Source organism: Bradyrhizobium sp. USDA 3262, from assembly GCF_054060035.1.
This window is the reverse complement of record NZ_JBSSCT010000001.1, coordinates 573020-687198: the sequence shown is the minus strand read 5'-3', so window position 1 is coordinate 687198 and position 114179 is coordinate 573020. Positions and strand designations below refer to the sequence as shown.

Genomic DNA, 114179 nt, shown 5'->3' with positions numbered 1-114179 from the left:
GCGGTGATCTTCATGCTGTTGGCGGCTTCCTGCGCCTTGGTGCCGTCGCGCCACAGGATCGAGGATGCCGCCTCGGGCGAGATCACGCTGTAGATCGCGTGCTCCATCATCAGGACGCGGTTCGCCGTGGTGATGGCGATGGCGCCGCCCGACATGCCTTCGCCGGTGACGATCGCGACATTGGGCACGCCGAGCGACAGGCAGGCATCGGTCGAGCGGGCGATCGCCTCGGCCTGGCCACGCTCCTCGGCGCCGATGCCGGGATAAGCACCGGCGGAATCGACGATCGACAGCACCGGGATGCCGAACCGGTCGGCCATTTCCATCAGGCGCACCGCCTTGCGGTAGCCTTCGGGGCGCGCCATGCCGAAATTGTGCTTGATGCGGCTCTCGGTGGTGGCGCCCTTTTCCTGGCCGACCACGCAGATGCTCTCGCCGCGGAAGCGGCCGAAGCCGCCGACCAGGGCCTCGTCGTCGGCGAATTTGCGGTCGCCCGCCATCGGCGTGAATTCGGTGATCAGGCCGCCGATGAAATCGGTGAAGTGCGGTCGCTGCGGATGCCGCGCCACCAGCGTCTTCTGCCACGGCGTCAGATTGGAATAGAGCTCGGTGAGCGCCTGCGCCGCCTTGTCCTCGATCCGCGCGACCTCGTCGCCGATGTCGCTGCCGCTCGCGGCAAGCGCACGCAACTCGTCGATCTTGGATTCAAGCTCGGCGACGGGTTTTTCGAAGTCGAGATAGCTGCGCATCGGGTCGGGCATCAACTCAATATAGGGAAGATCGGTGCGAGGGGCGAAGCGGTTTCGGCGTCGGAAAGAGAAGCTTTGTAACTTCAAACGGTTAACGCGCATCCGGGTGGAATGCGCGCTTCGGGATCGCAAGCAGGTGACGCTCTTTCTGCGGAGACGAAGCGGAAGTCAAGGCGGATTGCTCGTAGCCCGGATGGAGCGAAGCGCAATCCGGGGAGCTTTATCGGCGGAAATACCATTCCCGGATTTCGCTGCGCTTCATCCGGGCTACGGATCCTAGGACTTCTCCGCCAACGGATGCAGGTCGCGGACCAGGCTCTTCAGCCGCTCTTCGACCACATGGGTGTAGATCTGGGTGGTCGAGATGTCGGTGTGGCCGAGCAGGGTCTGCACGATGCGCAGGTCCGCGCCATTGTGCAGCAGATGGCTGGCGAACGCATGACGCAGCACGTGCGGGGACACCAGCCGCGGCGCAAGGCCGGAGGCGCCAGCAAGGTCCTTCAGGTCGCGGGCGAAATGCTGCCGGGTCAGATGGCCGCTCTCGCCGGAGGATGGAAACAGCCATTTCGACGGCGCGGCCTTCTTCGCCTTCGGCTGCATCACCTCCAGCGCGGCGAGATAGTCCGCCATCGCCTGGCGCGAGGCGTCGTTCAGCGGCACCAGCCGTTCCTTGTTGCCCTTGCCGCGCACCACGATCATCCGCGCATCGCGCCGCGCCGCCGAGACCGGCAGCGACACCAGTTCGGAGACGCGCAGGCCGGTGGCGTAGAGCACCTCGAGCAGGCAGTAGAGGCGCAGCGCGCGCAGCCGCTGCGCCGGCGAGACGTCGGTCTGCGTCAGCTCCTTGGCGCGGGTCAGCATGCGGTCGACGTCGGCGATCGACAGCACCTTGGGCAGGCCGCGGCCGCGCTTGGGGCCGGACAGGATCGCGGCCGGATCGTCGCCGCGGACCCGCTCGTTGAGCAGGAAGCGGTAGAGATGCCGCATCGCCGACAGCCGCCGCGCCACGCTGGTCGACTTGAAGCCTCTGATATCGAGGTCGGCGAGGTAGCCGCGCAGAGTCTCGGTGTCGGCGTTGGTGAAATCGGCGCCGGCATGGGCGAGGTAATCGGAGAAATCGGTGAGGTCGCGCCGGTAGGCGTCGAGCGTGTTGGCGCCGGCGCCCTGTTCCGCGGCGAGCATGTCGAGGAACAACGCGGTCAGTTTGGCGTCGGAGGACTTGGCGAGGGTCTTGGCGGGATGTTTGGCAGCAGCGGGCATGCCGGAATCATAGCGCCTATTTCTTGAGGAACTTATCCGGTGGGATGGTCACCGTCATTTCCCGCGGTTTCGGGTGCACGAAATTCGCCAGCGCGAAGACGATGCCGTAGCCGATCCCGAAAATCACGGCGACGACCGTCAGGAAGCGGAACAGGCTGGGCATGGAGGCGACTCGGGCGGCGAATTAACCAATGAAATCATCCAACATGTTCCCCGCGCGGTTGCAAGAGTCGCTGGTAAGGGTGTCGCCGGGGGTAGTATAGGTGGCTCGAATTCCGAACAATTCGTCCCAATATCCGAGCTTTTTGATGTCCGACGCAGCCGTACCGGCGCCCACCCACCCGACCCTGGAGGCCGACATCGCGGCCGTGCTGGGGACGCGGTCGATCGTGCTGGTCGGCATGATGGGGGCCGGCAAGTCGACCATCGGCCGCCGGGTGGCGGCGCGACTCAAGCTGCCGTTCGCCGATGCCGACACCGAGATCGAGGCGGCGGCGCGGATGACGATCCCGGAGATCTTCGAGACCCACGGCGAGCCCTATTTCCGCGACGGCGAGGCGCGGGTGATCGCCCGCATCCTCGATAACGGCCCGATCGTGCTGGCGACCGGCGGCGGCGCCTTCATGCGCGAGGAGACCCGCAACCGGATCCGCGACCGCGCGATCTCGATCTGGCTCAAGGCCGACAGTGATATCATCATGCGCCGGGTGCGCCGCCGCGCCGATCGTCCGCTGTTGCACACCCCCGACCCCGAGGCGACCGTCAACCGATTGCTCAGCGAGCGCGAGCCGGTCTACCGGAATGCCGATCTGACGATTGCCTCGCGCGACGTGCCGCACGACCGCATCGTCGACGAATGCCTCGAGGCCCTGCATGCGCATCTGTGCGGTGCGCGTCCGGCCGACGAGCCACCACCTGACGGATTGAACGCGACCCCATGACTGCGCCCTTGAAACATTCTGCCTCCGTTACCGTCGACGTCGCGCTCGGTGACCGCGCCTATGACATCGTCATCGGCCGCGACGTGCTGCAGTCGCTCGGCGAGCGTGTCGCGGCGCTGCGGCCCGGCGTGCGTACCGCCATCGTCACTGACCGCACCGTTGCCAAGCACTGGCTGGAGCCGACCGAGGCGTCCCTCGCCGCCGCCGGCGTGCCGACGTCGCGGATCGTCGTCGAGGAGGGCGAAGGCTCGAAGAGCTATGCGACGCTGACCGAGGTCAGCGAAGCGCTGATCGCGGCGAAGATCGAGCGCAATGACCTCGTCATCGCGCTCGGTGGCGGCGTGGTCGGCGATCTCGCCGGCTTCGCGGCCGCGATCCTGCGCCGCGGCGTCGATTTCGTGCAGGTGCCGACCTCGCTGCTGGCGCAGGTCGATTCTTCCGTCGGCGGCAAGACCGGCATCAACTCGCCGCAGGGCAAGAACCTGATCGGGGCATTCCACCAGCCGGTGCTGGTCATCGCCGACACCTCGGTGCTCGACACGCTGTCGCCGCGCCAGTTCCGCGCCGGCTACGCCGAGGTCGCGAAATACGGCATCCTCGGCGACGAGGCCTTCTTCGCCTGGCTCGAGAAGAACCACACCGACATCTTCGCTGGCGGCGCCGGGCGCGAGCACGCGATCGCGACCTCCTGCCGCGCCAAGGCGGGCGTTGTTTCCCGTGACGAGCGCGAGACCGGCGAGCGGGCGCTGCTCAATCTCGGCCACACCTTCGGCCATGCGCTGGAGGCCGCGACCGGCTTTTCAGATCGCCTGTTCCACGGCGAGGGCGTCGCGGTCGGCATGGTGCTCGCCGCGGAGTTCTCGGCGCAGCTCGGCATGATTTCGTCCGACGATGCGGGGCGCATCGCGCATCATCTGTCCGCGGTCGGATTGCCGACGCGCCTGCAGGATATCGCAGGCTTCGCGCAGGAAGGTCTTGCCGACGCCGACGCGCTCCTGGCGCTGATGGCGCAGGACAAGAAGGTCAAGCGCGGCAAGCTCACCTTCATCCTGCTGGAGGCCGTCGGCCGCGCCGTGATCGCCAACAATGTCGAGCCGCAGCCGGTGCGCGACTTCCTGCAAGCCAAGCTGAAGGCCTAGAGCGGGATGACTCTTCCTCGGATCGTCATCCCACTCTATCTCTTTGATTTGAGCATGATCTTTTCGGAAAACCGCTACACACTTTTCCGGATCATGCTCTAGCCACGGATCAGTTCAGTGGGATGGTTCACCTTCTCGATCGTGCTGCTCTGTCTGTTCATCTCGGCGTTCTTCGCGGCGAGTGAGACGGCGCTGACCGGCGCCTCGCGCGCCAGCATGCTGCGACTGTCGAAGCAGGGCAACACCGATGCCGGCGTGGTCTCCAAGCTGGTCAACATGCGCGAGCGTATGATCGGCGCGCTGCTGCTCGGCAACAACATCGCCAATATCGGCGCCTCGGCGCTGGCGACCGGCGTGTTCACCGCCTGGTTCGGCGACGTCGGTGTGCTCTATGCCACCGCGGTCATGACCGTGATGGTGGTGGTGTTCGCCGAGGTGCTGCCCAAGACCATCGCGATCAACGCGCCCGATCGCATCTCGCTTTTGGTCGCGCGGCCGATGCGGCTGACGATCTTCGTGCTGGGGCCGCTGCTCACCATCATCGAGACCATCGTGCTGGCCCTGATGAAGCTGCTCGGCATCAAGGTCGGGGCGCATCAGGCGGTGCTGTCGCCGACCGAACGTCTGCGCGGTGCGGTCGATCTGTTGCATCACGAGGGCAAGGTCGAGAAGCAGGACCGCGACATGCTCGGCGGGTTGCTCGATCTCAGCGAGCTGCAGGTCTCCGACGTCATGGTCCATCGTACCGAGATGACCATGGTCAACGCCGACCTGCCGCCCGAGGAGCTGGTGCGCGAGGTGCTGGCGAGCGAATACACCCGCATTCCGCTGTGGCGCGAGAAGCCGGAGAACATCGTCGGCGTGCTCCACGCCAAGGACCTGCTGCGCGCGATGCGCGCCAACGACGGCGACATGTCCGCGATCGATGCCACCGCGATCGCGCTGCCGCCCTGGTTCGTGCCGGAGATGCGTCCGGTCTCCGAACAGCTGAAGGCGTTCCGCCGCCGCAAGACCCACTTCGCCCTCGTGGTCGACGAGTATGGCGAGGTCGAAGGCATGGTGACGCTGGAGGACATCCTGGAGGAGATCGTCGGCGACATCTCCGACGAGCATGACGTCGTCGTCGCCGGCGTGCGTGCGCAGCCGGACGGCTCGGTCGTGGTCGACGGCTCGGTGCCGATCCGCGATCTCAACCGTGCGATGGACTGGCGCCTGCCGGACGAGGAGGCGACCACGGTCGCCGGGCTCGTGATCCACGAGGCGCGCTCGATCCCGGAGCGCGGCCAGAGCTTCACCTTCCACGGCTTCCGCTTCCGCGTGCTCCGCCGCGAGCGCAACCGCATCACCGCGCTGCGCATCGTCGCCGTCCCGCGCGAGACCGAGCTGGAGGAGAAGAAGCCGAAGCGGGCGGGGACGGCGTTCTAGTTCGAGCTGGCTAGTCTCCTAGCACCGTCACCCTGAGGAGCGCATAGCGCGTCTCGAAGGGTCGACGGCCCGGCTGGTGGCCGTGCATCCTTCGAGACGCGCTGCGCGCTCCTCCAGCGACAAAGGCGCAGCCTTTGCGCGGGGATGACGGGTCTGATGGATGTGCCTCGCTACTCGATATCGATCGAGATACCCGACAGCTTCCACGCGCCGTCGGAGGGGATGAAGCCGAGCTGATACTTCACCTGCTTGGGCGTGGTGTCGAAATGCCCCTTCAGCCGCAGCACGCCCTTGTCGTCGATCTTGGCGTCCTCATCGAGCACGATCGGCTTGGCCACCACGGCGTCGAACACCGCGTGCTTGTCGACCAGATCCTTGAAGATGGTCTTGAGCTTGTCGGGCGGAAACTGGTCGCGGAACGGCTTTGAGATCTTGGCGTGGAACACGGTGAAATTGTTGGCGGCCACCGCATCGTTGAGCGACACCAGGATGCTCTTGACCAGCACCTCCTGGACGAACGGGCTCGGCATGTCCAGCGCCGAGGCCGGGCGCATCGCGCAGATCAGGAGCAGGCCGGCGGCGGTGACGATCGACCGGAAACGTGGCCAGCAAGGGATCATCAATGGCCCCATATCATGCGTGGCGGTGCAATCCGTAGTTTCACCTGCTCACCTATGGAGCAGGTCCATCCTGTTCTCATAAAGGAAAACCACTGCTTCGTCTTGAGGCAAGCGCGCACTAGCGCGGCTTTTCCCCGGGGCCGTGGGCGTGGATCGCCAGCGCGTGCACCGAGCCGGCGAGTTCCTGCGCCAGCGTCGCATTTATCATGCGATGGCGTTCGATCCGGCTCTTCCCTTCGAAGGCCGGAGACACAATATATACCCGAAAGTGCGTCTCCCCGCCTGGCCTGTGGCCGGCGTGGCCCTCATGCAGATGTGACTCGTCGACGACGTCGAGGCTTTCCGGCAAGAAAGCTTCACGCAACTTGTTTATGATAGCGTCTTTGGTGCTCATGGCGGCGGAGTTAGGTTCGCGACAGCTTTTCGTCAATGGTGCAAGCGGGAAACGAGGTCTGCGCAATGTCAAGACTTGAAGATTTGTGCATTGCGTAGTCAAAGAGAACATGCCGATCGATTCATCAAAATTCTTCGACTCCATTCGCATCAAGCCGACCAAGGTGAGTGCGAAGCGCCAGGCGCAGGCCGGCGAGCAGGCTGTGACCTGCGAGTGGGCGGGTTGCCAGAACAAGGGCGCGCATCGCGCACCGAAGGGCCGCGAGAATTCGCGCGAGTATTGGCACTTCTGTCTCGATCACGTCCGCGAATACAACCAGTCCTACAATTTCTTCCAGGGCATGAATCCTGACGACGTCGCGCGCTACCAGAAGGACGCGCTGACCGGCCACCGTCCGACCTGGAAGATGGGCGCCAACAACGGCAAGAAGGGCGACAGCGGTCTCGATGCCGCCGCCGATCCGTTCCACGTGTTCTCCGAGCTCAACGGCCGCGGCCGCTGGCGCCCCGGACCGGGCGGCGCGGAGCCCAAGCCCGAGACCCGCAAAATCATGAACGCCGAGCGCAAGGCGCTGCAGGTGATGGGGTTAGGGGCCGAGGCGACGCTCGAAGACGTCAAGTCGAAGTACAAGGCGCTGGTCAAGCAGCACCATCCCGACGCCAATGGCGGCGACCGCTCGACCGAGGATCGCCTGATCGAGATCATCAAGGCGTACAATTATCTGAAGACCGTGGTGCGCGAGGCCTGAGCTCTCTCGTCCTCGTCGCCCCTGCCTAGTGCGCAGTTGCGCACGGGAGCAGGGGCCCATAACCACCGGCCGTTCTCGTTTGCACAAGATGTCTGCCTGATTGCCCCATTGCTGGGCCGCGGCGTATGGGTCCCTGCTCCCGTGCGCAATTGCGCACTAGGCAGGGACGACAGCGGAGAGCGTGGCTCCGCCGTCGTCCAACGGTGCAGTTTTGTAGCCCGGATGAAGCGCAGCGCAGTCCGGGGCACATCTATCCGCGGTAGGACCGCTCCCGGATTTCGCTGCGCTTCATCCGGGCTACGGTTTCGCGGTCAACTCTCAGCCCTTCGGCATCGCCCCGACATAGGACGAGCTCGGCCGGATCAGCCTTCCGGTGCGCCGCTGCTCCAGGGCGTGCGCGGTCCAGCCGGCGGCGCGGGCCACCGCGAAGATCGGCGTGAACGCCTGCCGCGGGATTTCCAGCCCATCGAGCAGGATCGCGGTGAAGAACTCGACATTGGTCTCGATCGGCCGCTCCGGATTCTTCTTCCGCAGCGCCTCGCGGATATAGGCCTCGACCTCGGCGGCAAATGGCAGGTCGGCACCACTGGCCTCGAGGCGCTCGATCGCGATCTTCAGCACATCGGCGCGCGGGTCGCGCACGCGATAGACGCGGTGACCAAACCCCATCAGCCGTTCGCCGTGCGCCAGCGCGCCGTCAACCCAGGGCTTGATGCGCTCGCGCGTCCCGATCGCGTCCAGCATCTCCAGCACCGGCTCCGGCGCGCCGCCATGCAGCGGGCCGGTCAGCGCGCAATAGCCGCCAGTGATCGCCGCGAACAGATCGGCCTGGGTGGACGCGATCACCCGCGTGGTGAAGGTCGACGCATTCATGCCGTGGTCGCAGACCGTGACGAGATAGGCGTCGAGTGCGGCGACCTCGCGCGGTTCGGTCTTGCGGTTCAGCAGCATCCGCAGCGTGTCGGCGGCGTGGCCGGCGTTGGGGTCCGGCGCGATCGGGTCATGTCCCCTGGCGCGCTGGACCAGGGCGCCCGCGATCACCGGGAAGGCGCCGACGATGGTCGCCTCGTGCTCCAGTCCGTTCTCGCCGCGGAGGCCGGCGATCGCGGCCCGGAAGCCGTCGACGATCGACATGCCGTGCGTCGCCGGCAGTAGGTCCGGCAGCCGGGCGAAGGCGCGTTCGCGGGCGGCGCCGAGGCTGGCGCGCACATTGGCTTCGCTCAGCGCCTTGCCGGTGGCGCCGTTCCACAGCCGCGCCGTGACGCCCTCGAAGCTCGACTTGCCCGCGAGGTCGGCGACGTGCTCGCCGGCGATGATCAACTCGCCGCGCTCGCCGTCGACATGGCTCAACACGGTCTCGGCGGCAGGAACGCCGTCCAGACCGATCTGGCTCTTGGTGAGATGCATATTCATGGCCTGATCTCCTTGCTTCACCCCTTCAAGGTCAGGCCTCTCGACGAGTTGATCAATCTTGATTATATAAATCAATATGAAAAAATCCGCCGAGCTTTACCTCTCCGCCCGGGAGGCCGCGGCCGAGCTCGCGATCTCGCCGGCGACCCTCTACGCCTATGTCAGCCGCGGGCTGATCCGCTCCGAGCCGTCGCCGGATTCGCGCAGCCACCGCTACCGCGCCGAGGACATCAGGGGGTTGAAGGAGCGCCGCGTGCCGTCGCCGGAGCCGCGCGGCTTCCGTAATTTCGACGCCGACCTGCCGGTGATGGATTCGGCGATCGCGACCATTACCGAGCAGGGCCCGATCTATCGCGGCGTCAACTGCGTCGAGCTTGCCGAGCGCGACACCCTGGAGCACACCGCGACGCTGCTGTGGGACGTCACCGGCGTCGATCCGTTCGCGCCGGACAATTGTCCGCAGATCTCGGACGAAATGCGCGCCATCGCTGAAGCCGCGCGCCGCGCCCAGCCGATCGACCGGACGGTGGCCGTGCTGGCGCTGGCGGCAAGTGCCGATCCCGGCGCCTTCACGCGCGCGCCGGACGGCCGCGCGATGGTCGGCGGCCGCATCTTGCGGCTGCTGGTCGCGACCATGCTGAACGCTGCGCCATCGAACGAGCCGCTGCACGAGCAGGTGGCTCGGGTCTGGACGCCCGACAACAAGCACGCGCCCGACCTGATCCGCCGCGCGCTGGTGCTGCTCGCCGATCATGAATTGAACGCCTCGACCTTCACCGCGCGCTGCGCCGCATCGACCGGGCTCAATCTGTACGACGCCGTGATCGCGGGTCTCGTCGCGTTGAAGGGACCGATGCATGGCGGTGCCGGCGTGCTCGCCTCGCGTCTCGTCAAGACGATGCTCGACAACGACGTTGCGCCGGTGGTTCGCGAGCGCGTCGCGCTTGGCGAGCGTTTCGCCGGCTTCGGGCACGGCGTCTACAAGAAGGGCGATCCGCGCGCGATCTCGTTGCTTGAGGCGCTGACGCGGGCCGGCGCGCCGCGCAAATTCACCAGGGAAGTCCCGGAGCGGATCGCAGAGGCGACCGGCGAATTCGTCAACATCGATTACGCGCTGGCGGTGCTGGTGCATGCGCTGCGGATGCCGGCGGGCAGCGAGCTGGCGCTGTTTGCGATGGCCCGCAGCGTCGGCTGGATCGCACATGCCAGCGAGCAGCTTCAGCTCGGCAAGTTGATCAGGCCGCGTGCCCGCTATGTCGGCCCGGCACCCGGGCGTGGCGGGACCACCAACAGCATCTAGCTATTTCGCCGGCTTGGCCGGTTCGATCAGGCTGCCGCCATGGCGGCGGCGGATGGTCCAGACGGCCAGCGCCAGGATCACGGCGCCGCCCGCGACCGCAAACATCCAGAGATGCTTGCCGACATGGCCATGGTGTGGCAGGCCGGCATAGTCGTGCAGCGCAGTGACGGCGAGCACGCCAGGCAGCACATGCGCCGGCGCCCAGAGCAGGATCGCGGGAATGTTGATCGCGTAGAAGCGCGCCGGCGGCATGTCGAGCGCGCCGGCGGTGATCGGCACGAAGGCGCGGATCGGCGGCACGAAGCGGGCGAAGAACACCGCGAGCACGCCCCAGCGATTGAAGAACGCCTCGCTCTGCGCAACCACGCGCGGGTAGTTGGAGAGCGGCCAGGCCGACAGGATCTCGCGCTGGCTGCGGTGGCCGATCAGATAGGCGGTGCCGTCGCCGAGCATCGCGCCGGCGGCCGCCGCGGCGAGCACCGGGAGCAGCTTCAGTTCCCCGCCCGGCACCAGCGCGCTCAACGCCAGGATGATGGTTGAACCCGGCACCAGGGAGCCGATCACCGGAACCGCTTCCAGCAGGGCGGCCAGAAACAGTGTCAGATAGGCAAGCCAGGCATGGGCCGAAACGAACGCGATGAACGGGTCAAGGAATGAAGTCACAAAATTCCCATGCAGCGGTGATATAGGCTTGAGAGCTAACAACTCCCTGCCGGGGTGAAAAGTGCCTCGGAAAGCCAGGGCGCCCACGCGCTGCGGCAAAAGTACGGCGTGATTCGCAGGGCAGCCTTTCAAAAACCGGCGTCCGGACCTATCTTCATGATAGGACAACGGAACTTTGATTGGCCCGCGGGCTTCTGCCGGCCGTTGCTCTCTGCTAGGCTTGTGCCTAGCACCCCATCCGCAGCCAAACGATTAATCTGGTTTCGGGAATGCCCGTGACCTCGGAGGATGAATGACGACCGCCGTCCAGACCAAAACACAAGAACCCGTCGTCGGCTTGCCCGACATGAAGGTGTCGGTCCGGCAGGTCTTCGGGATCGATAGCGATCTGGAAGTTCCCGCTTATTCGGAAGTCGATCCGCATGTGCCGGAAACCGATCCGGACTATCGCTTCGATCGCGCGACCACGCTCGCGATCCTCGCCGGCTTTGCCAAGAATCGCCGCGTGATGGTCACCGGCTATCACGGCACCGGCAAGTCGACCCACATCGAGCAGGTTGCGGCCCGCCTCAACTGGCCCTGCGTGCGCGTCAACCTCGACAGCCATATCAGCCGTATCGATCTCGTCGGCAAGGACGCCATCGTGGTCAAGGACGGCAAGCAGGTCACCGAATTCCGCGACGGCATCCTGCCCTGGGCGCTGCAGCACAATATCGCGCTGGTGTTCGACGAATACGACGCCGGCCGCCCGGACGTGATGTTCGTGATTCAGCGCGTGCTGGAAGTCTCCGGTCGCCTGACGCTGCTCGACCAGAACAAGGTGATCAAGCCGCATCCGGCGTTCCGCCTGTTCTCGACCGCCAACACGGTCGGCCTCGGCGACACCTCGGGCCTCTATCACGGCACCCAGCAGATCAACCAGGGCCAGATGGACCGCTGGTCGATCGTCACCACGCTGAACTACCTCGCCCATGACGAGGAAGTGGAAATCGTGCTGGCCAAGGCGCGCCACTACCGCACGCAGGAGGGCCGCGACATCGTCAACAAGATGGTGCGGCTGGCGGACCTCACCCGCAACGCCTTCGCCAACGGCGACCTGTCGACGGTGATGAGCCCGCGTACGGTGATCACCTGGGCCGAGAACTCGGACATCTTCAACGACATCGGCTTCGCGTTCCGCGTCACCTTCCTCAACAAGTGTGACGAATTGGAGCGGCCGCTGGTCGCCGAGTTCTACCAGCGCTGCTTCAACGTCGAGCTGCCGGAATCCTCGGTCAACGTGGCGCTCAGCTAGTCCATGCCGAAAATCTCCGTCGAGCGCACAGTCACCCAGACGAAGAAGGCGGTGCTCGGCGGATTGCTCCACTACAACAACGAGAAGATGGGGAAGCAGAAGTACAAGCGCTTCGCCATCTCGCTGCGGCAAGGCGACAAGATTGTCGGCGGCATCGTCGGCGAGGTCTGGACCGCGGTGTTGTTCATCCAGTTGTTCTGGATGGAGCAGAAGTTTCGCAACAAGGGCTTTGGCGCGAAGCTGATCAAGGCGATCGAGGACGAGGCGCGGCGCTTCGGAGCGACGCGATCTTATCTGGATACGATGAGCTTCCAGGCGCCGGGCTTCTACCGCGCCAACGGATATAAAGAGTTCGGTTCGATTGAGGGGTATCCCGGCGGCGTAACGCGCCATTGGTTTACGAAATCGCTATGACAACCTCCAACATCAAATTCCGTCCCGGATCCAAGGAAGCGCCGACCGAGCCGTTCAAGCGCTCGGTGTCGGCGTGCCTGAAGGCGATCGCCAAGAAGCCGGAGCTCGAGGTCTCCTTCGCCGCTGAGCGCCCCGGGCTCGCGCCCGGCAAGGCGCGGCTGCCGGAGCCGGCGCGCAAGATGACCAAGCGCGATGCGGCGATCGTGCGCGGCCACGCCGATTCGATCGCGCTCAAGATCGCCTGTCACGACCCCAAGGTGCATCGCAAGCTGATGCCGGGCAACCCGCAGGCGCGCGGCGTGTTCGAGGCGGTCGAGCAGGCGCGCGTCGAGGCGATCGGCTCGCGGCGAATGGCGGGCGTTGCGAAGAACCTCACCGCGATGCTCGACGATCATTTCCACCGCGGCAAGTACGACGAGATCACCGACCGCGCCGACGCGCCGCTGTCGGATGCGCTGGCGATGCTGGTGCGCGAACGCCTCACCGGCATGGCGCCGCCCGCCGCCGCCAAGAAGATGGTCGATCTCTGGCGTCCGACCCTGGAGGACAAGATCGGCTCGCGGCTCGACAAGCTCAGCCGTTTCACCGAGGACCAGGCGAGGTTCGGCGACCTCGTCCATGATCTGCTGTCGGCGCTCGATCTCGGCGACGACCGCAACATGGATTCCGACGATGACGACGATCAGGACGAGAACCAGGACGGCGAGAGCGATCAGTCCGGCGCCGAGGGCTCGCCCGACTCCGATGCCGCGCAGGAAATGAGCGCCGACCAGGCGCAGACGTCCGCGGAAGAGATGAGCGAAAGCGCGATGGAGAGCGCACAGGCCTCCACGTCGGATACGTTCGACGATGGCGAGCTCGGCGACGACGAGACGCCGGGCGAGGCGACGCGGCCGAATGCGCGCGGTCAGAACGAGCCGCGCGGTCCGGAATATCACGCCTTCGCGCCGAAGTTCGATGAGGTGATCGCCGCCGAGGATCTCTGCGATCATGACGAGCTCGAGCGGCTGCGCTCCTATCTCGACAAGCAGCTCGCGCATCTGCAGGGCATCGTGGCGCGGCTCGCCAACCGCCTGCAGCGCCGCCTGATGGCACAGCAGAATCGCGCCTGGGATTTCGATCTCGAGGAGGGCATCCTCGATCCGGCGCGGCTGTCGCGCGTCGTTACCGACCCCTATCACCCGCTGTCCTTCATGCATGAGAAGGAGGCGACCTTCCGCGACACCGTGGTGACGCTGCTGCTGGATAACTCCGGCTCGATGCGCGGCCGTCCGATCACGGTCGCCGCCACCTGCGCCGACATCCTGGCCCGCACGCTGGAGCGTTGCGGCGTCAAGGTCGAGATCCTGGGCTTCACCACCCGCGCCTGGAAGGGCGGACAGTCGCGCGAGGCGTGGCTTGCCGCCGGCAAGCCGGCCAATCCGGGCCGCCTCAACGATCTCAGGCACATCATCTACAAGTCGGCGGACGCGCCGTGGCGTCGCGCGCGAAAAAATCTCGGCCTGATGATGCGCGAAGGCCTGCTCAAGGAGAACATCGACGGCGAGGCACTGGACTGGGCGCACAAGCGCCTGCTGGCTCGTCCCGAGCAGCGCCGCATCCTGATGATGATCTCCGACGGCGCGCCGGTCGACGACTCCACGCTGTCGGTCAATCCCGGCAACTATCTCGAGCGGCATCTGCGTCACATCATCGACGAGATCGAAACCCGCTCCCCGGTCGAGCTGATCGCGATCGGCATCGGTCACGACGTGACGCGCTACTATCGCCGCGCCGTGACCATCGTGGACGCCGAAGAGCTCGGCGGCGCCATCACCGAAAAGCTCGCCGAGCTGTTCAGCGAGACTCACGGCTCGGCGCCAGCGCCGGGCATCCGGCGCCGCCTCCACTCGTGAGACATGCGCTCACCCCCTAGCCGCCGCCGTTTCCTCCAGGGTATGGCGGCGGGGCTGTCGGCCGCCGCATTGCCGCGTCTTGCGCAGGCGCAGAGCGCGACCCAGCCGCCGGCAACGCCGAGGCCGGCTGCGAGGCCGAGCCCCTACCGGGTCAACGAACCGGTTTCGATCGACGTCAACGCGCGGCCGCTGCCGTCGTTCGACACCCGCGATCGCGCGCGCACGCGGTTCGGCGCGCTGGAGTATCGCAGCGGGCTGATCCTGACCTCGTCGTTCTCCGGCTTCGGCGGCCTCTCCGCGCTACGGCTCGATCCCAAGGGCGAACGCTTCATCGCGGTCAGCGACCAGGGCAGCTGGTTCACCGGCCGCATCGTCTATCGTGGCCGGGAGATGGTCGGACTCGGCGATGTCGAGGCGGCGCCGCTGCTCGGTGCCGACGGCAGGCCGATCACCGTGACCCGCGGCTGGTATGATTCGGAATCGCTCGCGCTCGACGGCTCGTTCGCCTATGTCGGGCTTGAGCGGGTCAACCAGGTGCTGCGCTTCGATTTCGCCAAGGGCTTTACCCGCTCGCGCGGCGAGGTGGTGCCGCTGCCGGCGGCGGCCCGCAAACTTCCGAACAACAAGGGGCTGGAGGGTCTCGTCTTCGTGCCCAAGGCCACGGGCCAGCCGCTCGCCGGCACGCTGATCGCGTTCTCGGAACGCGGGCTCGATGCGAATGGCAATCTGGTCGCCTTCCTGGTCGGCGGCAAGACGCCGGGCCAGTTCAGCGTCCGCCGCACCGAGAATTTCGACATCAGCGACGCGGTCCTGCTGCCGTCGGGCGGTCTGTTGATCCTGGAGCGGAAATTCTCCTGGTTCGGCGGCGTCGGCATCCGCATCCGCCGTCTCGCGCTGTCCGAGATCGCGCCCGGCGCCCTAATCGATGGCCCCGCGATCTTCAATGCCGATCTCGGCAACGAGATCGACAATATGGAAGGCATCGATGCCCATGTCACGGAGGAGGGCGAGACCGTGCTGACCATGGTCTCCGACGACAATTTCTCCCTGATCCAGCGCAATCTGCTGCTGCAGTTCACGCTGGTGGACTGAGGCGCCGGCCCGGAGTGACGCGGTCAGGACATTGCTGATCTGCGCCCCGGCCTGCGCGGCCTTCCGGACGGTTGGTGATCGGCCGTGGTGCCTCTATCTTAACCGGGCCCTCTCCCCGATCCCGGATATCCGCCGCATGAGCACCCTGTTTTCCCCGATCGAACTGCGCGACCTGAAACTCTCCAATCGCATCATGGTCTCGCCGATGTGCCAGTATTCGGCCATCGACGGCTCCGCCAACGACTGGCACTTCACCCACATCAACATGCTGGCGCTGTCGGGCGCGGCGATGTTCTGCATCGAAGCCACCCATGTCGAGGATATCGGGCGGATCACGCCGGGTTGCCTCGGCCTTTACAACGATGCCAACGAGGCAGCGCTGAAGCCGATCCTGGCCTCGGTGCGCAAGCATTCGAAAGCGGCGGTCGCCATGCAACTCGCCCATGCCGGCCGCAAGGCGTCGAGCCAGCGCCCCTGGGAGGGCGGGCAGTTGATCCCGATTGCCGAAGGCGGTTGGCAGACGGTCGGACCATCCGACGTCCCGCACAAGGAAGGCGAGGCCGCGCCGATGGCGCTCGACGACGCCGGCCTGAAGCGCATCCGCGAGGCCTTTGTCGCGTCGGCAAGGCGCGCCGACCGGCTCGGCATCGATGCGCTCGAGCTGCACGGCGCGCACGGCTATCTGCTGCACCAGTTCCTGTCGCCGATCGCCAACAAGCGGACCGACCGCTATGGCGGCTCGCTCGAAAACCGCATGCGCTTCCCGCTGGAAGTGTTCGACGCCGTGCGCGCCGTATTCCCGGATCACAAGCCGATCGGCATGCGGGTGTCGGCGACCGACTGGGTCGAGGGCGCCTGGGACCTTGCGCAGACCATCGAGTTTGCCAGGGAGCTGAAGAAGCGCGGTGTCGACTGGATGGATGTCTCGTCCGGCGGCGTCTCACCGTTGCAGAAGATCCCGCTCGGGCCGGGTTACCAGGTGCCGGCGGCGCTGGCGGTCAAGGAGGCGACCGGCGTCACCACGATGGCGGTCGGCCTGATCACGGGAGCGAAGCAGGCGGAGGAGATCGTCTCGTCCGGCAAGGCCGACATGGTCGCGCTCGCCCGCGGCATGCTCTACGACCCGCGCTGGGGCTGGCACGCTGCCGCCGAGCTCGGCGGCGAGGTGAGCGCACCGCCGCAATATTGGCGCTCGCAGCCCTCGACGCAGAAGGCGCTGTTCGGCAAGACCACGTTCGGGACGCGCTAAGTTCACCCACTGTCATTCCGGGGCGGTCCGTAGGACCGAACCCGGAATCTCGAGATTCTCGGTGCGCAATTGCGCACCTGAGGGTTCGATGCTGCGCATCGCCCCGGAATGACGATGCAATTCATCCTGTTTGGGCACCGAACCAGCGCGTCAGCGCGGCGTCGAGGCCCGCCAAGTCTGCGCCGTCCGCCGCCCATGCAATGCAGGCATCCGGACGGATCAGCAGCGACGGGCCGGCGTGTCCTGATAGATAACGCCTTGGCACGCATCGCACGAAGATGTCCCAGCGCGCCGCGATCGCTGACGCAGCTCCATCAGTCGCATCGACCAGCACGGCCCTGCCGTCCTCCATCTGATCGAACAGGGTTGTCTCCGCGCCGCCGTCGCCGAGAGCAAAATTGCCGGAGAGCCGGCCGACCGATGGATGGTCGCTGCCGAGATCGTAACGGATCCTGATGCCGCTGATCATTTCGCCGAAGTAGCGGGTGCCCTCGTCGAGGCTCATCAGGTCCGCGACGATCTCGCGCAAGGCGTCCGTCATGACATCAGGCCGCATCAAGGCGACCTGGGCGCGGGTGTTGGCGAGCACTTTTGCCGCGATCGGATGCCGCTCTTCCGTGTAGCTGTCGAGCAGGCTTTCAGGCATGCGATCGCAGACAACAGCCGCAAGCTTCCAGCCGAGATTGACCGCATCGAGCAGGCCGAGATTGAGGCCTTGTCCGCCGAACGGCGAGTGCACATGCGCCGCATCGCCCGCCAGGAGGACGCGGCCCCTGCGGTAGCTGTCCGCCTGCCGCGCATTGTCGGTGAAGCGCGTCGCGGTCTTGACGGCGGTGACGCGAACGTCGGCCCCGCTGATCCGGCGCAGGGTGGTCTCGATCTCCTCGCGCGTGACCGGCGCACTGCGATCGGCCGGCGGACCATCGAACTCGGCCAGGAACACCCGGCCGGGAATTGGTCCATACGCCATCATGCCGATCGGCGTTCGCCGCCAGCCGACCGGCAGCAGGCGATCCGGATGATCGAGGTCGACGATGGCCTGGTGTCCCGTGAGGGTCGGTTCGGTGCCGGGGAATGCGAAGCCCGCGCGCTTGCGCACGGCGCTGCGTCCGCCGTCGCAGCCGACCAGATAGGCAGCCTGCAGCTCGACATCGCCGGACGCGTCCCTGGTCCGCGCCAAGATGCTATCGCCATGATCCTCGAAATTGATCAGTTCGCAGCCGCGCCTGATCTCGATACCGAGCGCGTGGGCGCGCTCGCCGAGCATGGTTTCCAGGGCTTGCTGGTTCACCCCGCGCAACCGCCGGTCCGGCTCGCGCTGACGCGTCTGGTCGATCAGGAAAATGCCCGAGAAATGACCGCCGAATTTCTTGAACGGCAGGTCGCTCGCATCGCCCGCGCCCTTCATGAGCCTGGACATGCTGTCCGCCATGCTGCGTTCGACCGCATTCATCGCGTCGCCGAGGCCGCGGCGCTCCAGTGCCTCGCCGGCCAGCGCGCCGATCGCGCCGGCCTTGATGGTCTGGTCGGGCTCGGTCAGCCGCTCGATCACGATCACGTCGGCGCCGCCCAGGGTCAGTTCGATCGCCAGCAGCAGTCCGGTCGGCCCGGCACCGACCACAACCACGTCGGTTCGTTCACGCGTCACGCCGTCACCATAAAATTATACTCAGTATAATATTTAGTATGGTACAAATTCCCGCATGTCAAATCAGGGCGGATTGCGGGAGCGGAAAAAGGAGGCGACGCGCCAGGCGATCTCGGATGTCGCAACCGGGCTGTTCCTGGAACGCGGCTTCGACAATGTTTCGGTGGCCGAAGTCGCCGAAGCCGCCGAGGTCTCCCGGATGACGGTGTTCAATTATTTTCCACGCAAGGAAGACCTGTTCTTCGACCGTGAAGAGGAAAGCCGGCAGATGCTGCGGACCGCCTTTGCCGAGCGTCCGGCCGGCGAGGCGCCGATCGCGACCCTCCGCAAGCTGGTGCACAGCCTGGCGGATCGCGTGCATCCGTTCGCGAAATTCACCGACGCGACGGCGAAATTCTGGCGCACCGTCGCCGAGAGCCCGGCGCTCTCGGCGCGGGCGCGCGAGATGCGTGACGAGTTGATCGATGATCTCGCGAGCGTGCTGGCGGCAGCCGTCAAGCGCCCGTTCGCCGATGCCGATGCCCGGCTCGCCGCGTCGATGGTGGTCACGGCGCTGACCGTCGCCTATGCGGAAGGGCTTCGCGAGCACAAGGCCCGCAGGTCGGCTGCATCGTCACGCGAGACCTTCCTGCGGATCATGGAGCGAAGCTTTTCCGGTATCGCGATCATGCTGAAGGATACGCCCTACGCATGAATTCCGGCCGAGCTGGATGCGACAAGGCCATTGTTCTGCCGCGGCCGGGGCAGGTACTCTCGAAGCGCGTGCGGAAGACACGCATCGAACAAAGAGAGGAAACCCATGGAACTCGGATACTTCGCGATGCCGTCGCATCCGCCGGAGTGCGGATTGAAGGAGGGCCACGACTGGGACCTGCAGACGCTGCGCTGGCTCGACGAGCTCGGCTATCAGGAAGCCTGGATCGGCGAGCACCACACCGCGCCTTGGGAGCCGCATCCGTCGCCCGATCTCCTGATCGCGCAGGCGTTGCTGCAGACCAGGAACATCCGTATCGGGCCCGGCGGCTTCCTGCTGCCGTATCATCACCCGGCAGAGCTCGCCAACCGCGTCGCGATGCTCGATCACCTCTCGAACGGGCGGCTCAACTTCGGCGTCGCGGCATCCGGCCTGCCGAGCGACTGGGCGATGTTCAATGTCGACGGCATGTCGGGACAGAACCGCGACATGACCCGCGAGGCGATCGAGATCATCCTGAAGATGTGGACCGAGCCGGCTCCCTGGACCCACAAGGGCAAGTTCTGGACCGTGACCAAGCCGGACACGATGTTCGATTTCCTCAAACCGCACATCAAGCCGCAGCAGGCGCCGCATCCGCCGATCGGCGTCGCGGGGCTCTCCAAGAATTCGGACACGCTGAAGCTCGCCGGCGAGCGCGGCTTCATCCCGATGAGCCTCAACCTCAACCCCGCCTATGTCGGCAGCCACTGGGATTCGGTCGAGGCCGGCGCGGCCAAGACCGGCCGCAAGCCGAGCCGCAAGGACTGGCGGCTGGTGCGCGAGGTTTTCGTTGCTGATACCGACGAGGAGGCATGGAAGCTGTCGACCGGCGACATGATGGGCCGGATGATGGGCGAGTATTTCCTGCCGCTGCTCGGCCACTTTGGTTTCAAGGATTACCTGAAGGCCTCGCCCGACGTGCCCGACAGCGACGTCACGGTCGAATATTGCGCGCGCAACAACTGGATCGTCGGCTCGCCCGCGACCGTCACCGAGAAGATCGAGAAGATCTACCAGGAGGTCGGCGGCTTCGGCGTGCTCCTGGTGTTCGGCTTCGACTACAAGCACAAGCCGGAAGCCTGGCACAATTCGCTGCGGCTCCTGAAGCAGGAGGTGCTGCCACGGCTGAAGCATCTCGACGCCTCGGTCGGCCGCGCGGCGTAGGACCTGGGACGATGAGGAGCACGGGGCAGTGGTAACGCTGCCCCGTAGTCATGACGGATCGCCGGCGTCAGGTGGTGCCGAGCCAGAACCGCGTTTCGATCTCCGCCCAGCCCTTGCCGATGCGGTTGCTCAGCCAGGCGTCGCTGCGCTTCAGACCCTTGTCCTTCTGGCCCTCCGGCGTGTTGCGCCAGGCCTGCCAGCGATACTGGCCGTAGATGCTGACGATGCGCGCGGCATAGGTCAGCGCCAGCTGCGAATCGCCCCTGATGATGACGAGGTTGTCGTCGTTCTTGGTGCTGGCGCGGTCGGAGAAATTGTGCGAGCCGGTCATGACCACCGGGTTCTTGCCGGCCGGATCCAGCACGATCACCTTGCTGTGCACGGCGATCATGAATTTGCCGGTGTTCTTGATCTCGTGCTCCCACCAGTCCGCGGTCTTGTCGATGCCGGCCGGCCGGATCACGTCGGCGATCTGCTTGCCCTTGAAGACCTGCTGCTGTCCGTCACCGGCCAAGAGCTGCAGCTGATCCTTCGGACTGTCCTTGCCCTGCGCCGGGAAATTGTTGAGCACCCCGCGCACATAGAGCTTCTTGTCCTGCGCCTTCTCCAGAATCGGGCCGAGCAAGCCTTTGTTGCCGGGATTGAGCATCAGGCACACCGCGCCATGCTCGGTGTCCTCGATCATCTTGGTGGCTTCCTTGAGGTCGCCGCTCTTGGTGGTGGGCGTGAACCAGACGCTGACCTTCGACTCGCCGATGGTGAAAGGCCATTCGTGATCGCCGGCCACGGCCAGCGCCTTCGGCGACTTGCTGCCGTCGGCGTAGATCGCCGTCCAATGGTCGTGATAGGCCGCGGCGACCTTGTCGTCAGTGATCTCGAGCCCGTTGTTGTTCTGGGTGCACAGCCCGGTCCGGGTCCAGTTGGTGCTGCCCGTCCAGACCACCTTCGGCTTCTGCGCGCCGTCGCAGAACACCGCGAACTTGTTGTGGGCGTAGCGGCTCGGCGCAATCTTGCGGCGGACGATGTCGACGCCGGCCTTCTTCAGCACGCCGGCGTTCTTCTCGGTGTCCTTGGCGGTAGCGTCGGACTTGCCGGTGCTGTTCCCAAGCACGACGTGCGCCTTGCCCTTCATCGCGGTCAGCGCGGCGATCAGCTCAGGGTCGTTGAGCTCGTAGAGCGCGAGATAGACGTCGCGCTTGCTCTTTTTGGCATCGGCCAACAGCGCCAGCAGGCGGGCGCCGAGCTGGCCCTTGAGGAAGTCGCGGATCTTGTTGCCCTTGGTCGAGATCGCCTTCTCCAGGGTTTGCGCCGGCTTCTTGTCCTTGCCGATCGCGCGCGACAGCCATTGCGCCGAGATCGTGCCGCGGTTGAACCAGGGCTTCAGCGGGCCCGAGGGCATTGCGGAGACGTATTCGGTCCATTGCGCCGGCGCGCTGTAGGCGGGCTTCACCTTGGTGGCGCCGTCCTTGAGAACCGGAACGACGCCATAGCGGACCGGCGCGTCGATTGGCGCCAGGAAATCGGTCCAGTTCGTCTTCTGCACCGGCCATTCGGTGCTCGGCCGATGTTCGCCCGGCTTGTGGCCTTGCGCCTGGTCCTCGAACCCGACCCAGGTGTCGACCACGGTTGCACTTTTGCCCTGCTGCTGACGATACAGCGCAAAGCCGAGACAGTCCGGGATCATTGCCGCGACCTCCCAGACCACGAAGATGCCGTCGGTGGTCGGGAACGCCTGAATGGTGGAAATCATGGTGATGCCTCCAAATCCCTGATGAGAAATATCCGGTCGATATGAACCTGGCGCGTCAACGTCGCCCGGCGATCCCTGGAGTCGCGTCGGATCGTTCCGGGCGTCGGGGCAGCTGATCTAGCAAGGAGAGTATGCCAGACAATATACAACCGGATCTGTCGGCAGGATCACAGATCGATTACGCCGTGCGCACCCGTTGGGCCGCGATGCTGTGGGCCCGATCGCGGCTCACTACAGCAACCGCACCGTGACCTTCGCCTTGCCCTTATGGTCGCCGTAGAACCATCCGCAGACCCAGGGGAGGCCGATGACGGCCTGGTTGACATAGAGGAAGATCTCGCCGCTGCGATCGGCGGTGAACCTCGCTCTGTAGACCTGCGGGTCGGTGTTCGACACCGGCAGGGGGTCGAGGAAATACTCGTCGACGCCGGTCTCGCCGACCCGCGCGATCAGCCTGAACCATGGCCGGAACAGGATCCGCCGCAGGAAGATCGCGAAATAGCCGCGCAACTGCTTTGTGCCTTCGATGGTCGAGGTCCGGTACCCGATCGGCGTCACCGCGCGGCCGGCGTCCTCCCATGGCTCCGACATCGTGATCGCGATCTCGTACTTGAACCCCGTGCGCACCTTGAGGCCGGTCGGCGCGCAGATCGCGCTGGTGTCGAAGTCGGCCGCATCCTGCGGGATGCCCTTGTCGACAGCGACCAGCTTGTCGGCGGCGGTCCCCGTGCAGAAGGCGCCCATGGAATCGAAGGCATTGAACAGGAAATGGCTGAGCAGCGTTGCGCCGAACCAGACCAGCAAGGCTGTCAGTGCAAACGGAACGACATGTCGCTTTCCGACATTGAGGACCCACTGATAGATCACACTGGTGCGGAATCGATAGATCGCATTGTGCATGAACCCGGAGAGCGGCGCCGGGCTCGCGCGGTTGCGCCAGATGATCCGCATCCGGTCGCTGATGGTTGCGCTGAGCGAACTGCCCACCGCCATCAGCGCGAAAACAGCGATGATGCCGCCGGCGAACCATTCCGGATTGCCGGCGTACCAATCGGTCCACCAATGAAAGGAATCGGGCAGGAACGATTGAACGAAGCGCACCAGCTCCGAAATCATCCTGACAGGTGAGCTGAACTCGTGCTCCTTGTGCTGGTTGTGGAACAGCCAGAACGCCGCCAGATGAAGCGACGCCGCCAGCGTGGCGAAGTAGGCGATCCGGCGCATCCAGACGTAATTCCACAGCTTCTCCTGCGCGGCATAACGCGCCGGCGCGCCGGCGGGCGTCTCGAATGTTGTTGCGCCCAGCGGGGTGACCTGGCCGCTGCGCGAGACGACCACGTAGTTCGGCGGAAGTCCGATCGGGGCGTAGGCATTGGCGCCGCTGTCGATCCGCTCGAACACGCTCTCGTGGATTTTCGGCATCGGCACGCTGACGCCGGCATAGGGATCGTTGCAGAGGTCGGCGACCTTGCGCGGACCGTATCGGTAATACGCGCCGAGGCCCGCCCGCGAATCGTAGAGGCGGCCATCCTTGTCTTCGGAGGACTTGATTGATTTGATCGCATCGGGGTCGGCGGCCGGTGCGCTCTTGAATGCGAGGCCGCGCTTGACGGCTTCGTCGACCAGCCAGGCCAGCGGCACGAAGGCGACGGCGTCGTCCGGATAGCCGCCGCCGACATTGGCATGCATTCCGACGAACCAGACCTGGACGAGGCGCTCGCCATCGATGCTGGCCGGCACCGCCGGTGCGGGCTGTCCCGGCTCCTGCTCGGTCCAGAGCACCGGATGAAAGGTCGTGCGCTCGTCGTCGAGTGCAAGCGCGTGCCGCGCGCACTTGACCTTTGGGCTGAGAATCCGGTTCGGCAATTCAAGCGGCCACACCCAGTTCGAGATGCCGCGCGTCATCTCGTCGATCGGCAGGCCATAGGCCGCGACGGTATCCCAGATGCCGATGAATTCGATCGCAGGGACCGGTTTGCGGGCGATCTCCGCATAGGGTTTGTTGCCTTGCAGGCGGTCCAGCACCGGCACGAGGACATAGTCGCGCAATGCGCGGAACAGCACCTCGATGCGCCAGATCGAGTGGTAGCCCTCGGCCCGGTATGCGCGATAGGCCTTCACCGCGCCGTCGTGCAGTTCGGATTCGGTGTCCGCGACGATCAGGCCCTGATCGAGGATGAGTGCCGCGAGCGTGCGCACGGTGAATGCGCCGCGGCTGAATCCGAACAGGTAGATCTTCGAATCGTTCTCGTGGTCGTAGTTCCGGCAGATGAACTTGTAGGCGTCGAGGATATTGCGCTTGAGACCGTAACCGAAGGCGCCGCCGAGCAGAGCAAGCGGAATGAATTTCGACGTGCCGACGCCGTCGTCATACTTGGCGGCCTGCGTATTGCCCTGCAAATCGAGCGACTGGAATATCCGCCAGACATTGGTGCGCCAGACGCTGGAAGCGGCGTTGCCGGTGCCATCGGACAGAATAATGATCTTCGGACTCGGCATTGAAAGACGCTCGCTGAAACGAATGAAGCGGATGACGCAGCGTAGCAGGGACCGGATCGATTGCTACCTTTGATCGCTCTTTAATCATTCCATGCCGCGATAGGTGTGAACTGGCGCACAAAGCGTCACGTGGTCGCGGCCATGTGAGAGGTGACGGCTTTCGCGTTGCTGCGAAAAGGCCTAGCCTAATCGCGGCGCAATTCATTGATGAGGCATAGCGATGCGCAGCCACGTCAGAAAATTTGCCCATGTCCTTGAGCGCTTCGGTCTTGCTTTGGCGGGAGCTGCAAGCGGTCTGTTTGTCGCCATCCATGTCGGCTCGAGCGTCTCGGCGCTGACCTCGCAGGCGTTCCTGCTCATCATGATGCTGGGCGGCGCGATCGGCTTCTATCTCGGCATCGATACGCCGCCCAAGCTGTTCCATCCGAAAGATACGGCGTCGATGCGCAAAATCGACGCGGCGGAGCTGCTCGGCGCGATCGGGACCTTCCTCGCGACGATGGTCGCCTTCTTCTCGGTTGGCGTCGTCGTGCTGCGCAGCGAGCCGGACATCGGCTGGACCGCGGCTATCATGGCGGGCTGGGTGCTCGGCGTTGCGATGCAGATCGTCGGCGGTACGATCGCGCGGGCGCGCGCGTGAGGCATCGAACTGGTGCTGGACGAGGCTGGTTTCCTGGCTCGAAATCGGTCGTGTGGGAGGGGGAACGGTCTGGACGCAAGTCGGGTGTCGGCCGTCACCCGCTATGCCGGGACACCGCAAAGGCTACGCCGCGCCGGATCAGCTGCTACTCCGCCTCCCTTATCTGTTCGCGACCTTGGTGGGATCCTTGACCGCCTTGAACGTCTCCTGCTCGACGCTGTAGAGCTCGCCGCCGACCTTCTCGACCTTGCGAATGTAGATGTCGTGGACGACCTCGCGCGTCTTCGGGTCGATCGACATCGGGCCGCGCGGGCTTTCCCAGGCCATGCCCTTCATGGCGTCGACCAACGCATCGCCATTGGTCTTGCCGCCGGTCACCTTCAGCGCCTCGTAAATCAGATGCATGCCGTCATAGGCGCTGACGCTGATGAAGTTCGGTCGAACATTCGCGTTGGCCTTGCGGAAGGCGGCGACATAGTCGCGGTTCAGGTCCGATGGATGCGCGGCGGAGTAGAACCCCGCCGTGATCATGCCGATCATCGCATCGCTCATACCCGGCAGGTCCTCGTCGTCGGCGATGTCGCCGGGGCCGATCAGCTTGATCCCGCTCTTGTCGAGCCCGCGCTCGACAAACTGCTTGGCCAGGATACCGGCCTGGCTTGTCGGGACAAAAATGAACAGGGTGTCGGGATTGCCATCCCGCGCGCGCTGCAGGAACGGCGCGAAATCGGGGTTGGCCAGCGGCACTTTCAGCGCTTCGACGATCGTTCCGCCGGCCACGGTGAAGCTCGCCGAAAATACGCCGGCGGCTTCGCGCCCGGGTGCCCAGTCGGACGCGATGATGGTGACCCGTTTCGATCCGTTCCGCGCCGCCCAATCCGCCAGCACGCTGGCCTGCTGCGCGTGCGTCCAGCTGGTGCGCACGAAGTAAGGCGACCGTTCGGTCACGATCGAGGTGCCCGATACCATGACGACGGTTGCCGTCTTGCTCTCATTGGCTAGCGGCGCGAGTGCCAGCACGCTCGGCGTCAGCCCGCCGCCGAGGATCGCGACCTCGTCGTTGACGATCAGCTCCTGCGCGATGCGCTTGGCGTTGTCGGGCACGCTGGCATCGTCCCGGACGATCAATTCGATCTTGCGGCCGGCGACCATGTCGCCGTGTTGCGCCATGTAGAGCCGCGCCCCGGCAACCGCCTGTTTGCCGACCGGCCCCAGAACGCCGGTCAATGGCATCACCAGCCCGACCCTTACGACGTCCTGCGTCTGGGTGTGTCCCGGTCGCACCGCCGCAAGCGCCAGAACAGCCCCGACCAATACGGCAAACCGGGTGCTCGACATGGCCAACCTCCCGTGAGCCCGGAAATGATGCCGGGCTATCCGCGACTATCGGCTTCGCGGCACGGAAGTCCTGATGAAGAAGTGACAGAACGGCGAATTTCCTGCTAAATTTTCCCGATTGGTGCCGTCTGTGGGCATGGAGTGACCTCTATGGACCCGGCGACTGATTCCGTTTTGATATTTGATTCCTTTGAGCTTGATCTCGCCCGCGGCGTAGCCCGCGTGGATGGCGTCGATCTCGATCTCAGGCCGAAATCATTCGCGGTGCTCGGCTATCTCGCCGGCAATGCCGGGCGGCTGGCATCCAAGCAGGATCTGCACGAGGCGGTCTGGGGTAACGTCGCGGTTTCGGACGACTCGCTCGTCCAATGTATCCGCGAGCTGCGCCTGAAGCTGCGCGATGATGACCACCGCATCATCAAGACGGTGTCTCGCCGCGGCTATCGCCTCGACGCCAGGCCGCTGACGCCGCCGCACGATCATGGATCGCAGAACGTCTCGCGCCGGACGTCCGCTCCCCGCGGCATTGCAGCGCGCTTGGCCGCGCTTCCCCGATGGTTGCTGATCGCCGGCCTGTCGGTGATCGCCTTCGCATCACTCGCATCCGCGCCGCCGATCGCCAACGGGATGTGGCATCCCCTGGCGGAATTGGCGCACTGGCTTGTGCCGCAGGATCACGGCATCGTGCCGGATCAGGATGTCGAGCGGATCACCGCGCTGGCCGCCGAGAAGCAACTGCCGCTTCCCGCCTATCGCGTTCGCGCGCCGACAAGCGATGTGCCGGACAATGTCCGTCGCTTTCTCGGCGTGTGGGTGAGCGATGAGGGATGGATCAATTCGCACCGCCAATTCATGATGATCGTCACCAATGTCGATCGGGACGGTGTCGCGACCGGCTATCTCGTGAACGGGCCGGCGATGCCGCACAGCCGTGTACCCGGACCCGGCTTTTCCGGCGGCTTCACCGGATATGTCCTCGACGACGTCTTGCGCTATGACGGCAATACGGGACTGCATTCTGCCTCGATCACCGCGGATGGACGGATCGAGTTCAAGCTCGTCTTCCGCGAGGGAGGTACCAGTATCGTGTTCCTCGAACCGCTCTGGACCCTTGCCCACCCAGGGCACGTCGCCCGCAATCAAACCTGATCGCATCGTTCGTGATGACGGCATGTCGCCGTGCGGATCGTCGGCCGCGATCGCGTCTGCGCGCGCAGCTACGCGTCGCGCGTGACGCCCAATCCGGCCAGATGCGTGTCGACGAACTGCGCGAGCCGCTCGCGCAGCATTTCCGGCGGCACCGCGACCATGCGCTCCTCGAGGCCGAGCGAGATGATGCCGTGGACCGCGGAGAACATCATCCGCGACAGCAGCGCGATGTCGCCGGGATCGCGATCGGGCAGCAGCCGCACCAGCGGCGGATGCATCAGCGCGAACGCGTCCATCACCATCGTGAGAATGTCTTCCGGAAACGGCCGGTCGTCCTCCATCCGGTGCTCGAACAGCGAGCGCAGCAGATTGGCGTGTTCGGTGGCGAAGCCGAGATAGGCGTCGGCAAGCCCGTGCAGCTGGCGCAGGGGATCGTCGGACGGGACCGCCTTGAGCTGCATGGTCAGGGCGTGAACGGTCTCCCGGTTCACAGTCAGGATCAACCCGTCGAAGTCGCCGAACTCATTATAGACACTCCCGATGGAGCAGCCGGCGGCCTCGGCGACATCGCGAACCTTGAGTGATCTCAATCCTTTAGTGGCGATTGACCGGCGCGCAATCTCGATCAGCAGGGCCCGCCGCTGAAGTCTTTTTCGATCTCGTCGCGATTCTTCTTGAACAATGTTCATTTTCATACTACTAATTTGAGCGTTGCTCAAGTTGGCGTAGGAGGCCACTCAGATGCAGACCCTAGCACTTCAATTGACCACCACCCTTGTCGATGACGCGATCGAGCTCGTGAAGGGCTTCGGCCGCGCCGTCCTCAATCTGGCGACCGCGCCGATCGAGCGGATCGCCCGTGCCTGCGACGTCGCAGGCGTCCTGGAGCAGCGGCGCGCGGATCGGCGCGCGCCGCGCCCGGCGGCTGCGAGCGGTGGCCGCTGCAAGTCGCGCAGCTGCCGATGGTCGCCGTTCCGCGGCTTGAGTGAACTGACCTGAAGCGGGCCCCCGGCAATTGTCGGCGAAACCTCAACAAAGCGCTCACCATGTCCTCTGCGAGCCCGTCCGGCGTCGATCAACCCCAGGTCCGGATAAGGTCTCGTACATCTCTGGCGGGCAATGTCGCGACGTCCCGGTGCGACCGATTTTGCGCCGGTTCGAACCGATACGTTGCGGAAAAGACTAAAGGCTGCGGCATCTCCGTCATTTTCTCCACGCTCACCATTCTCGGCCACCCGAATTCGCAGACCTGCCAGCGCCGTGCGCGCTAACCCAAGGAACCGGTCATGATCAAGGAATTGATGACGTCCCGCCGCTTCGCGCCGCTGTTCTGGTCGCAGTTCTGCTCGGCGTTGAACGACAACGTGCTGAAGAACGCGCTCGTCATCATGCTGCTGTATGGCGTCGCCAACGAGCAGGGGCCGGCGCTGGTCCAGCTCGCGGGGGCGGTGTTCATCGCTCCGTTCTTCGTGCTGTCGGCGCTCGGCGGCGAGCTCGCCGACCGCTACATCAAGTCCGTCGTCGCCCGCCGGCTGAAGTTCTTCGAGATCTTCGCCGCGGCCTTTGCCGCCGCCGGCTTCTTCACCCATTCGATCCCGCTGCTGTTCATCGCGCTGGCGCTGTTCGGCATCGTCGCCGCGCTGTTCGGCCCGGTGAAATATGCCGTTCTGCCCGACCAGCTGTCGGTGTCCGAACTCGCGACCGGCAACGCGCTGGTCGAGGGCGCAACCTTCATGGCGATCCTGATCGGCACCATCGCGGGTGGCATGTTCGTCGCCGGCGCTAGCCACATGGGCTGGATCTGTGCCGCCGTGGTCGGCCTGTCGGTGCTGTCCTGGGCGTTTGCATCGCGCATCCCGGTGACGCAGCCGTCCGCGCCCGATCTGCCGATCACCAAAAATCCCTGGACCTCGACCGTGCGCCTGTTGAAGTCGCTCTATGCCGAGCCGCGGCTGTGGGACGGCATGGTGATCGTGTCCTGGTTCTGGATGGTCGGTGCGATCGTGCTGTCGCTGCTGCCCGCGCTGATCAAGGAGGGCGTCGGCGGCACCGAGGGCGTGGTCACGCTGTGCCTCGCCGTGTTCGCGATCGGCATCGCCGCCGGCTCGCTGTTCGCCGCGCAGCTGAGCCATGTCCGCCCGAATCTCGCGCTGGTGCCGATCGGCGCCATCGTGATGGGCGTGATCGGCCTCGATCTCGCCTGGGCGATCGCCACCACCTCACTCGGCAAAGATGTCACCGCGGCTGCGTTCGCGACCTCGTTCGGCGGCTTCCGCATGCTAGCCGACTTCTTCCTGTTCGCCTTCGGCGGCGGCCTGTTCGTGGTGCCGTCATTTGCCGCCGTGCAGGCCTGGACCGCACCGTCAGAGCGTGCCCGCATCATCGCCGCCGGCAACATCCTGCAGGCCGGCTTCATGGTCGCCGGCGCGGTGTTCGTCGGCGCCCTGCAATATATCGGCCTGCCGATCGCCTGGATCTTCTTCGGCCTGGCGATCGCGAGCTTCGGCACCGTCTGGTTCGTGCTGAGCAAGTGGGGCAAGGAAGGCGTGCGCGACTTCGGCGCGCTGCTGTTCCGGGCGCTGTTCCGCGTCGAGGTGCGTGGCATGGAGAACCTGCCGCCATCGGGCACGCGGATGCTGATCGCGCCCAACCATGTCAGCCTGGTCGACGGCCCGCTGCTGCACGCCACCTTGCCGATCGATGCGAGCTTCGCGGTCGACACCGGCATCTCCAAGGCGTGGTGGGCCAAGCCGTTCCTGAAGATGATCAAGCATTACACGATGGACCCGTCGAAGCCGCTGGCCGCGCGCGACCTGATCAAGCTGGTCGCCGCCGGCGAGCCGGTGGTGATCTTCCCGGAAGGGCGCATCACGGTCTCCGGTTCGTTGATGAAGGTCTATGACGGCACCGCGATGATCGCCGACAAGGCCGATGCGGTCGTCGTCCCGGTCCGCATCGAGGGCGCGCAGCGTTCGCATCTCAGCTATCTCAAGAATGGCGAGATCAAGCGCTCCTGGTTCCCCAAGGTGACGATCTCGATCCTGCCGCCGGTGAAGCTGCCGGTCGACCAGTCGCTGAGGGGCAAGGCGCGCCGCAATGCCGCCGGCGCCGCGCTGCAGGACGTGATGATCAACGCCATGGTCCAGAACGCGATGCTCGACCATACGCTGTTCGAGGGTCTCGGCCACGCCTATCGCGACCGCGACACCGGCAAGCCGATCATCGAGGATGCGCTCGGCACCAAGCTGACCTATCGCAAGCTGATCCTCGGCGCCCAGGTGCTGAGCCGCAAGCTCGAGCAGGGCACCGCGGTCGGCGAGAATGTCGGCGTGCTGCTGCCGAACTCGGCCGGCGTCGCCGTCGTGTTCATGGCGCTGCAGACCATCGGCCGCGTCCCGGCGATGCTGAACTTCTCGGCCGGTCCGGTCAACGTGCTGGCGGCGATGAAGGCGGCGCAGGTCAGGACCGTGCTGACCTCGCAGGCCTTCATCGAGAAGGGCAAGCTCGACAAGCTGATCGCGGCGCTCGCCGGCCAGGCGCGCGTCGTCTATCTCGAGGACGTCAGGGCCGGCATCGGCCTCGCCGACAAGGTCGCGGGCTTCCGCGCCGGCATCGCGCCGCGCGTCGCCCGCAAGGCCAACGATCCCGCGGTCATCCTGTTCACCTCGGGGTCGGAAGGCACGCCGAAGGGCGTCGTGCTGTCCCATCGCAACATCCTCGCCAACGCGGCACAGGCGCTGGCGCGGGTCGATGCCAATGCCAACGACAAGGTGTTCAACGTGCTGCCGGTGTTCCACTCGTTCGGTTTGACCGGCGGCATGATGATGCCGATCCTCGGCGGCATCCCGATCTTCATGTATCCGTCGCCGCTGCATTACCGGATCGTGCCCGAGCTGATCTACCAGACCGGCGCGACGATCCTGTTCGGCACCGACACCTTCCTCACCGGCTACGCCCGTTCGGCGCATGCCTATGACTTCCGCACGCTGCGGCTCGTCATCGCCGGTGCGGAGGCGGTGAAGGAGCGCACGCGGCAGATCTACATGGAGCGCTACGGCATCCGCATCCTCGAGGGCTACGGCGTCACCGAGACCGCGCCGGTGCTGGCGATGAACACGCCGATGGCCAACCGCCAGGGCACCGTCGGCCGCATCTCGCCGCTGATGCAGTATCGCCTCGATCCGGTCCCCGGCATCGAGGAAGGCGGCCGGCTGTCGGTGAAGGGCCCGAACGTGATGCTCGGCTATCTCCGTGCCGAGAATCCCGGCGTGCTGGAGCCGCTGCCTGAAGGTTGGCACGACACCGGCGACATCGTCACGGTCGACGCGCAGGGCTTCATCGCCATCAAGGGCCGTGCCAAGCGCTTCGCCAAGATCGCCGGCGAGATGGTTTCGCTGTCGGCGGTGGAGGCGATCGCGGCTGCGATCTGGCCGCAGGCAATGTCGGTTGCGGTCACGCTGCCCGATCAGCGCAAGGGCGAACGCATCGTGCTGCTCACCACGCAGAAGGACGCCGACCGCGCCGCGATGCAGCGCCAGGCCAAGAGCGTCGGTGCCTCCGAGCTCGCGGTGCCGGCCGATATCCGCGTCGTCGACAAGGTGCCGCTGCTCGGCACCGGCAAGACCGACTATGTCGGCGCCACCGCATTAGCCAAGGAAATAGCAGCGGAACTCGCCGCGGCACCTGCGCCGCAGGCCGAGCCCGCCAGTGAAGAGCCTGAGGCCGAGCCGGAATCGCTGCAGCAACACGTTGCATGAGTCTTGGCATGATGGTTGTGCTTTTCGGGAGCATGTTGTCAGATAGACGGCAACTGCTCCCGAGAAAGCACGATCATGCTGGACAGACTGAACCCGGCTACCGAGGACACGCCTGAACTTGCCGCCGAGCGATGGATCGGCGCGCTGGATGCGGCGTTCGCGAGCCGCTCCGCCGAGGCTCTCGCCGCGCTGTTTGCGCCCGAGAGCCACTGGCGCAATATCTTCGGCATCTCCTGGCAGTTTGCGACCTTCAGCGGACGGCAGCGCGTCGTGGCCGAGCTGCTTGCACGCGCAGACGCGGTCGGCGCGAGCGGATTTCGTCTCGATGACCGTGCCTTGATACCGCGGCGGACCGTGGTGGCCGGGCGCGAGGTGATCGAGGCCGTCTTCACCTTCGAGACGTCGAATGGCGCCGGCACCGGCGCGGTCCGCCTGCTGCCTGAGAGGGGCGAAAATTCCGCGGCGTGGACGTTCTCCACGATGCTCGACTTCAACCGCATCTGCGAGGCGCGCACCGATCGCGCTGCCGAGCTATCCCACGCGCGCGATTTCGCCGCACCCGACTGGCTGGAGCAGCGGCAGGCCTCGCGCGCCTATGCCGACCGCGAGCCTGACGTGCTGATCGTCGGCGGCGGCCATGCCGGCATCGCGGCCGCGGTCGAGTGCAAGCGGATCGGGCTCGATGCCCTGATCGTCGATCGCGAGCGGCGCATCGGCGACAATTGGCGGCTGCGCTATCGCGGCCTCAAGCTGCACAACAAGACGCCGGTCAATCTGTTTCGCTATCTGCCGTTTCCGCCGAGCTTTCCGGACTACATCCCGAAGGACAAGATCGCGAACTGGCTGGAGAGCTATGTCGACATCATGGAGCTCGACTTCTGGACCGAGACCTCGTTCGAAGGCGCGCGCTATGACGACACGGCGCAACGCTGGACGGTGACGCTGCAAGGGACCAGCGGCCCGCGTACGCTGCATCCGAAGCACATCGTACTCGCGACCAGCGTCTGCGGCACGCCGAACGTCCCCAGGATCGACGGCATCGAGAATTTCGAAGGGAAGGTGCTGCACTCCAGCGCGTTCGCGGCCGGGCGCGAATGGGCAAGGCGCTCGGTCGTCGTGTTCGGCACCGGCACCAGCGCACATGACATCTGCCAGGAGCTGCACGCCGCCGGCGCCGACGTCACCATGGTGCAGCGCAGCCCGACCATGGTGGTCAATGTCGAGCCGGCGCAGCTCTACGACAAGACCTATCTCGGCGACGGCCCGCCGATCGAGGTGCGCGACATCCTCAATTCCGGCGTGCCGCTGCCGGTGATGAAGATCGCGCACCGGATCATCACCGACGAGGTGAAGCGGCTCGATGCGCCGCTGCTGTCGCGGCTGGAGCGCGCCGGCTTCCGGCTCGAATTCGGCGAGGACGGCACCGGCTGGCCGCTGAAATTCCGCTCCCGCGGCGGCGGCTACTACTTCAATGTCGGCTGCTCCGAATTGATCGCCGACGGCAAGATCCGCCTGATCCAGGCCGCCGACATCGCTGACATCACCGCCACCGGCCTTGCGCTGAAGGACGGCACCTCGCTCGCCGCCGAGCTGTTCGTGCTCGCCACCGGCTACAAGGGCCCGGACCATCTGGTCGGCAGATTGTTCGGCGAGGACGTCGCCGCGCGCGTCGGCCGGGTCTGGGGCTTCGACGAGGCGACGCAAGAGCTGCGCAACATGTGGACGCGCACGCCGCAGCCCGGCCTCTGGTTCGCCGGCGGCGCGTTCTCGCAGGCCCGCATCTACAGCCGCTTCATCGCGCTGCAGATCGCAGCGATCGAGGCCGGCGCGCTCTCGAAGCAGGTAGAGTTTTGACGAAGTCATCTCACCCGCTGTTTTCTTCTCCCTCTCCCCGCTCTTGCGGGGAGAGGGTTGGGGTGAGGCGCTCGGTCCGCGCATTCGACTCGTGGAGATTCCCCCTCACCCGGCGCTGCGCGCCGACCTCTCCCCGCAAGCGGGGCGAGGTGAAGCAAGTTGCCCCATCGTTGCTCACTTGAACTAAAGGACTCCCATGCCGCTTCCGCTCGACCCCGTCATTGAGAAGATCATCCCGCTGCTGCCGCTGCGCGATCCCGAAACCATGACGCCGCAGAGCTGTCGCGATTCGCTCCGCGCGCTGGCCGAGGCGCGCAAGGCGGTGCCGCCGCCGCCGGTCGACGTGGCGCGCGATATCGCGGTCGCGGGCGCCGCCGGCAAGCTCGGCGCGCGGCTCTATCGCAACGGCCGCGGCACGGCGCCGACCGTGATTTTCTTCCATGGCGGCGGCTGGGTCGCCGGCGATCTCGAGACCCATGATCGCCAGGCCCGCAACCTCGTGATCGACACCGGCGCTGTGGTGATCTCGGTCGATTACCGCCGGCCGCCGGAGACGCGCTTTCCCGGCGCGTTCGAGGATGCGTTCGCCGCGATCCGCGACGTGGTCGCGCGGATCGACGAGTTCGGCGGCGATCTCGCCCGCGTCGGCGTTGCCGGCGATTCCGCAGGCGGCAATCTCGCCGCCACGTCAGCGCTCGCCTGCCGCGACGCCGGCATCAGGCTCGCCGGGCAATTGCTGGTCTATCCCGTCACCGATGTGGTCGGCAATTTCGCCGATGCGGGCGAGAACGCCAGGTTTCCGTCACGCGCCGAGAATGCGGACGGCTACTTCCTGACGCGCGCGACGATGCAGTGGTTCTGCGGGCACTATCTCGCCGACAAGGCTGAGGGCGCCGACTGGCGCGTCTCGCCGCTGCGCGCGAAGAGCCTTGCCGGTGTCGCGCCGGCCGTCGTCACCACAGCCTGGTTCGACCGGCTGCGCGACGAGGGGCACGCTTACGCCGAGGCGTTGCAGGCGGCCGGCGTGCCGGTGACCTATCATGCCGGCGAGGGCCTGATTCACGGCTACTTTGGTCTTGGCGATGCCTCGGACGCCGCACGCGCCGAGGCGCAGCGCGCGCGGGCGGATTTCAAGGTGTTGTTGGAGCGGAGAGTCTAAGCTCCCGTCGTCCCGGCCAAGCGAAGCGCGAGCCGGGACCATAACCACCGCAGCCTGTTGTTGCAGAAGGCTGCGGCCCCAGCGTCGTGCCACACCGACATTCGTGGTTATGGGTCCCTGCTTTCGCAGGGACGACAATCTTGATGTGGATCGTATTGCGTTCAACAACCTCTCTCAATCATTCCCGATCGTGTCGCCGAACAGCTGCCAGGTCTCGCCGTTGAACTTCTGCAGCCGCATCGCCTCCACCGGGAAATAGTCGGTCGGCGAGGTCTTCACCTTGATGCCGGGCAGGAACATCGGCAGCGCGATGTCGAGGTTGGCGGCCTGCTTCATGATGTTCTCATGGGTGAGGTCGTCGCCGCATTGCTTCAGCACCTGCACCGTCGCCTCCGCCACCACATAGCCGTAGACGATCAGCTGGTCCTGCAGATTGCCGTCCGGAAAATACTTCTTCATGAAGTCCTGCCAGGCGATCACGTCCTTATCGTCCTTCCATTGCGGATCGTTCGGATCCTTCAGCGAGTAGGACGAGATGATGTCCTTGGAATAGTCGAAGCCGGCGGGCTTCAGCACCGAGGACACCGAGGTCGAGGTCGCCGCGAGGAAGAACAGGTCCGGCTTCCAGCCGATCTCGCCGATCTTCTTGATCGCCTGCGCCGCCTGCTTGGGGATCGCGTGCATGAACAGCACGTTGGCGCCGGAGGATTTCAGTTTCACGATCTGGCTGTCGACCGTCGGATCGGTCGATTCATAGGTCGTCTCCGCCACCACCATCTTGGCGGTGTTCTCCGGCCCCAACCCCTTCTTGAAGCCGTTGCCGTAATCCTTGCCGGCGTCGTCGTTCTGGTAGAACAGCGCGATCTTCGCATCCGGCTTGTTGGTCAGCACATATTTGGCGTAGACCGCGGTCTCGGCCTGGTAGGACGGCTGGAAGCCGATCGTCCACGGATAATGCTGATAGTCGCCCCACAGCGTGGCGCCGGCGCCGACGAACAGCTGCGGCACTTTCTTGTCGTTGAGATATTTGCGCACGGCTAAACCCGTCGGCGTGCCCAGCGGATTGAGGATCGCGGCGACCTCCTCCTGCTCGACCAGCTTGCGGGTCTGCTCCACCGTCTTCGGCGGCGAGTAGCCGTCGTCGAGCGTGATCAGGTTGATCTTGCGCCCGTTCACACCGCCCCGGTCGTTGATCATCCTGAAGTAGGCGGCCTGCGTCTTCGCGATCACGCTGTAGGCCGACGCCGCGCCGGAGAATGGCGAGGTCTGTCCGAGCTTGATCTCGGTGTCGCTGGCGCCCGTGCCATATTTCTTCTCGGCGGCGTGTACCTGCGTCGCGAGCGCAAGCGCGACGGCTGCCGTGACGGCCTTCCAGATCATTGTGAGCCTCCCTGTGGCTTTTTTGTTTTGTTCGCGAGGGAGAGCTTACGCAGGTCGAGGGAGACGGGCTTGTGGCGCGACGCCGGGGCAGGAATGCGCAAATGCGGCGGGGGTGGCCAAATTGGCCTATGTGCGGTGGCCTGCCGTGGAGCGGAATGCCGCTTCCCTTAACCTCGCCCCGCTTGCGGGGAGAGGTCGGATCGCATGTAGCGTAGCGCAATGCGATCCGGGTGAGGGGGTACAGGTCTAACGGCGACCTAACGTGTGGAGAGAAGCCCCTCACCCTAACCCTCTCCCCGCAAGGGCGGGGCGAGGGAATAACCTTTAGCGCACGCGCACGCTGCCGGTCGTCACCGGATCGGTCGGCAGCACGGTCGCGCCCGCTCTGCTGGCGGCGGCGGAGGTGATCATGCCGGGCTCGGCCGCGGCCTGCACATTGCGAGGCGGGTTGAATTCGAGGATGACGAGGGCGGCCGTCGCGAGCACCGCCACGGCGGCGGTTGCGATCGCAGGCACCAGTCTTCCGCGCGGATCGGCTGCGCGAACTTGCATTGACGAATTCCTTTATCGGGGTCGTTCTTTGGACGTGACATAGGAACGGCCAGGCTTCTTCCCAAGAGTGCGGCGCACATGCCTCACAATCAGTTGTGCTGGCCGTGATGTCCCTCACGGTCTTCGAGACGATGCGGGCTTGGCCTGCGTCGAATCGCATTCGTGTCGGACGGCTTGTTTGCACACTAATAGTTGGAAGAGATCGTGGCGTTTTGCATGCGCCTCATGCGCTCGTGATGATGCACAGTGATGTTGTGATTAACGTCCGCCTTCGCCAAGGCTGCGGCGCGACAAGTCCACGCGAGAAGCCGCTTTTGCCTTTATTTATAGGCTTTCTTTGTGGGTCGGAGCGCCTGCGTTAAGTGTTTCTTCACGCACTCTCGATGCATCAAGCAGAAGACTCGTGTGATGTGCGCGTGATGGAAGAGATGATACCGCTGTCATTGGCGGCAGCTGTCAGCGGACTGTCGTAGTCATTAGCGACGCCGTCATTGCGAGGAGCGAAGCGACGACTTGTCCGCCTTGGCGAAGGCGGAAGCAATCCATCTCTCTTGGCGCTGTACGATGGATTGTTTTGCTCTGTGCGCAATCACGAAAAGAAAAATCCACTCGCTACTCATCCGCGCGTGCGCGAGCGCACATCGGTCGGATCGATTCACCTGTCAGACAGCAGGAGAGGGTGCGCGCGCGTAGTCTCGCGGCGCGATCGGCCTGAGCTTTGCGGCAGCTTCGCTTGTCGGCAGAGGGCGAAGGGAACGCCGGGTGCCAGCACGCACGCACCCATGGGTCCCGAGCTCAGGGTGAACTCAGACGCGATTGCTGCGATGTATCGGCTCCCTGCGATTGCCTCAACAACCTGTCCAAGCACTGCACTATCGCAAATTGAAATGCTCGCTCTCGGATGATTCCGCGAGGGATGCGCCTGAGAGGTGAACGAGACGATCTTCCCAAAACAAAAACGGCCGGGTCATCCGACCCGGCCGTTCAAAACTCTCTCCGCGAATTCCGCGTTCGCGTCTAGCTCAGCTCGCCTTCTTCACCGGCGCGGGCTTGCCGACCTCTTCTCGATCGCGCGCTTGAGATCCAAAGCGCGGGGCGAGAGCACGTCGGCCTTGGCCTTGAGCAGGTAGGCGTCGAGGCCGCCATTGTGGTCGACGCTCTTCAGCGCGTTGGTCGAGACGCGAAGGCGCACGTTGCGGCCGAGCGCTTCGGAGATGAAGGTGATGTTGGCCAGGTTCGGCAGGAAGCGCCGCTTGGTCTTGATGTTCGAGTGGCTCACCTTGTGGCCCGTCTGGGGGCCCTTGGCCGTCAGTTCGCAGCGCCGGGACATCTTACAAAATCCTTATTGCATCCCCGCCGCTCGAAGGGCGTGCAATCACACGGCCCGCGCGGGGGTTTTGAATTCGCGTCCATTTTCCAGGAACCGCGGGTGTATAGGGGGAGAATACCCGAGCGTCAAGATTATATCGCCGCATGCCGGGCACCGGAATTGCCGGTTCATAAGGTCTTCCAGCCACTTAACGGCGGATATGGCAACCATATAAAGGGCGTATTCGGCTGCAAGTCTAGGTTCCATACAAGATGCGCCTTGTTGTCCGGCCGAATTGAACGCCGAAATGGACAACGGATAGAGCGCCGATAGCAGGACCGTCAGGTAGGTTAAGTGACCACCGTCATTGCCATTTTGCCCCCGCTCGGCCGGCTGCTCGGCCTGTGCGCCGGCGCTTTGCTGCTGTTTTGCGCCGAGCGCGCCAGCGCGCAGGGTCGGCTCGACGCCCAGTATGAGGCGACCTTGGCCGGTATCCCGGTCGGCAAGGGCAGCTGGACCATCGAAATCGGCGACGACACCTTCTCGGCCTCGGCCCAGGGCGGCACCGCGGGCCTCTTGAAGGCGTTTTCCGGCGGCTCCGGCGCGGGCGCCTCGCAGGGCCGCGTCGTCAACGGGGCGCTGGCGGCCTCCTCCTACACCGCGACCACCACCACCTCGAAGAAGTCGGAGACGATCCGGATGGTGCTGGCCAATGGCGGCATCAAGGAATCCTCGATCGAGCCGGAGCCGCCGGTCGATGCCGACCGCCTGCCGGTGACCGACGCGCAGAAGAAGAACGTGTTCGATCCGATGACCGGCTCGTTCCTGCGCGCCCCCGGCAATGCCGAATTGATGAGCCCGGATATCTGCCGCAGCGGCGCCGGCATCTTCGACGGCCGCATGCGCTACGACCTGAAGCTCGATTTCAAGCGGGTCGAGATCGTCAAGGCCGAGCGCGGCTACCACGGCCCGGCGCTGGTCTGCGCGCTCTATTTCGTGCCGATCTCGGGCTACATCCCGGATCGACCCGTGATCAAATATCTCGCCGCCCAGCGCAACATCGAGATCGCCTTCGTGCCGATCGCCGGCACCCGCCTGCTGGTGCCGTTCCGCATGACGATCCCGACCCCGCTCGGCCAGGCCATGCTGGAAGCCACCTCGTTCGTGACGACAGCCGCGCCGCCGCGCGTGGCGAAGACGCAGTAACCCCCTGTCGTAACCCGGATAAGCGAAGCGCTATCCGGGGATAGTCGTCCCGCATATCGCTTCGCTCATGCGGGCTACGCGGTAGCCAGACCGTCACCCTGAGGAGGCCGCGAAGCGGCCGTCTCGAAGGGCGACGCCACCAGCCGGGCCGTGCATCCTTCGAGACGCGCTACGCGCTCCTCAGGATGACGGGACTGAGAGGGTGATTGCCCTGCGCCATGCAACGAACGTCACCGGAATCCAGTTGACTCTTGCCCGCTTCTGATTCGACTCGGTCACCCCTGGAACTTAAGGAATTCAGTCCGCATATCCTGTGCTTGTGGAGCCCTCTCAAACTTGATCTAGTGCCGCCGCCGTCAGCCTACCCGAGATGTTGCGGTGAACGTTTCAGGTCCCAAATCGAGTCAGCGATTCGGCCGCGATTCGTTCTAGACTCGTTCCAGAGCTTAAGCCGGGCGCGGAAAGCGTCGCATTGTGAGACAGATTTTGTGAAAGGACGCGTGAAGGAGTGAAGACCAGAGCGTCAATCCCTCACCGTCACCCTGAGGAGGCCGCGCAGCGGCCGTCTCGAAGGGCGACGGCCCTGCTGTCTCATCAAGATCGCCGCAAACGGGTCGATCTCGGCCATGCATCCTTCGAGACGCGCTGACGCGCTCCTCGCAGGTACAACGGCGAATTCGCCGTTGTACCGGGGATGACGGATCAGAGAGCGCCCCAACAAATTCAAGAAACACCTGCAAAATATGGCTTTCTCAAATTCGTTCGGAAATGACCGCGTGCCCGGTGCAGGCGTCACCGCGGTGCTCGGGCCGACCAACACCGGCAAGACGCATCTGGCCATCGAGCGCATGCTGGCGCATTCGTCCGGCCTGATCGGGCTGCCGCTGCGGCTCTTGGCGCGCGAGGTCTACAACAAGATCGCGGATCGCGCCGGTGTCGACAACGTCGCGCTGGTCACGGGCGAGGAGAAGATCAAGCCGAAGGCGCCGCGCTTCTGGGTCTCGACCGTCGAGGCGATGCCGCGGGATCTCGATGTATCCTTTCTCGCGGTCGACGAGATCCAGATCGCCGCCGATCTCGAGCGCGGGCATGTGTTCACCGATCGCATCCTCAATCGCCGCGGCCGCGACGAGACGCTGCTGCTGGGCGCGGCAACAATGCGGCCGATGATCGAGCGGCTGCTGCCGGGTGCCTCGATCATCACGCGGCCGCGGCTGTCGCAGCTCGAATTCGCCGGCGACCGCAAGATCACGCGGCAGCCGCGACGCACCGCGATCGTGGCGTTCTCGGCGGACGAGGTCTACGCGATCGCCGAATTGATCCGCCGTCAGCATGGCGGCGCGGCGGTGGTGCTGGGCTCGCTCTCGCCGCGCACGCGCAATGCGCAGGTTGCGATGTTCCAGAACGGCGACGTCGATTACCTCGTCGCCACCGACGCGGTCGGCATGGGTCTCAATCTCGACGTCGATCACGTCGCCTTCGCCTCCGACCGCAAATATGACGGCTATCAGTTCCGCCGCCTGACGCCGGCCGAATTCGCGCAGATCGCGGGCCGCGCCGGCCGCGCGACGCGCAACGGCACCTTCGGCACCACCGGGCGCTGTGCGCCGTTCGAGCCGGAGCTCGTCAACGCGCTGCAGAACCATACCTTCGACGCCGTCAAGGTGCTGCAATGGCGCAACGCCAAGCTCGATTTCGCCTCGCTCGGCGCGTTGCAGGTGTCGCTGGCGCTGTCGCCCAATCATGAGGCACTGACGCGGGCCCCGGTGGCCGAGGACCTGCGGGTGCTCGAGCATGTCGCGCGCGACGCCGAGGTGCGCGAATTGGCGCATGGGGCTAAAGCGGTCGAGCGGCTGTGGGAGGCCTGCCAGGTTCCGGACTATCGAAAGCTGTCGCCGGCCGCCCATGCCGAACTCGTGACCACGCTGTATGGCTTCCTGATGCAAAAGGGGCGTATCCCTGACGCATGGTTTGCCTCCCAGGTCGACCAGGCCAACCGGACCGACGGCGATATCGACACGCTATCGGGCCGGATCGCGCAGATCAGGACCTGGACCTTTGTTGCCAACCGGCCGGACTGGCTTTACGACCCGGACCACTGGCAGGGGATCACGCGCGAGCTCGAAAATAAATTATCCGATGCGCTGCATGAACGGCTCACGGAGCGTTTCGTTGACAGGCGGACCAGTGTATTGATGCGCCGCCTGCGGGAGAACTCAGTTTTGAATACGGAAATTGGCAAGACCGGTGAAGTGATCGTGGAAGGCCACGTGATCGGCCGGCTCGATGGTTTCACCTTCGCACCTGATGCGGCCGAGGCCGGCAGCGACGCCAAGGCGCTGCAAGCCGCCGCCCAGCAGGTGCTGGCACGCGAGATCGATGCGCGCGCCGAGAAACTGGGCGCCGCGCCCGACGAGCAGTTCGTGCTGACCTCCGACGGCACCATCCGCTGGACCGGCGATGCGGTCGCCAAGCTGGTGGCCGCCGACGACGCTCTGCATCCGCGGCTGCGCATCATCTCCGACGAGCGGCTGACCGGCGCATCGCGCGAGGCGGTGCAGACCCGGCTCGATCTCTGGCTTAAGACGCATATCGAAAAGCTGCTCGGGCCGCTGTTCGAACTGTCCAAGGCCGAGGACCTGCAGGGCATCGCCCGCGGCATCGCCTTCCAGCTGGTCGAGGCGCTCGGCGTGCTCGAACGCGCGAAGATCGCGGCCGAGATGAAGGATCTCGACCAGCCCTCGCGCGCGGCCTTGCGCAAATACGGCGTGCGGTTCGGCGCCTACCACATCTATTTCCCGCAGCTGTTGAAGCCCGCGGCGCGCTCGCTGGCCTCGCTGCTGTGGGCCGAGAAGCAGAGCAATGTCGACATGGCGGCGCTGTCGAATGTGCAGCATCTCGCGAGTAGCGGCCGCACCTCGTTCCCGGTCGACAAGCAACTCGCCCGCGATGCCTATCGCGTGCTCGGCTATCGCCAGTGCGGCGAGCGCGCGGTGCGCGTCGACATCCTGGAGCGGCTCGCCGATCTGATCCGCCCCGCTTTGGCCTGGCGCGAGACCTCGCCGGGCGAGAAGCCTGCGGGCGCGTTCGACGGCCGCGGCTTTGTCGTGACGCAGGCGATGACCTCGCTGACCGGCTCCGCCGGCGAGGACTTTGCCTCGATCCTGCGCGCGCTCGGCTACCGCATGGACCGCCGTCCGCCGCTGCCGCCGAAGCCCGTTGAGGCCACACCGGCAGAGACCACGGAGGCCGTCGCCGAGACCACGGAGACCGTGGCCGGGACCACCGAGACGGTTGCCGCCGAGACGCCGCCGGTCGAGGCGACGTCTGACGCTGCCGTGGATGCGCCGGTCGGTGCCACTGCCGAAGTTGTGGCCGATGCGCCGGAAGCTGCCACGGATCAGCCGGTGTCCGGCGATCCCGCACCATCGGCCGCGCTGCTGCCCGATGTCGGCTTTGCCGAGGTGGTGTCCAGCGAGGCGACGCCGGTCGTCGTCGAGACCAAGCCAGAGCCCGTAGCAGAAGTTGCCACAGAGCCCACCGCTGAGGCGCCCGCTTCTGAAGCGGTATCCGAGCCCGCGCCTGCCGCGGAAGCCACCGCAGAGACGCCGTCCGAGACCGCCACTGAAGCGGCCGGGGAGACCGCGGGTGCCGAGGCAGCACCGGCTGAAGCCGCTCCCGCCACCGCGGAGACGCCGGCCGAGCCGCAGCTGGTCGAAGTCTGGCGTCCCGGTGGCCGTTCCGACGAGCGCCGTCCGCATCATCGCGGCCATGATCGCAACCGCGGCCGTCACCAGGGCAAGCCTGCCGAGGGCGCGCAGGCCGCTGAAGGCGGCGGTGAGGGCGACAACAAGCGCGAACATCATCGCCGTCCGCGCCGTCATCAGGATTTCCGCACGCCGCGCCCGGGTGCGCCGGCGGATCCGGCTGCGGCGCCCGCCGAGGGCGCCCAGGCGCGCGACAACAGGGACGACAAGGGCCAGCGCCGCGAACGCTTCGAAGGCAAAGGTCGCGATCGCGACAATGAGCGTCGCCGCGACAACAAGTTCGGCGGCGATCGCAAGGGCGAGCGCGGCGATCGTGACCGCGGCGGCCGCGATTTCGGCAAGGGCGGCCGCGACAAGCGCGAGGGCGGCCCGTCGCATCGGCCCTACGCCTCGAGCGCGCCGCGCGAGCGCGACCGGCCGATCGATCCGAATTCGCCATTCGCCAAGCTCGCTGCCCTGAAAGAGCAGCTCGCAGGCCGGAAGGAATAGTCCAACCCTTGGTTTAACGCTTGGTCTAGTTTGGATCGACAGCGCCTCGACAAATGGCTGTGGCATGCGCGCCTGGTGAAGGCCCGCACCAGCGCGGCTGAACTCGTCGCGTCAGGTCATGTCCGCATCAATGGCACGCGCGAGAAATCGCCGGGCCATGCGGTCAAGGCGGGTGATGTCGTCACCGTCGCGCTCGACAACAGCGTCCGCGTGCTGAAGGTGACAGGCTTTGCCGAGCGGCGCGGCGATGCCAGTTCGGCGCGCGTGCTGTACGAGGATTTGCAGGCCGGCAATTTGCAGGCCGGTAAGGAGTAGTTATCTAGCGCTTGCTATCTCAATTTGGGGTGGCAGGAGCGTGAGAATACTGGCGTTTTTCGAGGGCCGCTTCCCTTGCGGCCCCGGTATTCCTGCGCTACGCAACCCCAGAAAAATCGATCGTTCCGGAGTTTTGGATGACCTACGTCGTCACTGAAGCCTGCATCAAGTGCAAATATACCGACTGCGTCGAGGTCTGCCCCGTCGATTGCTTCTACGAGGGCGAGAACATGCTGGTCATCCATCCCGACGAATGCATCGATTGCGGCGTGTGCGAGCCGGAATGCCCGGCGGACGCCATCAAGCCGGACACCGAGCCGGGCCTGGAGAAGTGGCTCGAGGTCAACCGCGACTACGCCAAGAGCTGGCCGAACATCACCCAGAAGAAGGAGTCGCCCGAAGACGCCAAGGAGTGGGAAGGCAAGGAAGGCAAGTTCGAGAAATATTTTTCTCCGAATCCGGGCAGCGGCGACTGATTCGCCAGAGATTACCACGGTAAGGGTGGACGTCGGTCCGCCGCGGCCCTCCGTTAAGCCGCCGATTTAACCCTAATGACGGACATATGACCTGAACGGCCCCTGTTATGCCCGGAATCGGGCGTAAACCATTGATTTTTGCGGAAAATGTGCTATATCTGACACATTACAGGCCAAGAACCCCCTGCCATGCGTACCTTGTGGCTTCGAGGTTCCCGCAAACTCGAACAGGGGCGTGGCAGTTTCCGCGCGCAGGCTGTGTCACAGAAAACGCGTAAAAAGAGTGCTTCAAAGACGACGAAAAAAGCCGCTGTCGTTGCTCGCAGCGCAACCAAGGGCCGTGCCAAGGCGTCTGTGAAGGGCGCCAAGAAGGCGGCGGCTGCAAAGTCCTCAAAGAACAAAAGAAGCGTGATGCCAGAAAAGACTGCCAAGACTGCCGCGAAAGCGGCAGCTGCGAAGCCCGCTGCTGCCAAGGTCGCCCCCAAGCCTGCCGCGACCAAGACGGCTGCTGCGCCGAAGCCGGCCGCCCCGAAGGCTACCGTCCCCGCCGCTGCTCCGAAGGCCGCCGCCAAGCCGGCCGCCGCGCCGCGCGTCGAGGAGCCGAAGAAGGTCGTGACCCAGCGCCAGGGCTTCAAGGCCAACGAATTCGTGGTCTATCCCGCTCACGGCGTCGGCCAGATCCTGGCGATCGAGGAGCAGGAGATCGCGGGCGCCAAGCTCGAGCTGTTCGTGATCAATTTCATGAAGGACAAGATGACGCTGCGCGTCCCGACGGCGAAGGTCGCCAATGTCGGCATGCGCAAGCTGTCGGAGCCGGCGCTGGTCAAGAAGGCGCTGGAGACGCTGAAGGGCCGCGCCCGCGTCAAGCGCACCATGTGGTCGCGCCGCGCCCAGGAATATGAAGCGAAGATCAACTCGGGCGACATCGTCGCGATCGCCGAGGTGGTCCGCGATCTCTATCGTTCGGAATCGCAGCCCGAGCAGTCCTACAGCGAACGCCAGCTCTATGAAGCGGCGCTCGACCGTCTGTCGCGCGAGATCGCGGTCGTGCAGCACTCGACCGAGACCGAGGCGATCAAGGAGATCGAAGGCCAACTCGCCAAGAGCCCGCGCCGCGGCGCCAAGGCCGAGTCCGCTGAAGGCGACGCCGAGGGCGAGGCCGACGGTGAGGATCTCGACAACGATGGCGACGATACCGCCGTCGAGGACGAAGCCGCCTGAAAGGGTTCGACGGATTGAAAACAAAAGCCCGGTCGCAAGACCGGGCTTTTTGCCTTGGCGGCGTGTCCGTGGGGCACGCTTACCTCGGCAAATGCAATCCGGGTGAGGGTGCAGGCTCTCCGCAAGTTGCAGTCCCACGACTGCGACCTTCGCCCGGGCAGATCGCTACTCCAAACTGTCCGCGCCGCTGGACTCTTGGACCAGCGGCACTCGTTGCCGAGTTATCCCGAAACGGAACGCCGGTAACTTTCGCGCGTTCGCTCGCCAATGAGGAGAGCGGACCATGACATCAAAGGCAGGCATTTTTTTCGCAGGCGTTGGAACAACTTTTATTATCCTAGGCGCTGGGTTCGGTGGTGGACTGTTCATGGCGAATTCGGCGCTTAAGGATTCTGCCGGCGCCCCCGCGCGCGTCTCTTCGCCAGCGCCTGCGGAACCAGCGCGCGTTATCCTGCCATCCACGGCAGAAGCCGCGCAGCCACCGCAGCCTGCCACCCAACGAGAGCCCGCCACGCCAGACGCAGCCTCACCACCGGAGCCAGTCAAGGACGTACAAGCGCCTGTCGAGAAGCAGGCAGACGTGGTCGACACGAGAAAATCTGACATTGCAGAAAAGGAGCGGCGTAAGCGCTACGCCGAACGCAAGGCGAAGCGCGTCGCGACCGAGCAGGCGAAGCGTCAACAGCGGCGCATCGAGCAAGGCGAGCAACGCCGCGAAGCTCCGGTGCTCTTGGAGCAGGCACAACGCCGCGAAGCGCCGATCATGGCGTCCGAAAGCGACGACTCCCCGCCTCGTCCGTTCGCGAATTTCTTCGGGAATGACTGAGCGCATCGCTTACTGAAGGAGTCGAGGAACAGTCCGCAATCGAGGGACGTTAGCGTTGATACAGAAGGTCCGTTCGTCCGATGGCTAACGAAAACCCCATTGCTTCCGCTGCCAGCCCTGAACAACGCATAGAACAGGCGTCAGAGGCGATCCGTCAGATGGCTGAGCGCGGCGTATTCGAACCTTTGCCGCAGCAAGATCGGTGGCTGCATCACTTGAGTGAGGCGGCCAGGGCGGCTCCGCTTCAATCACTTGCCGTTGCATTCTTGCTGGGGGCCTTCCTGGCTCGGCGGTAGCCCGTCGGCGACGCCGTTGATGCTGCCGCGCCGCGTGCTCAATTCGAGCGCTGCTTGATGCCCCAGCGGCGGTTCTCGGAGGTCACAATCCATAGATTGCGGTGCCGAGTGATGATCGATCCATCGGCGCGGTCGCGGCTGTATTCGACCAGGAGGTGAACCTTGCGCGGACTGACCAGCACCGGCTCCTTGCGCTGATAGGTGCTCTTCGCCCATCCCGTGGTGCGCGCCAGATTGTCGAAGAACGACGGCGGCAGCTGGCCCGGGCCTTCCCAGATCACGAGCTGCTCGCCGGACAGAATGACGTGCGGGAAGTGCAGCAGCGCGTCCGTGCCGGCGAGATCGCGAGCATTGAAGCGGTCGGTGAAATCGTCGGTGCAGCGGATCGCCGCCGCGATCATGGCCGCATCGTCGGCATTGTCAGGGCCGGGTTGGAAGACCTTGTCGGCATTACTCATGCCGTCGCTATACACTGGCAGCGAAGCGAGCCGCAACGACGCTCGAAGCTACGTAAACGATCCTGACCAGTATCGTCCTGTCTTGCTTCATGGATGACGACGGCAACCGGAGCGCGGCGTGCTATGCTGACCGCCCTGCCGTTATTTGATCGACATTAAATTGACCCATCAATTTGCAGCGAGGAGAAATCCGATGGCATCGAATGTTGAGGCGACCAGGAAGGGTTATGAGGCCTTTCAACGTGGTGACATTCCGGCGCTCATGAGGGATCTGATCGATGACGACTGTACGTGGATAACCCCAGGTCCCCAGGATAAGTTGCCTTGGGCCGGGACCTTTAGGGGCAAGCAGCAGATTGCGAACTTCTTCGTCCAGGTCGGTGAGAACCTGGAATTCAGCGAGTTTGCACCGCGTGAGATGATTGAGCAGGGCGACACGGTCGTGGTCCTGGGTACACTCACGGCGCGGGCAAAGAAAACAGGCAAGACTGTAACGAACGAATGGGCCCACGTTTTCAAGTACCGTGACGGGAAGGCGGTCCGCTTTCAGGAGTACATTGACACTGCGGCGGATGTTGCCGCGATGTCGTGACGGCGCGAGAGGCGACCGGCTGAATCAGACGCGCGTTCGCGTGTCTCGTTGGCGTCATCCGCCTCTATCGCCTACTTCACCCGCTGCTTCTCGAGCTTGCGCGCCAACGTCCGGCGGTGCATGCCGAGCCGGCGGGCGGCTTCGGAGATGTTGAAATCGGTCTCGATCAGGGTCTGGTGGATGCGCTCCCATTCCAGCGTCTTGATCGAGGTCGGCCGCGCGCCGACCTCGATGGCGGCGTTGCCTTGCGCTTTAAGGAACGCGGCCTCGATGTCGTCGGTGTTCGACGGCTTGGCCAGATAGTGGCAGGCGCCGAGCTTGATCGCCTCGACCGCGGTCGCGATGCTGGCGAACCCGGTCAGCACGACGATCAGCATCTCGGGGTCGTGCGCGTGCAGCGCCTCGACGCAGGCAAGCCCCGATGCACCGCCGGCGAGCTTCAGGTCGACCACCGCATAGCCGGGCGATTGCTGCTCGAGCAGCTGGCGGACCTCGTCGAGCGAGGCCGACACCGCCACATCATAGCCGCGGCGCTCGAACGAGCGTTTCAGCGTGCGAGCAAAGCCGGCATCGTCCTCGACGATCAGGAGCTGGCGTTCATCCGTCAAGATGGTCTCCGATCGCGAGCGTCGAGAGCGGCAGCTCGAGCTTGACCGCGGCGCCGATGTCCGGCCGGTTGCGCGTCGTCACCACGCCGCCCAGCTTGCGCACGACGTTGACCACCAGGAACAGGCCAAGGCCGCTGCCGGGGCTGCCCTTGGTCGATTGATACGGCTTGCCGATATGCGCCAGCATCTCGCGCGAGAAACCCGGGCCGCGATCGGTCACCGACAGCACCAGGCGGTCGGCATTGCGCTCGGCGGTCAGCTCTATCCAGTCGCGCGAGACCTCGGCGGCGTTGTCGAGCACGTTGAAGATCGCCTGCTTGAGCGCGATGTCGGATACGATCGCGAGATCAGCGCCGAAGGCGTTGCGGAAATACAGCGTGGCCGACGGCCGCGTCGTCCGCCATTCCTCGACCAGCGCCGTCAGGAACGCCGCGACCGTGGTCGGCGAGGAGCCTTCGCCGCGGGCCTCGCCGGCCGAGAGCAGGATGCCCGTGACGATCGACTTGCAGCGCTGCACCGAGATCTCCATCTCGCCGAGGTCCTGCGACAGCTCAGGATCGGAGGCGAGCGCGGGCATCCGGCGCCAGTCGCCCAGGATGACCGAGAGCGAGGCGAGCGGCGTGCCGAGCTCGTGCGCGGCACCGGAGGCCAGGAGGCCGATCCGGACGATGTGATCCTGCTCGGTGGCGTGCTGGCGCAGCGCCGCGAGGCGCAGGTCGCGATCGCGCAGATTGCGGTTGATCCGGGTCATGAACACCACGAGCAGCACGGCGTCGAGCACGAGGCCGATGAAGGTGCCGGCGATATAGAGGTTGAAGGCATCGGCGAAACCATGCTGCGGCAGCTCCAGCGGCCGGTAATAGCTGGTCAGCCAGGCGAAGTTCATGCAGACCAGCGCCACCAGCGACCAGGTCGAGGGCGCATCGAGCAGCACCGCGCCAAGCGTCACCTGCAGCAGATAGAGCGAGGTGAAGGGGTTGGTGGCGCCGCCGCTGAGATAGAGCAGGGCGGTCAGCGCCGCCACGTCGAGCGCCAGCGCGACCAGCAGCTCGCGGTTGTTGATGTCGGCGCGGTAGCGCAGCCACAGCAGGCTGACGACATTGAGTGCCACCAGTCCGGAGATCACGGCCGCCAAGGGCAGCAGCGGCAGCGCGACGCCCAACCAGAACTGCACGAAGCCGATGGTGGCGATCTGGCCGATCACGGCGATCCAGCGCAGCTGGACCAGGAGGGCCATGTTCTTGCGATTGGTCGCGATGTCGGCGGGGGCGGCGAGATCGAACGGCATGCCGGCGGCCGCGCCCGTCGCGGACGCCATCACCGCCGTGCCGGTCGCGGCCTTGTCGTCATGCAGATCCGATGTGCGCTCGAGCATCTGGGCCTGTGTCGCGAGACAGATTGCGGGCTGCGCCGATCAGGCGGCGCACGGCGGCGCGCCGTGAGCCCCACCTTGGATCGGAGGCGCCGGCGCGGCCCCTGCCGCTGATGACGCGCAGGAGCGCGCCCGCCAGCATAAAGGCCAGTGCGAACCATGTCAGCGCGTAAATCAGATGGTTGTTCGGAAACCGCACGATCGTGAGCCCGCCGATTGGGGAGCCGCCCGGATTTGGCGTCGCATCGGCGTCGATGAAGAAGGGGGCTACATGCGACAATCCGTGCACGGCGGCGATCGCGGCGACGTCGCGGGAATACCAGCGGCCGGCCGAAGCGTCGTTGCTGCGCAGGAATCCGCCCTTCGGCTCCGACATCCGCAGCAGTCCGGTGACGCTGACGGCGCCCTGCGGCTCGCCATCGCGCCGTGTCGCGGGGTCGCGTTTATCAGCGGGAACAAAGCCGCGGTTGACCAGCACGGTGGTTCCGTCGGCGGCTTGCAGCGGGGTCAGTACCCAGAAGCCGGGGCCCTCTGAAGTGACGGCCTGCACCAGCGTTTCGTCGCCGTTGAGGAACGTGCCGCGTACGGTGACGCGGCGGTATTCATCGCTCGCGGCCGTGACGGCCGGCCATGACGATGGCGGCGGCGGCGCGACCGGCGCCGCATGCATGCGCTGCTCGACCCGTTCGATCAGCGCCAGCTTCCAGCTCCTGCGTTCGACCTGCCAGACGCCGAGCGCGCCCAGCAGCACCAAGCCCAGCATGCCCAGCGCGAGCAATGAATAGCGACGGAGAGTCGAATTGCGGCCGCGCCGGGACTGCGCCCCCTCTCCCGCTTGCGGGGGAAGGTTGGGGTGGGGGTGTCGCCGCGAGTCGGAAGGGTCATTATGTGGAGAGAGCCCCCACCCGCCACGCGCTGCGCGCGTCATAGCCGAAGCTTTGCTTCGGCGTCCTTCAAGGACGGCCGCCAAGGGCGGCCTATGCTCCGCCGCAAGCGGGAGAGGTGAAGAGGGGTCTGAGGCGCTCCGCTTCGTCACGGCATCTGGCTCATGTCGTGCATCGGCATCATGTTGATGTTGAGGTGATGCATGACCCACAGCGAGCCGGTCAGCGCGATCACCACCATGACCACGGTGAAGATCATCGCCATCATGGTCCAGCCGTTCTCGGACCGCGTGTTCATGTGCAGGAAGTACACCATGTGCACGACGATCTGCACCGCGGCGAGCACCAGCACGATCAGCGCGGTGACCTGCTTGTCGGCGATGGCACCGGTCATCACCAGCCAGAATGGCACGGCGGTGAGGATGACCGACAGGCTGAAGCCGATCAGATAACTCTGCAGCGAGCCATGGGATGCCCCGCCGTGAGCGTCGTGGCCGTGCCCGCCGGCGTTGGCTTCGAGAGCGTGAGCTTCTTTTGTCATCGCAGCATTCCCAGGAGATAGACGAAGGTGAAGACGCCGATCCAGACCACGTCGAGGAAGTGCCAGAACATCGAGAGGCACATCAGCCGGCGCTGGTTGGCTTCGGTGAGGCCGAAGCGCGCGGTCTGCACCATCAGCGTCACCAGCCAGACGAGGCCGAAGGTGACGTGCAGGCCGTGGGTGCCGACCAGCGTGAAGAACGACGACAGGAAGGCGCTGCGCTGCGGCGTCGCGCCCTCATGGATCATGTGGGCGAACTCGGTGAGCTCGATGCCGAGGAAAGCGAGGCCGAACAACCCGGTGATGGCGAGCCAGGCCTGCGTCGCGCCGATCCTCGATTTCTCCATCGTCAGCATGGCGAAGCCATAGGTGATCGAGGAGAGCAGCAGCATCGTGGTGTTGAGCGCGACCAGCTTGAGATCGAACAGGTCCTTCGGCGCCGGGCCGGCGGCATAGTTGCCGCCGAGCACGCCATAGGTCGCGAACAGCATCGCGAAGATGAGGCAGTCGCTCATCAGGTAGATCCAGAAGCCCAGCATGGTGCTGGCGCCTTCCGGATGCGCGTGCTCGTCGATGACGTGAAAGACCGGCTCGGAGTCTTGGAAGGCTTGGGTGGAAACGGTTGCAACGCTCATGTCTGGGCTCCCGCGGCGAGAACGCGCGTCCGCGCCTCTTCGGCCCGCACCACCTCATCCGTCGGGATGTGGAAGTCGCGGTGATAGTTGAAGGTGTGGCCGATCGCGACCGCGAGCAGCGCAACGAAGCTGACGGCGGCGAGCCACCAGATGTACCAGATCAGGGCGAACCCCATCACCGTCGCGAAGCCGGCGAGGATGATGCCGGTGCCGGTGTTGGACGGCATGTGGATCGGCTTGAAGCCGGTCAGCGGGCGCCTGTAGCCGCGGCGCTTCATGTCCCACCAGGCGTCGTTGTCGTAGACCACGGGCGTGAAGGCGAAGTTGTAGTCCGGCGGCGGCGAGGAGGTCGCCCATTCCAGTGTCCGCGCGTTCCAGGGATCGCCGGTGGTGTCCTTCAGCTGCTCGCGGCGCAGAATGCTGACCGCGAACTGCACCAGCATCGCGACGATGCCGAGCAGGATCAGGAACGCGCCGAAGCCCGCGATGATGAACCAGATCTGCAAGGACGGATCGTCGAACACGCGGAGCCTTCTGGTCACGCCCATCAGGCCGAGCACGTAGAGCGGCATGAAGGCGAAGTAGAAGCCCGAGACCCAGAACCAGAACGACAGCTTGCCCCAGAACGGATCGAGCCTGAAGCCGAACGCCTTCGGGAACCAGTAGTTGATGCCGGCGAACAGGCCGAACAGCACGCCGCCGATGATCACGTTGTGGAAATGCGCGATCAGGAACAGGCTGTTATGCAGCACGAAATCGGCCGGCGGCACCGCCAGCAGCACGCCGGTCATGCCACCGATCACGAAGGTCAGCATGAATGCCACCGTCCACATCATCGGCAGCTCGAAGCGGATGCGGCCGCGATACATCGTGAACAGCCAGTTGAACATCTTCGCGCCCGTCGGGATCGAGATGATCATGGTGGTGATGCCGAAGAACGAGTTCACGCTGGCGCCGGAGCCCATCGTGAAGAAGTGGTGCAGCCAGACCAGGTAGGACAGGATGGTGATGACGACGGTGGCGTAGACCATCGAGGTGTAGCCGAATAGCCGCTTGCCGGAGAACGTCGCGGTCACCTCGGAGAAGATGCCGAACGCCGGCAGCACCAGGATGTAGACCTCGGGGTGGCCCCAGATCCAGATCAGGTTCACGTACATCATCGGGTTGCCGCCGAAGTCGTTCGTGAAGAAGTTGGTGCCGACGTAACGATCCAGCGACAGCAGCGCCAGCACCGCTGTCAGCACCGGGAAGGAGGCGACGATCAGGACGTTGGTGCAGAGTGAGGTCCAGGTGAACACCGGCATCTTCATCATCGTCATGCCCGGCGCGCGCAGCTTGACGATGGTGCAGATCAGGTTGATGCCCGATAGCGTCGTACCGACGCCGGCGACCTGTAGTCCCCATATGTAATAGTCGACGCCGACGTCGGGACTGTAGCCGATGTTCGACAGCGGCGGGTAGGCGAGCCAGCCGGTGCGGGCGAATTCACCGACGAACAGCGACATCATCACCAGCACGGCGCCGCCGACCGTCATCCAGAAGCTGAAATTGTTGAGGAACGGGAAGGAGACGTCGCGAGCGCCGATCTGCAGCGGCACCACGTAGTTCATCAGGCCGGTGACCAGCGGCATTGCCACGAAGAAGATCATGATCACGCCGTGCGCGGTGAAGATCTGGTCGTAGTGATGGGCCGGCAGATAGCCGTCGGAGCCGCCAAACGCGATCGCCTGCTGCAGCCGCATCATCAGCGCGTCCGCGAAGCCGCGCAGCAGCATCACGATGCCGAGGATCATGTACATGATGCCGATGCGCTTGTGGTCCACGGTGGTGAACCATTCGCGCCACAGATAGGTCCAGAGCCGGAAGTAGGTGACGATCGCAAACAGCGCGAGGCCGCCGGTCGCCACCACCGCGAAGGTGCCGACCAGGATCGGCTCATGGAACGGCAGCGCTTCCAGATTGAGGCGACCGAAGACCATCTTGACGAGATCGGGATTCATGCGGTCCTCCTCAGGACTCTGATTTCGGATGCTGGCCGAGCAGCAAGGATGTCGACGACGGATGCGCGGGCGAGAACGGCGGGCGCTTCAGCCCGAAGCCGCGCAGCGGCGTCAGGTCGAGCGGCGCGGTGACCTCGCGCGACGGCGCGTCCTTGATCTCGTCCATCGAGCAGATGCCGGCGACAAAGGTCGGCTCAGAGCCGAGCGGCGCGCCGCGGCGGGCATATTTGTCGTAGGTCAGCGGCAGCGTGTTGTTGAGGCCTTCGCGGCCGAGGCCGCCCTTGGCGTCGATCGCCATCATCTCGCTCATGCACATCTTGCCGGGCTCGACGCACATGTTGAGGATCGCCTTGTAGAGATCGCGATCGACCGAGCGGTAGAGCCGGACCGGATCGTTCTGGCTCGGACGCTCGAGCTGCAGATAGTCGGTGCGGCCGAGCATGCTGGCGCTGGCCTTGGCGCTGCCGATCCACTTGTCGAAATCCGTTGCCGACAGGCTCTTGAACTCGAAGTGCATGCCGGAGAAGCCGGCGCCGCTGTAATTGGCGGAGAAGCCGCGATAGGTGCCTTCCTTGTTGGCGACCGCGTGCAGCTTGGTCTCCATGCCGGGCATGGCGTAGATCTGGCCGGCAAGTGCGGGGATGTAGAACGAGTTCATCACGGAGGACGCCGTGATGCGGAAGCGGATCGGGCGGTCGACCGGAGCTGCGAGCTCGTTGACGGCAGCGACGCCGTAGTCCGGGTAGATGAACAGCCACTTCCAGTCGAGTGCGACCACCTCGACATTGAGCGGGGCGTCCTTGCTCTCGATCGGCTTGTCGGCGGCGATGCGGCCGAGCGAGCGGTAGGGATCGAGCAGATGGGTGCCCATCCAGGTCAGTGCGCCCAGGCAGATGATGATCAGCAGCGGCGCCGACCAGATCACGAGCTCGAGCTGGGTGGAGTGATCCCACTCCGGCTCATAGGGGGCCGCGGTGTTGGACTGGCGGTAGCGCCAGGCGAAGAACACAGTCAGCGCCATCACCGGAAGCACGATGATGAGCATCAGGACGGTCGAGATGACGACGAGGTCGCGCTGCTGGGCGGCGATGTCGCCGGCAGGGGCGAGGACGACGAAATCGCACCCGCCAAGGAGCGCCGCGAACGGCAATAAGGCCAATAATTTCAAGGCGCGCACGGCTCACCCCACTTGAATTTTATGAGTTCCGCCAAGGGGTAGCTGCGATGCAGCAAAGTTCACATTGGACAATTTGTCCAATGTTGCACTGCGAGATGGAGGGTCAGAAGGTGAGGTGGACCGCGTGGCAAATTCCGCCCGTGGCCTCATCTCTTGCTTGAGCATGGTCTCCGCGCAAACGCATTCCGCGTTTGTCGCGAGGGAAAACCGGTTTCCGCTTTCCCGGATCATGCTCCAAAGGACGGTTCTCCGGCGATGGCACAAGCCCCAGCAATGGCTCACGGCACCCCGACCGCATCAGGTCACGCGCAGGCGAAACCCGGCGATATCGCCATCGGCGTCATCATCGGACGCACGTCGGAATTCTTCGACTTCTTCGTCTATGCGATCGCCTCGGTCATCGTGTTTCCGAAGCTGGTGTTTCCGTTCGTCAATGAACTGACCGGCACGCTCTATTCGTTCGGCATCTTCGCGCTGGCCTTCGCCGCGCGGCCGCTCGGCACCGTCATCTTCATGGCGGTCGACCGCCGCCACGGCAAGGGCGCCAAGCTCGTCATCGCGCTGTTCCTGCTCGGCACCGCCACGGTCGCGCTCGCCTTCCTGCCCGGCTACGACACGATCGGCGTCGCGGCGATCTGGCTGTTGGCCGCCGCGCGCGTGCTGCAGGGCATCGCCTGGGGCGGCGCCTGGGACGGCCTTGCCTCGCTGCTGGCGATGAATTCGCCGGCGCATCGCCGCGGCTGGTACGCGATGGTGCCGCAGCTCGGCGCGCCGCTCGGTCTGATCGTGGCCAGCGCGCTGTTCGCCTTCTTCGCCGGCAACCTCTCGGCGGATGATTTCTTCGACTGGGGCTGGCGCTATCCGTTCTTCGTCGCCTTCGCCATCAACGTGGTGGCGCTGTTCGCGCGGCTGCGCATGGTGGCGACGGATGAATATTCCGAGCTGTTCGAAAGCCGCGATCTCGAGCCGGCGCGGGTCGGCGAGACCGTCGCGCAGGAGGGCCGCAACATCCTGCTCGGCGCCTTCGCGCCGCTGGCGAGCTTTGCGCTGTTCCACATGGTCACGGTGTTTCCGCTGTCCTGGGTGTTCCTGTTCACCAAGGAAAGCCCGGTGCGCTTCCTCATCATCGAGATGATCGGCGCGATGGTCGGCGTGGTCGCGATCGTCGCCTCCGGCATGATCGCCGACCGCGTCGGCCGCAAGCCGCTGCTGCTGGGCTCGGCGGTCGCGATCGCGGTGTATAGCGGCTTCGCGCCGCAGCTGCTCGACGCCGGCGCGTTCGGTGAAACTGTGTACATGGTGCTCGGCTTCGTGCTGCTCGGCCTGTCGTTCGGCCAGTCGTCGGGCGCGATCGCCTCAAGCTTCGCGCGCAACTATCGCTACACGGCCTCGGCACTGACCTCGGATTTCGCCTGGCTGTTCGGTGCCGGCTTTGCGCCGCTCGCTGCGCTGCTGCTGGCGACGCATTTCGGCCTGATCTCGGCCGGCGCGTATCTGCTGTCGGGCGCGGTGTGGACGCTGCTGGCGCTGTGGCTGAGCGGATTGCGCGAAGCGGAAGTCAATTAGTCAAGCAGCAGATGGCGCACGGCCTCGTTTCCATCCACGAGGCGTGCCCACCTCCCCTTGAAAAGGGGAGGTCGCTTTGCTCGCCAGAGCAAAGCGGGTGGGGATCCTCTCTCTCCGCATAGAGCGTCGCCTGTGGCTGATCCCCATCCCGACCTTCCCCCTTTCAGGGGGAGGGAGGAAGCATCCTCAGCGGAACAATCCGTCGACGCGGAACGAATAGCCCAGGCCGACGATGTAGTTCGGCGAGTTGCGGTTGAGCCCGAACGCGACATGGAAGTCGACCTGCTGGGTCGGCGTGATCTGGTACAGGCCGCCGGAGTTGATGAGCTGGGTCGGCCGCGCGCCGTCGGGATAGTCGCCGACATATTCGGTGAACACGCTGATCCGCTCGGTCAGCTTCTTCTCGATCACGAAGGTCGCTTCCGACATGTGCCGGCCGGTCAGCTCGGCGGGGCGGAAGAATTCGGTGAACATGCCGCTGACGCCCCAGCCGTCATGCAGCTCCCATGACCACGGCAATTGGATATAGGGCTGCGCGCCGCGCCCGGCGATTTCGGCCGCGCCCGTCGGCAGCGCGACGCCGGCCGTGATCGAGAGGTCGAGCTTCCGCGGCAGCGGGCTGATCTGCCATTTGATCCCCGGCGCGACGTCGGAAAAGCCCGAGGCGCCGGGCGACTTCACAGTGCCGACATAGCTCGGCAGGTCGATCAGCACTTCGAGGCAGGGGGCGATGCCGAGCCGCCAGCGGCTGTTGCTGCCGTCGATGCTGCGGCCACTGCTGCGGCCGGTCAGGTTGATGCCGTTCTCGTTCTGCAGGCTCCCGACCGGCACGACGATACTCGAATTGGTGACGTCGGGCCGGTCGGTCGCGATTTCGTCGCTCGGCTTGGGACAGCCGTCCGCGCGCGCGGCGGTGGCTGCTGCGAGTGTGAGCGCAGCAAGCACGCACCCGAGTTCGGCAAGTCGAGCGACGGCGCCGAACCGATTCTGAAACACTGGGGATGCTCCAATAGCCCGGCGCCGCTGCGGAGGTGGCAGCTTCGATAGAGATCGGCGGCGCGTGGGGATATTCCCGGTTGGCTCAAAAATCTTCGTCAGTTGCCGGCCGCGCGAAGCGCACGGCATTTCAGGGAATAGAATGGCAGCATGGCTGCTCCTGTTGTGGTGGCAAACAGGAGAGCCCCGGGAATGACCATTCGTTCGATCGCAGGCGTGCTGGCGCCGCGGCAAGCCAAAATTGCCGCGATGGCGGCCATCGCGATTCTGCTCGCCGTGAACAGCGCCCGTGCCGCGGGAGATGCGGCGCGCGGCGCCACGCTGTACCAGGGCTGCGGCGATTGCCATTCGATCGAGAAGAACGACGTCGGCCCGATGCACAGGGGCGTGGTGGGCCGGCTTGCCGGCTCCGTCGCGGGCTACAATTACTCGGACGCGCTGAAGAATTCGAAGATCGTGTGGACCGAGCAGAATCTCGACAAATGGCTCACCGGTCCGGACGCCATGGTTCCGGGCACCAAGATGTTCTACGAGGTTCAGGATCCGAAGGACCGCGCCGACATCATCGCCTTCCTGAAGGAGAAGGCGAAGTAGAGCGCTCTCTGTCTGTCGTCCCTGCGAAAGCAGGGACCCATAATCACAGGAATATGTTGTTGGGGTTTTCAATCAATCGATAGCTGTGGTTATGGGTCCCGGCCTTCGCCGGGACGACAGCGGTAGTGAGGCGCGAGCGCGACGCCTCGCGGCCTCAATCCACCACGATCTTGACGCGGTCGCGCGGCTTCACCTGGGCATGGGCGTCGAGGCCGTTGAGCACGCGGAAGCGCTCGGTCGGGTGATCGACGCCGGACATGCGGTGCGACAGCGATTCCACGGTGTCGCCGGGCTGCACGTTGATGACCTTGATGCGCAGCGGGCGCGCGGCCTGGATCTCGTCAAGCGTCAGGCGGCGGAATGAATTGACGGTCTCGCGCGCGTTGCGCTCGCTCTCGGTGGACTTCTGCTTGGCGGCGAAGATGAAGCGGTAGACGTCGCTGCCGAAGCGCAGCGCGTAGACCTTGAACTGCCACTGGTCGCCATGCGCGGTGGCCGACGCCGCCGGAAAGCCGTTGATGTTGAGGTCTTCGGTCGAGGACTTCTCGACGCCTTCCATCCAGCCCGAATTCAGGTAGTCGCCGAGCGACTGCTCGGCCGGCACCCGCACCACGTCGAAGCGCATCGCCTGGCTGCCGCCCTCGCGCACGCCGATCACCGCCTGCGCGGTGTTGTCGAGCGTGAAATTGTCGGGCGCGGTGAAGGTGAAACCGAGCTTGGGATGCAGGAAGCGGCGGCCGCGAACGAAGCCTTCGCTGGGGTCCTCGCCATAGACGATGTTGTCGATCGCGGCGAGATAGGTCTCGCGATCGCGCTCGTTGCTTTCGGGCGACGAGTATTGCCGTGCGGTGGTCTGCGCATTGTTGATGCGCTCGGGCGTCGCCGGATGCGACGAGGTGAAGTCCTGTGCGCGCGGATCGAGCGCGGTCTTGCCGATCTTCAGCGCGGCATTGCGCTCCATCGCGGTCAGGAAGCGCGCCGCGCCGTAGGGATCGAAATGCGCGCGGGCGGCAATCCCGACGCCGATGCCGTCGGCCTCGAACTCCTGCTGGCGCGAGAAGCTCGCCATCGTCAGCTTGGTCTTGGCGAGCGCCAGCGCGGTGAGATCGGGATCGGTGCTCATGTCGGTGACGACGCGCGTCACCACCGCCGCCTGGCGGGCCTGGTCCTCGCGCATCGCCGCGTGCTTGGCCAGCACATGCGCCATCTCGTGGCTCAGCACCGAGGAGAGCTCGGAGGTGTCGCTGGCGAGCGCAATCAGACCGCGCGTGACATAGAGCTGGCCGGTCGGCAGCGCGAAGGCGTTGACTGCGCCGGAATTGAGGATCGTGACCTTGTAGGCCTGGTCGGGCCGTTCCGAGGCAGCGACCAGCCGCTCGACGGTCTTGCTGATCAGGCCCTCGAGCTTCGGGTCGTCATAGGCGCCGCCATAGGACGACAGGATGCGTTCATGCTCGCGCTCGCTCGTGGGCGTCTGCTGCACCACGCGGTTCGGCTTTACCGGCGCCGCCGCTGCCGTGGGCGTGGCCTGCTCGAACCGGCCGACATTGCCGCAGGCCGACAGCGTCAGGGCGGCGCAAACAAGCGCCGGCACAGCCGAAAGGCGGCGGCCAGTCCCCTTTTCACGCCGTCCTGCGCGCTCAATCACGTCAAAAACTCACAAATTGTCCCGTAAAAAGACCGGGGCAGGGCCCCTGGGTTTCTTGAGTCCCTTGGGCCCTAGTTCCCGCCGAGCACTTCAAGCTGCCCCACCCGGAGCAGTTCGATTCGCGGCCCACGTCGTGCTTCCACCCAGCCTCGTACACGAATCTTACGATTTTCCAGAGACTTGGGCGCAAGCCCGGCCGCCTCAAACGCAGGGACTATGCGCCTTGAAATAGTCGCAGCAAAGTCCTGAGTCCAGTTTCGACCGAAATTCAGGTAGGTCGTCGCGCCCGCCTGACGCACGGACAAAACCCTGCCCTCGACCACTGTAAAACGCCCGATCCCGGCCAAAATATCGGCGGAACTTTCGGCGTTTTTTATGACGGTTGCCTCGGCCCAAGTTCCCGATCGAGCGGCCCTCGCCTCGGCCTCGGCCGCCATCAGCGCCGTGGCGCAGTCCTTGTCGGCGGTCTCGGACGACACCAGCGCGAGGCCCTGGCGCAGCAGCTCGCTCTGCACGGGGATCTCGTGACCTGCGAGGAATGCGTAGGCCGGCTGCCGGCCGTAGCGGTCCGGCGTGTCGTCCTGTCCGCGCAGCGTCACCTCGCGGCCGACCAGCAGCGCCGTCAGCGCTGCCTTGGCTTTCGCCTTGTCGGCCACCTCGATACCGGCAAGCCTGACCTCGCGGCCGTCGTCGAGCCGAAGGCTGCGCGCATCGACGACGGCTGCGACGCGACCCTCGCCCTGAATTTCGAAATTGCAGCCAGTCGCTTCGGCGCGTCCGATGCACGCGCCGATCGCGAGGACGCATGCTGTCATCATCACCGTCCGCGGACGGCGACGCCATGCTCTATCGCGTGGAGGCGTCATGCGGCACTCGTCACTCCGGCGCGCTCCGTTCGGAGCGTGGTCGCCAACAAGGACAGTCTGACGGAAAGATCGCTTCGGAGCCACCACAAGCGAAGCGAGATCGCATCGAGGATGCATCGTTGATTCGGTGGTCAATTTTCTGCGGCGCTTCTCGTCGCGTGCACAGGCGAGATTCGTGTTTCACATCAATGCGCGCCTGTCGCGGGACGAACTCGTCTTCACCGCCCCTCGTCGTGACGAAAATTGCCGTCCGATCGTGCGTCGAGCGGCCCTCACACGCGTCAACCTTACCCATTCATGATCTCAACTCCGTGCGCGGAATGAGAATTCGTTATTGTTGCCAATGACTTGCGGCGCAAGGTAACTATTCGGCAATTTTTTGAAGGGCGACCGATTGCGGTCGCTCACGCATATTGCCGAGGTCCTTGTGTCGAATCCCGTTGTTCTGACGCTGACGACCAGCGATCCGCTCCACGATTATCTCCAGCTCTACAACGCGATCTCGGCGATCAGCGTCGGCGGCGGCCTGGCAGCGGCCAACACCGACTACGTCATCAACTTCTCGACCTCCGGCAGCGCCCGCACATTGCAGCTGCTCGACGATCTGCCTGCCATCAACCTGATGAGCGGCTCGACGCTCACTTTCGACGGAAACTCCGACTACAACAATCAACTCGGTGGCCAGGACAACAGCGACATCATCGATGCGCGCGGCTATCAAGGCTTCGTCGTCACATCAGGCACAGTGACGTTCAAGAATCTCACGATCGTCAATGCGGTTGCGAGCGGCGGCAATGGCGGGGTCGGCGGTGGCGGCGGCGGCGCGGGTCTCGGCGGCGGCCTGTTCGTCGGACAGAACGCCAACGTCACGCTGAACAATGTCAATTTCGGCAGCAACACGGCCAAGGGCGGCGATGGCGGCGTGGTCGATCCTGCCGGCGGCGGTGGCGGTGGTGGCGGCATCGGTGCCGATGGCGGCAGCGGCAATGGTGGCGGCGGTGGTGGCGGCGGCTTCGGTGGCCAAGACTATTACGGCTACCACGGCAGTGGCGGCAGTGGTTACAGCGAGGCGGGCTCCGACAGCCAGCATCCCTCGACCGGGGCGCAGACCGCGGGCGGCACACCGGCGACGATCGAAGGTGCGGCGGGCGGTGGACAGGGCGCCGACAATTACGGCGGCATTGGCTATGGCGCGCACGCCGGCGGCGGCGCGAGTGGTGGTGGCGGCGGCGGCGGTGTCGGTGGCGGTGGCGGCGGCATCGGTGGCGCCAACTCGGTGGGCGGCGGCCCGTCGGGCACCCTGATCGGCTTCGGCGGCGCCGGCGGCATGGGCGGCGGTGGCGGCGGCGGCATTTATGGCGGCGGCAACGGTGGTTTCGCCGGCGGTGGCGGCGGCTCCGGCAACGGCGGCGGATACGCGCATACCGGCGGCAATGGCGGCTTCGGCGGCGGTGGCGGCGGTTCGAACGGCACGCCCGGCACCGGCGGATTCGGCGCCGGCAGCGGCTCGCTCGCCGGCGGTGGTGGCGGCGGCCTTGGCGCCGGCGGCGACATCTTCGTTCAGCAAGGCGGCACGCTGACCGTGATCGGCGGCACCTTGATGGATGCGACCGAGACCGGCGGCACCGGTGCCAATGGTGCGGGCAACGGCTCCGCCTATGGCGACATCTTCATCCAGGGCACGATGGTCGTCACGCCGACGCACACCATCTCCTCCCCCTTCGCGGGCGGGCCGACGATATCGACGACGCTCACGATAGCTGACACGATCGCCGACGAACGTGGCATCAGCGGCAGCGGCACGACCGGCAAGCTGGTCGTCTCCGGCGGCGGCACGCTGACGCTGACTGGCGCCAGCACTTACGTCGGCGGCACCCAGATCGACGGCGGCAACATCGTCTCGATCACAGCCGACAACAACATCGGCGGCTCGGCCGGTGCGCTGATCCTCAACGGCGGCACGCTGACCACGACCGGCGGCTACACCTTCACGCACGATATTCAGCTCACCGCCAATGGCGGCACCTTCGACATCTCGTCCGGCACGATCACCGACACCGGTTCGATCAGCGGCTCCGGTACGTTCATGCTGTCCGGCGCCGGCACGTTGCAACTCGGGATGGGACAGCTCGCCGGGCTGACCGGGACGTTCGGTCTGAGCAGCGCGCATCTGTCGCTGACATCGAGCGGCACTTTCGACGACACGCTCTCGGTCAGCGGCAATTCGATCCTGTCGATCGCGAACGGCAAGACCATCTCCGACATCGCCCTCGTGACCGGCAGCGGCAATCTCGGCGTCGACGGCGGCGGTACGCTCGTGCTTGGCCATGCCGCCAACACCTACGGCAGCACGACGATCTATTCGGGCACGGTGTGGCTCACCGCGGCCGGCGCCGCCGGGACCGGCAACATCTCGTTCTCGACCGGCATCGCCGGCACGCTGAAGATCGACAATGCCGCGCTGAGCGGCAATGCGTTCGCCAACACGATCGCGAACTTCAATCCCGGCCAGTTCATCGACCTGACCGGGCTGCAATACAACACCCAGAATCCGTCGCTCAACACGGTCAGCCTGTCCGGCAACACGCTCTCGATCTCGAACGGCACCACGACCGATACGCTGACCCTTGCCGGCGTCGGCGCCGGGACCAGTTTTCAGCTCTCGCAGGATGCCAACGGCGGAACGATCGTGCAGGTCGTCTCGACGCGCGTCTTCAATGTCTCCAACGTCGCCGAGCTCAACGCGGCCATCCTGCAGATGGATTCCGGCGGGCAGAACGCCGCGCCGAATGCCAACTACACAATCAACATCACGGCGAACTTCAGCCTGACGTCGGAGCTGTACGCGCTCAATCTCTTGAGCGGATCGAGCGTCACGATCAACGGCAGCGACGGCCACGGCGGCACGTATACGATCGACGGCCTCAACGCCCAGCGTGGCTTCTTCGTCTATGCGGGCAACGTCAATCTCGAGAACCTGACGATCCAGAACACGGTGGCCGCCGGCGGCGGCGTCGTTCGCGGCGGCGGCGGTGGCGGCGCCGGGCTCGGCGGCGCGCTGTTCATCTCGTCGAACGGCAGCGCCACCATCGACAACGTCACCTTCCACAATAGCGCGGCGATCGGCGGCAACGGCGGTGCCGGCGGCACTGGCAGTATCAGCTCCGGCTACGGCTTCGGCGGCGGCGGCGGGATGGGCGGACGCGGCGGAAGCAGCGGCGGCGGCGGTATCGGCCTCGGCGCTCAGGGCGCGGACAGTGATCTCTTTAGAAACGGTTCACCGGGCATTGTCCCCAACACCGCTGGGGGCGGCAAAGGGAGCGACGGTTACCTGGTCTCGATCGGGGGCGGGACCGAGCTTTACTGGTATGGCGGAGCAGGCGGCGCCAACGGTGGAGGCGGCGGCGCGGCGGGGTGGATCGGCAGCGGCGTCCGCGCACCCTACGGTCCGGGTGGCGGTGTCGGCGGCGGCAACGGGGCTGATGGCGGCAATGGCGGCTTCGGCGGCGGCGGCGGCGATGGCGGCAACGGCGGCTTCGGCGGTGGCGGCGGCTACAATGGCGACGGTGGCTTCGGTGGCGGCGGTGGCATCGGCGGTGTCGGCGGCTTTGGTGGCGGCAATGGCGGCACCAATGGCAACGGCGCGCCGGGCGGCGGTGGTGGCCTTGGCGCGGGCGGCGACGTTTTCGTTCAGCAAGGCGGCTCGCTGACCATCAAGAGCGGCTCGCTGTCGAATGATTCCGGCTTCAGCGCCGTCAAGGGCGGCACCAACGGCATCGGCCAGGCCAGTGGCTCGGGCTTCGGCTCCGGCATTTTCATTCAGGGCAACAACACTCTCAGTTTCGCGCCCGGCAGCGGCCAGACGCTGACTGTCGCCAACGACATCGCGGACCAGAGCGGCAATGGCGGCACCGGTGCCAATGCGGGCGTCGGCGGGCTCGCGATCAGCGGCGGCGGCACCGTCGTCCTCGGCGGCAACAACACCTACACCGGCAACACTACGGTCAGCGGCGCCGGCACAAGGGTGTCGATCTCCGCCAACGTCAATCTCGGCGCGGTCACCAACGTGCTGAAGCTCGGCGACGGCACCGGCATCAGCTTTACGGACGGCTTCACGCAGACCCGCAACATTACCGTCGCCGGCGATCCGGTCTTCAATGTCGCGGCAGGCGAGACCGTTACCCAAAGCGGCGTCATCTCCGATGGCGCGACGCCTGGTGATGTCGAGGTGACCGGCGGCGGCCGGCTGGTGCTGTCCGCGCACAACACCTATTCGGGCGGTACCGTCATCAAGGGCTCGATCCTCGAGCTGGCGGCGAACGGCGCGGCGGGAACCGGCGCGGTCGCCTTCACCGACGGCAGCACCGAAAAACTCGTGCTCGATACCGCGGCATTCTCCGGCACCTCGTTCAGCACGTCGATCACCGGCTTTGCCGGCGGCGACACCATCGACTTCGGCAACATCGCCTATGACGCCACGGCCACCCTGTCCTATGCGAACGGCGTGTTGCTGGTGAAGAGCGGCAGCGGCACGACGCTCGCATCGCTGAACCTGAGTTTTGGTGCAGGCGCCTCGGCCGGCTCGCTGCTTCTTGGTTCCGATGGCTCGGCGACGCCGCATCTGGAAATCCGGTCGCAGGCAAGCATCGCCTCGGTCACGGCAGACACCACCGATCACCTCACGATCCTGAACGCCGGCAAGGTTGTGACCATCACCGTCAACTTCAGCAACACGGTGAGCGTGACCGGCGCGCCCGAATTGCTGCTCAATGACGGCAAGGCCGCGACCTATCTCAGCGGCAGCGGCTCGCAGGCGCTGGTGTTCAGCTACACGGTGCAGGACGGCGACAGCACGTCTGATTTGCAGGTGCAGAGCCTCTCGCTCAATGGCGGCACGATCAGGGATCCCGGCGGCCAGGACGCCGACGTGACCCATGCGGCGACCGATTTGCATCTCGTGATCGACGCGATCGCGCCGACCGTGTCGGTCGCGGCGAGCTCGACCGCGCTGCTGGCCGGGCAGACCTCGACCGTCACCTTCACCTTCTCCGAAGCGATCACCGGCTTCGCGCTGACGGACACGACGGTGAACGGCGGCGCGCTGAGCAACCTCGTGCATGTCGGCGTCAACGCCGCGCACCAGGACATCTACACGGCAACCTTCACACCCGACGTTACCAACGCCGAGGCGGGCTCGGTGCAGGTCAACGCGTCAAGCTATACCGACGGCGCCGGAAACGCCGGCGCGGCAAGCAGCGCGATCAGCTTCACCGGCGATACCAAGGCGCCGACGGTGGCGGTTGCAGCCGATCACACCACGCTGGTTGCCGGCGATAGCGCGGTTGTCACGTTCACCTTCTCCGAGGCCGTCAGCGGCTTTGGATTGGGTGACGTCACCGTCCAGGGCGGTGCGCTGGGCAATCTCACCCATGTCGGCGTCGATGGCGCCGGCCATGACGTCTACACCGCGACCTTCACGCCCGACGTGACCAATGCCGAGGCTGGCTCGGTGCAGGTAAATGCATCGAGCTATAGCGATACGGCCGGCAATTCCGGCTCGTCGAGCAACACGATCAGCTTGAGCGGCGACACCAAGGCGCCGACCGTGTCGGTTTCAGCTGACCATGGTACGCTGCTTGCCGGCCAGACCGCGGTCGTGACCTTCACCTTCTCCGAGGCTGTCGCGGGCTTTGCGCTCGGCGATGTCAGCGTCAGCGGCGGCGCGCTGGGCAGCCTTGTGCATGTCGGCGTCAACGGCGCCGGCCAGGACATCTACACCGCGACCTTCACGCCCGACGTGACCAACGCCGAGGCAGGCTCGGTGCAGGTCAATGCATCGAGCTATAGCGACACGGCCGGCAACGCCGGCGCCGCCAGCAACGCCATCAACTTCACCGGTGACACGCTGGCGCCGACGGTCTCCGTCACGCTCAATCCCGACACGGTGCTGGCCGGCGACCTCTCGGTCGCGACCTTCACCTTTTCGGAGGCGGTGTCGGGCTTCGCCCTTGGCGACATCACCGTCCATGGCGGCGCGCTGACCAATCTCGTGCATGTCGGGCTCAACGGGGCTGGGCAGGACGTCTACACCGCGACCTTCACGCCCGATGTCAGCGACACCGAGACCGGCTCGGTGAAGGTGAATGCTTCCGGTTACAGCGATGTGGCCGGCAATGCCGGCGCGGCAAGCAACACCGCGACGATCGGCGGCGATACGCTGGCGCCGACGGTGTCGATCGCGGCTGATCGTAACGCGCTGCTGGCGGGCCAGGCCGCGCTGGTGACGTTCACGTTCTCCGAGCAAATCGCGAGCTTCGCGCTTGGTGACGTCACGGTGCATGGCGGGGCGTTGGGCAATCTGGTCCATCTCGGCGTCAACGCATCGGGCCAGGACGTCTACACGGCAATTTTCACGCCGGACGAAAGCAACACTGAAGCCGGATCGGTGCAGGTCACCGCGTCTGGTTACACCGACGTCGCCGGCAATAGCGGCGCGGCAAGCAACGCCATCAATTTCACCGGCGATACCAGAGCCCCGACTGTGTCGGTTGCGGTGAGTCCGAGCACGGTGCTTTCCGGCCAGACTTCGGCCGTCACCTTCACCTTCTCCGAAGAGGTCGCGGGCTTTGCGCTCGGCGACACGGCCGTCGCCGGTGGTGCGCTCAGCAATCTGATCCATGTCGGGCTCAATGGTTCAGGCCAGGACGTCTACACCGCGATCTTCACGCCCGATATCAACGACGTCGTCGCGGGCTCGATCCGGGTCACCGCCGCGAGCTATGCCGACGTATCAGGCAATACCGGCGCGGCGAGCAATACCGCGACGATCGGTGGCGACACGCATCCGCCGACGGTATCGGTGGTGGCCGATCACACCCTGCTGCACGCCGGCGACGCCGCGCTGATGACGTTCACCTTTTCCGAGGCGGTCGCGGGCTTCGGGCTTGGCGACGTCACCGTCCATGGCGGCCTGCTGGGCAGCCTCGTCCATGTCGGCATCAACGGCGCAGGCCACGATATCTACACCGCGACCTTCACGGCCGATGTCACCGACCATCTGTCGGCCGATCTTTCGGTTGCCGGGGCGAGCTACACCGACATCGCCGGCAATGCCGGCGGAGCAAGCAACGCGGTCAGCTTCACCGGCGACACCAAGGCACCATCGGCTCCGACGCTAATGCTGCACCGGGACACCGGCGTCTCCAGCGCCGACCACATTACCAGCAATGCGCTGATCGATTACACCAAGTTCGATGCGGCCGACACGCTGCGCTACAAGGCCGACGGCGCGTCGGGCTTCTCGACGACGGCGCCGGTCTTTACGACCGACGGCGTGCACTCCGTGACGGTGCAGGAGGTCGACGCCGCCGGCAACGTCGGCGCGTCGTCGAGCCTGACGTTCACGCTCGACACCACGGCGCCTCATCTCACCGGGATCACCGCGACGCCCTCCGGCGGCGTCGCGACGCCGGGTTCGCTGGTCCAGCTGACGGTCGGCTTCAACGAGGCGGTGCACGTCAATGGCGGCACGCCGAGCCTGACACTGAACGATGGCGGCACCGCAATCTACGACGCTGCGGCAACGGCGCTGCTCGGCGATTCCTCGAAGTTGGTGTTCGATCATGTCGTTTCGTCGACGGATCGCGCCGGCTCGCTGGCGGTGACCGGCTTCGCCGCCAATGGCGCCGATGTCGTCGACCTGGCCGGCAATGCGGCCTCGCTTTCGGCGGTGTCCGCCGTCTTCGACACCCTGCATATCAACGAGACCATCGTGCCGGCCTACACGCTCGGCGCCATTACCCGGCCGGAATTGCATCTGGATCTGGGCGGTCGCATCATCATGGATGAAACGGCATCGGCATTCGCCGGACATTATGGCATGCAGTACCTGTTCCTCGGTCTGCCGGCGGGAACGCCCCATCAGACCGTTCCCGACTTTCATCTCTGATCGCAGCGCGGCTGGAAGCTCCGGCGCGGCACCTCATTCCGCTTAGCGGAAAACAGATTGCTGCCGCTGCGGCTTGCTGCAGTGCAGGCCATGCGGCATGATCCGGCCCTCGAAACGGACCTGATGGAACGAGGTCCGCGCTGCAAGGGAGGATTTGAATGAGACGAGTTTTGGCCGGCGTGTTGGCCTGTGCGTTTGCGATCTCGGCGAATGCGTCGCTGGCGCAGGACAAGCCTCCGCTGAAGCTCGGCGGCATCCTCGATATGTCGAGCCTCTATGCCGACATCACCGGCTCGGGCAGCGAAACCGCCGCCAAGATGGCGGTGGAGGATTTCGGCGGCGAGGTGCTGGGCCGCAAGGTCGAGATCGTGGTCGGCGACCACCTCAACAAGGCCGACCTCTCTGCCAACATCGCCCGCGACATGATCGACAACCAGGGCGTCGAGATGATCTTCGACGTCGCAGCATCCGCGACCGCGCTCGCCGCTGCCGAGATCGCCAAGGCGCGCAACAAGATCATCATGTTCAACGGTCCGGGTTCGATCCGCCTGTCCAACGAGGCCTGCGGCCCCTATACCGTGCACTACGTGTTCGACACCTTCGCGCAGGCCAATGTGACCGGCCTTGCCGCGGTGAATTCCGGTCTCGATACTTGGTTCTTCCTCACCGCGGACTACGCGTTCGGCCAGGACCTGGAAAAGGATACCAGCAATGTCGTGGTGAAGTCGGGCGGCAAGGTGCTCGGCAGCGTGCGGCATCCGATCAACACCTCGGATTTCTCATCCTTCCTGCTGCAGGCGCAGGCCTCGAAGGCCAAGGTGATCGGGCTTGCCAATGCGGGCGGCGACACCATCAACGCGATCAAGCAGGCGGCGGAATTCGGTCTCACCAAGAGCGGCCAGAAACTGTCGCCGCTATTGGCCTTCGTCACCGACATCGACAGCGTCGGGCTCGAGACCGCGCAGGGCCTGTTGCTGGCGGAAGCCTTCTACTGGGATCTCAACGACGACAGCCGCGCCTTCACCAAGCGCTTCATGGAACGCACCAAGCGGGTCCCGACTTCGGCACAGGCCGGCGTCTATTCCTCGGTGACGCACTATCTCAAGGCGGTGAAGGCCGCCGGCACCACCGATGCGGCCGCCGTCATGAAGGTGATGAAGGTGACCCCGATCAACGACATGTTCACCAAGAACGGCAAGATCCGCGAGGACGGCCGTATGGTGCACGACATGTATTTGTTCGAGGTCAAGAAGCCGTCGGAATCGAAGGGCCGCTGGGACGACTACAAGCTGGTGGCGACCGTGCCGGGCGACCAGGCCTTCCAGCCGCTGTCGGAGTCGCGCTGCCCGCTGGTGAAGAAGTGACGAAGTGACGAAGTCACGCAGTCATCCCGGGGCGATGCGTTAGCATCGAACCCGGGATCTCGAGGTTCCGGGTCTGGTGCTAGCGCACCATCCCGGAACGACGTGGCAACAACCAACAACAACGAAAGGCAAAACGCCATGAGCGACAATCAGATGGTCCTCCAATCCCTCGACAAGGGCCTGCTCACCATCACAATGAACCGCCCCGATCGACGGAATGCGCTCAATCCCGACATGACGCGCGGCCTCGTCGAGGCGGCGCGGCGCGCGCAGGACGACACCGAGGTGCGCGCCGTGCTGATCAGGGGCGCCGGCGGCACCTTCTGCGTCGGCGGTGACGTCAAGTCGATGGCGGAAGGCCGCGCACCGCTGCCGTTCGAGGCCAAGATGGCCAATCTGCGCCGCGGCATGGAGGTCTCGCGCATCCTGCACCAGATGCCGAAGCCGGTGGTGGCGCAGCTCGACGGCGCCGCGGCCGGCGCGGGCCTCTCGATCGCGCTGTCCTGCGATCTCCGCGTTGCCAGCGCCTCCTGCAAGATCACCACCGCCTTCGCCAAGGTCGGCTTCTCCGGCGATTACGGCGGCACCTATTTCCTGACCAAGATGCTCGGCAGCGCGAAAGCGCGCGAGCTCTACATGATGTCGCCGGTGCTGTCGGCGCAGGAAGCCTACAACCTCGGCATGGTCTCCAAGGTGGTGCCCGATGCCGATGTCGAGGCCGAGGCGCTGGAACTGGCGCGCTCGCTGGCGCAGGGGCCGTCGGTGGCGCTCGGCTACATCAAGCGCAACATCAACAATGCCGAGACCATGACGCTGGAAGCCTGCTTCGACGGCGAGGCGATCCACCACACGCGTGCCGGCGAGACCACCGACCACAAGGAAGCGGCCAAGGCCTTCGTCGAGAAGCGCAAGCCCACCTTCCAGGGGCAGTAACCATGGCCGAGTACATGCGGCTGCGGCAGATCTGCCTGGTGGCACCGCAGCTTGCGCCTGTCATCGCGGACATCTCCGCGATCATGGGCCTCGATGTCTGCTATCGCGACGGCAATGTCGCGAAATACGGCCTCGAGAATGCGCTGCTGCCGGTCGATACAATCCTGCTCGAAGTCGTGGCGCCGTTCGAGCCGGGGCCGGGCACGGCGGCCGGCCGCTTCATCGAGAAGACCGGCGGCCGCGGCGGCTATATGGCGATCTTCACTTGCGAGGATCCCGACGCGCGCGGCGCCAAGGCCAACGCGATCGGCGTGCGCACCGCCAACGTGATCACGCACGCGCCGTATCACGGCGTGCAACTGCACCCGCGCGACTGCCGCGCTGCCTTCATCGAGTTCAACCACACCGACGGCAGCGACGACATCCTGGGACCATACCCGCCGGCCGGCCCGGACTGGCCGAAGTCGATCCGCAAGGACACGACCTTGGCGCTGACCGAAGTGGAGATGCAGAGCCCCGAGCCGCAGGCGCTGGCGGCGCATTGGGGCAGGATCGTCGGCATTCCCGCCGATGGTACCGTGGTGAAGCTGCCGAACAGCACCTTCCGCTTCGTCAAGGGCGAGAGCGAGATCATGAGCGGCTTGACGTTCAAGGTCGCCGACAAGGCGAAGGTGCTGGAGGCCGCAAAAGCCAGGGGCTGTGCGGTGAATCGCGATGAGTTCGAGCTCTGCGGCGTGACGTTCAAGCTGACGGCGTGATTTCGTAGCCCGGATGCAGCGAAGCGAAATCCGGGGCCGCGCTCTTCGCGGATGGAGCGTTCCCGGATTGCGCTGCGCTCCATCCGGGCTATGTGTCTTTATTTCCCGTCATCCTGAGGAGCGCGCAGCGCGTCTCGAAGGATGCACGGCCCGGCTGGTGGCCGTCCATCCTTCGAGGCTCGCTCCGCTCGCACCTCAGGATGACGGGAAGGGCGGTTGAGCTAGCGGCGACGATTCAATATCGTCGAGCGCAACAACAACAATCGGGAACGCGCCCCATGCCGCATCCGCTCGATACCTTCTTCGCCCCAAAAAGCATCGCGCTGATCGGCGCCTCGCGCGATCACGAGAAGATTCCCGGGCGGCTGCTCGCGATGTTGCGCAAGAACGGTTATCCCGGCGCGCTCTATCCGATCAATCCGAACTATGACGAGATCGACGAGCTGAAATGCTTCAAATCGGTTGCCGAGATCGGCGCGCCGATCGATCTTGCCGTTATCGTCATTCCCGCGCGTGCGGTGCTGCCGGCGCTGGAGCAGTGCGCGGCCGCCGGCGTGAAGAATGCGGTCATCATCTCGTCCGGCTTTGCCGAAGAGGGCGGCGACAGCGCTGACATGCAGGACGCGATCGTGGCGCTGGCGAAGCGGACCGGGATGCGGATCTCGGGTCCCAATGCCGAAGGGTTTTACAGCCAGGCGCAGAAGGTCGCCGCGACCTTCAGCCCGACCGTCGACGTCAAGCCGGACGCGCCCGATCTGGTCGCCGGCAAGCGGCGGATCGGCATCGTCGCGCAGAGCGGCGGCATCGGCTTTGCGATCTATCATCGCGCCAAGGCGCTCGGGGTCGCGCTCAGCTATGTCGTCAGCGCCGGCAATGAGAGCGATCTCGGCGCCGGCGAGTTCCTCGACTACATGGTGCAGGATGCCTCGACCGACGTGATCCTGCTGTTTATCGAGGGCATCCGCGACGTCGACAAGTTCCTGGTGGCGGCGAAGCGCGCGGCAGAGCTCAAAAAGCCCGTGATCGTAACTAAAGTGGGCCGCTCCGGCGCCGGCGAGCGCGCGGCGGCCTCGCACACCGCGAGCATGGCGGGCTGGTCGGCGGCCTATGATGCGGTGTTCGCGAAATACGGCTTCATCGTCTCCAATGATCTCGACGAGGCCGTGACGATTGCTGCCGTGTTGACCACCAATCCGCTGCCGAAGGGCGATCGCGTCGCGGTGCTGACCGTGTCCGGCGGCGCCGGCATCTGGGGCGCCGATACCGTCTCGATGCAGGGCCTGCGCGTGCCGGAGCTTTCGGCCGCGATCCAGAGCCAGATCAAGCAATGGATGCCGTCCTATGGCGCGGCGGGCAATCCGGTCGACGTCACCGCGCAGGGCGTCTCCTCCGGCGGGCTGCAGAAGAGCATCGAGCTGTTCGATACGTCTGATGAAGTGGACGCGACGCTGGTCGTGCTGTCGCTGTCGAGCGAGACGCGGATGCCGTTCAAGGAAGCCGAGCTGAAGCCAGTGATCGCGGCGCAGAACAAGCCGGTGGTGTTCTACTCCTACACGCTGCCGTCGCAATTCGCGCGGCAGGAGCTTGCCAAGTCGGGCGTCGTAGTGCTCTCGGGGCTGACCCATGTCGGCGTCGCGATGCGGCGGCTGGCTGATTATGCCGGCTTCAAGCCTGCACCGGAGATCGCGGCATCAGCGTCGCCGGCGCACGATCTCTCCCGGCATCTCACGTCGAAGACACTGTCCGAATATGACAGCAAATCGCTGCTGCGCGCGGCCGGCATTGCGCTGCCGGATGAGGTGCTGGTGACCGACCGCGACGGGCTCGACGCTGCGATCGAGCGCGCCGGATTTCCACTGGTCATGAAGATTCAGTCGCCCGCGATCGCGCATAAGAGCGAGGTCGGCGGCGTCCGCGTCAACATCGCCGCCAAGGGTGCGGCATTCACGGCCTATCGCGACATGCTGGAGACGGTGCAGAAGCAGCGGCCGGGCGCTGAAATTCAGGGCGTGCTGGTCGGGCCGATGGCGAGGCGAGGCGTCGAGATCATCATCGGCACCATGCTGGACGCGACCTTCGGGCCTATGGTGATGGTGGGGCTCGGCGGCATCACCACCGAACTGTTCAAGGACGTGGCCTATCGCCCCGCGCCGGTGAGCGCGGCTGAAGCGGCCACGATGCTGGAGACGCTGAAGGCCGCGCCGCTGCTGCACGGCTTCCGCGGCGCGCCGAAGGCGGATGTCGCGGCACTGGTGCGGTTGATCTCGCAGATTTCGGTGCTGGCGGCGCAGCACCGAGGCGAGATCGCCGAGATCGAGGTCAATCCGGTGCTGGTGCACCCGGAAGGGCAGGGCGTGACGATCGTCGACGCGCTGGTGGTGCCGAGGGGTTAGCGTACTATCTCCCCACCGTCGTCCCTGCGAAAGCAGGGACCCATAACCACCGAATGGTGTTGGCGGAGCAAGGTAACGCCGCTTGTGCCCTTTTCGCTGGCCGCGGCGTATGGGTCCCTGCTTTCGCAGGGACGACCATGTTGAGAGAGAACGGCCGTTGAGAGAGAAAGGCCTCACCGCCCCTTGAAGTTGGCGACGCGGCGTTCGGCCGTCGCCTTGACGCCTTCCTTGAAGTCTTCGGTCGCGCGCAGCTTGGTCTGCTCGGCGAGCTCATGGTTGGTCGCGGCGAGCACACGGTCGGCGAGGCCGGCGCGCATGGTGGCGCGGGTCGAGACCAGGCCGAGCGGCGAGCATTCGGCGATCTCCTGCGCGAGCTTCATGGCTTCGGCGCGCACCTGGTCCTGCGGCACCAGCACGTTGGCGAGGCCCCAGCGATAGGCCTCTTCGCCGGTGACGCGGCGGCTGGTGTAGAACATCAGCTCGGCATTGTTCTTGCCGATCAGCTCTGGCAGCGTCGCGGTCAGGCCGAAGCCCGGATGGAAGCCGAGCTTGGTGAAGTTGGCCGAGAAGCGCGCCTCGGGGCAGGCGACGCGGAAGTCGGCGGAGACGGCAAGGCCGAGGCCGCCGCCGATCGCGGCGCCATGGATCGCCGCGACGATCGGCTTCTTGTTGCGGAAGATGCGCACCGCCTGGACGTAGAGATGGTTGATCGGCAGGTTGGAAGCCGGATCGCTCTTGGCGCGCTCCTCCTGCTCCTGGCGGGCCGGATCGCCGAAATTGGCGCCGGCGCAGAACGCCTTGCCCTGGGCGGCGAGCACCGAGGCGCGGATCTCGATATTGTTGTCGAACTCCTCCAGCGCGTCGGCGATCTGGTTGATCAGCGCGACGTCGAAGAAGTTCAGCGGGGGTTTTCGGATTTCGATCAGGCCGACATGGCCGTGGGTTTCGACGCCGATATCAGTGTACTTGGTCATGATCTGTCCTCGTTGAATTAGCGCAGGCGAGCCCGCGCGGCTAGCGCAGGCCAAGTCCGCGGGCGATGATGCCGCGCAACACTTCCGTGGTGCCGCCCTGGATCGTCAGCTTGGGCGCGGTCTTGATGGCGAAATCGAGCTGCTTTTCCAGGGTCTCGCGGTTGGTCGCGGTCTCCTCGACGAACGCGGCGAGATCGCGCACCCGATGCGGCAGCTGCTGCTCCCACACCGTGCCGATGTCCTTGACGATCGATGCCTCCACCACCGGCTCCTTGCCGGCCTGCAGCATGCCCGCGACCGATACCGACATGCGGCGCATGGTGTGCACCTGCGCCACCAGGCGTCCGATGCCCTCCGCGCTGCGGGTGTCCGGGTTCTTGCCGACCGCGCGCACGAGCTCGGTGAGCACGTAATAGGTCTCGAGGAAACGCTCGGGACCACTCCGCTCATAGGCGAGCTCCGACGTCGCCTGCTTCCAGGCGCCGTCGACCTCGCCCAGCACGTGATCGTCGGGCACGAAGTAGTCGGTGAACACGACTTCGTTGAACTCGAACTGGCCGGTGATCTGGCCGATCGGATTCACCTGGATGCCCGGCTGCTTCATCTTGACCAGGAACTGGGTCAGGCCGTGGCGGCGGTTTTCCTTGGTCGGCGGCGAGGTCCGGAAGATCGCGATCATGTAGTCGGCGATGTGCGCCGACGAGGTCCAGATCTTGGTGCCATTGATGAGATAGCCGCCGTCGGTCTTGGTCGCGCGGGTCTTTCGCCGCGAACAGGTCGGAGCCGGAGTTCGGCTCGCTCATTCCGATGGCGAAGCAGACCTCGCCGCGGCAGATCCGCGGCAGGATGTCCATCTTGATGTGCTCGGGGGCGTATTTCAGCAGCACCGGCCCGCTCTGGCGGTCGGCGACGAAGAAGCGCCGGGTCGGCGCGTTCGCCACCCGCATCTCCTCAGTGACCACATAGCGCTCGAGGAACGAACGTTCCTGGCCGCCATATTTCTTCGGCCAGGTCATGCCGAGCCAGCCCTTGGCGCCGACGCGGCGGGAGAATTCCGGCGCGTCATTGTCCTCGCGGTTCGGCGCGTGGGGATCGAAAGTGCCGGCGGCGATTTCCTCGGCGAGGAAGGCGCGCACCTCCTTGCGGAGCTGCTCGCACTTTTCCGGCAGGCGGATCGGATCGAAACGAAGGGCTGCAGTCATGATGTCCAGTCCTGATCTTTCTGCCTGATCTCAGCGCGAAGCCACCAGCGGCCACAATTCATCGGCGCCACGATTCGCGACGAGCTTGCCGAGCTCGACCGCCCAGTAGCTCTCCGAGCCGAAATCGTCGCGCCAAGCCAGCGCACGCAATGAGTAGCGGTGCAGGATGTGCTCGATGGTGAAGCCGATCGCGCCATGCACCTGATGCGCGATGCCGCTGCCTTTCTCCGCCGCTTCCGAGCAGCGGACCTTGGCCGCTGCGGCCTCGAGGAACACTGCGTCAGTGTCCAGCGACTTGGCGTTGACGATCGTATCCGCCGCCGAGGTCGCGGCGGCGAGCGCCGCGGCATTTTCGCCGGCGAGCCGGGCGAGGTTGTGCTGCACCGCCTGGAATTTCGAGATCTTCTTCTCGAACGCGACGCGCTCGTTGGAATAGCGCACGGAGATGTCGAGCATCGCTTCCAGCGCGCCGGCGATCTGGAGTGACCGCACCACGCCGCCCATCAGCATCAGCGTGGTCTGGTCAAAACCCTTCGGCGCCGGCCTGGTTGTGACCGGCTGCACCTTGTCGAGCGTGACGGTGTCGTTGTGATCGCCGCCAAGCCCGATGCCGGATTCGATCCGGCCCTTCGCGGCATCGACCAGCGCAATCGACACCCCGCCATTGCCAACAGCCAGCACCGCGAAATGCCTTGCGTCCTTGGCAAACGGCACGCCGCGGGCGCGGCCGGAGAGGCTGCCGTCGGCGTTGAGCGTCACGCGGTCCTTCGGGCTTGCCGGCAGCACGGTCATCTCGCCGTCCGGCGAGGCGATCTTGCCTTGCGTCAGCAGCCAGCCGGCCAGCATTGTTTCGGCCAGCGGAACAGCGATCGCATGCCGCCCGGCGACGTTGAGGACGCTAAAACCTTCGGCGAGACTGGCGCCGGAACCGCCGAGATCGTCAGGCACCCAGGACAGCGGCAGGCCGGCTTCGGTCAGCGCCTGCCACAGCGGCGCTTTCCATGCGCCCTGCTTGTCGTGATTGATGGTTTGGGCATCCGCGAGATCGGCGAAAATCTTTTCCGCGGTCTCGGCGACGATGTTCTCACTCTCCACCACAGCGTTCCTCGTGTTGATTGGCTCGGGCTGGCCGTTCGGCCATGCTCTGCTTGCGATGTTGTCTTGCGCTCAATGATGCGGAAAAGCCATAGCCGTGACAAGCGCTGCCCGCAGGGCCACTTGCGCGGATGGCATGAAGCCGGACGCGGCGCATGAATTCCGCATAGTGAACTTTCGATGGTCCCTGTTTGTATGCCACGCACACGCGCAAACTGGCCGGTGACATCTGTTCAGTCCGCCAGATGAAACTCGATCGCTTTCCGCATCAGGTCGGCGAATTCGGTTTCCTGGGTGACCAGCGCGTCGTTCAATCCGGCCACGCACAGCACCAGCGGTTCGTTCGATTCCGCTGATGGCGGCAGGTTCATGGCGACGGCGCCCGCGCCCGGCGTGACCAGGCCGAGCGAGAAGGCGTGCCCCTTGGCGCGGACCTTCTTCAGCTCCAGCAGCAGCGCCTTGACGTCGACCTGCCGGTCGGGCCGGGTCTCGTTGGCGTTGATCAGGCGCACCAGGCGGCGCACCTCCTTGTCGGGATAGGCCGACAACAGCGCGTAACCCGATGCGGATCGCGCCAGCGGCCGCAGCGTTCCGGCCTTGACATACAGCCGCATCGGCAGCTTGGCCTGAATGATATGGACATACTGCGCGCTGAGCCCGTTGCGCACCGCGAGCATGATGGTCTCTCCGGTCCGCGCGGAGAGTTCTTCCATCAAATTGACCAGACGTCCTTTCGTGAACAGCGCCGGGCTCAGCCAGTGCCCCAGCATCGAGATCCGCGGCGTCGGGATATAGGTGCGGCGACTGGTGTCATAGTGGAGATAGCCGAACGCCGTCATCGTTCGCATCAACGCCGAGGTGCTGGACTGCGGGAACTTGAGCGCGGCCGCGACCTCGATCGCGGAAGCGGCGCGCTGGTGCTCCTCGAAGAATTCGAGCACATCGAACACGCGCCGCGCCGACTTGACCGCATTGTCCATCTTCGGCAGGTCGCGCGAGGTATCGCCGGGGAAATCGGGGCGGTCGAAAGTCCGCGCGCCGGCAGCCGCGCCGGCTTTCGCCAAATCTTTCTTCGCCACCGGCATCGCTATCGTCCCTGCTGCGCCACCCGCCGCTTCAGCCACCAGCCATATTGCTCGGGCCAACTCGTCCACTCCGGATCGCATCCGAGCGCAAGTGCCGTCTGCGCGGGCCAGTTCGGATTCCACAGCAGTTCGCGGCCGAGCGCAATAAGCGTCGCCTTGCCGTCCCGCAAAATGGCTTCGGCGTAGTCCGGTTCGCGGATCAGCCCGACCGCCACCGTCGGCATGCCGACTTCCTTCTGGATGCGCTCGGCGAACGGCACCTGGAAGCCCGGGGTGCGCGACACCAGCGAATTGCCGCGCGGCAATTTCATGCCGCCCGACGAGCAGTCCACCATGTCGATCCCGACCGCCTTCAGCTCGGTCGCAAACGCGATTGAGTCCTCGATCGACCAGCCGATGTCGACGCCGTCGACTGAGGAGATGCGGACGAGGGCCGGCAGATGGTCCGGCCATTCCTCGCGCATGATCGCCGCGATGCGCAGCGGCAGGCGCATGCGATTCTCGCGCGACCCGCCATAGTCGTCGTTACGGTTGTTCGCCAGCGGCGACAGGAACGAGTGCATCAGATAGCCGTGCGCGCAGTGCAGCTCGATGACGTCGTAGCCGGCCGCCCTGGCGCGTCGAAACGCCTGGCGGTAGTCGTCCACCAAGGCATCGATCTGCTCTGACGTCATCATCTGCGGCGAGGGCCAGCCGTCGTCGAACGGGATGCCGCTCGAGGCGGCGATCTGCCACGGGCCTTCGCCGCGCGCCTTGATGTCGGCCTCACCCAGCGGGTTGCCGCCTTCCCACGGCCGCTGCGAGGAGCCCTTCCGGCCGCCATGGGCGATCTGGATCGCGGCCTTGGCGTTGAAGCTGTGGATCAGCGCGGCGAGGGCGGCGTGGTCCGCGATGTGCGTATCGTCCCAGATGCCGAGGCATCCATGGGTGATGCGCCCCTGGGTGTTCACCGAGCTCTGCTCGACGAACACGAGGCCGGCGCCGCCGGCGGCGAGCTTGCCGATATGCGCGGTGTGCCAATCGGTGGCGCGCCCCTCGCGCGCCGAATAGGTCGCCATCGGCGAGACCATGATCCGGTTCTTCAGTTCGAGGTCGCGCAGTTGCAGCGGGGTGAAAAGCAGCGGCAGCTCGGTCATTTGGTGTCCAACCTTGCTTGTGGTTTGCGGATTCATGCGGGCAATCATTTCTTCAGCAGCGGGCAGGCGCTCTCCTCGGGCGTGGCAAACGCCTCCTTGCCCGGGATCACCTGAACCAGCTTCTCGTAGTCCCAGGCGCCCTTCGATTCGGCCGGCGACTTCACCTGCACGAGATACATGTCGTGGATGAGCTGACCGTCCTCGCGCAGGAATGCGTTGCGGGCGAAGAAATCGTCGATCGGCATGTCCTTCATTTGCGCGATCACCTTGGGACCGTCGTCGGTGCCGGATTTCTCGACCGCTTTGAGATAGTTCATGACCGCGGAGTAGAGACCGGCCTGCACCATGGTCGGCCGCTTCTTGGTCCTGGCCATGAATCGCGCGGCAAAGTCGCGGGTCTTGTCGTCGAGATCCCAATAGAAGGCGGTCGCGAGCTGCAGCCCCTGGGCTGCCTGCAAACCGATCGCGTGGATGTCGCTGGTCTGCATCAGGAAGGCTGCGAGCTTTTGCGTGTGCGCCATCCCGAATTCCTGCGCCTGCCGGATCGAGTTGGCGAGGTCGCCGCCGGTGTTGGCAAAGGCGATCACATCGGCCTTCGAGCTCTGGGCCTGCAGCAGATAGGACGAGAAATCCATGCTGTTGAGCGGATGCCGCACCTCGCCGGCGATGCTGCCGCCGACCTTCTCCACGGTCCTGGCCGCGTCGTTGCGCAGGGCATGGCCGAAGGCGTAGTCGACCGTGACGAAGTACCAGCTCTTGGCCCCCGATTTGGCCAGCGCCCGAACCGTGCTGTTGGCGAGCGCATAGGTATTGTAGGTCCACTGCACCGAATTCGCCGAACAGCCCTTGCCGGTGAGATCGGAAGAGCCGGCCGACGACACCAGCATCGCCTTGTTCTTCTGCTTGGTGAGCTCGAGCACGGCGAAAGCGACCGCGGAATTGGCGAAATCGACGATGACGTCGACATTCTCCTGCTCGTACCAGCGCCGCGCGATGCCGGCGCCGATATCCGCCTTGTTCTGATGGTCGGCATCGACCATGGCGATCGGCTTGCCCAAAACCTTGCCGCCGAAATCCGCGATCGCCATCCGGACCGCTTCGACCGCGCCGGGGCCGGCAGCGTCGGCGTAGAGGCCGGCCTGATCGGTCAGCACGCCGATCTTCACCGCGTCGTCGGAAATCTGCGCGTGGGATGGTGCGGCGAAGACGACTGAGAGGATTGCAGCGCTCGCGGCCATCCATCCGTATCTCGATGTCATTGTCCCTGGTTTCCTCTACTTCGATTGCCTTATGGCGTTGGTCTTGTCTTGCCGCAGGTCGATCATGCCCGGATGCGACTGCGGATCCCTGTCCGCGCCGAGCAGCACGTGTTTCTGGATCTTGTTGGTCGAGGTCAGCGGCAGCTCCGCCACGAAGGCGATCCACGCCGGCAGCTTGAACGCCGCCAGGCGTTCGCGGCAGAAATGGAAGATGTCTTGCGCGAGCTCGCGTGCAGCATCGGTGCCGTCGTTGATCACGATGAAGGCCGCAACTTCCTCGTCGCGGATCGGATCGCGCGCGGCGACGACTGCGGCCTGCTTGACCAGAGGCGACGTCGTCAGCACGGCCTCGACCTCCGCCGCCGAGATGTTCTCGCCGGCGCGCCGAACCAGGTGCTTCAGCCGGTCGACGAACACGAAGGCGCCGTCCTCGTGCTGCCAGGCGCTGTCGCCGGTGTGAAACCAGCCGCCGCGCCAGGCCTGCTCGGTGGCCTCGGGGTCCTTCAGATAGCCGGAGAAGAAGCCGCGCCGCGGCGTCGCTTCCGAATGGCGCACGCAGAGCTCACCGACTGCGCCTGGCGGCAGCGCATTGCCGTCGGCATCGAGGATGATCATTTCGAGGCCGGGCACGCTGCGGCCGATCGTGTTGGTCTCGAGATGGCGCGGCTCGACCGTGTTGAACGGACTGCGTCCGGTCTCCGTCATGCCCCAGCCTTCGACGAAGGGGATGCCGAAGCGTTCGCGAGCCCGCGCGCGCTGCTCGGGATTGGCGCCGACGCCCATCGAGAAGCGCAGCGCATGGGCTTTCTCGTCCGGCGTCTCCGGCTGCGCCAGCAGGGCCGCGACGATCACGCCGAGATAATGCAGCACGGTTGCCCGGCACGCGACGATGTCGCGCCAGGCATGTTTCGCGTTGAAGCGTTCCGGCAGGATCAGACAGCCGCCGGTCAGCATCATCGCGATCGGGGTCAGCGTCAGGCCGGCCATGTGAAACAGCGGCAGCGGGCTGTACAGGCGCTCCGTTCCTGCATGATACGTCGCCTCGCCGCCGTGGCTGATGTACCAGCGGCCGGTCGAGACCACGTATTCATTGGTCAGGATGCATCCCTTCGGGCGCGCCGTCGTGCCTGACGTGTAGAGCAGCGCAGCCTCGGTCTCGCTTCCCGGCTCGCCGGCGTGCGGTGGTGGCCGCCTGGCCGGCGGGACTTTCTCGATGCCGGCGCCGAGATCGTCACCGGAGACGGTGAGCAGCGGAACGTCGCCGGTCAACGCTTTCTGCAATTCCTTCTGATCGGCCAGCGTGACGATCAGGTCAGGCTCGGCATGCGCGATCAGGTACGCGATTTCCGCCGCGCGATAGGCCGGGTTGATCGGAACGATCGAGACGCCGAGGCCGTTGAGCGCCAGCCAATGCACGATGAAATCGGGCCGGTTCTCCAGCAGCAGGCAGGCGCGGTGTCCGTGGCCGAAGCCTGCTGCGCGGTACTGATCGCGCAATGCGCAGACCTGCCGCGCAATGGCGCCATAGGACAGTTCGACGCCATCGGGAAAGTATGCGCGGTCGGGACGCGCGGGAATGCAGAGAAAGGGTTTGAACGCTGCCGCATCGGATGTCGCAGCGAACGTGCTGAACACGGTGTACATCGTGGCGAAACTTCCCTCTGACGGCCGCTGATCGATGTCAACGATGCCGATCCGAAAGAGCCGGGTGCTTCGTTGAGCGCATTTGTCATGCGATCGCGACGTTGCGCGGAAGCTATAAGGACGAATAATATGCTGTCAAATCCATTATGAGTTTCCATAAAACTCATATGTAATTTGAAGCCAAAATCGGAGGTAACGAGATGAAGATGCACATGTTGTCGGGCGGCCGTCTCCAGATGTCGAAGCGGACTTATCTGCCTGACGCGGCGCGCGGCGAGATGATCGAGCTTCCGGTGTCCTGCGTGCTGTTGCGGCACACGCAAGGCAATATGCTGTTCGATACCGGATGCCATCCCGATGTCGCGACCGATCCTGAAGGACGGCTCGGCACGCTGGCCAAATACATGCGCCCGATCATGCCGGCGGACGACCATGTGCTGACGAGCCTGAAGGCCGTTGGCCTCGGCCCCGACGACATCGACGTGGTGATCTGCTCCCACCTGCACACCGACCATTGCGGCTGCAACGCCTTCTTCAAGAAGGCGACGATCTTCGTGCACGCACTCGAGGTCGAGGCGGCGAATGCCGATAACGCGTTCGATCGCGGATACATCAAGGCGGATTGGGATCATCCGCTGAAGATGGAGATCTTCGATAAGCAGATGGATGTGTTCGGCGACGGCAAGCTCACGCTGGTCCCGCTGCCCGGCCACTCGAAGGGAACGACCGGCGCGCTGGTCAAGCTCGACAACAGCGGCGAATTCCTGCTCGCCTCCGACGCGCTCAGTGTGCGCGCCAATCTCGACCAGCGGACTTCACCGAAGAACAGTCTCGATGTCGACCAGTTCCTGAAGTCGCTCGACGAGATCGCCAGGCTCGAGGCATCCGGCGTCAGGATCATCTGCGGCCATGACGAGGCGCAGTGGGCCAGCCTGCAAAAGGGGCCGAATGCCTATACGTGAAGGTTTGGCGCGGTTTGCAGATGCTGTCTCACGCGATATGGTGTGCCGCCGCCGGAGTTCATCTGGCTCACAACAACAAGGAAAATGCAGATGTCCAAGGATGGTTTGTGCGCGATCGTGACGGGATCGGCATCGGGACTCGGCGCCGCCACCGCGCAAATCCTCGCCACGCAGGGCGCGCGCCTCATCATCAACTATTCCAACAGCAAGGCGGAAGCTGAAGCGACCGCGGAAGCCTGCCGCAAGCAGGGCGCCGAGGTGCTGGTGGTGCAGGGCGACGTCTCGCGCGATGAGGACTGCAAGAAGATCGCAGCCGCCGCGCAGGGCTGGGGCCGCCTCGACGTGCTCGTCAACAATGCGGGCACCACCAAGCACGTGCCGCATCACGATCTCGACGGCCTGACCGCGGAGGATTTCCAGCGCATCTACGCCGTCAACACCATCGGCCCGTTCCAGATGGTTCGTGCCGCGCGCGCGCTGCTCGAAGCCGGCGCGAAGGCATCTGGCCGTCCCTCGGCGGTGGTCAACGTCTCCTCGGTCGCCGGCATTTCCGGCGGTGGTTCGTCGGTCGCCTATGCCGCGAGCAAGGGCGCGCTCAACACCATGACGCAGTCACTGGCGCGCGCGCTGGCGCCGTTGATCCGCGTCAACACGGTGTGTCCGGGCTATATCGATACGCCCTGGTTCACCAAGGGGCGCGGCGAGACGGGCGCCAAGCAGGTGCGCGATGCCGTGGTCGCGCGGGTGCCGCTGAAGGTCGCATCAACGGCCGAAGATATCGCCAATCTGGTCTGCTTCCTGGCAAGCCCGGCCTCGAGCAACATGACCGGCGAGTTCGTCCGCATGGATGCCGGCATGCATCTGATTCAGTGAACTGGCTATCCACGTCTGCCGACCGTTACGGAAACGAAAATGCCCGGGCCAGGCCCGGGCATTTTGATTTTGGATCGATATTCGGTTTGCTGTGCTGTCACCTGTTTCCCGGATCCGGGATCACGCGCGCCGCGACCAGCCGATTCCAGATGAACAGCACCACCAGCGCGCCGATCGTGGCGGTGATGAAGCCGGCGCCTTGTTCGGGACCGTAATGGCCGATCGCCTGGCCGATGAAGGTCGCGAGAAACGCACCGGCGATGCCGAGCACGGTGGTGAGAATAAAGCCGCTTGGATTGTTCGGTCCCGGCGACAGGAACCGCGCGATGATCCCCGCGATAAAGCCGACGATGATGACCCAGATGATGCCGCCCATGACTGTCGTCCTCCTCAGATGGAATCAACGCTGCCGTCAGAGCCTGCGGTGCAACTCGTCGCCGCTCGGCAGCCGTCCGTCCGGCGTCAGGTGATTGATCGCGTCGGGCAGATACTGGCTCAAGCCCTGCAGCAGATCGTCGCGCGACAGGCCGCTCGTTGACGCCAGCGAGTCGATCTGGTCGGCGCCGAGCGCGTTGGCGAGATCGCCGGGCGCGATCTGCTTGTTGGGACCGTTGCTGACCCAGGAATTGGCCGCGTCGCCGTGACCCTTTTGCTGCAACTGGTTGAGCAGGTCGCCGAGGCCGCCGCTGAGCACGGTGCCGGCTGCGCCGCCGGCGAGCAGGCCACCAAGGCCGCCCTTCAGCAGATCACCGAGCCCGCCGCCACCGGCGCCGCCGGGCAGGCCTGCAGTGACGTTGCCGGGAGGAAGCGGCGGCGCCTGCGCCGGCTTCGGCTCAGGGGCGCTCGCGTCCGCCTGGCCGCCCGAGAAATGCTTGACCGCCTTCCATGCGAGCAGCGCGAGGATCGCCATCGTCATCGGCGACATTCCGCCGCCGCTGGAGCTGTCGGATGATGTGCTTGGCGCGCTCGGACCGCGCGGGCCGTTCTGCATGCCGTTGAGTACGTCCAGTAAACCCATGATCGTCTCCTGCCGCAACCGTGCCCCGAGCGGGAAACATAGCTTCCGCCCATGACGGTTACAAGGCGGGCCACCCGGCCTGCGGTGCGTCGAAATAGGCAGGCAACCCAAGGTCTGCTATCGAGCCAATGATGAATGGACGTTTGGACAGATGAACCAGGACCGGCCGATCGGCATTGCGGGCGCCGGAAGCATCGGCTGCTTCGTCGGCGGCATGCTCGCGGCCGCGGGGCGCCGTGTCGCGCTGCTGGCGCGGCCGCGGCTGATCCAGGAGATCGAAGGCAACGGCTTGCGGATCAGCAGCTTTGACGGTTCCGAGAGGACGGTATCCGCGGACCGGCTCATTGTGTCCGACGATCCGTCGATCTTGTCCGACGTTCAAACCGTGCTGGTGACAGTGAAGAGTGCCGACACCGCCGCGATGGCCGATGTGATCGCGCACTACGCGCCTGCCGATGCCGCGGTGATCAGCCTGCAGAATGGCGTCGGCAATGTGCCGCTGCTGCGCGACCGCCTGCAGGGCCGCAAGGTGCTCGGCGGCATGGTGCCGTTCAACGTGGTCGCGCTCGGCGACGGCCGCTTCCATCGCTCGACCTCCGGCGACATCGTGATCGCGCAGGATGACGCGGGCACCGCAATGCGGCTGTCGGTGCCGGGCCTTGCGATCAAGGACACCGGCAATATCGACGGCGTGCAGTGGGGCAAGCTGATCGTCAACCTCAACAATGCGCTCAATGCGCTGTCCAATATTCCGCTGCGGCAACAGCTCGCGCAGCGCGGCTGGCGACGACTGCTTGCCGATCAGATGGCCGAGGGCCTGGCCGCGGTGCGCGCCGAAGGCATTGCGCCGGTGTCGCCGACGCCGCTGCCGTCGAGCTGGATGCCGTCTTTGCTGCGGCTGCCGGATGCGCTGTTCGACATGCTGCTCGGCCGCACCATGAAGATCGATCCCGAGGCGCGCTCCTCGATGTGGGAGGATCTGCAGCGCGGCCGCCGCACCGAGATCGACTATCTGCAGGGCGTGATCACCGCGATCGCGGATCGCCGCGGGCTCGCGGCGCCATTGTCGCGCCGCGTCATCGCGCTGATTCGGAACGCGGAGGCGGACGGCAAGGGATCGCCGGGGCTGACGCCCGAACAGATCCGCGATGGCAGCGACCATGAACGCCGATGATCGTTCGCCACGTCGATCGAACAACAGAGGAGGTGACATCATGAAACGGTCCAGCATCATGCTGCTCACGCTTGCTGCACTCGCGGCCGGCCCGGTCCGTGCGGCGCCGCCGACCGTGACACCGTCGCCGGGCTATGATGCGCGCTTGCAGGAGCAACGCGCGGCGGCTGCGGCAGCGAGCCGAGCGGCCGTGCCTGCGCACAGATCGGTCGCGCCCCGGCACCACAAGCGCACCCGCGCGCGCTGATCCATTACAGAGACGACCTCAGATGAAGCTGCTGTTCCTCGCGCTCACCTTCGTGTTTGGCTTCGCCACGGCCGCAGGCGCCGCCGACTATGCCGGCTCGATCAGCGCCTACCGGCGCGCCAACCGCATGCCCGCGGTGAAGCTCGACGCGAAGCTGAACGCGATGGCGCTGAAGCAGGCGCAGGCGATGTCGGCGACCGGATCGGTCAGCCACTCCGCGGGCGGCAGCTTCTTCACGCGCATCGCGCCGCTCAAGAAACAGCGCGCCGCGGAAAATATCGGCGCCGGCTTCATCGCCTTCGCCGAGATGCTGAAGCAGTGGGAGAATTCGCCCGGCCATCGCGAGAACCTGTTGATGCCGGGCGCCAAGCGCGTCGGCGTCGCCTTCGTCGACAACCCGAAGTCGCCGTACCGCAGGTTCTGGGCGATGGTGATTACCGATTGAGCCTGCGGTGTCATTCCGGGGCGGAGCGAAGCGACGAACCCGGAATCTCGACGGTAATGGCAGCGAGATTCCGGGTTCTCGCTTGCGCGAGCCCCGGAATGACTAAGCGAGTCGTCAGTTTCGCTTCGCAACCTTGGTCGGTGGCGGCGGTGTCGGCGTGAACAGCTTCTTCAGGCCGTCCAATCCCTCGGAAAGCCGCGGCCATTCGCAGGAGAACGTACCCTTCACGCAGTTGCTTGCCCGCGGCCGCGGCTCGGGAATAGGGACGGCAGCGACCCGCGGCTTGACCGGCCTTGTGGCGGGGACGGGGACTTTCGCAGTCTCACTGCGCACCGGCTCATTGTGCAATGATGCCTGCTGGATCTGCGGCGGCCGCACCGGCTGTGTCTCCTGCCGCTCGAGCTGCTTCGCATTGAATGCCGCGACGATGCGCGAGCGGCGCTGCTGCTCGAGGTAGCCGGTATATTCCTGGTCGATCTTCTTCTGCTCGTCCGGCGTCGGATTGGGACCGGCGATGTCGAAGCTGCGGTCCTGCATGAAGTCGTAATAGGTGTAACCGCCGCCGGGCTTGCGGCGGCCGGCGAACTTGGCGTTGCACTCGGCGAGTTGCGCGGTCTTGTCTTCCCTGGTCTTCGCCTTCTCGGCGAGGTCGGCGCAGTCCTCGAAGTCCTTCGGCCCGCCGCGCCACCATTGCGCGTGCGTGCTCATCGGCGCCAGCACGCAAGCGGCGGCGAAAGCAGCAACAGCCAACGTCGATGATCGTGACGGCATCACGGACATTGAGACCAAACCCGAACGACACAGAGTGAGCAGATTGTCGCCATTTTAGTGACACTTGTCACCCGGGAACCCGACGATTTTCCTGACCTGTGGAATGTTGCCTCGCCTGATGGAACACGGCCTTCACGATTGGAATAATTGAAGAATTCCCATCGTAAGGGCCGGAGATCAGAACAATTCGCCCCGAATAGTTCACTTCACCCTATGCAGCAGTGCGACCAGTTCCGCCTGCCTGTGCGTGCCGGTCTTCTGGAAGATCGTCTTGAGCTGATTGCGCGCGGTGGCAAGGGCGACGCCGGCCTCCTGCGCGGCCGCTTCGACCGAATCGCCGCGTGCAAGCCGGGTGGCGAGGCGTGCCTGCGCCGGCGTCAGTTCGAACGTCGCCGCCAGCAGCGCCTGATCGAACGCCGCGCTGCCTTCGAGGTCGCGGATCAACAGGATCGCGCGCGCCCCCAGGAACGGCGAGCGCGCGGCCGGAGGGACCGGCTGGATCTGGATCACGATCGGCCGCTTGTCGATCCGGCGCACCACGATCGGCGACGACGGTAATGGGTGCAGGTCCGAGCTGTGGGCCAGCTGGTCGATCAGCCTGGTCAGATCGGCATTGGCCTGCCGGTCGAGCAGCGTGAGGCGATTGTTGCGGATCGCAAGGTCGTAGCCGAGACAGCTTTCCGCCTGGCTGTTCATGCCGATGACGGCACCGAAGCGGCCGACGGCAATCGCAGCGACCTGGATCAGATCGAGTGCGCTGGTGATGCCCGAGAGCGCGGAGCGGCCGACGACGGCGGACAGCGTCGCGGCTTCCGTGAGCGGCGCCGACACCCTTCGCAGCGCCTTGATCTCGTCGGCGTCGAACAGGCCTTCCCTGGGTGAGCGCTGGATCGTCAGTGCCCACAATGCCGGGCCGGAGTGGAAGCCGACGGCCGCGAACCATTTCAGTCCGAACTCGCCGAGCGTGGCGTAGAGCGGATCGCGCAGCATCTCGGTTTCGGACTCGAACAGATCCGCATCGGTGATGACGTCGACGCCGGCGTGCATCAGCGGCACGCCGCGGGCCGCGCGGATGTCGGTTAGATGAAGATTGTGCGGGAAGTAGGTCTTGGTGAAATACTCGGTGATCGAGTCCGTGCGCGGAATGTCTTCGGTGCGGATATCGCTCTGAAGCATCGCAGCGCCGGTCGCGCCAACGGCGGCGCACACCTCGTCCATGAAGGACGGCCAGGTCGATGGATCGAGAACCACATCGCCGAGGCGCGCGGTCACATCGTCAAGCCTGTGCAGGTCGACCAAAATTCAGCTCCGCCGATGCAAACAGCGTTGTTTTGTCAGGCGAAACAGGCTGCACCTCGTTGCGCCCGGTACCGGGCATAAGAAAACCGAGGGGCCCGATATGCAAGTTAAATCAGCGACAGGCTAGGGGCCGGGTCCGCAAGCACTGGCGAAACATGATCGAAAATCGGCGGGTCGGCTCGCCGGTACGGTCCGACCGCTACGATAAGTGACCATCCTCACGGTGGTCGGCCTCAGTCAGCGCCACGCGGCAGAAGCTGGCGGCGATCGCCACGACCTCCTCGACGGCTTGCGGGTATTGCTTCGACACCCAGCGCAGCGCGATCGAGATGACGGCGCCGACCATGCCGACCGAGAGCAGCGAGGCGGCCGCGCCCTTGCCGCGCTTCGCATCGAGCGTCGGCGGCACCAGGATGTCGCTGAAGACGCGCAGGGCGTCGAGCTTGACGGCATCGACCGCCGGACTGATGCCGGAAATTTCCAGCAGAAAGACCCGCGCAGGCTTCGGGTGCTGCTTCAGCCGCGTGAAATACAGCGTCAGGGCGGCGCGCAGCTTCATCTCGGCATCGTCGCCCGCGGCTGCGGCGGCAGCGGTCATTTCATCGTGCAGGTGGCCGACGACATGGCCGTAGGCGGCGATCAGCAGGGCCTCGCTGTTGGCAAAGGACTCGTAGAAATAGCGCTCGGTCAGTTCGGCCGCCTCGCAGATCGCCTTCACGGTGGCGCCGCGATAGCCGACCTCGCCATAGACCTCGATCGCCGCATCGATCAGCTTGAGCCGCCGCTCGGTGCGGCGTTCCTCGGCGTCCATACCGCCATAGAGGCGGGCTTTCCGGCTGCTTGCCATGAAAGTCTATTGACACGAGGCATTGTCAGATGTCAAGTTATCTGACAATACGTATTGTCAATACTGCCACGGGAGAGGGTCAGGGCATGTCCGCTCATTTCGACGTGTTGATCGTGGGCGCGGGACTGTCGGGCATCGGCGCCGGCTACCATCTGCAGGCCAACTGCCCGGACCGCAGCTACGCCATTCTTGAAGGCCGCGACTGCATCGGCGGCACCTGGGACCTTTTCCGCTATCCCGGCATCCGCTCCGACTCCGACATGTACACGCTCGGCTATTCGTTCCGGCCGTGGACCGAGCCGAAGGCGATCGCCGACGGCCCCTCGATCCTGAACTATGTGCGGGAGACCGCGCGCGTCTATGGCATCGACAAGAACATCCGCTACAACCACCGCGTCGTGCGCGCCGACTGGTCGTCCGCCGACTCGCAATGGACGGTCGAGGTCGAGCGCGGGCCGGAGAAGACGATCGAGCGCCTCACCTGCAACTTCCTGTTCATGTGCAGCGGCTACTACAAATATGAACACGGCTATACGCCCGACTTCCCCGGCATCGCCGATTTCACCGGCCGCGTCGTCCATCCGCAGAAATGGACCGACGACATCGACTATACGGCTAAGAAGGTGGTGGTGATCGGCAGCGGCGCGACCGCGGTGACGCTGGTGCCGGAAATGGCCAAGACCGCCGCCCATGTCACGATGCTGCAGCGTTCGCCGACCTATGTCGTGGCGCGGCCGGACGAGGACAAGGTCGCCAACTGGCTGCGCGCGCGGCTGCCCGCAAAACTCGCCTACGGCCTCACCCGCTGGAAGAACGTGCTGTTCGGCATGTATTTCTACCGGCTCTGCAAGCGCGATCCGGAGCGCGTGAAGAAGCTGATCCTCGGCGGAGTGCGTCACGCGCTCGGCCCCGACTACGACGTCGCCACCCATTTCACGCCGCGCTACAATCCCTGGGACCAGCGGCTTTGCCTTGTGCCGAACGGCGATCTCTTCCAATCGCTGCGCAACGGCGGATCGTCCGTCGTCACCGACCAGATCGAGACCTTCACGCGTGGGGGCATCAAGCTCAAGAGCGGCAATGTGCTCGACGCCGATATCGTGGTGACCGCGACCGGCCTCGATCTGCAGGTGCTCGGCGGTCTCGAGATCAATGTCGACGGCGCGCGTGTCGATCTGTCGAAGACCATGAACTACAAGGGGCTGATGTACTCGGGCGTGCCGAACCTCGCTGCCGCCTTCGGCTACACCAACGCATCCTGGACGCTGAAATGCGACCTGACCTGCGAATATGTCTGCCGCATGCTCAACCACATGAAGGCGAACGGCTACGCGCAAGTCACGCCGCGGCGGAACGATCCGACCGTCACCGAACTGCCCTGGGTGGATTTCTCCTCGGGCTATATCCAGCGCGCCGCCGCCAGGTTCCCCAAGCAGGGCTCGCGCCGGCCGTGGCGGCTCTACCAGAATTATGCACTCGATATCATGACGCTGCGCTTCGGCTCGCTGAAGGATGAGGCCATCGAGTTTCTGCCGGCGCGTCGGGCGAGCGCGGATGGCGCCCCGAATCCGGCCCGGCAGGTGGCGTAACGCGCGACGCGCCAAACGCCGCGCAACTTCGCGCGCGTCCGTTGTGGCGCGGGCTGGCGATCACCCGGCAGCTCTGCTATGGGATGGCGACGCCCGCATGCTTTCGCTGCGGGCGGTGCGGTCCCGTAGCTCAGCCGGATAGAGCGACGGTTTCCTAAACCGTAGGTCGGAAGTTCGAGTCTTCCCGGGATCGCCATTTTTCGCTCGGCCGCGCGTTGTCGGCGAGGCTTTTGCACCATGCATTCCGGCGCGATCTGCCCGGCGTTTGCTCCCCCAAGTTCACCCGAGATCAAGTTCACCCCAAATTAGGGAAAGCCCGGGACAATGGGGAGGGGGCACCGGAAGACCGCGCGTATGCGAGCTAGCGTTCCAGAACGGGTTGAGCAGGGGGGCGGCGACGCCCTTCGCGATCCGCTGCGTTCAAAGGGCCGGCCGCTCGTCATCGATGTCGACGAGGTCATGGTGCGGGGAAGCTCCGTCCCGGCCGATATCGCGTCCGATTTGATCGACCGCTTTCGCGCGTTCATTGCGGCGATCGCCGCTTTCCTTGGACCGCAAGCGCGATCGAGGCATGCTGCAGATCCATCGGGGTTCGATCCATCCCGGGCGCAATTCGACCACGACGTGGTGAGGTTCCTGCTGCAGGTGCTGGGCGAAGGCCGCCCGGTCTACCTTTGCTCGGAAACCCAACCCGAGCCGTTCGTCAGCGCGGTCTCCCAGCATCTTGGCGTCTTCACCGCCTGGGCCGCCGCGCCGGGACGTCAATTGCCGGCGGCGCAGCGCGAAGAGCTGCCGCCCGTGCTTCGCCAGGGTTTTGACTATATCGGCAGCGCGGCGGTCGTGTTGCCCGATTCCGCATCGCGCCTCGCGCGCCCCGGTCGATCCGAGCCGTCCGCGCAGGTCGGCATGCGCAGCTGGCTGAAGCTGTTCAGGGTGCATCAATACGCCAAGAACGCCGTTGTGCTGGTGCCGCTGCTGACCGCACACAAATTCGCATTGGGATCGGCGGCGACGTCGCTGCTTGCGGTGATCGCATTCTCGCTCTGTGCGTCGGGCGCCTACATCCTGAACGATCTTCTCGACGTCGAGGCCGACCGCGCGCATCCGACCAAGCGCAACCGTCCGATCGCAAGCCGCGCCATCCCGGCATCGCAAGCCGTCGGCGCGATGGCCCTGGCGCTGGTCGCTGCATTTGCGATCGCAATGTCGATATCGATCGAGTTCGGGGGCGTCCTGCTCGGCTATTTCGCGCTGACCACCTCCTATTCGTTCTGGCTCAAGCGCATCGCGACTGTCGACGTCGTCGTGCTCGCCACGCTTTACACCGTCCGCGTGATCGGTGGCGCGGTCGCGATCAGCGTGCCGATGTCGGAATGGCTGCTTGCGTTCTCGCTGTTCATCTTCATGTCGCTGGCGCTGGTGAAGCGCTATATCGAGCTCGCCAGCCAACCGGACGGCGCCGTGCTGGCGGCGCGCGGCTACCGGGTCGAGGACAAATCGATGATCGCGATCCTCGCCGCCGCATCAGGCTTCAACGCCGTCGTGATCTTCACGCTCTACATCTCGTCCGATACGGTGCGCGCGCTTTACAGCCATCCGCAACTACTCTGGGTCGGTTGTCCGATATTGATGTACTGGATCGGCCGCGTGATGTTGTTCGCGCAGCGCGGATTGATCGACGACGATCCGGTCATCTTTGCGCTGAGGGATCGCGTCAGCTGGGTCGCGCTCGGCGCGATCGGCGCCATCATGCTCGCCGCCATCTAGCGATGCCGGCGGCTGCGTTACCAGGAGCTGTGATGTCGACCTCCAGTCCGGGCGGGACTGGCCTGTCCGGCTGGGGCAACTATCCCAAGGCGTCGTCCGAACTGCTGGCGCCGCAGACGCCCGCAGGCGCGCGGGACCACCTGCTTGCGCGGTCCGGCGTCGTCGCGCGCGGGGCCGGGCGGGCCTACGGCGATGCCGCGATCGGAACGCAATCGACGATTTCGTCGCGCGGCCTGAACCGGATGCGGAGCTTCGATGCCGCAACCGCCCGATTGACGGTCGAAGCCGGCGTGACCATCGCCGACATCCTTGCCGTTTTCGAGCCGCGCGGCTTCTTCCTCAAGGTCGTGCCCGGCACGAAATTCGTGACGATCGGCGGCGCGATCGCGGCCGACGTTCACGGCAAGAACCATCATCGCGATGGCGGCTTCGGCACCATCGTCGATTCGTTCCGCCTCGCGCTGCCTGGCGGCGAGATCGTCACCTGCTCGCGATCGGAAAATGCCGCGCTGTTCGCGGCGACGCTGGGAGGCATGGGCCTGACGGGCATGATCCTCGACGCGACGCTGCGGCTGCTGCCGATCGAGACCGCCTGGCTGCGTCAGGACACCCGCGTCGCCGGCAATCTCGACGTGGCGATCGATCAGCTGGAAAGCAGCACATCGAGCACCTATTCGGTGGCGTGGATCGACTGCCTTGCGCGCGGTGCGGCGCTCGGACGATCGCTGGTCTATCTCGCCGAGCACGCCACGCGCCGCGACAAGGATATGCTGGGGCCCGCCCTCGAGACGTTTCCCGGGCTTCGCACGTCGCGGCTCGCGGTCCCGGAGCTATTTCCGGGATGGTTGCTCAATCGCGCATCGATGCGGGTGTTCAACGAGCTGTACTTCCGCCGCGGCGCCGCGCATCCGGGCAAGCCGCGGCTGGTCCATTGGGACCCGTATTTCTTTCCGCTCGATGCGATCGCCGACTGGAACAGGATCTACGGCCGGCGTGGCTTCGTGCAATATCAATGCGTGATCCCGCTCGACCGCGCGCGCCGTGTTCTCGCCGAAATTCTCGATCGTGTGTCACGGCGCGGCGACGCGTCGTTTCTCGCGGTGCTCAAGCAGCTTGGCGAAGGCAGCGGGCCGATGTCGTTTCCGCTCCGCGGCTACACGTTGACGATGGACTTTCCGGTCAGCGACGCGCTGTTCGGGTTTCTAGACCAGCTTGATGCGCTGGTGGTCGATGCCGGCGGCCGGCTCTATCTCGCCAAGGACGCGCGGCAGTCCCGCGCGACATTCGAATCCGGATATCCCGGCCTTGGGGCCTTGCGGGACATCCGCCAGCAGACCGGGGCGAATAGCCGCCTCGTATCCCATCTTTCAGCACGACTTGGAATTTGATGACCGGCACAAAATCAATTCTGGTGATTGGCGGCAGCTCGGACATCGGGCACGCGACCGCGCTGCGCTATGCGAGCGAGGGATGGCGCGTGATGCTCGCCGCCCGCGATATCGAGGCGGCACAGCGCAATGCGGACGACATCAAGACGCGAAGCGGTATCGAAACCTCGGTTGTCGCGCTCGACGTGTTGCAGACAGGGCAGCTTGCCGGCTTCGTCGCCGGCCTTTCCACACTTCCCGACACCGTCGTATGCGTTGTCGGAGAGCTCGGCGATCAACCGCGTGCCGAGACCGATCCCGAGCTTGCGACGAAGATCATGCGCACCAATTTCGAGGCGCCCGCGCTGCTGCTCGAACTGTTCGCGCAAGCCTTCGCGACGCGCGGCTCGGGAACCATCGTCGGCGTGAGCTCGGTCGCCGGCGATCGCGGGCGGGCCTCGAACTATTACTACGGCGCGGCCAAGGCCGGTTTCTCGCAATTCCTGTCCGGCTTGCGCAATCGCCTGGCGCTTGCGGGCAAAGTCCGTGTCGTCACCGTCAAGCCGGGATTCGTGCGGACCAGGATGACGGCGCATATGAAGCTGCCGGGTCCCCTGACGGTGCAGCCGGATCGGGTCGCGGAGGATATCTTCCGGGCCGATGTGACGAGGCCGCGTGACGTGATCTATGTGGCCCGCCGCTTCCGCCTGGTGATGGCGATCATCTGCGCGCTGCCGGAGGCGATCTTCAAACGGATGCGTATCTGATGCCCGGCGTCGCCGCCAACCACGCGTCGTTCCCGCGATCCAGCGCGATCCGGCAGAGCGTCCCGCTTGTGACGGCATTGCTGTGGCTCGTGCTGTTCGCGGCGACGCTGATCTTCAGCGTCACGCTCTGCGACGGCAGGCTGATCTTCACCCTCGACGATCCCTACATCCACCTCGCCGTTGCCGATCACATTCGGTCCGGCGGCTACGGCGTCAATGCGTCCGAGGTCTCGTCGCCAAGCTCGTCGATCATCTGGCCCTATCTGCTGGCCGCGACCGAGAGCATCAAGCCGGGCCCTGTGATGGCAACCCAAGCTAGATTGAATAGGTTAAGCAGTCGAAAAATTGCAGGGAGAGGGCGGTTGGTCCCTGTCGCCCGACAGCCGCAGGGATGCATGAAATCGGACGGTGGAGGCTGGAACCGGACGGCATCTCGGTGTCCGGATGCGACTTTCGCTGGACGCTCCGTCGGCGGCAGTGATAACGGCTGACAAGAACCATCTCACGACGGACCGCATGCCGAAACCGCCGCCTCCTTCCAATCGCGGGCCCAGCCCATCCCCAATTCTGCAACGCGCCGTGGTCGCATTGCAGATGGGACAGGTCGTCGAAGCCGAGCGGCTGGCGGCAGAGGTCTTGAAGGCAAACCGGACCGATGTCGGCGCGGCCTCGATCCTGGCGCGGGCGCTGATGATCCAGAACCGCAACGAGGAGGCGATCGCGCCGCTCGAGCGAGCCGTGCGCCGCGTCGACGATCCTGGCCTCGAGACCCTGCTCGGCGCAGCGCTCGGCGGCGCCGGTCGCGGCAGCGAGGCGATCGATGTGCTGCGGCGAACCACCGCGCGGCGGCCGCCGTACCTGCCGGCATTCCAGGCGTTGGCAGGGCAATTGCACTCGGCCGGTCGCATCGACGAGGCGGTTGCCGTCATTGAGAGCGCGCTTGCTCTCGCGCCCGGGAGCCTCGAGTTTCAGCTCCTGCTCGCGCAGCTGCTGCCCCAGCGCAATGAGCGTGGCCGGGCGCGCGAGATTCTGGAGAAGCTGCGCAATGCGGCGCCGGGACATCCCGATGTTCTGGCAGCGCTCGCGCGTGTGCTGCTGCTCGATGGCGAATATGCTGCCGCAGCGGATCTCTACCGCCAGGTGATGGCGCAGCGGCCCGACGATCCCTTGATGCGTCTCAGCTTCTCCGCCAGTCTTTTGGAAATGGGCGACCGCGCCGCCGGCGAGGCCAATCTGCGTCTGGCGTTGCGCGGCCGGCCGCAAATGATCGGCCGCACGACCGCCGCGCTGATCATGTCATCGCACGGCCGCTTCTTCTTCCGTCGCAGCGCCTTTGCGGAATTTCTGAGCTAGCGTTTTCGGACACCGGTTCGCGCCAGGAAAACGCGTCAAAGAATCTAGAGCTTCGGCCGCTGGTGCACCGTCGTCCCTGCGAAAGCAGGGACCCATAACCACCAATGGTCATTGTTGAGCAATGCCAGAACGACGAGTCCTGTTCACAACACTCGCTGCGGCGTATGGGTCCCTGCTTTCGCAGGGACGACAAGTGGAGAGAATCTTCTCCCCACCCACGCCCGTCATCGCCCGCAACGCGGTTTCGCGCGCCCGCTCTACGTCCGGAATTGGCGGCGATAGAGTCCGGATTCGCGGGCCATCCTGTTGGTCAGTTCCTGGGCGCGCGATGTTTCATCCGGCGTCATCGCCGCGGTCTGCGCGACCCAGTTCTCGCGCTTGACCGGGAAGCATTGCGCAACCGGCGTGCCTTTGGGCAACACGCCGTTGAAACTGGTGTCGTGCCAGCGTGCCGGGAAGTGAACCCAGCTGTCGTGAAACAGATCGCAATCGACCATGCCGGTCAGCGTGGTGAACGGCAGGTCGAACCGGTTGACCGGATGCGTGAAGAACAGCGAGTAGCCCGGCGGCGCCTCGATGGTCCACAGATTGATGAACTTGATGACGAAGCGGTCGGGCTCGAACAGCGGCGAGCCGACCACCTGGCTTTCGTCGTGGAATCCGACCGGCGAGCGCGGGAATTCGAGCGCGCCGCCGGCCGGAAGGTCGTTGTCCCAGGTGATCGCGCCATTCTCGACCTTGAGATCGCAGACCAACGGCAACAGGAAACCCGATGTCATCGCATCGACGAATGGCGGGCAGCGCTTGACGGTATCCTCTTCGCGATTGCTCATCGTATTGAAGGCCTGCGTCGGCATCGCCTTGAGCCATCCGGGAAGACCCAATGATGCAGGCACCGGCGGCGGAATCTTGCCCTCGAGCTCCGCCGGGCAGCGGAATTTGATGGTGATCGCTTCGTTGTTGTTGGACACGGCTTTGGCCCTTGGTTCGTTCAGTGTCGGCGGCGCCCTTGCGCCAGTCGATGCTCGTCTAGCACGCGACGACGGGGCTGAGAAAGCAGCCGCATCGCTCGCCAAGCGAGCCACGATAGCGAGCTATAAGTTGTTGTTATCATGACGGATAAGGCAAAGCCCTTAATCTCCCGCTTCGGCGCGCGCCAATGCCGGTTTTCCGCGTCTTGCCGCTCACCGGTGTGCAAGACACTGCCGATAGGCATTGGCTTTCGACGCCCGCCCGGCGCATCATCGCCGGCGTCGCTGACGACAAGATCTGCGAGACGTAACGGAGGTACCGATGACCGAATCGAAGGTTGAGACCGCCAACACTGCAGCTGCCGCGTCCGCCTCCGGCGAGAGCGGCGGCCCCAGCGAGCTCGCGGTCGCGACCGTCCGCACCGTGCCGATCGAGCAGGCGCAGTCCCGCACCGAGCACGATCTGCTCGGCGAGGACGACGTGCCGGCCAATGCGCTGTGGGGCATTCACACCAAGCGCGCGGTGATGAACTTTCCGATCACCGGCGTGCCGGTCGGGCACTTCCCGGAATTCGTCCGCGCGCTGGCGCTGGTGAAGCAGGCCGCCGCGCGCGCCAACAAGCGGCTCGGCTATCTCGCACCCGAGAAGGCGGATGCGATCGAGGCGGCCTGCACCCAGATTGCGACCGAAAAGGTCTATGCCGAATCCTTCGTCGTCGACGCGATCCAGGGCGGCGCCGGCACCTCGACCAACATGAACGCCAATGAGGTGATCGCCAACGTCGCGCTGCGGCTGATGGGGCGCAAGCCCGGCGACTATCACGCGCTGCATCCGAACGACGACGTCAACATGGCGCAGTCGACCAACGACGCCTATCCGACCGCGCTGCGGCTCGCGGTGATCTTCGCCACCCAGCCGCTGGTGCGTGCGCTGGACGATCTCGCCTACTCCCTCAAGGGCAAGGCGGTGGAGTTCGCCGACGTGTTGAAGATGGGGCGGACCCAGCTTCAGGATGCGGTGCCGATGACGCTCGGCCAGGAATTCGATGCCTTCCACGTGACCGTGAAGGAGGACGTCGCGCGCTTGAACGAGATTTCCGCGCTGTTCCGCGAGGTCAATCTCGGCGCCACCGCGATCGGTACCGGTATCAATGCCGATCCGCGCTATGCGGCGCTCGCGGTCGAGGAGCTGTCGCGGCTGTCCGGCCAGCCGATGGTGCTTGCCTCCAACCTGATCGAGGCGACGTCCGATCTCGGCGCCTTCGTGCTGTTCTCCGGCGTGCTCAAGCGCGTCGCGGTCAAGCTGTCCAAGATCTGCAACGACCTGCGGCTGCTGTCGTCGGGGCCGCGCACCGGCATTGGCGAAATCCGCCTGCCCGCCGTGCAGGCCGGCTCGTCGATCATGCCGGGCAAGGTCAATCCCGTCATTCCCGAGGTGGTCAATCAGGTGGCCTTCCTGGTGATCGGGCACGACCTCACGGTGACGATGTGCGCCGAGGGTGGCCAGTTGCAGCTCAACGCGTTCGAGCCGACCATCGGCTATTGCGTCTTGAGCTCGCTGCGCATGTTGACGGCGGCGGTCGATACACTGACCAAGCGTTGCGTCGACGGCATTGAGGCCGATCGCGAGCGCTGCCGCAGCCTGGTGCAGGGCTCGATCGGCCTGATCACGGCGCTGGCGCCGTCGCTCGGCTACGAGGCCTCATCGCGCGTGGCGCGCCGTGCGCTCAAGGAGAACCGCTCGGTCGCCGACATCGTGCTGGAGGAAAAGCTTCTGACCGAGGCGCAGCTCAACCAGTTGCTTGAACTCGAAGCAATGACCCGCCCGGCGCGCCGGCAGCCGGTGCCGAAGAGTTGAGGGCGAGGCGCAGCAATTGCGCTCCCTCCCCCGCAAGCGCAGGGCTATCGCATTTCGTGGCGGTGTCCTCGTGGCCATCCTTCGAGACGCCCGCCTTCGGCGGGCTCCTCAGGATGAGGTCTTGTTTTGCGGCACAATAGTAGACCCTCATGGTGAGGAGCGCCGCTTGCGGCGCGTCTCGAACCACGAGGCCAAGCACTTGCGCGGTCGCCAAGTGGCATATGCGATAGCCCTGCCCGCAAGCGGGAGAGGGGGCGCAGCCCGTTCGGGGCCTACAGCGTCTTGATGAACTCGATCAGGGCGCGGCGCTCGTCTTCCTTCAGCTCCGGCCCGATCACGCCGGTGCGCTTCTCGTTGGAGAATTCGTGTCCGGAATTGCTGTTGCCGCGCTTGGTGGTGTCGAGCATGAAGGCGTTCTTGATCTTGTCCTTCCAGACATAGCCGAGATCCTTGGGATCATACTCCCGGCTGCCGAGATAGAAGGTTGTGGGACGGTCCTTCACCGGCGACAGCAGTGCGTAGATGGTCGGGACCGAGCCGTTGTGCAGATAGGGCGGGGTCGCCCAGATGCCGTTGAGCGGCCGGACCTTGTAGGCGAGCGGCGCCTGGATCTCGTTCGGCCGGTAGCCGTTGATGCGCTTGCGATCCTCAGGCGGGACCTTGTTCTGATCGTACCAATAGTCGACGGTTTTCTCGACGAGGTCGCCGAGCGCCGGACCGAAACTGCCGTCCTTGATGTTCAGATTGGCCGGCGTTTCGACGGTGCGGTGCGCGAGGCCTTCGGCTTGCGCGCTGTCGGTGCCGATATGGCTGATCGGAATCATCTCGACATCGAGCAGCGGCTGGCCGGCCTCGTTCTTGATCCAGCGCTTCTTGTCCTTGAACAGCGCAAAGGCTTCGCTCGCGGGCAGCGCCTTGCTGTCGATCGCCGGGCCGTGGCAGCCTTGGCAATGCGTCTTGTAGAGCTCGCCGCCCTTCTTCGCGAGATCCATGTTGATTGGCGGCAGGATGTTCTCCGGCCATTTCGGCGACGCAAGTCCGCCAAAACCCTTGTCCTCGCTGGGCGGCTCGCCGGCGATCATTCGCTCCATCTCGTGCAGCACGTCAATCCGCGCGCTCGATTTGTAAAGTCCCTTGGACTCGTCGAGCAGGTTGAGCTCGGCGCTGACGCCGAGCGCCTCGCCGGCATTGCGCACCATCGGCTGCATGATCGAGCCGTCATATTGCACCCAGCTGAACCACGGTGCGTTCCAGATTCGCGGGAAATGCACCGGCGCCGAATGCGAGGCGTAGTTGTTCGGGTTGTTCAGGTCGATCGAGAGCACCTGGTTGCCGATCCGGTTCAGCGCGTCGAGCCGCGCATAGCCTTCCTCGACGCTGTTGGCGGCGACCTTGTTCTCCAGCGAATTGATGTTGGCGTATTGCTTCAGCACGAGATCGAGTTGGCCGCGCAGCGCCATGCGTTCGTCGAGGCTGGCATCCTTGCCGAGGATCTCGTCGGCAAAGCGCGAGAAGCGCCCCGGCCAGAACCGCGTCAGCAGCAGCGAGACGCCGACACTCTTCTGGAATTCGAACAGATTGGTGTTGGCCGGCCCGCCGTCGATCACGATCTCGGTGCCGCGATAGCTGAAGCTGCCGGTGTGGCAGGCGGCGCAGGTCAGCCCTACGCCGGTCATGTCGGCCTTGCTGTGCGGGTTGCGCCATGGCGCGCCGTTGGCATCGGCCATCGGGCCGCCCTGCGCAAAGCCGATCGGCAGCGCATCGGGTTTGCCCGGAATCACCGTGTCGGGAATAAAGCCGAAGCGGCCGAGATAATTGGTCTCGCTGAGTCGCGGCGCCGCCGTGAACAGCGGCCAGACCGTCGGCTGCTCCAGCGCCATGAACCATTCATGGGGAATGCCGAAGGTTCGCGTGCCCTGGTCGGCGTGGTAGAACCAGCGCAGCCGCTCCGCGCTGACATTCTGATCCAGCCACACGGTCTTTGCCGGAGGCTGGTAGTCGACGACCTTGACGCGGAAGCCGCTCGCGACCGTCTCGATATCGTCCTTGAAATAGAGGACGCCGGCGACAATCAACAGTCCGATGACGAATATCGTCTTGCGAGGCATGCCCCGTTCCCCCAATTCGCGGTACCCGCGCCTCATATGGACGAGATGTTAAAATTCGCCGAAAAACGAGTTCGCGTTAAGCGTGTGATGCGGTGTGCGCCATCCTACAGTGGCGGCGCTTGGTCTAACAACGGAAATGTTGCAAAGGAAACGTTGGCTGGCTGTGAGCCAGTTCACTTGCGGCGTGCCGGTTGCGGCGGCATTTGCGCGCATCGAGGCCTGCGACTAGAAGTAACGGAGCAACAATTCTTCGAGATGTCATCTTGAACGCGTCAGCTGCACAACAGCTTTCGATCACTGTCTCGGACGACAGCACGGTGTCCGCGCTGCTGCTGCGGCCGGCGCAGGCCCGTAGCGCCTATGTGTTTGCCCATGGCGCCGGCGCCGGCATGACGCATCCGTCGATGGCCGTGATCGCGGAGGGCCTGGCGGAGCGCGGCATCGCGACATTGCGCTATCAGTTTCCCTACATGGAGAAGGGCAGCAAGCGGCCCGATCCGCCCGCCGTCGCGCAGGCAACGGTGCGCGCCGCGGTGGCGGAAGCCGTGCGTCATTGCGGCGAACTGCCGCTGTTCGCCGGCGGCAAGTCGTTCGGCGGACGCATGACCTCGCAGGCGCAGGCCAGGGCGCCGCTCGCCGGCGTGCGCGGACTGGTGTTCCTCGGCTTTCCGCTGCATCCCGCCGGCAGGGCGTCGAGCGAGCGGGCCAAGCATCTCGCCGAGGTCAAGGTCCCGATGCTGTTCCTGCAGGGCACGCGCGATGCGCTGGCCGAGCTCGATCTGCTCGAGCCCGTGGTGAAGGGATTGGGGGCGCGTGCGACGCTGCATCTGGTGCAGGAGGCCGATCACTCCTTCCATGTCCTCAAGCGCTCCGGCCGCGACGACCACGAGGTGATGGCCGAGGTGCTCGATGCCTTCGCGGGCTGGGCGGCGAAGCATTCGTGAGTCGAAACACATGACCAGGATCCTGATCGTCAATCCCAACACCACCGCGTCGATGACCGCGACCGTCGCGACCGCCGCGCGGGCGGTGGCCGCACCTAGCACCGAGATCGTCGCCGTCACATCTGCGATGGGACCGGCCTCGATCGAGGGCTTCTATGACGAGGCCTTCGCCGTTCCCGGGCTGATCGAGGCGCTGCTGAAGACGCCCGATGCCGATGCCGGCATCGTCGCATGTTTCGACGACACCGGGTTAGATGCCGCGCGGTCGGCGGCGCGCTACCCCGTAGTCGGCATCTGTGAGGCGGCGCTGGTCACCGCCGGACAGATCGCCAAGCGCATCGGCATCGTCACCACGCTGCCGCGCTCGATCGTGCCGCTGGAGGAGCTGGTCCGCCGCTACGGCTTTGCCGACCGAGCGGTGGTCACCGCCTGCGATGTCGCGGTGCTCGATCTCGAGCAGCCGGGCTCGGGCGCCAGACCGAGGCTGGAGGCGGAGATCGCCCGCGCGCTGGACAAGGGTGCGGACGCCATCGTGCTCGGCTGCGCCGGCATGGCCGATCTTGCCCATGAGCTGTCGGTGCAATTCGGCGCGCCTGTGGTCGACGGCGTGGCCGCAGCGGTGAAGCAGGCGGAAGCGCTTGTCGGCCTCAAGCTGACGACGTCACGTCGCGGTGCTTATGCGTCGCCCGCGGCGAAAAAATACCGCGGTATGCTCGAAGGGTTCGCGCCTGATCAAAAGTAATGACTTCGTCATTGTGAGGAGCCACCCGATCGGCGCAAGGCGCCGCCGGATGACAGGCTCCGCGACGAAGCAATCCATTTCTCGGCAAGTGGCGATATGGATTGCTTCGCTTCGCTCGCAATGACGGCGAGATTGTTACGACGCCGCCCCGCCATAGATCCGGTCGCGCAGACGGCGCATGCCGGACAGCCAGCGCTCGCGATTGGTGGCCTTGCGCTGCATGTATTCCTGCACCTGCGGATGGGAGAGAATCAGGAAACGTTCTTCGGCCATCGCCTCGATCACCATGCGCGCGACCTCGCCCGGCTGCAGCACGCCGTCAACGCGCGCGGCACTCGGGCCCGGCGTGGTCATCCCCGTCTGCACCGATTGCGGACAGAGCACGGAGACGCGGATGCCGCGATCGCCATACTGGATGGCGAGGTGTTCGGCGAGCGCGACCGCGGCGTTCTTGGTCACGCCGTATGGCATCGAGTTCAGCGAGGCCAACAGCCCCGCGGCGGATGCAGTGTTGATGAGATAGCCGGAGCCGCGCGCGAGCATGCCGGGCACCAGCGCGCGCGCCGCGAACACGTGGCTCATCACATGCACGCGCCAGCTCACATCCCAGTCGGCATCGGACGCGGTTTCTTGTCCCTTGCGCGACAGCCCGGCATTGGAGAAGAACACGTCGACCGGGCCATATTTGTCCTCGGCCGCGGCGATCAACGCCTTGATGTCCTCCTCGAGCCCGACATCGGCGGTGACCGCCAGACCGTCGATATCGCCGGCGACGCTGGCGAGCCTGTCGCGCGAGGTCTTGAGATCGGCGGCCACGACGCCGCGCGCACCGGCGTCCGCATAGGCCCGCGCCACCGCTTCGCCGATCCCGCTCGCGCCGCCGGTGACGACGCAGACCTTGTCCTTGACTTGCATGGTTCGATGTCCCTGCTTGTTATCGTGGTGGGTCGGATTGTCAGCCCTGATACAGGCCCTTGTCACGCGCCTTCTGGATTGCGAGCGCGGCCATCAGGTCGAGCATCGGGGTCGAAATGTCGGCTGCGCGGGCAAATGCCGCCGGTGCGCGCACCAGCACATCGATCTCCATGGCGCGCCCGAGTTCGTAATCCTGCAGGATCGATGGCTTGTGGTCCGGCGCCGGCCCGCTGCGGGTGACGCGCTTGACGGCGGGGATATAGCGTGTCGCCACCGCATTGGCTTCGTCGAGCAGGCGCGGGATCACGTCCTGCATGTCGGGATCGTCGCGGACGCCGCGCGCGGTCAGCCCGGTCAACAGGCAGAGCACCGACATCGACATGTTAGTCAATAGCTTCGACCAGATCGTCTCGCGGATCTCCTTGACCTCGGGCGATTCGATCGCGGCGTCGCTGAGCGCCGCGCGCAGGCGGGCGATGCGCTCGCTCTGCCGATCGTCGCATTCACCGATCAGGAGGCGGTTGCGGTCCGGCGACAGGTTCGCGACGACGCCGGGCGCGACCACCTCGTTGGAGGAAAAGATCACGCCGCCGATGATCCGCTCCTTCGGGACGGCGCTGCGCAAATGCCCGCCGGGATCGAGGAAGCCGAGATCGGGAATCGCGGGATGCTGCGGCGGCAGGCCGAGATCGTACCACCAGGGAATGCCGTTCTGCGCGAACACGATTGATGTGTCGCGCTGAAGCAGCGGCGGGAGCCCGGCTGCGAGCGCGCCGATGCCGGTCGCCTTCAGTGTGCTGATGACGATGTCTTGCGGCCCCAGATCGGCAGGATCGGCTGAGGCCTTCACCTTCGCGGTGACGCTGCTATCGCCGACCTTCAGCGTGAGGCCGCTGGTTCTGACCGCGTCGAGATGCGGCCCGCGCATCACGCACGCCACATCATGGCCGGCGCGCGCGAGCCGGACTGCGAAGTGGCTGCCGACGGCGCCCGCGCCGAAAATGCAAATACGCATGAGTGGAACAATTCTCCGCAACGTGCCCCGTCAGTTTCCACAAGCGCGGGGCATCGCGCAACCCGTCATGCGCGTGGCGCGGTCGCGCGCGCTCGAAAGTGATGGATCAGGGCATCTGCTCTCGCCATAGTGCAAGGCTGGTACAAGACAACAGCAATGCCGAACGAGGGAGCAACGTCATGTCGGCCAGCCCAGTCCTGTGGAGCCTCGATGCGCGCGGGGTCGCGACCGTCACGCTGAATCGTCCCGAGGTCAACAATGCCTATGACGGCGCGCTGATTGCGGGCGTGCTGGCCTCGATCGACGATCTCTCGACCAAACCGGTGCGCGTCGTCGTGCTGAAGGGCAACGGCAAGCATTTCCAGGCCGGCGCCGACCTGAAATGGATCAACGGCGTCCGGCCGAAATCGTTCGAGGAGAACGAGGCGGCATCGCGCGCCACCTTCGAGGCGGTGCAGCGCCTCAACACGCTGCCGGTGCCGACCGTGGCGCTGGTGCAGGGCGGCTGCTTCGGCGGCGGCACCGGCGTGATCTCGGCCTGCGATATCGTGATCGCGGCCGACAATGCGCTGTTCTCGATCACCGAGGTGCGCTGGGGCCTGACCGCGGCGATCATCATCCCGCAGCTCTGCGACGCGATCGGCGTCCGCCAGGTGCGCCGCTATGCGTTGACCGCCGAACGGTTCGGCGCCGAGGATGCCCGCCGCATCGGCCTCGTCCATGAGGTGGTGCCATCAGCCGATCTCGAAAGCGCCGGCGCCAGGGTCGTCGAGCAGCTGCTCGGCAATGCGCCGGACGCGATGGCCGAGACCAAGAAGCTCGCGATGGAAAGCTCGTTCGGCGGCATGGCGGTGGACGATGCGGCCTACAAACGCCTCGTTCATCTGCATTCGGCCAAGCGGCAGACCGCGGAAGCTGCCGAAGGGCTTACATCCTTCGCCGAGAAGCGCGCCGGCCGCTGGGGCGGCGCCGCGTAAGCTCAGCAGCCGCGGCAGATGCCGCGCATGCTGCGATAGACCTCTTCGTCGTCGCGGCGCATCTGCTGCAGCTGATCGAATGTCCTCGATTCGCTCGACCGCGTCACCGGCGGCTCGGGCTTGCGCTTCGCCGCAAGTTCCTGCTCTTGCCGATGATAGCAGGCCTCGCGCTCCGCCTTGGCCTCAATGAAGCGGCAGGTCTCGATCGCCGCCGCGGGTGTCGCAACGATGATGAGACCAAACGACATTGAGATCAGGAGTTTCAAGCGGGCGATCCTTTCGCGTCCTCGTCTCAGGTCGGCATGCCAACGGCAAGGCCGGCGTCGCATCACAGCGGCTGCGACAGCGATCTTTTCAATGTCTTCAGCAGAGCCTGCACTGCGGCGGCATCGATGCGGCGCTCGGGAACGGCGGCCTTGACCCACAATTCCGGGATCGGAAAGTCGGTGAGCACCGGCTGCAACGCGCCGTCGCGCAGCGCGTCCGCGACCAGATAATGCGAGAGCAGCGCAATGCCGTTGCCGGCGATCGCGCTTTGCGTCAGCACGCGGCCTTCGTTCGAAGAGAGAATCGGGCGGACCTGGATATTGATGCGGCCGCGCGGTCCCTCGAATGGCCATTCCGGTCCGGTCGGCAGAAAGCTGAGGCAGCGATGATCGACCAGGTCGCGCGGATGCTTCGGCGTGCCGTGCTTCTTCAGATAGGCCGGTGAGGCGCACACAAGGCGCGGCAGCCGGCACAAAGGCTCGTCGACGACGCCGCCAAAGGAATGCGGGAAGGCGCCGATCGCGAGGTCGAAACCTTCGGTCACGGGATCGACCGGGCGATCGATCATCACGATCTCGAGCTTCACGCTTCCGTTCTGCTTCTGGAAGATCGTGAAGGCATCGGCGAGCCGCGCAACCGTCAGCGAGGTCGGCGCCTTGACGCGCAGATGATCGGAGAGGTCGCGCTGCTTCTCGCCCATCCGCGACAAGAGATCGCCGACATCGGCAACCACGCCACGGGCGCGATGCACATATCGCTGCCCGGCCTCGGTCAGCCGCAACTGGCGGGTCGAGCGGTGGAACAGCGCGGTGCCGACCCGCTCCTCGAGCTGGGTGACGCGCTTGGCGACGACGGATGTCGCGATATTGAGCTTGCGCGCCGCGGCCGAAAAGCCGCCGGCATCGGCGGTGGCGAGGAAGGCTTCGAGATTGACGAGCGTATCCATCTGCCTTGCTCGAGCCTTTCTCGATTCGCGAAAGCTGATTACATAATTTGGTGGATTGTACTGCAATCTGCATCAATTCATAGTTGGCCCAATCAACTTTGTTCAGGGCGGAAATGATGCGAGCGAGCACGATCGAAGAACCTGCGCGGCAGGTCCCAGTCTATGGCGAATATGACGTGGTGGTGCTCGGCGGCGGACCGGCCGGCATCGCGGCAGCGGTCGGCGCGGCATGTGCCGGACGGCGGACGCTCCTGATCGAGCGCTACGGATTTCTCGGCGGCATGGGCACCGCGGCCGGCGTGACCAACTTCTGCGGATTGCACGCCAACATCTTCGGCGAGATGCACCGCGTGGTGCAGGGCATCGCCTCCGACCTGCTGGCGCGGATCGACCGGCTCGGCGGCCTGAACGCGCCGCATCTGATCCTCGGCAAGATTCTTGCGCAGGCTTACGACACCGCGGCCTACAAGATCGCGGCCGACGATCTGCTGGCACATCACAAGGTCGACATTCTGTTCCACGCGCTCGGCGCCGGCGTCGTCATGGACGGCTCGCAGATTCGTGCGCTGATGGTGGAAACCAAGGCCGGCCGGCAGGCCGTGCGCGCTGGCATCTTCATCGATTGCTCCGGTGACGGCGATCTCGCGGTATGGGCGGGTGCGCCCCATGAGGTCGGCGACAACCAGGGCGGCATGCTCTACCCCTCGATGATGTTCCGCCTCAACGGCATCGATCCGGCGAAGGCCGGCGATGCATGGCGCACCATCCCGGAGCGGATGGCAAAGGCCGAGGCCGCCGGCACGCATCAATTCCCGCGCAAATCCGCCATCGTGCGGCCGCAGAAATCGCAGATCGAATGGCGGGTGAATTTCACCCAGGTGACGCGCAGCGACGGCGGCGCCATCTCCGGCATCGATCCCGACGACATGACGCGCGGCGAGATCGAGGGGCGCCGCCAGGCGGTCGAAGCGTTCAAGTTCCTGCGCACGGTGCCGGGCTTCGAGAATTCCTACATCGTCGATCTGCCGCCGCAGCTCGGCATCCGCGAGACGCGGCGTGTGATCGGCGGCTACATGCTGTCAGGCGAGGATGTGCTGGGCTGCGCCTCGTTCGAGGATTCGATCGGCGTCAACGGCTGGCCGAAGGAATCCCATGTGCCGGGTGATGTGATCTTCGAGTTTCCGCCGATCCCGGAGAGCCGCGGCTACAACGAGTTGCCGTACCGCATGCTGGTACCGGAGGGCGTCGACAATCTCCTGGTCGCCGGCCGCTGCGCGTCGATGACCCATGAAGGGCAATCGGCGGCGCGCGTCTCCGGTGCCTGCTTTGTGATGGGCGAGGCGGCGGGAACCGCGGCCGCACTCGCGCTGTCGGGCAATACGATTCCGCGCGACATTTCCGTCGAAAAGTTGCAACAACAGCTTGGCAAACAGGGCGCGTTCATCGGCCGCGATCAGGCCCTGCCTGAAGGATTATGAGTGGAGACGGCAATGAAGGGTTGGGCGCGGCTCGCACTCGCGGGTCTCCTGCTGTGGGCCGCGAGCGGCATCGCGCGGGCCGATGATCTCCTGAAGGCGAAGATCGGCGTCTTGCGACTGTCGTCCTCGGCGCCGGTGTTCATCGCGCAGGACAAGGGCTATTTCCGCGACGCCGGGCTCGATGTCGAGCTGAAGTTCTTCGACGCGGCGCAGCCGATCGCGGTTGCGACCGCGTCGGGCGATGTCGATTTCGGCATCACCGCCGTCACCGCGGGCCTCTACAATCTGGCCGGCAAGGGCACGCTGAAGGTGATCGGCGGCATGAGCCGCGAGAAGGCCGGCTATCCCCTGATCGGCTACTTCGCCAGCAACAACGCCTATGCGAGCGGCCTCAAGACGCCGAAGGATCTGGCGGGCAAGCGCGTCGCGGTGACCCAGGTCGGCTCCAGCTTCCATTATTCGCTCGGCTTGCTCGCCGACAAATACGGCTTCAAGCTGTCCGACGTGAAGGTGGTGCCGCTGCAGTCGCTGTCGAACGCGGCCGCGGCGCTGAAAGGCGAAACCGTCGACGCCGCGCTGCTGCCGGTCTCGACCGCGCGGACGCTGATGGATTCCAACGGCGCGAAATTGCTCGGCTGGGTTGGCGACGAGACGCCGTGGCAGTTAGGGGCCATCTTCGCGTCGCCGAAGGCGCTGACCAACGCACCGCTGGTAACCAGGCTGCTCACCGCGCTCACCCGCGCCGACCACGAATATCACGACGTGATCCTGACTGCGATCAAGGACGGCGTGGCGCCGATCAACGACAAGACCAGGCCGCTGCTCGAGATCATCGCCAAATACACCAACCTGCCGGTCGCGCAGGTGGTCGGCAATTGCGCCTATATCGATCCCGACGGCAAGCTCGACGTGAAGAACCTCGACAACCAGATCAAATGGCTGCAGGGGCAGGGCTTTGTGGATAAGGGCTTTGACGCGAATGCAATCATCGCCAAGGACTATGTGAAGGCGGATTGATGTCGCGACGTGTGCACCATTCTGACCCCGTCACCCTGAGGAGCCGCGCAGCGGCGTCTCGAAGGGTCGACGGCCGAACTGCTGCATCGGGGCCGTTCATCCTTCGAGACGCGCTTCGCGCTCCTCAGGATGACGGATCGACACGGAGATCACGGTGACATGGACCTGATCGCCGACCATATCAGCCATCGCTTCGGCGCGCTCGACGTGCTCGACGATGTCTCCTTCACGGTGCGCGCCGGCGAGATCGTCGCGATCGTCGGTCCGTCCGGCTGCGGCAAGAGCACGCTGCTGTCGATCCTCGGCGGCCTGCTGCGGCCAGCTGCAGGCGCCGCCGAGCTGCGCGGCGCGGCGCCGGCTGATAGCCTCAATCCCCTGACCTTCGTGTTCCAGGATTTTGCGCTGCTGCCGTGGAACACGGTCGAGGAGAACGTCGCGTTTCCGCTGCTGCATACGGGCTTGAGCGCCGGTGAGCGCCGCGCCGTGGTCGACGATGCGCTGCGCCGCACCGGGCTGTCGGATTTTCGCGCCGCCTATCCCAAGCAGCTGTCCGGCGGCATGCGCCAGCGCGTCGGCATTGCGCGGGCACTCGCGGTTCGCCCCGCGATCCTGCTGATGGACGAGCCGCTGTCGGCGCTGGATTCGCAGACTCGCGAGCTCCTGATGGAGGATTTCGTGCGTCTGCTCGCCGACGGCGCGATGGGCGCGGTCTATGTCACGCATAATCTCGAGGAAGCGGTGCGGCTCGCCGATCGCGTCGTGGTGCTGTCGCGCCGCCCTGGCCGGATCCGGGAAATCGTGGCCATCCCGATGACGCGCGCCGAGCGCGGCACGATGGACGCGCGCGGGCCGATGGCCGCGCTGCAAAGCGAGCTGTGGTCGCTGATCCGGAAGGAGGCGATCGATGCCGAACGCGAGGTCCAGCATGCTTGACCGCGCGCCGCGGGAAACGAAAGACCAATCGGCGGAGGCGACGCGTCCCGTCGCGTTTCGCGGCGCCGGCTTCACGCCTGGCGGCGGCCGCCATGCCGGCTGGATCGCGCTCGCGCTTGTGATCGCGGTCTGGCAGTTCGCCGGCAGCGCAGGCTGGGTCAATCCGCTGTTCCTGCCGGCGCCGTCGGCGATCGCGGTTGCGATCTATAAGCTCGCGATGTCGGGCGCGCTGTGGCAGCACCTGTCGTGGTCGATCATGCGGATCGGCACCGGCTGGCTCATCGGCACGGCCGCCGGCGTCGTGGTCGGCTTCGCGATCGGGCTGTCGACCATGGCACGCGGCGTCGGCATCACCTTCATCTCGGCGCTGTTCCCGATCCCGAAGATCGCGCTGTTGCCGTTGCTCATTCTGTGGCTCGGGATCGGTGAGGAGCCGAAGATCGCGACCATTGCGCTTGGCGTGTTCTTCTCGACCGCGATCTCGGTCTATAGCGGCGTCGATGCGGTGCCGCGCAATCTGATCCGGATGGCGCAGAGCTTCAACGTGCCGTTCCACGCCATCGTGCGCCGCGTGATCTGGCCCGGCGCGCTGCCCTCGATCCTCGCCGGCTTCCGCATCACCGCGTCGGTCGCGCTGCTGCTCGTCGTCAGCGCCGAGATGATCGGCGCGCAATACGGCATCGGCGCCTTCGTGCTGCAGGCCGGCAATCTGATGCAGACCGATCAGCTGCTCGCCGGCGTCGTGATCCTGTCGCTGTTCGGGCTTGCGGTCGGCAAGCTGATCAATTTGCTCGAGACACGTCTGCTGCACTGGCGGTGAGAGCGGCCTGCCGCCACACACAAGGTGTCGTCCCGGCGAAAGCCGGGACCCATAACCACAGGACGTGGTTGTTGGAAAAAGGCTGGGGCCCCAACGCGTTCAACCAATCGAGATTGGTGGTAATGGGTCCCGGCCTTCGCCGGGACGACGTGGGGTGGGCGCTGCGTGCCTTGCGCAGACGATCGTTACGCGTTCCCCCTGTCCTCGCGGAACAGGTCGAGCTTCTGCTGCACCGGGCGGTCGGAGAACGAGAACAGCACGGAGTCGGCATCGGCCTCGTGGGTGACCCAGTGCCAGCTGGGCACCACGAACAGGTCGCGCGGTCCCCACTCGAAGGTCTGGTCGCCGACCCTTGTGCGGCCCTTGCCCTCGATCGCGGCGAACACGGTCGCATCGGTTGCGCGATAGCGTGCGGTCTTGAAACCCTTCGGCAGCAGCTGGATGAAGGTGCCGATGGTCGGCATCGCGAAATCGCCGGTCTCGGGATTGGAGAACTTCAGCTTCAGGCCGTGGCAGGCGTCCCATTCGTCGCTGACCTTGGCCTTCTCCAGCGCCTCGCGGGTGTATTCATAGGGATAGTTGAAGATCGGCGAGGTCTTCGACGTCCGCTTCTGGTCGATCGGCAGCAGATTGTGGCCGTAACGCGCGAAGCTTGCGCCGGCCGGCTTGGAGATCGACTGCTGGTCCTCCTTGGCGCCTTCGGCAAACGAGCAGTCGAAGAACTGCACCATCGGGATGTCGAGCCCGTCGAGCCAGAACATCGGCTCATTGGTTTCGTTGGAATGATCGTGCCAGGTCATCGACGGCGTGATGACGAAGTCGCCCGGCGACATCGCGGTGCGCTCGCCGTCAACAGCGGTGAACGCGCCCTTGCCCTCGAGCACGAAGCGCAGCGCCGATTGGGCATGGCGATGGGCGGGGGCGATGTCGCCCGGCACCACCATCTGCACGCCCGCGAACAGCGATGTCGTGATCCTGGACTGGCCGCGCAGGCCGGGATTTTCCAGCACCAGCACGCGGCGCTCGGCCTCCTTGGCCGTGATCAGCTTGCCGGCCTCGTTCATGTAGTCGCGGATCTGGTCGAACTTCCAAAGATGCGGACGGCAGGCGCTTTTCGGCTCCGGCGTGATCAGATCGTTCATCACGTTCCACAGCGCCGAGAGGTTCTGGCCGTCGATCTTCTTGTAGAATGCCTCGCGCTCCGGGGTCTTCTGCACGGCTTCCATGGCAAGCCTCCCATCATTCTTGTCGGTGCAATTTAATTGACAGTATACTGACAATATGGCTAGCGTCAATCAAGCCAAAGCGTTTTCGAGCGAAGTCGATACCGGTTCGCGTCAAGAAAATGCGTCAAACCAGAATACTGCAAGGGAGGTTCCGATGAAGCTGCATGGCTATTTCCGCAGCAGCGCGTCCTACCGGGTCCGGATCGCCCTCAATCTGAAGGGGCTCACGTCGGAGCATCTGCCGCATCATTTGCGCAAGGGCGAGCAGTGCGCGCCGGCCTATCTCGCGATCAATCCGCAGGGGCTGGTGCCGACCCTGGAGAGCGATGCTGGCGCGATCCTCACCCAGTCGCTCGCGATCATCGAATGGCTCGACGAGACCAATCCCAATCCGCCGCTGCTGCCGAACGATCCGCTGCGGCGCGCCAAGGTGCGGGCGTTTGCGCAGGCGATCGCCTGCGATACCCATCCGGTGCAGAATTTGAAGGTGCTGGCGCGGCTGCGTCAGCTCGGCCTGCCCGAAGCGCAGGTGACGGAATGGGCGGCCTGGGCCAATCGCGAGGGACTGTCGGCCTGCGAGACCCTGATCGCGGCTGAAGCCGGCCCGTTCTGCTTTGGCGATGCGCCG

Annotated in this window: 96 protein-coding genes, 1 tRNA gene and 1 pseudogene (2 of these 98 running past the window's edge); 53 read left to right on the top strand and 45 right to left on the bottom strand. The window is 65.2% G+C overall.

Annotated elements, in window-relative coordinates; translation table 11 throughout:
- The 3 genes from ACVWYP_RS03215 to ACVWYP_RS03205 form a co-directional block, all read right to left on the bottom strand.
- On the bottom strand, positions 1-761 hold the 5' portion of the coding sequence (locus ACVWYP_RS03215; protein ID WP_018269178.1) for an acetyl-CoA carboxylase carboxyltransferase subunit alpha. It extends 202 nt beyond the left edge of the window; 761 of the gene's 963 nt are visible here — the first part of the coding sequence; it begins with the start codon at positions 759-761; its stop codon lies off the left edge, out of view.
- A gap of 264 nt (positions 762-1025) precedes the next feature.
- On the bottom strand, positions 1026-2009 hold the full coding sequence (gene xerD, locus ACVWYP_RS03210; RefSeq protein WP_304497714.1) for a site-specific tyrosine recombinase XerD: 984 nt from the start codon (positions 2007-2009) through the stop codon (positions 1026-1028).
- 16 nt (positions 2010-2025) lie between these two features.
- Positions 2026-2172: a hypothetical protein gene (locus ACVWYP_RS03205; RefSeq protein ID WP_016843561.1), complete on the bottom strand. Its 147-nt coding sequence runs from the start codon at positions 2170-2172 to the stop codon at positions 2026-2028.
- Between the two features lie 145 nt (positions 2173-2317).
- On the opposite strand from ACVWYP_RS03205, the gene ACVWYP_RS03200 reads away from it, so the two are divergent.
- The 3 genes from ACVWYP_RS03200 to ACVWYP_RS03190 all read left to right on the top strand — a co-directional run bounded on the left by ACVWYP_RS03200 (position 2318) and on the right by ACVWYP_RS03190 (position 5514).
- Positions 2318-2950 (top strand): shikimate kinase, encoded by a 633-nt coding sequence (locus tag ACVWYP_RS03200; protein ID WP_028343263.1) that lies wholly within the window; start codon positions 2318-2320, stop codon positions 2948-2950.
- Positions 2947-4089, top strand: a complete 1143-nt coding sequence (gene aroB / locus ACVWYP_RS03195) for a 3-dehydroquinate synthase (protein WP_304497712.1) — start codon at positions 2947-2949, stop codon at positions 4087-4089. Before ACVWYP_RS03200 ends, aroB begins: the two co-directional genes overlap by 4 nt.
- 117 nt (positions 4090-4206) lie before the next feature.
- Positions 4207-5514, top strand: coding sequence for an HlyC/CorC family transporter (locus ACVWYP_RS03190; protein ID WP_304497711.1), 1308 nt, complete (start codon positions 4207-4209; stop codon positions 5512-5514).
- 170 nt (positions 5515-5684) lie between these two features.
- Here ACVWYP_RS03190 and ACVWYP_RS03185 read toward each other — a convergent pair whose 3' ends face one another.
- Together ACVWYP_RS03185 and ACVWYP_RS03180 are read right to left on the bottom strand one after the other, a co-directional pair.
- The gene (locus ACVWYP_RS03185; protein ID WP_304497710.1) at positions 5685-6134 is read right to left on the bottom strand and encodes a hypothetical protein; all 450 of its coding nucleotides are present in this window, start codon (positions 6132-6134) and stop codon (positions 5685-5687) included.
- 118 nt (positions 6135-6252) lie between these two features.
- Complete coding sequence (locus ACVWYP_RS03180; protein ID WP_028338206.1) at positions 6253-6528, bottom strand: BolA family protein; 276 nt, start codon at positions 6526-6528, stop codon at positions 6253-6255.
- Positions 6529-6637: 109 nt separating this feature from the next.
- On the opposite strand from ACVWYP_RS03180, the gene ACVWYP_RS03175 reads away from it, so the two are divergent.
- Positions 6638-7276, top strand: a complete 639-nt coding sequence (locus tag ACVWYP_RS03175) for a J domain-containing protein (RefSeq protein WP_304497709.1) — start codon at positions 6638-6640, stop codon at positions 7274-7276.
- A gap of 318 nt (positions 7277-7594) precedes the next feature.
- Here the strand turns inward: ACVWYP_RS03175 and ACVWYP_RS03170 are convergent, their stop codons facing one another.
- Entirely contained in the window at positions 7595-8689 is a 1095-nt protein-coding gene (locus ACVWYP_RS03170; RefSeq protein ID WP_304497708.1) for a citrate synthase/methylcitrate synthase, read from the bottom strand.
- Positions 8690-8765: 76 nt separating this feature from the next.
- On the opposite strand from ACVWYP_RS03170, the gene ACVWYP_RS03165 reads away from it, so the two are divergent.
- Positions 8766-9989 carry a citrate synthase family protein gene (locus ACVWYP_RS03165; protein WP_304497707.1) on the top strand — a complete coding sequence of 408 codons (1224 nt, stop codon included), beginning with the start codon at positions 8766-8768 and terminating at the stop codon, positions 9987-9989.
- Here ACVWYP_RS03165 and ACVWYP_RS03160 read toward each other — a convergent pair whose 3' ends face one another.
- A complete protein-coding gene (locus ACVWYP_RS03160; RefSeq protein WP_304497706.1) occupies positions 9990-10652 on the bottom strand; it encodes a DedA family protein in 663 nt (220 codons plus the stop codon).
- A gap of 292 nt (positions 10653-10944) precedes the next feature.
- Here ACVWYP_RS03160 and cobS point away from each other — a divergent pair, with 292 nt between their 5' ends.
- The 5 genes from cobS to ACVWYP_RS03135 all read left to right on the top strand — a co-directional run bounded on the left by cobS (position 10945) and on the right by ACVWYP_RS03135 (position 16596).
- Positions 10945-11946, top strand: a complete 1002-nt coding sequence (gene cobS / locus ACVWYP_RS03155; RefSeq protein ID WP_028343271.1) for a cobaltochelatase subunit CobS — start codon at positions 10945-10947, stop codon at positions 11944-11946.
- A 3-nt stretch (positions 11947-11949) separates the two neighbouring features.
- The gene (locus ACVWYP_RS03150) at positions 11950-12360 is read left to right on the top strand and encodes a GNAT family N-acetyltransferase (RefSeq protein ID WP_076824818.1); all 411 of its coding nucleotides are present in this window, start codon (positions 11950-11952) and stop codon (positions 12358-12360) included.
- The gene (cobT, locus tag ACVWYP_RS03145) at positions 12357-14255 is read left to right on the top strand and encodes a cobaltochelatase subunit CobT (protein WP_028343273.1); all 1899 of its coding nucleotides are present in this window, start codon (positions 12357-12359) and stop codon (positions 14253-14255) included. The genes ACVWYP_RS03150 and cobT overlap by 4 nt, the downstream gene beginning before the upstream one ends.
- Positions 14256-14258: 3 nt before the next feature.
- Entirely contained in the window at positions 14259-15347 is a 1089-nt protein-coding gene (locus ACVWYP_RS03140) for an esterase-like activity of phytase family protein (protein ID WP_304497705.1), read from the top strand.
- A 136-nt stretch (positions 15348-15483) separates the two neighbouring features.
- Positions 15484-16596 (top strand): NADH:flavin oxidoreductase/NADH oxidase, encoded by a 1113-nt coding sequence (locus ACVWYP_RS03135; protein ID WP_304497704.1) that lies wholly within the window; start codon positions 15484-15486, stop codon positions 16594-16596.
- A gap of 121 nt (positions 16597-16717) precedes the next feature.
- Here the strand turns inward: ACVWYP_RS03135 and ACVWYP_RS03130 are convergent, their stop codons facing one another.
- Positions 16718-18244: an FAD-dependent monooxygenase gene (locus ACVWYP_RS03130; protein ID WP_304497703.1), complete on the bottom strand. Its 1527-nt coding sequence runs from the start codon at positions 18242-18244 to the stop codon at positions 16718-16720.
- 55 nt (positions 18245-18299) lie between these two features.
- Here ACVWYP_RS03130 and ACVWYP_RS03125 point away from each other — a divergent pair, with 55 nt between their 5' ends.
- Positions 18300-18938: a TetR/AcrR family transcriptional regulator gene (locus ACVWYP_RS03125; RefSeq protein WP_304497702.1), complete on the top strand. Its 639-nt coding sequence runs from the start codon at positions 18300-18302 to the stop codon at positions 18936-18938.
- A gap of 105 nt (positions 18939-19043) precedes the next feature.
- On the top strand, positions 19044-20144 hold the full coding sequence (locus tag ACVWYP_RS03120) for an LLM class flavin-dependent oxidoreductase (RefSeq protein ID WP_304497701.1): 1101 nt from the start codon (positions 19044-19046) through the stop codon (positions 20142-20144).
- A gap of 67 nt (positions 20145-20211) precedes the next feature.
- Here the strand turns inward: ACVWYP_RS03120 and ACVWYP_RS03115 are convergent, their stop codons facing one another.
- Positions 20212-21894: a phospholipase D-like domain-containing protein gene (locus ACVWYP_RS03115; protein ID WP_453945779.1), complete on the bottom strand. Its 1683-nt coding sequence runs from the start codon at positions 21892-21894 to the stop codon at positions 20212-20214.
- A gap of 231 nt (positions 21895-22125) precedes the next feature.
- Positions 22126-24393 carry a DUF2235 domain-containing protein gene (locus tag ACVWYP_RS03110; protein ID WP_304497699.1) on the bottom strand — a complete coding sequence of 756 codons (2268 nt, stop codon included), beginning with the start codon at positions 24391-24393 and terminating at the stop codon, positions 22126-22128.
- Between the two features lie 220 nt (positions 24394-24613).
- Here ACVWYP_RS03110 and ACVWYP_RS03105 point away from each other — a divergent pair, with 220 nt between their 5' ends.
- On the top strand, positions 24614-25033 hold the full coding sequence (locus ACVWYP_RS03105; RefSeq protein WP_028343281.1) for a hypothetical protein: 420 nt from the start codon (positions 24614-24616) through the stop codon (positions 25031-25033).
- Positions 25034-25192: 159 nt separating this feature from the next.
- Here the strand turns inward: ACVWYP_RS03105 and ACVWYP_RS03100 are convergent, their stop codons facing one another.
- Positions 25193-26371 (bottom strand): ABC transporter substrate-binding protein, encoded by a 1179-nt coding sequence (locus tag ACVWYP_RS03100; RefSeq protein WP_304497698.1) that lies wholly within the window; start codon positions 26369-26371, stop codon positions 25193-25195.
- 150 nt (positions 26372-26521) lie between these two features.
- On the opposite strand from ACVWYP_RS03100, the gene ACVWYP_RS03095 reads away from it, so the two are divergent.
- The gene (locus ACVWYP_RS03095; protein WP_304497697.1) at positions 26522-27520 is read left to right on the top strand and encodes a winged helix-turn-helix domain-containing protein; all 999 of its coding nucleotides are present in this window, start codon (positions 26522-26524) and stop codon (positions 27518-27520) included.
- A 68-nt stretch (positions 27521-27588) separates the two neighbouring features.
- Here the strand turns inward: ACVWYP_RS03095 and ACVWYP_RS03090 are convergent, their stop codons facing one another.
- Complete coding sequence (locus ACVWYP_RS03090; protein WP_304500424.1) at positions 27589-28209, bottom strand: TetR/AcrR family transcriptional regulator; 621 nt, start codon at positions 28207-28209, stop codon at positions 27589-27591.
- A 52-nt stretch (positions 28210-28261) separates the two neighbouring features.
- Between ACVWYP_RS03090 and ACVWYP_RS03085 the strand changes: the two genes are divergently transcribed.
- From ACVWYP_RS03085 to ACVWYP_RS03070, 4 genes are all read left to right on the top strand, one after another.
- Positions 28262-28519 (top strand): hypothetical protein, encoded by a 258-nt coding sequence (locus ACVWYP_RS03085; protein ID WP_304497696.1) that lies wholly within the window; start codon positions 28262-28264, stop codon positions 28517-28519.
- Positions 28520-28806: 287 nt separating this feature from the next.
- A complete protein-coding gene (locus tag ACVWYP_RS03080; RefSeq protein WP_304497695.1) occupies positions 28807-32277 on the top strand; it encodes an acyl-[ACP]--phospholipid O-acyltransferase in 3471 nt (1156 codons plus the stop codon).
- A gap of 75 nt (positions 32278-32352) precedes the next feature.
- Entirely contained in the window at positions 32353-34131 is a 1779-nt protein-coding gene (locus tag ACVWYP_RS03075) for an NAD(P)-binding domain-containing protein (protein ID WP_304497694.1), read from the top strand.
- A gap of 196 nt (positions 34132-34327) precedes the next feature.
- Entirely contained in the window at positions 34328-35290 is a 963-nt protein-coding gene (locus tag ACVWYP_RS03070) for an alpha/beta hydrolase (RefSeq protein WP_304497693.1), read from the top strand.
- A gap of 174 nt (positions 35291-35464) precedes the next feature.
- Here the strand turns inward: ACVWYP_RS03070 and ACVWYP_RS03065 are convergent, their stop codons facing one another.
- From ACVWYP_RS03065 to rpmB, 3 genes are all read right to left on the bottom strand, one after another.
- The gene (locus ACVWYP_RS03065) at positions 35465-36670 is read right to left on the bottom strand and encodes an ABC transporter substrate-binding protein (protein ID WP_304497692.1); all 1206 of its coding nucleotides are present in this window, start codon (positions 36668-36670) and stop codon (positions 35465-35467) included.
- Positions 36671-36994: 324 nt separating this feature from the next.
- Positions 36995-37222, bottom strand: coding sequence for a hypothetical protein (locus ACVWYP_RS03060; RefSeq protein WP_028336196.1), 228 nt, complete (start codon positions 37220-37222; stop codon positions 36995-36997).
- Between the two features lie 1036 nt (positions 37223-38258).
- Positions 38259-38552: a 50S ribosomal protein L28 gene (gene rpmB / locus ACVWYP_RS03055; protein ID WP_304497691.1), complete on the bottom strand. Its 294-nt coding sequence runs from the start codon at positions 38550-38552 to the stop codon at positions 38259-38261.
- A gap of 354 nt (positions 38553-38906) precedes the next feature.
- Here rpmB and ACVWYP_RS03050 point away from each other — a divergent pair, with 354 nt between their 5' ends.
- The 6 genes from ACVWYP_RS03050 to ACVWYP_RS03025 all read left to right on the top strand — a co-directional run bounded on the left by ACVWYP_RS03050 (position 38907) and on the right by ACVWYP_RS03025 (position 46831).
- On the top strand, positions 38907-39737 hold the full coding sequence (locus tag ACVWYP_RS03050; protein WP_439711231.1) for a DUF3108 domain-containing protein: 831 nt from the start codon (positions 38907-38909) through the stop codon (positions 39735-39737).
- Positions 39738-40480: 743 nt separating this feature from the next.
- Positions 40481-43993: a helicase-related protein gene (locus ACVWYP_RS03045; RefSeq protein WP_304497690.1), complete on the top strand. Its 3513-nt coding sequence runs from the start codon at positions 40481-40483 to the stop codon at positions 43991-43993.
- Between the two features lie 30 nt (positions 43994-44023).
- The gene (locus tag ACVWYP_RS03040) at positions 44024-44308 is read left to right on the top strand and encodes an RNA-binding S4 domain-containing protein (RefSeq protein ID WP_028341879.1); all 285 of its coding nucleotides are present in this window, start codon (positions 44024-44026) and stop codon (positions 44306-44308) included.
- Between the two features lie 137 nt (positions 44309-44445).
- Positions 44446-44784, top strand: a complete 339-nt coding sequence (gene fdxA, locus ACVWYP_RS03035; protein ID WP_304497689.1) for a ferredoxin FdxA — start codon at positions 44446-44448, stop codon at positions 44782-44784.
- 411 nt (positions 44785-45195) lie between these two features.
- Positions 45196-46005, top strand: coding sequence for a CarD family transcriptional regulator (locus ACVWYP_RS03030; RefSeq protein WP_304497688.1), 810 nt, complete (start codon positions 45196-45198; stop codon positions 46003-46005).
- Positions 46006-46288: 283 nt separating this feature from the next.
- Positions 46289-46831: a hypothetical protein gene (locus ACVWYP_RS03025; protein WP_304497687.1), complete on the top strand. Its 543-nt coding sequence runs from the start codon at positions 46289-46291 to the stop codon at positions 46829-46831.
- Positions 46832-47165: 334 nt separating this feature from the next.
- On the opposite strand, the gene ACVWYP_RS03020 is transcribed toward ACVWYP_RS03025, so the two are convergent.
- Positions 47166-47585, bottom strand: a complete 420-nt coding sequence (locus ACVWYP_RS03020) for a hypothetical protein (RefSeq protein WP_304497686.1) — start codon at positions 47583-47585, stop codon at positions 47166-47168.
- 193 nt (positions 47586-47778) lie between these two features.
- On the opposite strand from ACVWYP_RS03020, the gene ACVWYP_RS03015 reads away from it, so the two are divergent.
- Positions 47779-48177, top strand: a complete 399-nt coding sequence (locus ACVWYP_RS03015) for a nuclear transport factor 2 family protein (RefSeq protein ID WP_028341877.1) — start codon at positions 47779-47781, stop codon at positions 48175-48177.
- A 71-nt stretch (positions 48178-48248) separates the two neighbouring features.
- Here the strand turns inward: ACVWYP_RS03015 and ACVWYP_RS03010 are convergent, their stop codons facing one another.
- From ACVWYP_RS03010 to cyoA, 7 genes are all read right to left on the bottom strand, one after another.
- Positions 48249-48785, bottom strand: coding sequence for a response regulator transcription factor (locus ACVWYP_RS03010; RefSeq protein ID WP_304497685.1), 537 nt, complete (start codon positions 48783-48785; stop codon positions 48249-48251).
- Positions 48775-50103, bottom strand: coding sequence for an ATP-binding protein (locus ACVWYP_RS03005; RefSeq protein ID WP_439711230.1), 1329 nt, complete (start codon positions 50101-50103; stop codon positions 48775-48777). The genes ACVWYP_RS03010 and ACVWYP_RS03005 overlap by 11 nt, the downstream gene beginning before the upstream one ends.
- A 28-nt stretch (positions 50104-50131) precedes the next feature.
- Positions 50132-50920, bottom strand: coding sequence for an SURF1 family protein (locus ACVWYP_RS03000; RefSeq protein WP_304497683.1), 789 nt, complete (start codon positions 50918-50920; stop codon positions 50132-50134).
- Between the two features lie 269 nt (positions 50921-51189).
- On the bottom strand, positions 51190-51582 hold the full coding sequence (gene cyoD, locus ACVWYP_RS02995; protein ID WP_304497682.1) for a cytochrome o ubiquinol oxidase subunit IV: 393 nt from the start codon (positions 51580-51582) through the stop codon (positions 51190-51192).
- Positions 51579-52217, bottom strand: a complete 639-nt coding sequence (gene cyoC, locus ACVWYP_RS02990; protein ID WP_304497681.1) for a cytochrome o ubiquinol oxidase subunit III — start codon at positions 52215-52217, stop codon at positions 51579-51581. Before cyoC ends, cyoD begins: the two co-directional genes overlap by 4 nt.
- Positions 52214-54217, bottom strand: a complete 2004-nt coding sequence (cyoB, locus tag ACVWYP_RS02985; RefSeq protein WP_304497680.1) for a cytochrome o ubiquinol oxidase subunit I — start codon at positions 54215-54217, stop codon at positions 52214-52216. The genes cyoC and cyoB overlap by 4 nt, the downstream gene beginning before the upstream one ends.
- A gap of 10 nt (positions 54218-54227) precedes the next feature.
- Positions 54228-55394 carry a ubiquinol oxidase subunit II gene (gene cyoA / locus ACVWYP_RS02980; protein ID WP_304497679.1) on the bottom strand — a complete coding sequence of 389 codons (1167 nt, stop codon included), beginning with the start codon at positions 55392-55394 and terminating at the stop codon, positions 54228-54230.
- A gap of 273 nt (positions 55395-55667) precedes the next feature.
- Between cyoA and ACVWYP_RS02975 the strand changes: the two genes are divergently transcribed.
- A complete protein-coding gene (locus tag ACVWYP_RS02975) occupies positions 55668-56960 on the top strand; it encodes an MFS transporter (RefSeq protein WP_304497678.1) in 1293 nt (430 codons plus the stop codon).
- A gap of 186 nt (positions 56961-57146) precedes the next feature.
- Here ACVWYP_RS02975 and ACVWYP_RS02970 read toward each other — a convergent pair whose 3' ends face one another.
- The gene (locus ACVWYP_RS02970; RefSeq protein WP_304497677.1) at positions 57147-57956 is read right to left on the bottom strand and encodes a transporter; all 810 of its coding nucleotides are present in this window, start codon (positions 57954-57956) and stop codon (positions 57147-57149) included.
- A gap of 192 nt (positions 57957-58148) precedes the next feature.
- On the opposite strand from ACVWYP_RS02970, the gene ACVWYP_RS02965 reads away from it, so the two are divergent.
- Positions 58149-58550 carry a c-type cytochrome gene (locus ACVWYP_RS02965; protein ID WP_304497676.1) on the top strand — a complete coding sequence of 134 codons (402 nt, stop codon included), beginning with the start codon at positions 58149-58151 and terminating at the stop codon, positions 58548-58550.
- Between the two features lie 154 nt (positions 58551-58704).
- Here ACVWYP_RS02965 and ACVWYP_RS02960 read toward each other — a convergent pair whose 3' ends face one another.
- Positions 58705-60198 (bottom strand): M48 family metalloprotease, encoded by a 1494-nt coding sequence (locus ACVWYP_RS02960; protein WP_304497675.1) that lies wholly within the window; start codon positions 60196-60198, stop codon positions 58705-58707.
- A 71-nt stretch (positions 60199-60269) separates the two neighbouring features.
- Positions 60270-61016, bottom strand: a complete 747-nt coding sequence (locus tag ACVWYP_RS02955) for a thermonuclease family protein (protein WP_304497674.1) — start codon at positions 61014-61016, stop codon at positions 60270-60272.
- A 475-nt stretch (positions 61017-61491) separates the two neighbouring features.
- On the opposite strand from ACVWYP_RS02955, the gene ACVWYP_RS02950 reads away from it, so the two are divergent.
- From ACVWYP_RS02950 to ACVWYP_RS02930, 5 genes are all read left to right on the top strand, one after another.
- Positions 61492-69012, top strand: coding sequence for an Ig-like domain-containing protein (locus ACVWYP_RS02950; RefSeq protein ID WP_304497673.1), 7521 nt, complete (start codon positions 61492-61494; stop codon positions 69010-69012).
- Positions 69013-69170: 158 nt separating this feature from the next.
- Positions 69171-70376 (top strand): ABC transporter substrate-binding protein, encoded by a 1206-nt coding sequence (locus tag ACVWYP_RS02945; protein WP_304497672.1) that lies wholly within the window; start codon positions 69171-69173, stop codon positions 70374-70376.
- A gap of 138 nt (positions 70377-70514) precedes the next feature.
- The gene (locus ACVWYP_RS02940; protein WP_028341862.1) at positions 70515-71309 is read left to right on the top strand and encodes an enoyl-CoA hydratase; all 795 of its coding nucleotides are present in this window, start codon (positions 70515-70517) and stop codon (positions 71307-71309) included.
- 2 nt (positions 71310-71311) lie between these two features.
- The gene (locus ACVWYP_RS02935; RefSeq protein WP_304497671.1) at positions 71312-72067 is read left to right on the top strand and encodes a VOC family protein; all 756 of its coding nucleotides are present in this window, start codon (positions 71312-71314) and stop codon (positions 72065-72067) included.
- A gap of 278 nt (positions 72068-72345) precedes the next feature.
- Positions 72346-74460, top strand: a complete 2115-nt coding sequence (locus tag ACVWYP_RS02930) for an acetate--CoA ligase family protein (protein WP_304497670.1) — start codon at positions 72346-72348, stop codon at positions 74458-74460.
- Between the two features lie 173 nt (positions 74461-74633).
- Here the strand turns inward: ACVWYP_RS02930 and ACVWYP_RS02925 are convergent, their stop codons facing one another.
- The 7 genes and pseudogenes from ACVWYP_RS02925 to ACVWYP_RS02895 all read right to left on the bottom strand — a co-directional run bounded on the left by ACVWYP_RS02925 (position 74634) and on the right by ACVWYP_RS02895 (position 82855).
- Positions 74634-75434, bottom strand: a complete 801-nt coding sequence (locus ACVWYP_RS02925; protein WP_028341859.1) for an enoyl-CoA hydratase/isomerase family protein — start codon at positions 75432-75434, stop codon at positions 74634-74636.
- 40 nt (positions 75435-75474) lie between these two features.
- Positions 75475-76636 (bottom strand): annotated as a pseudogene (locus tag ACVWYP_RS02920) (acyl-CoA dehydrogenase family protein).
- Positions 76637-76666: 30 nt separating this feature from the next.
- Entirely contained in the window at positions 76667-77734 is a 1068-nt protein-coding gene (locus tag ACVWYP_RS02915) for an acyl-CoA dehydrogenase family protein (RefSeq protein WP_304497669.1), read from the bottom strand.
- Between the two features lie 230 nt (positions 77735-77964).
- Positions 77965-78816: an IclR family transcriptional regulator gene (locus ACVWYP_RS02910; protein ID WP_304497668.1), complete on the bottom strand. Its 852-nt coding sequence runs from the start codon at positions 78814-78816 to the stop codon at positions 77965-77967.
- Between the two features lie 2 nt (positions 78817-78818).
- Complete coding sequence (locus ACVWYP_RS02905; protein ID WP_304497667.1) at positions 78819-79952, bottom strand: NADH:flavin oxidoreductase/NADH oxidase; 1134 nt, start codon at positions 79950-79952, stop codon at positions 78819-78821.
- Positions 79953-79996: 44 nt separating this feature from the next.
- Positions 79997-81211, bottom strand: a complete 1215-nt coding sequence (locus ACVWYP_RS02900) for an ABC transporter substrate-binding protein (protein ID WP_028341855.1) — start codon at positions 81209-81211, stop codon at positions 79997-79999.
- Positions 81212-81226: 15 nt separating this feature from the next.
- The gene (locus ACVWYP_RS02895; protein WP_304497666.1) at positions 81227-82855 is read right to left on the bottom strand and encodes an AMP-binding protein; all 1629 of its coding nucleotides are present in this window, start codon (positions 82853-82855) and stop codon (positions 81227-81229) included.
- 200 nt (positions 82856-83055) lie between these two features.
- On the opposite strand from ACVWYP_RS02895, the gene ACVWYP_RS02890 reads away from it, so the two are divergent.
- Both ACVWYP_RS02890 and ACVWYP_RS02885 read left to right on the top strand, forming a co-directional pair.
- On the top strand, positions 83056-83817 hold the full coding sequence (locus ACVWYP_RS02890) for an N-acyl homoserine lactonase family protein (RefSeq protein ID WP_304497665.1): 762 nt from the start codon (positions 83056-83058) through the stop codon (positions 83815-83817).
- A 90-nt stretch (positions 83818-83907) separates the two neighbouring features.
- Positions 83908-84690, top strand: coding sequence for an SDR family NAD(P)-dependent oxidoreductase (locus ACVWYP_RS02885; protein ID WP_028341853.1), 783 nt, complete (start codon positions 83908-83910; stop codon positions 84688-84690).
- 97 nt (positions 84691-84787) lie between these two features.
- On the opposite strand, the gene ACVWYP_RS02880 is transcribed toward ACVWYP_RS02885, so the two are convergent.
- Complete coding sequence (locus ACVWYP_RS02880; RefSeq protein WP_028336227.1) at positions 84788-85066, bottom strand: GlsB/YeaQ/YmgE family stress response membrane protein; 279 nt, start codon at positions 85064-85066, stop codon at positions 84788-84790.
- Between the two features lie 36 nt (positions 85067-85102).
- On the bottom strand, positions 85103-85708 hold the full coding sequence (locus ACVWYP_RS02875; RefSeq protein ID WP_304497664.1) for a YidB family protein: 606 nt from the start codon (positions 85706-85708) through the stop codon (positions 85103-85105).
- A 151-nt stretch (positions 85709-85859) separates the two neighbouring features.
- Here ACVWYP_RS02875 and ACVWYP_RS02870 point away from each other — a divergent pair, with 151 nt between their 5' ends.
- Genes ACVWYP_RS02870 through ACVWYP_RS02860 form a run of 3 tightly spaced genes read left to right on the top strand, consistent with a single transcriptional unit; the run spans position 85860 to position 87574 of the window.
- Positions 85860-86882 carry a 2-dehydropantoate 2-reductase gene (locus ACVWYP_RS02870; protein ID WP_304497663.1) on the top strand — a complete coding sequence of 341 codons (1023 nt, stop codon included), beginning with the start codon at positions 85860-85862 and terminating at the stop codon, positions 86880-86882.
- Between the two features lie 40 nt (positions 86883-86922).
- The gene (locus tag ACVWYP_RS02865; RefSeq protein WP_304497662.1) at positions 86923-87129 is read left to right on the top strand and encodes a hypothetical protein; all 207 of its coding nucleotides are present in this window, start codon (positions 86923-86925) and stop codon (positions 87127-87129) included.
- A gap of 22 nt (positions 87130-87151) precedes the next feature.
- Positions 87152-87574: a CAP domain-containing protein gene (locus ACVWYP_RS02860; RefSeq protein ID WP_253606148.1), complete on the top strand. Its 423-nt coding sequence runs from the start codon at positions 87152-87154 to the stop codon at positions 87572-87574.
- Positions 87575-87688: 114 nt separating this feature from the next.
- Here the strand turns inward: ACVWYP_RS02860 and ACVWYP_RS02855 are convergent, their stop codons facing one another.
- The 3 genes from ACVWYP_RS02855 to ACVWYP_RS02845 all read right to left on the bottom strand — a co-directional run bounded on the left by ACVWYP_RS02855 (position 87689) and on the right by ACVWYP_RS02845 (position 90491).
- Positions 87689-88354 carry a hypothetical protein gene (locus ACVWYP_RS02855; protein ID WP_304497661.1) on the bottom strand — a complete coding sequence of 222 codons (666 nt, stop codon included), beginning with the start codon at positions 88352-88354 and terminating at the stop codon, positions 87689-87691.
- A gap of 192 nt (positions 88355-88546) precedes the next feature.
- A complete protein-coding gene (locus ACVWYP_RS02850) occupies positions 88547-89644 on the bottom strand; it encodes a helix-turn-helix transcriptional regulator (RefSeq protein WP_304497660.1) in 1098 nt (365 codons plus the stop codon).
- A 199-nt stretch (positions 89645-89843) separates the two neighbouring features.
- Complete coding sequence (locus ACVWYP_RS02845) at positions 89844-90491, bottom strand: TetR/AcrR family transcriptional regulator (RefSeq protein WP_304497659.1); 648 nt, start codon at positions 90489-90491, stop codon at positions 89844-89846.
- Positions 90492-90577: 86 nt separating this feature from the next.
- On the opposite strand from ACVWYP_RS02845, the gene ACVWYP_RS02840 reads away from it, so the two are divergent.
- The 7 genes from ACVWYP_RS02840 (at position 90578) to ACVWYP_RS02810 (ending at position 97334) form a co-directional block, all read left to right on the top strand.
- Positions 90578-92080, top strand: coding sequence for a flavin-containing monooxygenase (locus tag ACVWYP_RS02840; RefSeq protein WP_304497658.1), 1503 nt, complete (start codon positions 90578-90580; stop codon positions 92078-92080).
- A gap of 119 nt (positions 92081-92199) precedes the next feature.
- Positions 92200-92276, top strand: a tRNA-Arg gene (locus tag ACVWYP_RS02835).
- Positions 92277-92404: 128 nt separating this feature from the next.
- Entirely contained in the window at positions 92405-93847 is a 1443-nt protein-coding gene (locus tag ACVWYP_RS02830; RefSeq protein ID WP_456683983.1) for a UbiA family prenyltransferase, read from the top strand.
- 32 nt (positions 93848-93879) lie between these two features.
- Entirely contained in the window at positions 93880-95235 is a 1356-nt protein-coding gene (locus ACVWYP_RS02825) for an FAD-binding oxidoreductase (protein WP_304497656.1), read from the top strand.
- A complete protein-coding gene (locus ACVWYP_RS02820; RefSeq protein WP_304497655.1) occupies positions 95235-95981 on the top strand; it encodes an SDR family oxidoreductase in 747 nt (248 codons plus the stop codon). The genes ACVWYP_RS02825 and ACVWYP_RS02820 overlap by 1 nt, the downstream gene beginning before the upstream one ends.
- Positions 95981-96472, top strand: coding sequence for a hypothetical protein (locus ACVWYP_RS02815; protein WP_304497654.1), 492 nt, complete (start codon positions 95981-95983; stop codon positions 96470-96472). Before ACVWYP_RS02820 ends, ACVWYP_RS02815 begins: the two co-directional genes overlap by 1 nt.
- Before the next feature lie 25 nt (positions 96473-96497).
- Positions 96498-97334 carry a tetratricopeptide repeat protein gene (locus tag ACVWYP_RS02810; RefSeq protein ID WP_453945785.1) on the top strand — a complete coding sequence of 279 codons (837 nt, stop codon included), beginning with the start codon at positions 96498-96500 and terminating at the stop codon, positions 97332-97334.
- A gap of 257 nt (positions 97335-97591) precedes the next feature.
- Here ACVWYP_RS02810 and ACVWYP_RS02805 read toward each other — a convergent pair whose 3' ends face one another.
- Positions 97592-98305: a hypothetical protein gene (locus ACVWYP_RS02805; protein WP_028341840.1), complete on the bottom strand. Its 714-nt coding sequence runs from the start codon at positions 98303-98305 to the stop codon at positions 97592-97594.
- 322 nt (positions 98306-98627) lie between these two features.
- On the opposite strand from ACVWYP_RS02805, the gene ACVWYP_RS02800 reads away from it, so the two are divergent.
- Positions 98628-100163 carry an aspartate ammonia-lyase gene (locus ACVWYP_RS02800; protein WP_080686802.1) on the top strand — a complete coding sequence of 512 codons (1536 nt, stop codon included), beginning with the start codon at positions 98628-98630 and terminating at the stop codon, positions 100161-100163.
- Between the two features lie 272 nt (positions 100164-100435).
- Here ACVWYP_RS02800 and ACVWYP_RS02795 read toward each other — a convergent pair whose 3' ends face one another.
- A complete protein-coding gene (locus ACVWYP_RS02795) occupies positions 100436-102271 on the bottom strand; it encodes a c-type cytochrome (RefSeq protein ID WP_304497652.1) in 1836 nt (611 codons plus the stop codon).
- Positions 102272-102534: 263 nt separating this feature from the next.
- On the opposite strand from ACVWYP_RS02795, the gene ACVWYP_RS02790 reads away from it, so the two are divergent.
- Together ACVWYP_RS02790 and ACVWYP_RS02785 are read left to right on the top strand one after the other, a co-directional pair.
- The gene (locus ACVWYP_RS02790) at positions 102535-103215 is read left to right on the top strand and encodes an alpha/beta hydrolase family protein (RefSeq protein ID WP_028341837.1); all 681 of its coding nucleotides are present in this window, start codon (positions 102535-102537) and stop codon (positions 103213-103215) included.
- Between the two features lie 10 nt (positions 103216-103225).
- Entirely contained in the window at positions 103226-103957 is a 732-nt protein-coding gene (locus tag ACVWYP_RS02785; protein ID WP_304497651.1) for an aspartate/glutamate racemase family protein, read from the top strand.
- 135 nt (positions 103958-104092) lie between these two features.
- On the opposite strand, the gene ACVWYP_RS02780 is transcribed toward ACVWYP_RS02785, so the two are convergent.
- Both ACVWYP_RS02780 and ACVWYP_RS02775 read right to left on the bottom strand, forming a co-directional pair.
- Positions 104093-104872 carry an SDR family oxidoreductase gene (locus tag ACVWYP_RS02780; protein WP_456683982.1) on the bottom strand — a complete coding sequence of 260 codons (780 nt, stop codon included), beginning with the start codon at positions 104870-104872 and terminating at the stop codon, positions 104093-104095.
- A gap of 40 nt (positions 104873-104912) precedes the next feature.
- The gene (locus ACVWYP_RS02775; protein ID WP_304497649.1) at positions 104913-105887 is read right to left on the bottom strand and encodes a ketopantoate reductase family protein; all 975 of its coding nucleotides are present in this window, start codon (positions 105885-105887) and stop codon (positions 104913-104915) included.
- Positions 105888-106066: 179 nt separating this feature from the next.
- Between ACVWYP_RS02775 and ACVWYP_RS02770 the strand changes: the two genes are divergently transcribed.
- Positions 106067-106864, top strand: a complete 798-nt coding sequence (locus ACVWYP_RS02770; RefSeq protein ID WP_304497648.1) for an enoyl-CoA hydratase-related protein — start codon at positions 106067-106069, stop codon at positions 106862-106864.
- Positions 106865-106866: 2 nt separating this feature from the next.
- Here ACVWYP_RS02770 and ACVWYP_RS02765 read toward each other — a convergent pair whose 3' ends face one another.
- Both ACVWYP_RS02765 and ACVWYP_RS02760 read right to left on the bottom strand, forming a co-directional pair.
- On the bottom strand, positions 106867-107130 hold the full coding sequence (locus ACVWYP_RS02765) for a hypothetical protein (RefSeq protein WP_304497647.1): 264 nt from the start codon (positions 107128-107130) through the stop codon (positions 106867-106869).
- A gap of 62 nt (positions 107131-107192) precedes the next feature.
- Positions 107193-108077, bottom strand: a complete 885-nt coding sequence (locus tag ACVWYP_RS02760) for a LysR family transcriptional regulator (RefSeq protein ID WP_304497646.1) — start codon at positions 108075-108077, stop codon at positions 107193-107195.
- A gap of 116 nt (positions 108078-108193) precedes the next feature.
- On the opposite strand from ACVWYP_RS02760, the gene ACVWYP_RS02755 reads away from it, so the two are divergent.
- The 4 genes from ACVWYP_RS02755 to ACVWYP_RS02740 all read left to right on the top strand — a co-directional run bounded on the left by ACVWYP_RS02755 (position 108194) and on the right by ACVWYP_RS02740 (position 112325).
- Positions 108194-109555, top strand: a complete 1362-nt coding sequence (locus ACVWYP_RS02755; protein ID WP_304500422.1) for an FAD-dependent oxidoreductase — start codon at positions 108194-108196, stop codon at positions 109553-109555.
- Between the two features lie 12 nt (positions 109556-109567).
- Entirely contained in the window at positions 109568-110572 is a 1005-nt protein-coding gene (locus ACVWYP_RS02750; RefSeq protein ID WP_304497645.1) for an ABC transporter substrate-binding protein, read from the top strand.
- 159 nt (positions 110573-110731) lie between these two features.
- Positions 110732-111505, top strand: a complete 774-nt coding sequence (locus ACVWYP_RS02745) for an ABC transporter ATP-binding protein (protein WP_304497644.1) — start codon at positions 110732-110734, stop codon at positions 111503-111505.
- Positions 111498-112325 carry an ABC transporter permease gene (locus ACVWYP_RS02740; RefSeq protein ID WP_304500421.1) on the top strand — a complete coding sequence of 276 codons (828 nt, stop codon included), beginning with the start codon at positions 111498-111500 and terminating at the stop codon, positions 112323-112325. Before ACVWYP_RS02745 ends, ACVWYP_RS02740 begins: the two co-directional genes overlap by 8 nt.
- Before the next feature lie 185 nt (positions 112326-112510).
- Here ACVWYP_RS02740 and gtdA read toward each other — a convergent pair whose 3' ends face one another.
- Positions 112511-113551: a gentisate 1,2-dioxygenase gene (gene gtdA / locus ACVWYP_RS02735; RefSeq protein WP_304497643.1), complete on the bottom strand. Its 1041-nt coding sequence runs from the start codon at positions 113549-113551 to the stop codon at positions 112511-112513.
- A 154-nt stretch (positions 113552-113705) separates the two neighbouring features.
- Between gtdA and maiA the strand changes: the two genes are divergently transcribed.
- Positions 113706-114179, top strand: the 5' portion of a protein-coding gene (gene maiA / locus ACVWYP_RS02730; protein WP_304497642.1) for a maleylacetoacetate isomerase. It continues 159 nt past the right edge of the window; only the first 474 of its 633 coding nucleotides appear in the window; its start codon is at positions 113706-113708; its stop codon lies off the right edge, out of view.

What these genes read in the sequence shown, in the direction of transcription:
- ACVWYP_RS02750 (WP_304497645.1), top strand. Translation starts at nt 109,568, where the DNA reads ATGAAGGGTTGGGCGCGGCTCGCACTCGCGGGTCTCCTGCTGTGGGCC.
- ACVWYP_RS02845 (WP_304497659.1), bottom strand. Translation starts at nt 90,491, where the DNA reads ATGGCAAGCAGCCGGAAAGCCCGCCTCTATGGCGGTATGGACGCCGAG.
- ACVWYP_RS03090 (WP_304500424.1), bottom strand. Translation starts at nt 28,209, where the DNA reads ATGAACATTGTTCAAGAAGAATCGCGACGAGATCGAAAAAGACTTCAG.
- ACVWYP_RS02895 (WP_304497666.1), bottom strand. Translation starts at nt 82,855, where the DNA reads ATGTACACCGTGTTCAGCACGTTCGCTGCGACATCCGATGCGGCAGCG.
- ACVWYP_RS02930 (WP_304497670.1), top strand. Translation starts at nt 72,346, where the DNA reads ATGCCGCATCCGCTCGATACCTTCTTCGCCCCAAAAAGCATCGCGCTG.
- ACVWYP_RS02810 (WP_453945785.1), top strand. Translation starts at nt 96,498, where the DNA reads ATGCCGAAACCGCCGCCTCCTTCCAATCGCGGGCCCAGCCCATCCCCA.
- ACVWYP_RS03045 (WP_304497690.1), top strand. Translation starts at nt 40,481, where the DNA reads ATGGCTTTCTCAAATTCGTTCGGAAATGACCGCGTGCCCGGTGCAGGC.
- ACVWYP_RS02905 (WP_304497667.1), bottom strand. Translation starts at nt 79,952, where the DNA reads ATGACCGAGCTGCCGCTGCTTTTCACCCCGCTGCAACTGCGCGACCTC.
- ACVWYP_RS02955 (WP_304497674.1), bottom strand. Translation starts at nt 61,016, where the DNA reads ATGATGACAGCATGCGTCCTCGCGATCGGCGCGTGCATCGGACGCGCC.
- ACVWYP_RS02800 (WP_080686802.1), top strand. Translation starts at nt 98,628, where the DNA reads ATGACCGAATCGAAGGTTGAGACCGCCAACACTGCAGCTGCCGCGTCC.
- ACVWYP_RS03000 (WP_304497683.1), bottom strand. Translation starts at nt 50,920, where the DNA reads ATGCTGGGCTTGGTGCTGCTGGGCGCGCTCGGCGTCTGGCAGGTCGAA.
- cyoC (WP_304497681.1), bottom strand. Translation starts at nt 52,217, where the DNA reads ATGAGCGTTGCAACCGTTTCCACCCAAGCCTTCCAAGACTCCGAGCCG.
- rpmB (WP_304497691.1), bottom strand. Translation starts at nt 38,552, where the DNA reads ATGTCCCGGCGCTGCGAACTGACGGCCAAGGGCCCCCAGACGGGCCAC.
- ACVWYP_RS02890 (WP_304497665.1), top strand. Translation starts at nt 83,056, where the DNA reads ATGAAGATGCACATGTTGTCGGGCGGCCGTCTCCAGATGTCGAAGCGG.
- xerD (WP_304497714.1), bottom strand. Translation starts at nt 2,009, where the DNA reads ATGCCCGCTGCTGCCAAACATCCCGCCAAGACCCTCGCCAAGTCCTCC.
- ACVWYP_RS02820 (WP_304497655.1), top strand. Translation starts at nt 95,235, where the DNA reads ATGACCGGCACAAAATCAATTCTGGTGATTGGCGGCAGCTCGGACATC.
- fdxA (WP_304497689.1), top strand. Translation starts at nt 44,446, where the DNA reads ATGACCTACGTCGTCACTGAAGCCTGCATCAAGTGCAAATATACCGAC.
- ACVWYP_RS03150 (WP_076824818.1), top strand. Translation starts at nt 11,950, where the DNA reads ATGCCGAAAATCTCCGTCGAGCGCACAGTCACCCAGACGAAGAAGGCG.
- ACVWYP_RS02975 (WP_304497678.1), top strand. Translation starts at nt 55,668, where the DNA reads ATGGCTCACGGCACCCCGACCGCATCAGGTCACGCGCAGGCGAAACCC.
- ACVWYP_RS03085 (WP_304497696.1), top strand. Translation starts at nt 28,262, where the DNA reads ATGCAGACCCTAGCACTTCAATTGACCACCACCCTTGTCGATGACGCG.
- ACVWYP_RS03105 (WP_028343281.1), top strand. Translation starts at nt 24,614, where the DNA reads ATGCGCAGCCACGTCAGAAAATTTGCCCATGTCCTTGAGCGCTTCGGT.
- ACVWYP_RS02840 (WP_304497658.1), top strand. Translation starts at nt 90,578, where the DNA reads ATGTCCGCTCATTTCGACGTGTTGATCGTGGGCGCGGGACTGTCGGGC.
- ACVWYP_RS02855 (WP_304497661.1), bottom strand. Translation starts at nt 88,354, where the DNA reads ATGTCCGTGATGCCGTCACGATCATCGACGTTGGCTGTTGCTGCTTTC.
- ACVWYP_RS03080 (WP_304497695.1), top strand. Translation starts at nt 28,807, where the DNA reads ATGATCAAGGAATTGATGACGTCCCGCCGCTTCGCGCCGCTGTTCTGG.
- ACVWYP_RS03125 (WP_304497702.1), top strand. Translation starts at nt 18,300, where the DNA reads ATGTCAAATCAGGGCGGATTGCGGGAGCGGAAAAAGGAGGCGACGCGC.
- ACVWYP_RS03170 (WP_304497708.1), bottom strand. Translation starts at nt 8,689, where the DNA reads ATGAATATGCATCTCACCAAGAGCCAGATCGGTCTGGACGGCGTTCCT.
- ACVWYP_RS02785 (WP_304497651.1), top strand. Translation starts at nt 103,226, where the DNA reads ATGACCAGGATCCTGATCGTCAATCCCAACACCACCGCGTCGATGACC.
- gtdA (WP_304497643.1), bottom strand. Translation starts at nt 113,551, where the DNA reads ATGGAAGCCGTGCAGAAGACCCCGGAGCGCGAGGCATTCTACAAGAAG.
- ACVWYP_RS03030 (WP_304497688.1), top strand. Translation starts at nt 45,196, where the DNA reads ATGCCAGAAAAGACTGCCAAGACTGCCGCGAAAGCGGCAGCTGCGAAG.
- ACVWYP_RS02935 (WP_304497671.1), top strand. Translation starts at nt 71,312, where the DNA reads ATGGCCGAGTACATGCGGCTGCGGCAGATCTGCCTGGTGGCACCGCAG.
- ACVWYP_RS02875 (WP_304497664.1), bottom strand. Translation starts at nt 85,708, where the DNA reads ATGGGTTTACTGGACGTACTCAACGGCATGCAGAACGGCCCGCGCGGT.
- ACVWYP_RS03180 (WP_028338206.1), bottom strand. Translation starts at nt 6,528, where the DNA reads ATGAGCACCAAAGACGCTATCATAAACAAGTTGCGTGAAGCTTTCTTG.
- ACVWYP_RS02865 (WP_304497662.1), top strand. Translation starts at nt 86,923, where the DNA reads ATGAAACGGTCCAGCATCATGCTGCTCACGCTTGCTGCACTCGCGGCC.
- ACVWYP_RS02945 (WP_304497672.1), top strand. Translation starts at nt 69,171, where the DNA reads ATGAGACGAGTTTTGGCCGGCGTGTTGGCCTGTGCGTTTGCGATCTCG.
- ACVWYP_RS03025 (WP_304497687.1), top strand. Translation starts at nt 46,289, where the DNA reads ATGACATCAAAGGCAGGCATTTTTTTCGCAGGCGTTGGAACAACTTTT.
- ACVWYP_RS03005 (WP_439711230.1), bottom strand. Translation starts at nt 50,103, where the DNA reads ATGGCGTCCGCGACGGGCGCGGCCGCCGGCATGCCGTTCGATCTCGCC.
- ACVWYP_RS03185 (WP_304497710.1), bottom strand. Translation starts at nt 6,134, where the DNA reads ATGATCCCTTGCTGGCCACGTTTCCGGTCGATCGTCACCGCCGCCGGC.
- ACVWYP_RS02745 (WP_304497644.1), top strand. Translation starts at nt 110,732, where the DNA reads ATGGACCTGATCGCCGACCATATCAGCCATCGCTTCGGCGCGCTCGAC.
- ACVWYP_RS03060 (WP_028336196.1), bottom strand. Translation starts at nt 37,222, where the DNA reads ATGCAAGTTCGCGCAGCCGATCCGCGCGGAAGACTGGTGCCTGCGATC.
- ACVWYP_RS02870 (WP_304497663.1), top strand. Translation starts at nt 85,860, where the DNA reads ATGAACCAGGACCGGCCGATCGGCATTGCGGGCGCCGGAAGCATCGGC.
- ACVWYP_RS03200 (WP_028343263.1), top strand. Translation starts at nt 2,318, where the DNA reads ATGTCCGACGCAGCCGTACCGGCGCCCACCCACCCGACCCTGGAGGCC.
- ACVWYP_RS03165 (WP_304497707.1), top strand. Translation starts at nt 8,766, where the DNA reads ATGAAAAAATCCGCCGAGCTTTACCTCTCCGCCCGGGAGGCCGCGGCC.
- ACVWYP_RS03140 (WP_304497705.1), top strand. Translation starts at nt 14,259, where the DNA reads ATGCGCTCACCCCCTAGCCGCCGCCGTTTCCTCCAGGGTATGGCGGCG.
- ACVWYP_RS02940 (WP_028341862.1), top strand. Translation starts at nt 70,515, where the DNA reads ATGAGCGACAATCAGATGGTCCTCCAATCCCTCGACAAGGGCCTGCTC.
- ACVWYP_RS03095 (WP_304497697.1), top strand. Translation starts at nt 26,522, where the DNA reads ATGGACCCGGCGACTGATTCCGTTTTGATATTTGATTCCTTTGAGCTT.
- ACVWYP_RS02910 (WP_304497668.1), bottom strand. Translation starts at nt 78,816, where the DNA reads ATGCCGGTGGCGAAGAAAGATTTGGCGAAAGCCGGCGCGGCTGCCGGC.
- cyoD (WP_304497682.1), bottom strand. Translation starts at nt 51,582, where the DNA reads ATGACAAAAGAAGCTCACGCTCTCGAAGCCAACGCCGGCGGGCACGGC.
- ACVWYP_RS02925 (WP_028341859.1), bottom strand. Translation starts at nt 75,434, where the DNA reads ATGACCAAGTACACTGATATCGGCGTCGAAACCCACGGCCATGTCGGC.
- ACVWYP_RS02900 (WP_028341855.1), bottom strand. Translation starts at nt 81,211, where the DNA reads ATGACATCGAGATACGGATGGATGGCCGCGAGCGCTGCAATCCTCTCA.
- ACVWYP_RS03020 (WP_304497686.1), bottom strand. Translation starts at nt 47,585, where the DNA reads ATGAGTAATGCCGACAAGGTCTTCCAACCCGGCCCTGACAATGCCGAC.
- ACVWYP_RS02885 (WP_028341853.1), top strand. Translation starts at nt 83,908, where the DNA reads ATGTCCAAGGATGGTTTGTGCGCGATCGTGACGGGATCGGCATCGGGA.
- ACVWYP_RS03135 (WP_304497704.1), top strand. Translation starts at nt 15,484, where the DNA reads ATGAGCACCCTGTTTTCCCCGATCGAACTGCGCGACCTGAAACTCTCC.
- ACVWYP_RS03110 (WP_304497699.1), bottom strand. Translation starts at nt 24,393, where the DNA reads ATGCCGAGTCCGAAGATCATTATTCTGTCCGATGGCACCGGCAACGCC.
- ACVWYP_RS02880 (WP_028336227.1), bottom strand. Translation starts at nt 85,066, where the DNA reads ATGGGCGGCATCATCTGGGTCATCATCGTCGGCTTTATCGCGGGGATC.
- ACVWYP_RS02775 (WP_304497649.1), bottom strand. Translation starts at nt 105,887, where the DNA reads ATGCGTATTTGCATTTTCGGCGCGGGCGCCGTCGGCAGCCACTTCGCA.
- ACVWYP_RS03115 (WP_453945779.1), bottom strand. Translation starts at nt 21,894, where the DNA reads ATGATTTCCACCATTCAGGCGTTCCCGACCACCGACGGCATCTTCGTG.
- ACVWYP_RS03075 (WP_304497694.1), top strand. Translation starts at nt 32,353, where the DNA reads ATGCTGGACAGACTGAACCCGGCTACCGAGGACACGCCTGAACTTGCC.
- ACVWYP_RS03070 (WP_304497693.1), top strand. Translation starts at nt 34,328, where the DNA reads ATGCCGCTTCCGCTCGACCCCGTCATTGAGAAGATCATCCCGCTGCTG.
- ACVWYP_RS03100 (WP_304497698.1), bottom strand. Translation starts at nt 26,371, where the DNA reads ATGTCGAGCACCCGGTTTGCCGTATTGGTCGGGGCTGTTCTGGCGCTT.
- ACVWYP_RS02965 (WP_304497676.1), top strand. Translation starts at nt 58,149, where the DNA reads ATGACCATTCGTTCGATCGCAGGCGTGCTGGCGCCGCGGCAAGCCAAA.
- ACVWYP_RS03120 (WP_304497701.1), top strand. Translation starts at nt 19,044, where the DNA reads ATGGAACTCGGATACTTCGCGATGCCGTCGCATCCGCCGGAGTGCGGA.
- ACVWYP_RS03175 (WP_304497709.1), top strand. Translation starts at nt 6,638, where the DNA reads ATGCCGATCGATTCATCAAAATTCTTCGACTCCATTCGCATCAAGCCG.
- ACVWYP_RS02795 (WP_304497652.1), bottom strand. Translation starts at nt 102,271, where the DNA reads ATGCCTCGCAAGACGATATTCGTCATCGGACTGTTGATTGTCGCCGGC.
- cobT (WP_028343273.1), top strand. Translation starts at nt 12,357, where the DNA reads ATGACAACCTCCAACATCAAATTCCGTCCCGGATCCAAGGAAGCGCCG.
- ACVWYP_RS02830 (WP_456683983.1), top strand. Translation starts at nt 92,405, where the DNA reads ATGGGGAGGGGGCACCGGAAGACCGCGCGTATGCGAGCTAGCGTTCCA.
- ACVWYP_RS02780 (WP_456683982.1), bottom strand. Translation starts at nt 104,872, where the DNA reads ATGCAAGTCAAGGACAAGGTCTGCGTCGTCACCGGCGGCGCGAGCGGG.
- ACVWYP_RS02740 (WP_304500421.1), top strand. Translation starts at nt 111,498, where the DNA reads ATGCTTGACCGCGCGCCGCGGGAAACGAAAGACCAATCGGCGGAGGCG.
- ACVWYP_RS02860 (WP_253606148.1), top strand. Translation starts at nt 87,152, where the DNA reads ATGAAGCTGCTGTTCCTCGCGCTCACCTTCGTGTTTGGCTTCGCCACG.
- ACVWYP_RS02770 (WP_304497648.1), top strand. Translation starts at nt 106,067, where the DNA reads ATGTCGGCCAGCCCAGTCCTGTGGAGCCTCGATGCGCGCGGGGTCGCG.
- ACVWYP_RS03205 (WP_016843561.1), bottom strand. Translation starts at nt 2,172, where the DNA reads ATGCCCAGCCTGTTCCGCTTCCTGACGGTCGTCGCCGTGATTTTCGGG.
- cyoB (WP_304497680.1), bottom strand. Translation starts at nt 54,217, where the DNA reads ATGAATCCCGATCTCGTCAAGATGGTCTTCGGTCGCCTCAATCTGGAA.
- aroB (WP_304497712.1), top strand. Translation starts at nt 2,947, where the DNA reads ATGACTGCGCCCTTGAAACATTCTGCCTCCGTTACCGTCGACGTCGCG.
- ACVWYP_RS02825 (WP_304497656.1), top strand. Translation starts at nt 93,880, where the DNA reads ATGTCGACCTCCAGTCCGGGCGGGACTGGCCTGTCCGGCTGGGGCAAC.
- ACVWYP_RS03015 (WP_028341877.1), top strand. Translation starts at nt 47,779, where the DNA reads ATGGCATCGAATGTTGAGGCGACCAGGAAGGGTTATGAGGCCTTTCAA.
- ACVWYP_RS02760 (WP_304497646.1), bottom strand. Translation starts at nt 108,077, where the DNA reads ATGGATACGCTCGTCAATCTCGAAGCCTTCCTCGCCACCGCCGATGCC.
- ACVWYP_RS03065 (WP_304497692.1), bottom strand. Translation starts at nt 36,670, where the DNA reads ATGATCTGGAAGGCCGTCACGGCAGCCGTCGCGCTTGCGCTCGCGACG.
- ACVWYP_RS02755 (WP_304500422.1), top strand. Translation starts at nt 108,194, where the DNA reads ATGCGAGCGAGCACGATCGAAGAACCTGCGCGGCAGGTCCCAGTCTAT.
- cobS (WP_028343271.1), top strand. Translation starts at nt 10,945, where the DNA reads ATGACGACCGCCGTCCAGACCAAAACACAAGAACCCGTCGTCGGCTTG.
- ACVWYP_RS02815 (WP_304497654.1), top strand. Translation starts at nt 95,981, where the DNA reads ATGCCCGGCGTCGCCGCCAACCACGCGTCGTTCCCGCGATCCAGCGCG.